At 34.1% G+C, this 115,343-nt stretch carries 100 protein-coding genes and 1 other RNA gene (2 of these 101 only partly in view); 38 read left to right on the top strand and 63 right to left on the bottom strand.

The window, feature by feature from the left end; genetic code table 11:
- The 4 genes from SLW70_RS13710 to SLW70_RS13695 all read left to right on the top strand — a co-directional run.
- Nucleotides 1-441 carry the final stretch of a cbb3-type cytochrome c oxidase N-terminal domain-containing protein gene (locus SLW70_RS13710; RefSeq protein WP_320889142.1) on the top strand. 459 nt of this gene lie to the left of the window's left edge, so 441 of the gene's 900 nt are visible here — the last part of the coding sequence; its start codon lies beyond the left edge, outside the window; the stop codon is at nt 439-441.
- A 209-nt stretch (nt 442-650) separates the two neighbouring features.
- Complete coding sequence (ccoG, locus tag SLW70_RS13705) at nt 651-2,069, top strand: cytochrome c oxidase accessory protein CcoG (protein ID WP_320889141.1); 1,419 nt, start codon at nt 651-653, stop codon at nt 2,067-2,069.
- Nucleotides 2,070-2,260: 191 nt separating this feature from the next.
- Nucleotides 2,261-2,749, top strand: a complete 489-nt coding sequence (locus tag SLW70_RS13700; RefSeq protein WP_320889140.1) for a FixH family protein — start codon at nt 2,261-2,263, stop codon at nt 2,747-2,749.
- 99 nt (nt 2,750-2,848) lie between these two features.
- Entirely contained in the window at nt 2,849-3,550 is a 702-nt protein-coding gene (locus SLW70_RS13695; protein ID WP_320889139.1) for a sulfite exporter TauE/SafE family protein, read from the top strand.
- A gap of 111 nt (nt 3,551-3,661) precedes the next feature.
- On the opposite strand, the gene SLW70_RS13690 is transcribed toward SLW70_RS13695, so the two are convergent.
- From SLW70_RS13690 to SLW70_RS13655, 8 genes are all read right to left on the bottom strand, one after another.
- Nucleotides 3,662-3,916, bottom strand: coding sequence for a hypothetical protein (locus SLW70_RS13690; protein ID WP_320889138.1), 255 nt, complete (start codon nt 3,914-3,916; stop codon nt 3,662-3,664).
- A 112-nt stretch (nt 3,917-4,028) separates the two neighbouring features.
- Nucleotides 4,029-5,894, bottom strand: coding sequence for a glycoside hydrolase family 13 protein (locus SLW70_RS13685; RefSeq protein WP_320889137.1), 1,866 nt, complete (start codon nt 5,892-5,894; stop codon nt 4,029-4,031).
- 148 nt (nt 5,895-6,042) lie between these two features.
- Nucleotides 6,043-8,925 carry an alpha-amylase family glycosyl hydrolase gene (locus tag SLW70_RS13680; protein ID WP_320889136.1) on the bottom strand — a complete coding sequence of 961 codons (2,883 nt, stop codon included), beginning with the start codon at nt 8,923-8,925 and terminating at the stop codon, nt 6,043-6,045.
- Between the two features lie 70 nt (nt 8,926-8,995).
- Nucleotides 8,996-10,117, bottom strand: coding sequence for a SusE domain-containing protein (locus SLW70_RS13675; RefSeq protein WP_320889135.1), 1,122 nt, complete (start codon nt 10,115-10,117; stop codon nt 8,996-8,998).
- Nucleotides 10,118-10,147: 30 nt separating this feature from the next.
- Nucleotides 10,148-11,755: a RagB/SusD family nutrient uptake outer membrane protein gene (locus SLW70_RS13670; protein WP_320889134.1), complete on the bottom strand. Its 1,608-nt coding sequence runs from the start codon at nt 11,753-11,755 to the stop codon at nt 10,148-10,150.
- Nucleotides 11,756-11,796: 41 nt separating this feature from the next.
- Entirely contained in the window at nt 11,797-14,781 is a 2,985-nt protein-coding gene (locus SLW70_RS13665; protein ID WP_320889133.1) for a TonB-dependent receptor, read from the bottom strand.
- A gap of 358 nt (nt 14,782-15,139) precedes the next feature.
- Nucleotides 15,140-17,254: a glycoside hydrolase family 97 protein gene (locus SLW70_RS13660; RefSeq protein WP_320889132.1), complete on the bottom strand. Its 2,115-nt coding sequence runs from the start codon at nt 17,252-17,254 to the stop codon at nt 15,140-15,142.
- Between the two features lie 252 nt (nt 17,255-17,506).
- Nucleotides 17,507-19,150: a DUF6377 domain-containing protein gene (locus SLW70_RS13655; RefSeq protein WP_320889131.1), complete on the bottom strand. Its 1,644-nt coding sequence runs from the start codon at nt 19,148-19,150 to the stop codon at nt 17,507-17,509.
- A gap of 376 nt (nt 19,151-19,526) precedes the next feature.
- On the opposite strand from SLW70_RS13655, the gene SLW70_RS13650 reads away from it, so the two are divergent.
- The gene (locus SLW70_RS13650) at nt 19,527-21,179 is read left to right on the top strand and encodes a sulfatase (RefSeq protein ID WP_320889130.1); all 1,653 of its coding nucleotides are present in this window, start codon (nt 19,527-19,529) and stop codon (nt 21,177-21,179) included.
- A gap of 87 nt (nt 21,180-21,266) precedes the next feature.
- Here SLW70_RS13650 and SLW70_RS13645 read toward each other — a convergent pair whose 3' ends face one another.
- The 20 genes from SLW70_RS13645 to SLW70_RS13550 all read right to left on the bottom strand — a co-directional run bounded on the left by SLW70_RS13645 (nt 21,267) and on the right by SLW70_RS13550 (nt 37,609).
- Complete coding sequence (locus SLW70_RS13645) at nt 21,267-22,052, bottom strand: TerC family protein (protein ID WP_320889129.1); 786 nt, start codon at nt 22,050-22,052, stop codon at nt 21,267-21,269.
- A 47-nt stretch (nt 22,053-22,099) separates the two neighbouring features.
- Nucleotides 22,100-22,474 carry a DNA topoisomerase IV gene (locus SLW70_RS13640; RefSeq protein WP_320889128.1) on the bottom strand — a complete coding sequence of 125 codons (375 nt, stop codon included), beginning with the start codon at nt 22,472-22,474 and terminating at the stop codon, nt 22,100-22,102.
- Between the two features lie 2 nt (nt 22,475-22,476).
- Nucleotides 22,477-22,611: a hypothetical protein gene (locus SLW70_RS13635; RefSeq protein WP_320889127.1), complete on the bottom strand. Its 135-nt coding sequence runs from the start codon at nt 22,609-22,611 to the stop codon at nt 22,477-22,479.
- A gap of 21 nt (nt 22,612-22,632) precedes the next feature.
- Nucleotides 22,633-23,214, bottom strand: coding sequence for a DUF1572 family protein (locus SLW70_RS13630; protein ID WP_320889126.1), 582 nt, complete (start codon nt 23,212-23,214; stop codon nt 22,633-22,635).
- 127 nt (nt 23,215-23,341) lie between these two features.
- Nucleotides 23,342-23,914 carry a pentapeptide repeat-containing protein gene (locus tag SLW70_RS13625; RefSeq protein WP_320889125.1) on the bottom strand — a complete coding sequence of 191 codons (573 nt, stop codon included), beginning with the start codon at nt 23,912-23,914 and terminating at the stop codon, nt 23,342-23,344.
- A complete protein-coding gene (locus tag SLW70_RS13620) occupies nt 23,914-24,135 on the bottom strand; it encodes a DUF6095 family protein (protein ID WP_320889124.1) in 222 nt (73 codons plus the stop codon). Before SLW70_RS13620 ends, SLW70_RS13625 begins: the two co-directional genes overlap by 1 nt.
- Nucleotides 24,136-24,597 (bottom strand): hypothetical protein, encoded by a 462-nt coding sequence (locus tag SLW70_RS13615; protein ID WP_320889123.1) that lies wholly within the window; start codon nt 24,595-24,597, stop codon nt 24,136-24,138.
- Nucleotides 24,598-24,614: 17 nt separating this feature from the next.
- Complete coding sequence (murQ, locus tag SLW70_RS13610; RefSeq protein ID WP_320891801.1) at nt 24,615-25,424, bottom strand: N-acetylmuramic acid 6-phosphate etherase; 810 nt, start codon at nt 25,422-25,424, stop codon at nt 24,615-24,617.
- 215 nt (nt 25,425-25,639) lie between these two features.
- Complete coding sequence (locus SLW70_RS13605; protein WP_320889122.1) at nt 25,640-26,407, bottom strand: 3-oxoacyl-ACP reductase FabG; 768 nt, start codon at nt 26,405-26,407, stop codon at nt 25,640-25,642.
- Nucleotides 26,408-26,418: 11 nt separating this feature from the next.
- Nucleotides 26,419-27,549, bottom strand: coding sequence for a polysaccharide lyase family 7 protein (locus tag SLW70_RS13600; protein WP_320889121.1), 1,131 nt, complete (start codon nt 27,547-27,549; stop codon nt 26,419-26,421).
- A gap of 1 nt (nt 27,550) precedes the next feature.
- Nucleotides 27,551-28,213: a FadR/GntR family transcriptional regulator gene (locus SLW70_RS13595; RefSeq protein WP_320889120.1), complete on the bottom strand. Its 663-nt coding sequence runs from the start codon at nt 28,211-28,213 to the stop codon at nt 27,551-27,553.
- 102 nt (nt 28,214-28,315) lie between these two features.
- On the bottom strand, nt 28,316-29,587 hold the full coding sequence (locus SLW70_RS13590) for an Nramp family divalent metal transporter (protein ID WP_320889119.1): 1,272 nt from the start codon (nt 29,585-29,587) through the stop codon (nt 28,316-28,318).
- A 24-nt stretch (nt 29,588-29,611) separates the two neighbouring features.
- Nucleotides 29,612-31,501, bottom strand: coding sequence for an NADP-dependent phosphogluconate dehydrogenase (gene gndA / locus SLW70_RS13585; protein ID WP_320889118.1), 1,890 nt, complete (start codon nt 31,499-31,501; stop codon nt 29,612-29,614).
- A gap of 576 nt (nt 31,502-32,077) precedes the next feature.
- Nucleotides 32,078-32,392: a type II toxin-antitoxin system RelE/ParE family toxin gene (locus SLW70_RS13580; RefSeq protein WP_320889117.1), complete on the bottom strand. Its 315-nt coding sequence runs from the start codon at nt 32,390-32,392 to the stop codon at nt 32,078-32,080.
- Nucleotides 32,383-32,625 carry a hypothetical protein gene (locus SLW70_RS13575; RefSeq protein ID WP_320889115.1) on the bottom strand — a complete coding sequence of 81 codons (243 nt, stop codon included), beginning with the start codon at nt 32,623-32,625 and terminating at the stop codon, nt 32,383-32,385. Before SLW70_RS13575 ends, SLW70_RS13580 begins: the two co-directional genes overlap by 10 nt.
- Nucleotides 32,626-32,883: 258 nt before the next feature.
- On the bottom strand, nt 32,884-33,573 hold the full coding sequence (locus tag SLW70_RS13570; RefSeq protein WP_320889114.1) for a nuclease-related domain-containing protein: 690 nt from the start codon (nt 33,571-33,573) through the stop codon (nt 32,884-32,886).
- Nucleotides 33,574-34,067: 494 nt separating this feature from the next.
- On the bottom strand, nt 34,068-34,730 hold the full coding sequence (locus tag SLW70_RS13565) for a hypothetical protein (RefSeq protein WP_320889113.1): 663 nt from the start codon (nt 34,728-34,730) through the stop codon (nt 34,068-34,070).
- A 25-nt stretch (nt 34,731-34,755) separates the two neighbouring features.
- The gene (locus SLW70_RS13560) at nt 34,756-35,742 is read right to left on the bottom strand and encodes a hypothetical protein (protein ID WP_320889112.1); all 987 of its coding nucleotides are present in this window, start codon (nt 35,740-35,742) and stop codon (nt 34,756-34,758) included.
- 355 nt (nt 35,743-36,097) lie between these two features.
- On the bottom strand, nt 36,098-36,766 hold the full coding sequence (locus SLW70_RS13555) for a ZIP family metal transporter (RefSeq protein ID WP_320889111.1): 669 nt from the start codon (nt 36,764-36,766) through the stop codon (nt 36,098-36,100).
- A 78-nt stretch (nt 36,767-36,844) separates the two neighbouring features.
- Nucleotides 36,845-37,609, bottom strand: a complete 765-nt coding sequence (locus SLW70_RS13550) for a class I SAM-dependent DNA methyltransferase (RefSeq protein ID WP_320889110.1) — start codon at nt 37,607-37,609, stop codon at nt 36,845-36,847.
- A 487-nt stretch (nt 37,610-38,096) separates the two neighbouring features.
- Between SLW70_RS13550 and SLW70_RS13545 the strand changes: the two genes are divergently transcribed.
- The 3 genes from SLW70_RS13545 to SLW70_RS13535 all read left to right on the top strand — a co-directional run bounded on the left by SLW70_RS13545 (nt 38,097) and on the right by SLW70_RS13535 (nt 40,115).
- The gene (locus tag SLW70_RS13545) at nt 38,097-39,266 is read left to right on the top strand and encodes a THUMP domain-containing class I SAM-dependent RNA methyltransferase (protein ID WP_320889109.1); all 1,170 of its coding nucleotides are present in this window, start codon (nt 38,097-38,099) and stop codon (nt 39,264-39,266) included.
- A gap of 82 nt (nt 39,267-39,348) precedes the next feature.
- Nucleotides 39,349-39,585, top strand: a complete 237-nt coding sequence (locus SLW70_RS13540; RefSeq protein WP_320889108.1) for a hypothetical protein — start codon at nt 39,349-39,351, stop codon at nt 39,583-39,585.
- A gap of 17 nt (nt 39,586-39,602) precedes the next feature.
- Nucleotides 39,603-40,115, top strand: coding sequence for a hypothetical protein (locus SLW70_RS13535; RefSeq protein ID WP_320889107.1), 513 nt, complete (start codon nt 39,603-39,605; stop codon nt 40,113-40,115).
- A 257-nt stretch (nt 40,116-40,372) separates the two neighbouring features.
- Here SLW70_RS13535 and SLW70_RS13530 read toward each other — a convergent pair whose 3' ends face one another.
- From SLW70_RS13530 to SLW70_RS13475, 12 genes are all read right to left on the bottom strand, one after another.
- Entirely contained in the window at nt 40,373-41,212 is an 840-nt protein-coding gene (locus SLW70_RS13530; RefSeq protein ID WP_320889106.1) for a DUF6048 family protein, read from the bottom strand.
- Nucleotides 41,184-41,708, bottom strand: coding sequence for a DUF6452 family protein (locus SLW70_RS13525; protein ID WP_320889105.1), 525 nt, complete (start codon nt 41,706-41,708; stop codon nt 41,184-41,186). Before SLW70_RS13525 ends, SLW70_RS13530 begins: the two co-directional genes overlap by 29 nt.
- Nucleotides 41,709-41,961: 253 nt before the next feature.
- Entirely contained in the window at nt 41,962-43,374 is a 1,413-nt protein-coding gene (rlmD, locus tag SLW70_RS13520; protein WP_320889103.1) for a 23S rRNA (uracil(1939)-C(5))-methyltransferase RlmD, read from the bottom strand.
- Between the two features lie 116 nt (nt 43,375-43,490).
- Nucleotides 43,491-45,860 carry a GAF domain-containing protein gene (locus SLW70_RS13515; protein ID WP_320889101.1) on the bottom strand — a complete coding sequence of 790 codons (2,370 nt, stop codon included), beginning with the start codon at nt 45,858-45,860 and terminating at the stop codon, nt 43,491-43,493.
- Nucleotides 45,861-46,241: 381 nt separating this feature from the next.
- Complete coding sequence (locus SLW70_RS13510) at nt 46,242-47,300, bottom strand: nucleoid-associated protein (protein ID WP_320889099.1); 1,059 nt, start codon at nt 47,298-47,300, stop codon at nt 46,242-46,244.
- Nucleotides 47,301-47,345: 45 nt separating this feature from the next.
- A complete protein-coding gene (locus SLW70_RS13505) occupies nt 47,346-47,747 on the bottom strand; it encodes a four helix bundle protein (RefSeq protein WP_320889097.1) in 402 nt (133 codons plus the stop codon).
- A gap of 52 nt (nt 47,748-47,799) precedes the next feature.
- Nucleotides 47,800-48,339 carry an IS1096 element passenger TnpR family protein gene (locus SLW70_RS13500; protein WP_320889095.1) on the bottom strand — a complete coding sequence of 180 codons (540 nt, stop codon included), beginning with the start codon at nt 48,337-48,339 and terminating at the stop codon, nt 47,800-47,802.
- 677 nt (nt 48,340-49,016) lie between these two features.
- Nucleotides 49,017-49,766: a hypothetical protein gene (locus SLW70_RS13495; protein ID WP_320889093.1), complete on the bottom strand. Its 750-nt coding sequence runs from the start codon at nt 49,764-49,766 to the stop codon at nt 49,017-49,019.
- 356 nt (nt 49,767-50,122) lie between these two features.
- Complete coding sequence (locus SLW70_RS13490) at nt 50,123-50,725, bottom strand: HPP family protein (RefSeq protein ID WP_320891800.1); 603 nt, start codon at nt 50,723-50,725, stop codon at nt 50,123-50,125.
- Nucleotide 50,726: 1 nt separating this feature from the next.
- Nucleotides 50,727-52,007 carry a chloride channel protein gene (locus tag SLW70_RS13485; protein ID WP_320889091.1) on the bottom strand — a complete coding sequence of 427 codons (1,281 nt, stop codon included), beginning with the start codon at nt 52,005-52,007 and terminating at the stop codon, nt 50,727-50,729.
- A 549-nt stretch (nt 52,008-52,556) separates the two neighbouring features.
- Complete coding sequence (locus SLW70_RS13480; RefSeq protein WP_320889089.1) at nt 52,557-53,021, bottom strand: 2-dehydro-3-deoxyphosphooctonate aldolase; 465 nt, start codon at nt 53,019-53,021, stop codon at nt 52,557-52,559.
- 94 nt (nt 53,022-53,115) lie between these two features.
- Entirely contained in the window at nt 53,116-53,679 is a 564-nt protein-coding gene (locus SLW70_RS13475) for a sugar O-acetyltransferase (protein WP_320889087.1), read from the bottom strand.
- A 721-nt stretch (nt 53,680-54,400) separates the two neighbouring features.
- Between SLW70_RS13475 and SLW70_RS13470 the strand changes: the two genes are divergently transcribed.
- Together SLW70_RS13470 and SLW70_RS13465 are read left to right on the top strand one after the other, a co-directional pair.
- Nucleotides 54,401-54,877 (top strand): TlpA family protein disulfide reductase, encoded by a 477-nt coding sequence (locus tag SLW70_RS13470; RefSeq protein ID WP_320889085.1) that lies wholly within the window; start codon nt 54,401-54,403, stop codon nt 54,875-54,877.
- Nucleotides 54,878-54,890: 13 nt separating this feature from the next.
- Nucleotides 54,891-55,493, top strand: a complete 603-nt coding sequence (locus tag SLW70_RS13465) for a thioredoxin family protein (protein ID WP_320889083.1) — start codon at nt 54,891-54,893, stop codon at nt 55,491-55,493.
- A gap of 190 nt (nt 55,494-55,683) precedes the next feature.
- On the opposite strand, the gene SLW70_RS13460 is transcribed toward SLW70_RS13465, so the two are convergent.
- The 4 genes from SLW70_RS13460 to SLW70_RS13445 form a co-directional block, all read right to left on the bottom strand.
- On the bottom strand, nt 55,684-56,238 hold the full coding sequence (locus tag SLW70_RS13460; RefSeq protein ID WP_320889082.1) for a DUF937 domain-containing protein: 555 nt from the start codon (nt 56,236-56,238) through the stop codon (nt 55,684-55,686).
- Nucleotides 56,239-56,339: 101 nt separating this feature from the next.
- Nucleotides 56,340-57,290, bottom strand: a complete 951-nt coding sequence (locus tag SLW70_RS13455; protein WP_320889081.1) for a D-2-hydroxyacid dehydrogenase — start codon at nt 57,288-57,290, stop codon at nt 56,340-56,342.
- A gap of 252 nt (nt 57,291-57,542) precedes the next feature.
- Entirely contained in the window at nt 57,543-58,613 is a 1,071-nt protein-coding gene (serC, locus tag SLW70_RS13450) for a 3-phosphoserine/phosphohydroxythreonine transaminase (RefSeq protein WP_320889079.1), read from the bottom strand.
- Between the two features lie 81 nt (nt 58,614-58,694).
- Nucleotides 58,695-59,765, bottom strand: coding sequence for an acyl-CoA reductase (locus SLW70_RS13445; RefSeq protein WP_320889077.1), 1,071 nt, complete (start codon nt 59,763-59,765; stop codon nt 58,695-58,697).
- Nucleotides 59,766-59,901: 136 nt separating this feature from the next.
- Between SLW70_RS13445 and SLW70_RS13440 the strand changes: the two genes are divergently transcribed.
- The gene (locus SLW70_RS13440) at nt 59,902-60,252 is read left to right on the top strand and encodes a 4Fe-4S dicluster domain-containing protein (protein WP_320889075.1); all 351 of its coding nucleotides are present in this window, start codon (nt 59,902-59,904) and stop codon (nt 60,250-60,252) included.
- Between the two features lie 73 nt (nt 60,253-60,325).
- Here the strand turns inward: SLW70_RS13440 and SLW70_RS13435 are convergent, their stop codons facing one another.
- Entirely contained in the window at nt 60,326-63,004 is a 2,679-nt protein-coding gene (locus SLW70_RS13435; RefSeq protein WP_320889073.1) for a TonB-dependent receptor, read from the bottom strand.
- A gap of 276 nt (nt 63,005-63,280) precedes the next feature.
- Between SLW70_RS13435 and ychF the strand changes: the two genes are divergently transcribed.
- The 8 genes from ychF (at nt 63,281) to SLW70_RS13395 (ending at nt 72,250) form a co-directional block, all read left to right on the top strand.
- A complete protein-coding gene (gene ychF / locus SLW70_RS13430; RefSeq protein ID WP_320889072.1) occupies nt 63,281-64,375 on the top strand; it encodes a redox-regulated ATPase YchF in 1,095 nt (364 codons plus the stop codon).
- Nucleotides 64,376-64,748: 373 nt separating this feature from the next.
- The gene (locus SLW70_RS13425; RefSeq protein ID WP_320889070.1) at nt 64,749-65,270 is read left to right on the top strand and encodes an NAD(P)H-dependent oxidoreductase; all 522 of its coding nucleotides are present in this window, start codon (nt 64,749-64,751) and stop codon (nt 65,268-65,270) included.
- A gap of 22 nt (nt 65,271-65,292) precedes the next feature.
- A complete protein-coding gene (locus SLW70_RS13420; RefSeq protein WP_320889068.1) occupies nt 65,293-66,258 on the top strand; it encodes a transglutaminase domain-containing protein in 966 nt (321 codons plus the stop codon).
- Nucleotides 66,259-66,572: 314 nt separating this feature from the next.
- Nucleotides 66,573-68,435 (top strand): DNA topoisomerase IV subunit B, encoded by a 1,863-nt coding sequence (locus SLW70_RS13415; protein WP_320889066.1) that lies wholly within the window; start codon nt 66,573-66,575, stop codon nt 68,433-68,435.
- A gap of 23 nt (nt 68,436-68,458) precedes the next feature.
- On the top strand, nt 68,459-68,869 hold the full coding sequence (locus tag SLW70_RS13410; RefSeq protein ID WP_320889065.1) for a nucleotidyltransferase substrate binding protein: 411 nt from the start codon (nt 68,459-68,461) through the stop codon (nt 68,867-68,869).
- A complete protein-coding gene (locus SLW70_RS13405) occupies nt 68,869-69,120 on the top strand; it encodes a nucleotidyltransferase domain-containing protein (protein ID WP_320889063.1) in 252 nt (83 codons plus the stop codon). The genes SLW70_RS13410 and SLW70_RS13405 overlap by 1 nt, the downstream gene beginning before the upstream one ends.
- A gap of 54 nt (nt 69,121-69,174) precedes the next feature.
- Nucleotides 69,175-69,513, top strand: coding sequence for a DUF1016 N-terminal domain-containing protein (locus tag SLW70_RS13400; protein WP_320889061.1), 339 nt, complete (start codon nt 69,175-69,177; stop codon nt 69,511-69,513).
- 7 nt (nt 69,514-69,520) lie between these two features.
- On the top strand, nt 69,521-72,250 hold the full coding sequence (locus tag SLW70_RS13395) for a DNA gyrase/topoisomerase IV subunit A (protein ID WP_320889059.1): 2,730 nt from the start codon (nt 69,521-69,523) through the stop codon (nt 72,248-72,250).
- Nucleotides 72,251-72,309: 59 nt separating this feature from the next.
- Here SLW70_RS13395 and hemN read toward each other — a convergent pair whose 3' ends face one another.
- A complete protein-coding gene (gene hemN, locus SLW70_RS13390; RefSeq protein ID WP_320889058.1) occupies nt 72,310-73,677 on the bottom strand; it encodes an oxygen-independent coproporphyrinogen III oxidase in 1,368 nt (455 codons plus the stop codon).
- Nucleotides 73,678-73,829: 152 nt separating this feature from the next.
- Nucleotides 73,830-75,785 (bottom strand): DUF349 domain-containing protein, encoded by a 1,956-nt coding sequence (locus SLW70_RS13385; RefSeq protein ID WP_320889056.1) that lies wholly within the window; start codon nt 75,783-75,785, stop codon nt 73,830-73,832.
- 677 nt (nt 75,786-76,462) lie between these two features.
- Between SLW70_RS13385 and SLW70_RS13380 the strand changes: the two genes are divergently transcribed.
- From SLW70_RS13380 to SLW70_RS13370, 3 genes are all read left to right on the top strand, one after another.
- Nucleotides 76,463-77,605, top strand: a complete 1,143-nt coding sequence (locus SLW70_RS13380) for a formylglycine-generating enzyme family protein (protein WP_320889055.1) — start codon at nt 76,463-76,465, stop codon at nt 77,603-77,605.
- 289 nt (nt 77,606-77,894) lie between these two features.
- On the top strand, nt 77,895-79,718 hold the full coding sequence (locus SLW70_RS13375; RefSeq protein ID WP_320889053.1) for an SLC13 family permease: 1,824 nt from the start codon (nt 77,895-77,897) through the stop codon (nt 79,716-79,718).
- A gap of 10 nt (nt 79,719-79,728) precedes the next feature.
- Complete coding sequence (locus SLW70_RS13370; protein ID WP_320889051.1) at nt 79,729-80,646, top strand: mechanosensitive ion channel family protein; 918 nt, start codon at nt 79,729-79,731, stop codon at nt 80,644-80,646.
- Between the two features lie 131 nt (nt 80,647-80,777).
- Here SLW70_RS13370 and SLW70_RS13365 read toward each other — a convergent pair whose 3' ends face one another.
- The gene (locus SLW70_RS13365; protein WP_414458227.1) at nt 80,778-81,545 is read right to left on the bottom strand and encodes an NYN domain-containing protein; all 768 of its coding nucleotides are present in this window, start codon (nt 81,543-81,545) and stop codon (nt 80,778-80,780) included.
- A gap of 589 nt (nt 81,546-82,134) precedes the next feature.
- Between SLW70_RS13365 and SLW70_RS13360 the strand changes: the two genes are divergently transcribed.
- Both SLW70_RS13360 and SLW70_RS13355 read left to right on the top strand, forming a co-directional pair.
- The gene (locus tag SLW70_RS13360) at nt 82,135-82,545 is read left to right on the top strand and encodes an OsmC family peroxiredoxin (protein ID WP_320889047.1); all 411 of its coding nucleotides are present in this window, start codon (nt 82,135-82,137) and stop codon (nt 82,543-82,545) included.
- A gap of 570 nt (nt 82,546-83,115) precedes the next feature.
- On the top strand, nt 83,116-84,477 hold the full coding sequence (locus SLW70_RS13355; protein ID WP_320888441.1) for a transposase: 1,362 nt from the start codon (nt 83,116-83,118) through the stop codon (nt 84,475-84,477).
- Between the two features lie 174 nt (nt 84,478-84,651).
- Here the strand turns inward: SLW70_RS13355 and SLW70_RS13350 are convergent, their stop codons facing one another.
- A complete protein-coding gene (locus SLW70_RS13350; protein ID WP_320889043.1) occupies nt 84,652-86,349 on the bottom strand; it encodes a chondroitinase-B domain-containing protein in 1,698 nt (565 codons plus the stop codon).
- Between the two features lie 576 nt (nt 86,350-86,925).
- Here SLW70_RS13350 and SLW70_RS13345 point away from each other — a divergent pair.
- Entirely contained in the window at nt 86,926-87,807 is an 882-nt protein-coding gene (locus tag SLW70_RS13345) for an NAD(P)-dependent oxidoreductase (protein WP_320889041.1), read from the top strand.
- A gap of 322 nt (nt 87,808-88,129) precedes the next feature.
- Here SLW70_RS13345 and SLW70_RS13340 read toward each other — a convergent pair whose 3' ends face one another.
- The 4 genes from SLW70_RS13340 to SLW70_RS13325 form a co-directional block, all read right to left on the bottom strand.
- Entirely contained in the window at nt 88,130-89,083 is a 954-nt protein-coding gene (locus tag SLW70_RS13340; RefSeq protein WP_320889039.1) for a Fic family protein, read from the bottom strand.
- 159 nt (nt 89,084-89,242) lie between these two features.
- Nucleotides 89,243-89,629 carry a VOC family protein gene (locus SLW70_RS13335; protein ID WP_320889037.1) on the bottom strand — a complete coding sequence of 129 codons (387 nt, stop codon included), beginning with the start codon at nt 89,627-89,629 and terminating at the stop codon, nt 89,243-89,245.
- Nucleotides 89,630-90,283: 654 nt separating this feature from the next.
- Nucleotides 90,284-90,973 (bottom strand): tetratricopeptide repeat protein, encoded by a 690-nt coding sequence (locus tag SLW70_RS13330; RefSeq protein WP_320889035.1) that lies wholly within the window; start codon nt 90,971-90,973, stop codon nt 90,284-90,286.
- 134 nt (nt 90,974-91,107) lie between these two features.
- A complete protein-coding gene (locus SLW70_RS13325) occupies nt 91,108-92,283 on the bottom strand; it encodes a DUF4062 domain-containing protein (protein ID WP_320889033.1) in 1,176 nt (391 codons plus the stop codon).
- Between the two features lie 479 nt (nt 92,284-92,762).
- Between SLW70_RS13325 and SLW70_RS13320 the strand changes: the two genes are divergently transcribed.
- The 9 genes from SLW70_RS13320 (at nt 92,763) to SLW70_RS13280 (ending at nt 103,024) form a co-directional block, all read left to right on the top strand.
- Nucleotides 92,763-93,626, top strand: coding sequence for a S1 RNA-binding domain-containing protein (locus SLW70_RS13320; RefSeq protein WP_320889031.1), 864 nt, complete (start codon nt 92,763-92,765; stop codon nt 93,624-93,626).
- A gap of 896 nt (nt 93,627-94,522) precedes the next feature.
- Nucleotides 94,523-95,353, top strand: coding sequence for a 1,4-dihydroxy-2-naphthoyl-CoA synthase (locus SLW70_RS13315; protein ID WP_320889029.1), 831 nt, complete (start codon nt 94,523-94,525; stop codon nt 95,351-95,353).
- An 85-nt stretch (nt 95,354-95,438) separates the two neighbouring features.
- Nucleotides 95,439-96,401, top strand: a complete 963-nt coding sequence (menA, locus tag SLW70_RS13310; RefSeq protein WP_320889027.1) for a 1,4-dihydroxy-2-naphthoate octaprenyltransferase — start codon at nt 95,439-95,441, stop codon at nt 96,399-96,401.
- 169 nt (nt 96,402-96,570) lie between these two features.
- On the top strand, nt 96,571-97,248 hold the full coding sequence (locus tag SLW70_RS13305) for a metal-dependent hydrolase (RefSeq protein ID WP_320889025.1): 678 nt from the start codon (nt 96,571-96,573) through the stop codon (nt 97,246-97,248).
- Between the two features lie 115 nt (nt 97,249-97,363).
- Nucleotides 97,364-98,563 carry a hypothetical protein gene (locus tag SLW70_RS13300; protein ID WP_320889023.1) on the top strand — a complete coding sequence of 400 codons (1,200 nt, stop codon included), beginning with the start codon at nt 97,364-97,366 and terminating at the stop codon, nt 98,561-98,563.
- A gap of 323 nt (nt 98,564-98,886) precedes the next feature.
- Nucleotides 98,887-99,885 carry a glycosyltransferase gene (locus SLW70_RS13295; RefSeq protein WP_320889022.1) on the top strand — a complete coding sequence of 333 codons (999 nt, stop codon included), beginning with the start codon at nt 98,887-98,889 and terminating at the stop codon, nt 99,883-99,885.
- Nucleotides 99,886-100,076: 191 nt separating this feature from the next.
- Nucleotides 100,077-100,673 carry a dephospho-CoA kinase gene (coaE, locus tag SLW70_RS13290; protein WP_320891799.1) on the top strand — a complete coding sequence of 199 codons (597 nt, stop codon included), beginning with the start codon at nt 100,077-100,079 and terminating at the stop codon, nt 100,671-100,673.
- Between the two features lie 59 nt (nt 100,674-100,732).
- Complete coding sequence (locus SLW70_RS13285) at nt 100,733-102,313, top strand: HAMP domain-containing sensor histidine kinase (RefSeq protein WP_320889020.1); 1,581 nt, start codon at nt 100,733-100,735, stop codon at nt 102,311-102,313.
- Between the two features lie 3 nt (nt 102,314-102,316).
- Nucleotides 102,317-103,024, top strand: a complete 708-nt coding sequence (locus SLW70_RS13280) for a response regulator transcription factor (protein ID WP_320889018.1) — start codon at nt 102,317-102,319, stop codon at nt 103,022-103,024.
- Between the two features lie 51 nt (nt 103,025-103,075).
- Here SLW70_RS13280 and SLW70_RS13275 read toward each other — a convergent pair whose 3' ends face one another.
- Both SLW70_RS13275 and SLW70_RS13270 read right to left on the bottom strand, forming a co-directional pair.
- On the bottom strand, nt 103,076-103,684 hold the full coding sequence (locus SLW70_RS13275; protein ID WP_320889016.1) for a MarR family winged helix-turn-helix transcriptional regulator: 609 nt from the start codon (nt 103,682-103,684) through the stop codon (nt 103,076-103,078).
- 180 nt (nt 103,685-103,864) lie between these two features.
- Nucleotides 103,865-104,098: a thioredoxin family protein gene (locus SLW70_RS13270; RefSeq protein ID WP_320889014.1), complete on the bottom strand. Its 234-nt coding sequence runs from the start codon at nt 104,096-104,098 to the stop codon at nt 103,865-103,867.
- A 191-nt stretch (nt 104,099-104,289) separates the two neighbouring features.
- On the opposite strand from SLW70_RS13270, the gene SLW70_RS13265 reads away from it, so the two are divergent.
- Nucleotides 104,290-104,859 carry a uracil-DNA glycosylase family protein gene (locus SLW70_RS13265; RefSeq protein WP_320889012.1) on the top strand — a complete coding sequence of 190 codons (570 nt, stop codon included), beginning with the start codon at nt 104,290-104,292 and terminating at the stop codon, nt 104,857-104,859.
- Here SLW70_RS13265 and SLW70_RS13260 read toward each other — a convergent pair.
- From SLW70_RS13260 to SLW70_RS13230, 7 genes are all read right to left on the bottom strand, one after another.
- Nucleotides 104,856-105,596 carry an acyl-[acyl-carrier-protein] thioesterase gene (locus SLW70_RS13260; RefSeq protein WP_320889010.1) on the bottom strand — a complete coding sequence of 247 codons (741 nt, stop codon included), beginning with the start codon at nt 105,594-105,596 and terminating at the stop codon, nt 104,856-104,858. The two genes, SLW70_RS13265 and SLW70_RS13260, sit on opposite strands and share 4 nt — an antisense overlap.
- Nucleotides 105,597-105,688: 92 nt before the next feature.
- The gene (miaA, locus tag SLW70_RS13255) at nt 105,689-106,612 is read right to left on the bottom strand and encodes a tRNA (adenosine(37)-N6)-dimethylallyltransferase MiaA (RefSeq protein WP_320889008.1); all 924 of its coding nucleotides are present in this window, start codon (nt 106,610-106,612) and stop codon (nt 105,689-105,691) included.
- A 158-nt stretch (nt 106,613-106,770) separates the two neighbouring features.
- Nucleotides 106,771-107,604 carry an ion transporter gene (locus tag SLW70_RS13250; RefSeq protein WP_320889007.1) on the bottom strand — a complete coding sequence of 278 codons (834 nt, stop codon included), beginning with the start codon at nt 107,602-107,604 and terminating at the stop codon, nt 106,771-106,773.
- 28 nt (nt 107,605-107,632) lie between these two features.
- Complete coding sequence (locus SLW70_RS13245; protein ID WP_320889005.1) at nt 107,633-108,994, bottom strand: exonuclease domain-containing protein; 1,362 nt, start codon at nt 108,992-108,994, stop codon at nt 107,633-107,635.
- Nucleotides 108,995-109,094: 100 nt separating this feature from the next.
- Complete coding sequence (locus SLW70_RS13240) at nt 109,095-109,814, bottom strand: YggS family pyridoxal phosphate-dependent enzyme (RefSeq protein WP_320889003.1); 720 nt, start codon at nt 109,812-109,814, stop codon at nt 109,095-109,097.
- A 188-nt stretch (nt 109,815-110,002) separates the two neighbouring features.
- Nucleotides 110,003-110,890, bottom strand: a complete 888-nt coding sequence (locus tag SLW70_RS13235) for a 3-hydroxyacyl-CoA dehydrogenase family protein (RefSeq protein ID WP_320889001.1) — start codon at nt 110,888-110,890, stop codon at nt 110,003-110,005.
- Nucleotides 110,891-111,321: 431 nt separating this feature from the next.
- The gene (locus SLW70_RS13230; protein ID WP_320888999.1) at nt 111,322-112,287 is read right to left on the bottom strand and encodes a Gfo/Idh/MocA family oxidoreductase; all 966 of its coding nucleotides are present in this window, start codon (nt 112,285-112,287) and stop codon (nt 111,322-111,324) included.
- Between the two features lie 394 nt (nt 112,288-112,681).
- On the opposite strand from SLW70_RS13230, the gene SLW70_RS13225 reads away from it, so the two are divergent.
- Entirely contained in the window at nt 112,682-113,149 is a 468-nt protein-coding gene (locus SLW70_RS13225) for a hypothetical protein (RefSeq protein WP_320888997.1), read from the top strand.
- Between the two features lie 58 nt (nt 113,150-113,207).
- Here the strand turns inward: SLW70_RS13225 and SLW70_RS13220 are convergent, their stop codons facing one another.
- On the bottom strand, nt 113,208-114,257 hold the full coding sequence (locus SLW70_RS13220) for a glutaminyl-peptide cyclotransferase (protein ID WP_320888995.1): 1,050 nt from the start codon (nt 114,255-114,257) through the stop codon (nt 113,208-113,210).
- An 88-nt stretch (nt 114,258-114,345) separates the two neighbouring features.
- On the opposite strand from SLW70_RS13220, the gene ffs reads away from it, so the two are divergent.
- Both ffs and SLW70_RS13210 read left to right on the top strand, forming a co-directional pair.
- An RNA gene (ffs, locus tag SLW70_RS13215) (signal recognition particle sRNA small type) lies at nt 114,346-114,443 on the top strand.
- A gap of 255 nt (nt 114,444-114,698) precedes the next feature.
- Nucleotides 114,699-115,343, top strand: partial view of an SDR family oxidoreductase gene (locus SLW70_RS13210; protein ID WP_320888993.1) — the 5' portion only. 159 nt of this gene lie beyond the right edge of the window; 645 of the gene's 804 nt are visible here — the first part of the coding sequence; its start codon is at nt 114,699-114,701; its stop codon lies beyond the right edge, outside the window.

Raw genomic sequence — 115,343 nt, 5'->3', positions numbered from 1 at the left:
GACAACCAAGAAATGGAATTGCAAAAGGAATTGGCTCAAGCCAAAATTGAGGTAGAAGAATACATGAAAACCGCTCCCGATTTAATGGACGAGAAAACAGTAACCCTATTAACTGATCCAGCCGAATTAGAAATAGGAAAAACTATTTTTACGAATAACTGCGCTGCTTGTCATAGAGCTGATGCTGGTGGACAAATTGGTCCAAACTTAACTGATGAGCAATGGATTCTAGGTGGTGGAGTTAAAAATTTATTCCACACCATCACTAACGGTGGGCGTGACGGTAAAGGAATGATTGCCTGGAAAGGAACTTTGAAACCAAAAGAAATCCAAAAAGTAGCGAGTTATATTCTCTCTCTTAAAGGCAGTAATCCAGCTGATGCCAAAGCTCCTGAAGGAGAAGTTTGGGTTGAAGAAGCAGCTGCTACAGAGGCAAAATAATTATTCGAATGAATAAACATATAAGTCATTAAGTTTTTCTTACTCATAATTGTAAAAGTATGATTTATAGTGAGGTATAGGATATAGAAGATGTTTTATTGTAAAACGAAAAACTGTTTTTAAACAGTTATGTTAATTTAAATGTCCTTATATATCTATTAGGTTTAAAAAAAACTTATATGACTTATATGTTTAAAAAATAAATTAAAATGTCAAAAGTACCAAACGAAGCTTTTAGAGATACGATAGGAACCATTGATGCCGAAGGAAAAAGAAAGTTCATTTTTCCTAAAAAACCTTCGGGTAAGTTTTATAACTATCGCAAATGGGTGAGTTACTTTTTACTATTGATTCTTATTGCCAATCCGTTCCTAAAAGTCAATGGCAACCAGTTTATGTTATTCAATATTTTGGAACGACGTTTCAATATTTTTGGATTTCCTTTTTGGCCACAAGATTTTTACATTTTTGTGCTCTTTATGATTGTTGGGGTGGTCTTTGTGATTTTGTTTACGGTTATTTTTGGACGTCTTTTTTGTGGTTGGATTTGTCCGCAAACCATCTTCCTCGAAATGGTATTCAGACGTATAGAATATTGGATTGAAGGCGATAGAGGAGCTCAAATGCGTTTGCAAAAACAAGAATGGAACGGGGATAAAATTAGAAAAAAAGGCTTAAAATGGACCATTTTCTTGATACTATCTTTTCTTATTGCCAATGTGTTTTTAGCCTATTTAATTGGTAGTGACGAATTGTTTCAGATGATTGAAGACGGACCGTTGAATCATTTAAAAACCTTGATTTCGCTGTCCATTTTTACTGGAGTATTCTATTTTGTTTTTGTTTGGTTTAGAGAACAAGTTTGTATCATAGCTTGTCCTTACGGTCGTTTGCAAGGCGTTTTATTGGATAATAAATCAATAAATGTAGCCTATGATTTCGTTCGAGGAGAAAAAGAAACTGGTAGAGCCAAATTCAACAAAAATGAAAATCGTGAAGAAACCGGCAAAGGAGATTGTATTGATTGTAAACAATGCGTAAACGTTTGCCCTACAGGAATTGACATTCGCAACGGAACACAGTTGGAATGTGTGAATTGCACCGCTTGTATTGACGAGTGTGACACGATTATGGAAAGTGTAGGACTTCCTAAAGGTTTGATTCGCTATGCTTCAGAAGATGAAATAGAGAAAAAAGCGCCATTCAAATTCACCACTCGTATGAAAGGGTATACGGCAATTTTAACCATTTTGGTGGGAATATTGCTAGGATTATTATTCTTGCGAAATGATGTCGAAGCGACTATTTTGCGTTTACCAGGGCAATTGTTTCAACACAAAGGAGAGAATATTAGTAACGTTTATACTTTCAAAATCATCAATAAAACACACAATGACTTTAATGATATTCATTTTGAACTAAAAGACATTAAAGGAAAATTAAATATCGTAGGAAAGTCGGAATTTAAAGTGCCTAAACAAGGTATGAGTAGTGGAACTCTTTTTATCGAAATCAACCAATACTTATTAGAAAGTGATAAAACGAAATTACTCATAGAAGTATTTGAAGGAGATAAAAAAGTCGAAACGACCACAACCACTTTCTTAAGTCCAAGGAGTTTCGATTAGTTTGAATTCAGAAATTAAGTTGAAGATTTACACTTTAGTGCATCTCGCTTGAACATAAAAAAAAGAGCCACAGATTAAAATGATTAGCATAGATTAAACCTTATAATCTTTTTAATCTGTGTCTTATTATCATTTTAGTCTTGCAAACGTTTAGTTTGTAATGGTTTGTAAATCATTTTAGAAAAAAAATCATGGAAAATAATCCCATCATTATCCCAAGAAAACCGCTAATCAACTGGGGAACAGGTATCGTCATAGCCATCGCTTTGTTTATGAGTTTCATCTTGTACTTTGTTATCAAAGTACAGTCCAACTCAAAATATGACAATGAACTAGTCGTGGAAGAATATTATAAGAAGGATGCCCTTTTTCAAGACGAAATTGACCGCACTCAAAACGCCCACGATTTAACAAACAAACCAAGTATTACCACAATGGAAGAAGGCATATCTGTTGGTTTTCCAGCAGACTATGACTTATCAAAAATTAAAGGAAAAGTGTCCCTTTACAGACCGTCAAGCCAGAAATTTGATTTCGAAGTTCCGATTTCGTTATCTACTTCTCATCCAACTTTACTCATACCTAAATTAAAATTGGTGGGCGGTCGCTGGGACATTACTTTACAATGGCAATACGAGGGAAAGGAATACATGACTAAGGAAACACTTTATATAAATTAAATAAGTAATCAGTAATCAGTAATCAGGAATCAGTATTCAGTTTTTTAGTGGTCAGTTACCTATGATTAACAATAACAACTTTAAACTTTAAACAAAACATTGCTTTACACCGCTTTCATATTTGGATTAATCAGCAGCTTTCATTGCGTTGGGATGTGTGGTCCTATAGCGATGATGCTTCCTGTGGATCGAAATAATCAAGCGAAAAAAACGCTGCAAATTTTGACCTATCACTTAGGGCGTTTGACTGCTTATGCTACGATAGGTTTGTTATTTGGACTTGTGGGTAGGGGATTGTTTATTGCAGGATTACAACAAAAAATGTCTTTGTTTATTGGTGTCGCTATGATTCTAGTGGTACTAATTCCTGAAAAAAAACTAGCGGCTTACAGCTTCTCAAAACCAGTTTTCAGGTTGATTTCAAAATTGAAGTCGGCTTTAGGACAACAGTTCAAAAACAAAAGTTATAGTTCCTTATTCACCATCGGACTCCTCAACGGATTCCTACCTTGCGGAATGGTCTATGTAGCCTTGTTTGGTGCTATTGCCATGCAAAGTGCTAGTTTAGGAGTATTGTACATGCTTTTGTTTGGTCTAGGAACTGTGCCCTTGATGAGTATGGTGGTTTATATTCAGTCTTTTTTGACTGTTTCGGTTCGCAACAGAATCCAAAAACTAATTCCGTATGTGGCCGTTTTTATTGGTGTCCTTTTTATCCTGAGAGGATTAGGCTTGGGAATTCCTTATATTTCTCCTGCTACAACAAGTTTGTTTGTGCAAGCCAATGCTAATTGCCATTAATTAGGTCTTTAAAAATTAATATTATGGCTCATAAAAATACCCCTAAATAGAATTTCTCTTTTTTGGGGTATTTCATAAATAAACTCTTGATGAAGAGTTCTTATAAATATCTTATTTATTGATATTAACTTCTGTTTTAGTACTTCCATCTTTAGTTGAAAATTCTAATCCGTCTTTGTCAACACTAATTGATGTACCGTCTGGATTTTCTTCTTTTACCTCTTGAGCTTCTTTTTCGATAATTACAGTGTTTGTTTTTTCAATGACTTGAGGTGAATCTGAAGTTGATTCTTCTTTTTTTTCTTTACAACTTAAAACACTAAATAGGGCTAAACTTGCTATTGCTATGGATACATTTTTCATCATTTTTATTTTTAATTGATTAGTAACTGCAAGGTAATGTATTTGTTAACTTATTGATTTATACTATTTTTTGTTTATGTTGTCAAATTGCCATGTTTGACAATGCGGATTTTTATTATTCTAATACTAGAATCAAAACGGTTTGCGCTTCAATACTAAAGTCAGTTTTTAAATTGATAGTTTTATCAGTTATAACATCTTTTCCCAAAGTGTAATTTTTGATGTTTTCTTGAAATCGATTGGTATTTAGTTTTTGTGTTTCTGTTCCGTTATTGATAACTACCATTACTGTTTTAGAATTGGTATATCGGAAATAGACATACACATTGTTCTCCGGAATATAATGCGTCATTTTACCAAAATGTACGGCTTCATTCCTTTTTCGCCATTGAAATAATTTGGACGAAAAATCAAAAAACTCTTGTTGCATAGCTGTTCGTCCTTCTTTGGAAAAAGCATTGTTGTCATCACTTTTCCAACCACCAGGAAAGTCCAAACGGATGGCACCATCACCTTCGTCCTTATTTCCTGCCATACCAATTTCCGACCCATAATAAATTTGGGGAATACCACGAACAGTGGCGATGAGAGCCATTGCCATTTGGTATTTCTTAAAGTCGTTTTTATAAATTTCGTTAAAGCGTAGGGTATCGTGATTTTCAACAAAAGTCAGTAGATTGTTGGGGTTTGGATACAAAAAATCATTCGTAAAATTCTCGTATATTTTAATCAATCCTTTGTCCCAATCCGATTGGTTTTCGTTAAAAACGGTTCCTAAAGTTTCCATCAGTGTAAAGTCCATCACAGATGGTAAATACGAATTGTAGTTTTGTATGGCAGCGATTTTACTGTCTTTTTGCCAATAGGCCATTTGAGCTTGGTCGTGCATCCAGACTTCGCCTACGATATTAAAATTAGGGTACTCATCGGTGATGGCTTTGGTCCATTTGGCAATGCCAGCTTTGTCATTATAGGAGTAAGTATCCACTCTAAAGCCATCTAAATCGGCGTATTCAATCCACCAAATCGCATTTTGAATCAAATAATTCAATACCAATGGATTCGATTGATTCAAGTCGGGCATCGATTTTACAAACCAACCGTCCACGCACATTTTAGTGTCAATTAATGAAGCATTTGGATCAAATTGAGTTGTCATTCGATAATTGGTCTGCGCATAACCTGGAAATTGATGAATCCAATCATAAGTAGGCAAGTCCTTCATCATCCAGTGTTGGGCTCCCCAGTGATTAGTTACATAGTCAAGGATGAGTTTCATATCTTTTTTATGCAATTCGGTTGAAAGTCTTAGGTAATCTTCATTAGTACCATATCGAGGATCAATTTTATATACATCCGATTGGCCGTAGCCGTGATAAGAACCTTCAGCATCATTGTCTTCGCATAGCGGTGTGTTCCAAACGGCGGTAACTCCTAATTCTTTTAAATAGTCTAAATGCTGAATAATACCTTCGATATCGCCACCGTGACGACCAGAGGACTTGCTACGATTCATTTTCTCTGTAACTGATTTGTGGCTGTCATTATCAGAGTTTCCATTTGAAAAACGATCCGGCATGATAAGGTAAATCAAATCGGAAGCATCATAACTTTGGCGTAAAGCCGAATTATCTCTACGTTGTTTTAAAGAATAGTTTTGGGTAAACTGTATTTTTTTGTTTTTCAAAAATGAAAAAACAAGTTCTTGCGCAGGAACGTTTTTAGTATCGATAGTAACAAATAGATAATTTGGATTTTCGGTTTTAAGAACTTCTTTAATGACTACTTTATGTGAAACTGAAACTTCATTTACCGCAATGTTTTTACCATAAAAAACAATTTGTAATTCGGGATTGTGCATGCCAGCGTACCAAAAAGGAGGTTCGACTTTTTGAATTTGGGCGTAAGTGTTTAGCGAAAAAAGTACCAGTATGAGTACTAATCCTTTTTTAATTTTTATATGATTTGTAATCCAATGCATGATTATTATAAACTAAGAGTTAGTAAAAAAAAACACATAAGCTAGGTTGAATAGAAAGTTATAGTATATCAATCGTACAGATAGTTTTGATTTACTAAAAAGTGTAACAACTAATTTTCTAAGGACGCACTTATGTGTTTAAAAAAAATTATTCTTTAATTAGTTTGATGATTTGTATCGAATGAGTATCGGTTTCTATTTTAACCAAATAGATTCCTTTGTTCAATTCTTGAATAGCAAACAAATGCCCTTTCGGTTGTGCTGAAGAAAAGCTCTTGATGCGTTTTCCAGTGAGCGAATAGATCTCTATCTTAGTTACCGCAGTGTTTAGACTAAAAAAATCTTTTGTAGGATTTGGATAGGCAATTAACGAAGACTGTTTTTCATAATTTTCGATGTCAAGTACAGCTTGTTTATTACCGTAAATTTTAAATTGTCCTGCGGCAATGTTGATTGTTACATTGACATCTGTAATCGTAATTGCTGTATTGTCCATTAGGTCGTACCAAGTTCCTGCATAAGGAAACTCCGTAGCCACATTTTGAGCAACGACGTCAAAGTTGGTCAATATCAAAACATCTTTCAATACGTTACTAGATAAAGTACTATTGCTAATTTTAATATTAGGCTGTAAAGTGTTGCCACTGTTGATTACAGCTGTACCAAGGAAAACGGGTTCCGTAGTTTTTAAAGCAATCATTTTGGACCAATCGTTATAGATTTTCTTTCTATTGATTTCATTTAACCAATCGTTTACCCATTGTGGTTGAGGTTTGGTGTCCAATTTACAATCGCCTGAAGTGACGTCAAAATCTGTATTTACAGTACCATTGTTACAACTGAAAATAGAATTTTCCATTCCAAGTTCTCCAAAATGCCAAATCATTTTGGGACCAGGAACAAGCAAGCTTACTGCACCTAAAGCCGACATTCTTGACAAAGCGATATTAGTTTCTTTTACATTGTGAGCACTATTGGAACTATTTCCGTATTGGATGTTTTTATACATCAATCGTTCTTCATCATGACTCTCAGCGTATCCCATCAGCCTATTGGCAGTAAAACCTCTTGATGAGCTATTCATTCTATTAAAATTATTATCAGAATTATAACCCATTGTCAATTGGTTGTACTCATTGGTCATTTTTCCCCAAATCATAATTCCCTTGCTAGGTAATTCATTAATACGGTAGTTTGCCCATTGTTGTTCTTCGCCATCAGTTCCTAAATGTTCAAAAATAGTGTAATGTGTAGGGTCTAAATTCCAAGAGTAATCAGCATACGATTTTAAAATATCTACTCTGTCTTGTTGGTATGCATTGGTACAGGATTCATCACTAGCAGTACAGTTTTGTGTAAAACCTTTGGTCAAATCCCAACGGAAACCATCAATTTTATATTCTTCAATCCAATGTTTAATAACTCTTTTGACATAGTTTTGAGTCAAAGGCTGTTGGTGGTTGAAATCTTCTCCAACAGAGTAAGTATGTTTGGCAACGGTATTGAAATATGGATTTTCAACCGAAGGGCTTCCCCAGCCATCTCCATCGGCATCATTCATCCACATGCGCACCATTGGGTTTCTACCAAAGGCATGATTCAAAGCAACATCAAGAATTACTGCAATTCCGTTTTGGTGACACACATCTACTAATTCTTTGAATTTGGTTGATGTTCCATAAAATTTGTCTAATGCCATGTGGAAAGAAGTGTTGTATCCCCAGCTTTCATTCCCCTCAAATTCCATAACGGGCAATAATTCGATAGCATTGATATTTAATTTTTTGAAATATGCAATTCGGTTAATCAGGTCTTGGTAGTTTTTATTGGCATCAAAATCACGAACTAAAACTTCATAGACGATTAGGTTTTCTTTGGCTGGTTTAACAAAATTTGTCGTTGCTGTACTCCAAGCGTAGGCTGTTTGTCCCGTTTGTAAAACCGTTACTTCACGTTCTTGACCTACAGGATAAGCAGGTAAATTAGGATAGGAAGCAGAAGGAATATAAGCATCATCGAAAGGAGATAACACTAAAGTAGAGTAGGGGTCGGCGGTTTTTACTAAGGCAGGAGAATTAGCAATAGGCGTTGTTTCGCCCACCCAGTATTGATAGGTATAATTAACTCCAGAAGTCAAATTGGTCAATTCCAACCAGAATTTACCTGTTGTTGGATCTTTTTTCATAGCATAAGCTGCAGTAGGTTCCCAATTATTGAAACTACCCGCTACATATACAAAATCTTTTAGTGGTGCATCCAAAACTAAAGTTGCATGAGTGGTATTCGAAGCATCGTAATTAATACCATCAACCAATCCACTAGGCATAGCTTGAGAAACCGTATTTGGATTTACAATAACCGTAAACTTTTTGATTATTGTTGTAGTTCCTTGGGTAACCTCTAAACTAAAGTTTTGATTGGTGGTCACATTTGAAATAGTATGATTATAAGTGGATGAATTTACAGAAGTGTGTATCGAATTACCATTAGACTTTAAGTTGTAATTAGCGTTTCCACCAGAGTTATTAGCTGTAATAGTATAGCTAGCACCTGAATTGATAATAGTAGTACTGTTTTCATTAGGAGTAGTCATTGTAACTTGAAAAATACCTACTTCAACTGTAATGTCCTGTGATTTTTTGTCGCCATTACCATTTTTAGCTTTAATAAGAAATCCTATTTTACCGATGCTTGTAGTATTGAAATAAGTGGTAGGAGTGATGATTTTGGTATAGGTGTCTGATAGTGCATTATAGGTAAATTTGCTCGCAGTGGAAGAAGCATCCCATGATCCGTTGTTAGGAGTTCCTTTTTGCGTGGTATCGTTTGTGTCAAAAGCCCATGCCCACATATACAATTCATTATTGGAAATACCCCACAGAGTTTCGTTTATACTGTTTCCGTTGATGGTAATTGTTATTTCAGTCGTTTCTTCAAATGTTGGTGGACTTATAGAATAGGTTACTGTTTGTTGTTGGGCAAATATTCCCATTGAAAGCAGTAAAAACAAGTATAGTAAAGTGTTTTTCATTATTTATAGGGGTAAAAAAAGGGCTATCGTAATGGATAACCCTTTTGGTTTTTAGTTTTTAGTTTCTGTTTTATTCTTGGTTTGGTAGCATTAGGTAACTGCCATCTAAATCATTAAAGTAAATTTTATATTTAGATTTAGCAACGGGAATATCACCTCCACTAGCACCGTTGGTAGGGAATCCAGAGAAAGCTGTATCACCTCCCCAGTTTTTATCCCAAGAATTATTAGCTCTGAATTTTCCTTTTCCATCAAATAATGCCGTTTTTAATGTCCAGATATGAGGGTCAAAAGTGGACTTGGTCATAGCGGTATCATCACCAGCCCAACCAGCATCAGTTCCAGTTCTTGACGAACCGATATAACCTGCTCTTGTGTATGTTGTTGCGGCACTAGCATCATAAGCTACTAAAGTATAAGTCAATGTTTCAACATTCATAGTGAAGGTATAATAACCAGCAGTTGTGATTTGGAAACTATCAGGGTCAGCATCTGCTTCTGTATTTCTAGCAACAAGTTTTCCTCCTGCTCCTTTACCGTACATTGGTGCCCATTTTCCTAGCGTTGAAATCAGTTTGAAATAACCCGCTTTGAAATAACCAGTAAATTTGTATTCTTTAGTGTTCGTACCACCTCTAAATAAAGGTTGGTTGTCTTTGTTATTATCCCAACCAGCAACTGTTGCATCTCCTACAAAATACCAATCAGTATAAGGATAGTTAACTAATCCAGTATAAGCGTTAACACTAATGGTATAGCTATTTTGAGATGTTTTTACTAAGGCTCCTGAAAGACTAGATTTGACTTTAACATCGAATAGAGTAGGAGTACCTGTTACCGCGCCTAATTCAATCGCCGCTTGGTTCAAAGTTTTCACTGTTACTGAAGCTTCAGTGATATCACTAGTTGTGGCTAAGATTTGAGGTTTGGTAAAATTTCCTCCTTTAACATCCATCATTAAGGTGTATGTTACTACCACATCTTTTGAAAATTGGGCAGGAGTCCATACAAATTTGTCAGCTACAGTTGCGCTGTTCTCTTCTTTAAGGACAAAAACTTTCCCACTCACAGGTGTGGATATTTCTGGGATAGTTAGGCCTTCGACTACGGTTCTAGTATCTACAGCATCGGCAGTACAGGATACGGCGAATGCGCTGATAAAAGCTATTAAAATTTTTGATATCTTTTTCAATTGTATAGTTTTTATAAATTAAAAGTCAGTTTAGTAACCTGTATTTTGTTTCAAGGTTGGGTTTGCTTGAATAGCAGTTGATGGAATTGGCATTAAATCTCTGAAAGATTCTGTTGAGGCACCATCTTTAGTACCACCTTTCCATTGCCAAATTTTACTTCCTCCTGAGAATTTTCCAAAACGAATTAAATCAGTTCTTCTGTGACATTCCCAAAACAATTCACGTCCTCTTTCGGCCAAAATAAAATCAAGAGTTAAGTCGGTTGCCAAAATAGTCGAAGCGTTTGCTCTTGCTCTGATTTTGTTCACATAACCTAAAGCAGTAGTAAGATTACCATCAGCAGCACCTCTAAGAGTGGCTTCGGCATACATTAAATACGCATCAGCAATTCTAAATACAGGGAAATCTGTATCAGGAATATCATTACGTTGTGCTGCGCTTCCGTCAGCATTTACATTGGTATACTTTTTAACAGCATAACCATTAGTAAAAGTACCTACGTTAGCAATATCAAGTGTTTGTCCATCCGTATGAAAAGTTCCTCTTTTATCTCCAGTAGCTGTAGCGTCTGGGAATAATTGAACAAATTCTTTACGGGTACGGATACCTTGCCATCCACCATTCATTCCTTGAGCCGCAGCATCCATGCTACCTCCAATGGAAGCGTGAAGAATAAAACTCATTCCACCACCAGTCGCTCTAATTGCATTACCATCACTGACGATTGGGAAAATAGTTTCTACTTGTGCACCATTACGGTCGTTATCCGCTGAGAATAGGTAACGGTACGGAACATTTGCAAAAGTGTATCCTGAATTGTTGATAACATCGGCACATACTTTAACGGCATCGTTATTTCTTTCCGTTCCAGTGTATACTTTGGCATTCAAATAAATTTGTGCCAATAAGAATTTAGCAGCAGCTTTATCCACACGTCCGTACTCATTTGTTCTTGAAGGAGCCAGACTGTTGTCTAAATCTTTTAATTCTGATTCTACATAAGCAAAAACTTCTGCTCTTGATTTTTGTACTGGGTAATAAAAACCTACTGCATCATTTTCAGTAGTGATTGGCACATTTCCAAATAAATCCATCAATTGCGTATAAGAGAAGGCTCTTAAAAAGCGAGCCTCTGCTCTAAAAGTGGCAATTTGTGTTTTTAAGGCAGCGTCAACACCTCTAGCCGTTAGTTTTTCGTCAGTAGTTTGTCTTAAAAACTCATTCGAAAGACTAATTTGGTAAAAAGCTCTAGAGTAAACACCGTATAAAAACTCATTATTAGGAGACCATTTTTGAGTGTTTAATGTAGGTAAGGTTCCATCAGCCCAAGCAATAATAGCTTCGTCTGTAGTGAATTCTTGCATTACAAAAAGCAAACGCAAATAACTACTAAAGTCACCACCAATACCAGTAATATCAGCACTTCCGTCACCATCATTACCTCCTACATAAAGTCCAGAATACATTTTTGACAATACTTGCATGTAGGAATTAGGATTTTCAAAGAAGGTTTCAGATAGGAATTCATCATCATCTGTTGGGATTACTTCCAAGTCATTGGTACATGAAGTAAGGGTCATATTCAAACCTAAAATTAATAGGAGTAAATAGGATATATATTTAAATGAATTTTTCATTTTATTTGTTTTTTTTAGTTAGAAAATAGATGTATTTATTTTTAGAAATTGGCATTTACTCCAAACAAATACGTTCTTGCTCTAGGATAGATATTACCATCAATACCGTTGAATTTTTCAGGATCTAATCCGTCGTATTTCGTGATTGTCAATACATTTTGAACCCCTGCTGAAAATCGAAGTGTAAACGATTTAGTCACTGATTTGTCAAGCGTATATCCTAAATTGATATTGTCTAGTTTAATAAAAGAAGCGTCTTTTACAAAATAATCAGAGAACGCTCTTTGAGTTCCGTTGTCTTCAAATGTGAATCCCGTATTGTAATAATCAGTTGAAATATTTGACAAATCGGTATCTCTTCTTAAAGCAGCATCTAAATAGCCTTTATCTGAGCTCACATTGTCATAAATATAGTTTCCTAAACTTGCTCTCCAGCTCATTGTGAAGTCAAAGTTTTTGTAGTTAGTTGTACTAAACAATCCAAAACTGTAATCAGCAGCAGGTTTCTTGAATCTATAACGATCTAAGTTGTCTATAGAACCGTCATTGTTTCTGTCTACATAAGCACCTTGGATAGGTTTTTTATTCGAATCATATAATTGTTCGTATACAAAAAACGAATTAGGAGCATAACCTACAGAGTTAATCTGGATTTTGTTATTACTACCTCCTTGAATGTCTCCCGTAGTATATCCTTGGAAGCCAGGAACAGTAATTCCTAAATCAGAAACCTCTTGTTTGATGTAAGTTGCATTAAAGGCAAGGTTCCATTTTAAGTTATCATTTTTGATTACATCAGATTCGATACTAAATTCAACACCATTGGTATTAACACTTCCAATATTAGCAAAACCTGAGTTTCTTAAGTTGGCTCCATCAGGATAAGCGATAAAAGCCAAAAGATCGTTTGATTTTTTATTAAAGTAGTTTAACGAACCGCTGATTTTATTATCAAATAAACCGTAGTCTAAACCAATGTTAGTTTCGGTGATTTCTTCCCATTTGATGTTTTCATTATAACCTTCAATACGAGCAACTGGATAAACAGTATTTCCAAAGATGTATTGTGAGTTAATGGTTCCCAAAGTTACTCTTCTTAGGTAATCATAAGAAGCTGAGATGTCTTGTTGACCTGTTTCTCCATAACCTACACGAAGTTTAAGATTTGATATCGTACGGTTGTCTTTTAAGAAATTTTCCTCTGAAAGATTCCAAGCAAAAGCAGCTCCAGCAAAGTTTGCCCATCTATTTTCTTTTGAGAAACGTGAAGAACCATCTCTTCTGTAGTTAACAGTCAATAAATATTTACTATCAAAATTCATAATCAAACGACCAAAATAAGACTGTAAATTGATGTCAGCATCTGTTTCTACATCTTCAAGCGGATTTGGCTCTACTGTTTGTCCTGATTTGTAACCTACTCTTTGAAATAATTGGTAGTTATAACCAGCGGTAGCGTCTAATTTTAATTTTGAGGTTAAATTTTTAGTGTAATTAAAATAAGTATTTAAGTTTTTATTTTGTCTAGCATCTGTAAAGTTAGTATGACCACCAAGATTCACCCAGTTTGGTTCACTAAAGTTTCTTGGTTGAAAACCTGTGATACTTTCAGTACTTACGTTTGTATAACCACTTCCGTCGTATCTATCAATTCCAAGTTCTGTAATGATACGCAAGTCTTCCAAGAAGTGAAATTTATAATCCAAACGTACATTTCCCCATTTTCTGGTTGAGGTCGCTCTGTTGTCTGTTTGATTTAAAAGGGCAACTGGATTTTTAGCGGCTAGTAAGTTTACGTTTCCGTTTGACTCTAACCATTCAAAATAACCTCCATAACGAGAACCTGCAACAGATACTGGTTGTGTTGGATCAAATCCGATAGCACTACCAATAACTCTTCCTTCATCTTGAAATCTGTTTTTACTGAAAGATAGGTTTCCACTAATGTCAATTCGTAAGTGATTGTCAAACAATACAGGATTCAAAGAAAGTGAGGTTGTTGTTCTTTCAAAACTAGTATTTTTCAAAATCCCAGGATTGGTTGTATTCCCTACAGATATTCTAGCCGGAACTTTATTAAATAAAGCACCACTTGCTGAGATATTATTATTAGTCGTGATAACTGTTTGAAAGATTTCATCTTGCCAATTTGTGTTAGCAGTTCCTAATTTTGCTATTTTTGCAGCAGTTCCTTTTTCGTTTACCAAAGCACGAAATTCATCGGCTCCTAAAACATCTACAGTGTTTGCTACTGTATTGATTCCAGTTTGAGAGCTAAAAGAAACTTTGATTGCTCCTTTTGAACCTTTTTTTGTAGTAATTACAATCACACCATTGGCTGCTCTAGAACCGTAAATAGCTGCTGCCGAAGCATCTTTTAAAACCGTAAATGATTCAATATCATTTGGGTCAATAGTCGAAAGGATACTGGTAGCACCGCTTGGTGTAGCATTACTCAAAGGCAAGCCATCTAAAATAATAAGAGGGTCATTAGATGCATTTAAAGAAGATCCTCCACGAATACGGATATCCGCTTTGGCTCCTGGTGCTCCTCCTCCTGTTACATTAACTCCAGAGATACGACCATTGATTAAACTTTCGGCAGTTACATTTTGTCCTTTGTTGAAGTCTTTGGCAGAGATAGAAGAAACAGAACCTGTTGCATCTTTCTTTTTTACCGTACCATAACCAACTTGAACAATAACTTCTTTCAGTTGATTAGAATCTTCAATAAGGATTACTTTAAGATTTTGTCCTGCTTTAATCTCTTTGGTTCCATAACCAATAAAAGAGATGCTTAATACTGGGGCTTTTACAGAGGAAACCGGTAACGAAAATGCTCCGTTAACATCTGCAATAGTTCCTATGTTGGTTCCCTTAAGCGCAATACTAGCGCCTATCAGGGGTTCACCCTTTTCGTCCTGGACAACGCCCGAAGCCACTTTAACTGTAGTTTGGGCTACTACAGTTGGCATAATAAATAGGATGCTGCATAGTATTAAAATGCTAAACATACTTTTTTTCATTTGTACCATAATTTTGGTTTTTGGTTGTTAGTTAAATTGGTTTTACAAAATGTATTTTAATGAAATCTGTTGTCGAAATCGTTGATACATTTTGATTAATGTAAATTTATAGCCTTTAAAAGAGTCCCATTTTTATAAGTTTAAAAATGTAGTGATTTAAAGATGTTTTTCTGTTGTAAACCCTTGTTATTAAAAGGTTTGTTGTTTTTTGTTTCTTTGAAAAAAGTAGTGCTTTTGTAGTGGTAAATAGTGCTTTTGACTTAATAAAGTGGTGCTTTGCTTCCTTAATTACTGAAATACTTTTTAATCAGTCTAAGCATTAAAATACGTTTCTAAAAATTACTACTTATTTTCAACATTATTTGATTTCAATCACACTAATTGCGAATCCTCCACCTGGAGCAGATAACTGAGAAAGTTTTGATTTACTCGTTAGTTTCATTTTACGAATGGTGTAGGCTTGCGGATTTGTTTTGTAATGCGCATCCTTGGCATCTGCATAAATAGTAGCTTCGTATTTCTTTCCTTTTTCCAAAAAGTCAAATTTAATTGTCGACACACGAGCTGTTTCACCATTTGCATTTCCAATGAACCAATTATTCTTTCCCTTTGCTTTTCGAGCTACGGTAACATATTCACCTGGTTCAGCTTCTAGGTATTTACTGTCGTCCCAATCAATAGCCACATCTTTAATGAATTGGAACGCATCTAGAAAACGGTTGTAGTTTTCAGGTAGGTCGGCAGCCATTTGTAATGGGCTGTACATCGTCACATATAATGCCAATTGATTTGCAAGAGTGCTGTTTAAATGTGAAGTGTTCTCAGGATTCAATTTACTAATATCCATTTCGAATATCCCTGGCGTATAATCCATTGGGCCTCCAATCAATCGCGTAAAAGGTAAAACCGTAACATGATTAGGTTTGTTTCCTCCAAAAGCTTGGTATTCTGTTCCTCTAGCCGCTTCATTTCCAATTAAATTAGGATAGGTTCTACAAATTCCTGTTGGACGAATTGCTTCGTGTGCATTGACCATAACTTTATAATCGGCTGCTTTTTCAACTGCATATTGATAATGGTTTACAATCCATTGGCTGTAATGGTTTTCACCACGAGGAAGAATATTTCCAACATACCCACTTTTTACAGCATCATAACCGTTGTCTTTCATAAATTGGTAGGCTTTGTCCATATGGCGCTCGTAATTACGAACAGAACCTGAAGTTTCATGATGCATGATCATTTTAACTCCTTTGGCTTTTGCGTAAGCATGAATTCCTGCTACATCAAAATCTGGGTAAGGGGTTAAAAAGTCAAAAACATAATCTTTAGAATGACCAAACCAGTCTTCCCAACCTTCGTTCCAACCTTCAACGAGTACCGCATCAAAACCGTGTTTTGCCGCAAAATCAATGTGTTTTTTCACATTAGCGTTATTGGCTCCGTGTTTGCCATTTGGTTTCGCTTTCGCAAAATCAGTTTCGCCAAGGACAACGGAAGGGAATTCATCGGTATACGCCCAAGAACTTTTTCCAGTAATCATTTCCCACCAAACACCAATGTATTTAACAGGTTTAATCCAAGAAGTATCTTCTATTTTGCAAGGGTCGTTTAAGTTTAAAGTTATTTTTGAAGCCAAAATATCTCTAGCATCATCACTAACAATAATTGTTCGCCAAGGGGATTTACTTGGTGCTTGTAAATATCCTTTATCTCCCGTTGCATCAGGTGTTAACCAAGATTCAAAAATCATGCTTTTGTCATCCAAGTTCAAATGCATACAAGAATAGTTAATCAAAGCAGCCTCATGTAAATTGATATACAAACCTTCTTTTGATTTCATCATCAATGAAGTTTGTACTCCTGTAGGTGAAAACGTTTTTTGAGATACATTTTCAGTAGTCGCTTTTTTGATTAAACTTCTAATTTCGGATAATTTAGAAGTAGTGTAGTCGTATTCTTGAGTGTCATAGTCTCCTGGAATCCAGAAAGCGGTATGATCCCCAGTCATAGCAAACTGAGTACGTTCTTCTTTGATTACAAAATAAGTCAAGTTTTTTTGCGAAGGGAATTCATAACGAAAACCGAGTCCATCATCAAACAATCGAAAACGTATAACCAATTTTCGGTCGGTTCCTTTTTGATTTAGAGTGACCGCTAGTTCGTTATAATGGTTGCGAATTGATGACCATTCTCCCCAAACTGGATTCCAACTTTCGTCGAAAGTACTCGTTTTAGAATCGATAATGGTAAAATCATTTAATAGTGATTTAGTATCGTTTTTTAGTTCTAAACCTAGCTTACTTGTTTTAATAACAGCTTGGTCTTTGTAGTTTAAATTATAAATAGGCGTTCCATCTTTTTGCAATGAAAATTCCATTTGCAATTTTTGATTGGGGGATTTTAATTGTTGTGCAAAAGCAGTATTGAATAAAGCCATGCAGACGAGGGTTGATAGGAGTAGTTGTTTCATTTTTTTAATTAAATAAAAATTATGGTTAGCTAAAGAAATATTGATAACCCAAATTTACAGCGCTTCTTAAGCGTTTATTTTTTTTAAATGAAAATGGTAGTGATTTGAAGCTTGTTTAGATATGTAAAGTATTGTTTTTTAAGGGTTTATGATTTTTAAGGTTGTTTAAAAAAGTAGTAGAGAGGTAGTGCTAAAAAAGGTCTTTATGCTTATTTTAAGCGTAAAGACCTTTTTTGGATGATAAACATTTTGCTATTTGTTGGTTCCAATTCGCATTACATTCGCTTCAAATTCATCACGAGGACCTAAGGACTTATTTCTTAATTTGGTTCTGTAATTGTAAATAGTAGATAATGAATAGCGTAAAAATTCGGATATTTTAGCGCTATCAGATATTCCTAAACGAATCAAGGCAAAGATTCGCAATTCAGTATTCATAAGTTCTCCTTGTTTTAATTTGATGTCATCAGTATCAGTAAGCAAATTACTAAAGTCGCCAATGAAATTTGGAAAAAGCAATAAGAAGGTCTTGTCAAAATTATTGTAGAATTCTTTAAGTTCTTTCTCAATAAACTCATCCGATTTAATGGCACGGACTAATTCGGTCATTTTTCCGCTAGCCGCCATGATATTCAATTGTCGTCTGTATTGGTCTAATTTGCTAATGTAAACAGAACATTGATCCATATAACGACCAATGTATATTTCTTTAACTAGACTGGCTTCTTTTAAAGTATGGTTTGTTTCATTCAGTTTTTCATTGGCTATTTTCAATTCTTCATTTAGAACTTTGAATTGTTTATTGGCTAAACTTATTTCATATTTAGCTTTGGATAATTTTTTGATTTGTTTGAATAATAAAACCAAAGCTGTTAAAAGGAATAAGGATAAAATACTAGCACTTACAAGAAACAGAATCAGCTGTTTGCGATTGGTCTCATTTTGTTTTTGATAGGCTTCATTGATGATGGGCATCATCTTCGAAATTTCGAAAGTTCTTAAGCGGGCATTGCAAAATAAGGCATCTTCCAGCGTTCGTTTAGTGTATTTGTACGCACGGTCGATATCTCCTTCTTCATAAAGCATATAGGCCAAAGAACGAAGAGAGATGTATTCTTTTTTTTCTAATTTCAAATCGGAGATTGCCGAAATGATGAGCCATTTTTTTTCATTGCCAAAATCTTTTTGTTTTTGATAAGCTTGCGAAATTAGGTAGGCTACTATCGCTTTATCGGTATTATTATCTTTTATTTTTGAAAAATAATTTGTTAATAATGGAAGCGCATCACCATATTTCTTTTCCTCAAAATATTTGTTAGCTTGGTGAATAATTGATGATTCTGATGTTTTAGGGTAAAAGTTGTAACTGGAATCTCTATATTTTTTGGTTAGTTCAATGTAGTTGTTTTTTTCTTGCGAAGTAGCCGCAAAATCCGACATTGAAAGATATAAGGTACTACAGACACCATAATAATCACCTCTAAGGTCTGGAGTAGCTTTGATATTAATTTTATTCAATATATCAGTAGCTTCTTTGTACATTCCTAATGTACCCATAATCGAAGCAAGGTTTAACTTGGTGGTATTGATTTTTGTTAAATCGTTTAAATTATTGGCAATCTGCATGCTTTTTCGAGCATAACTTATCGCAGAATCCGATTGGTAAAACCGATATTCCTTAAATAACTTCTCGTAAACCTCATATTTTAAAACCTCAGTTGTAGTTATTTTTTTGAGTTCAATTAGCTTTTTTATTTCAGATTCTTTCTCATTTTGGTATTGTTGGCTGTTATCAATAGTAGCATCTAATTCTTTTAGTAGCGATTTAATTTCTGTTTGTGAAAATAGGAGTAGAGGTAAAAGTACAGCAATAACAGTAATTTGAAATTTATGCATTTTAGTAGGGTTTAGTTTTAGTAGGTTTAGTTACTGCTAAAATAATTAATAATTAATATTTATGAGTAGAATATAGCACTTATTAAACAAACTTTTAATGACTAGAGGGTAATTTAAGTGCATGTAAGAAATTAGTAAGGAAACCTAGCTCAATAAGAATAATTTCTGTTTTAAATAGATTCAAGATTGTTTACTAACTACAATTTTTTTATCTCTATTCTGAGTTGGGGTAAATTAGATGTATTTATAGGTAAATTCTACGAAGCAAGTTCAGTTTATTTTTTACTAATTTGTAAGTCCAATAATGATTTACATTCTTAAATTCAAAAATAGGCTTACTTTTCGTGAATTTGAAGGTGTTTTAAAATTTTAATTAATGAAAAATAAAAGTTTTTTTAGTTTGCTTCTAGCAGGGTTAATCTTCACAACTGTTAGTATTTGCGCCCAAAAAAAGAAACAACCCAATGTACTTTTTATAGCAGTGGATGATCTTCGTGCGGATTTAGGTTGTTATGGTTCGGATGTGGTAAAATCTCCTAATATTGATGCCTTGGCACAATCTGGAGTGCAATTTAATCGTGCTTATTGTCAAGAGGCTATTTGTGGTCCATCGCGTGCTAGTTTGATGACGGGAGCGCGACCTGAGACAATTAATGTAATTGATTTGTTTCAAGATTTTAGATTGAATTGTCCAAGTATAAAAACGATTCCGCAACACTTTCGTGAAAATGGCTATGAAACGGTTTATACAGGAAAAGTTTTTCACGGGAAATATACTGATGATGCCCTTTCATGGAGTCGTAAACCTATTCGAGTAAAAACCAAAGGAGAATCCGTTGAAAAAACTGGGGGCTATGCCTTGCCTGAAAATCAGTTGATGTATCTTAAAAATAAAATTGAACTAGAGGAAAAGTATGGTGAAAAAATGATTCGTGAAAACTGGCTCGCCAAAGGTCCAGATACTGAATGTGCCGATGTGCCTGATGATACTTATGAGGACGGTCAAAATACCAATTCGGCTATTGCTACTTTGAAGGACTTGGTTAAAAATGATAGTAAACCTTGGTTTCTGGCTTTAGGTTTTCATAAGCCACATTTAGATTGGATTGCTCCAAAAAAATATTGGGATTTATACGATGAAGCGACTATTCCAATCGCCACTCAGGTGAATCCACCTAAAGACGGTGCGGCCATGGGATTGTCCGAGTCTTTAGAGGTGCGCGTAGGTGCTGATATGCCTAAAACGGAACCTTTTTCACCAGAATTACAGCGTAAATTGCGCCATGGGTATTATGCTTGTATTAGTTATATCGATGCACAGTTAGGAAAAATGATTACTGCCTTAAAGGAGTCAGGGGAATATGATAATACCATTATTGTATTGTGGTCAGATCATGGTTTCAATTTAGGTGAAATGGGTTATTGGGGTAAAGCAACCAATTATGAACTAGCAACTCGTGTCCCTTTTATCGTTGTCGCTCCTGGAGTTACAGATAAAGTTAAAGGGCAAAAATCTGATGCTTTGGTAGAAATGGTAGATATTTTTCCAACTCTTTCAGACTTAGCAGGCTTAAAACGTCCAGAGCATTTAGAAGGACATAGTATTGTTCCGGTATTGAAAAATCCAGCGATAAAATGGCAAGAGGCTGCTTTTAGTTTGTTTCCAAATCCAGCAATGCGTGAGTGGGCAGCGAGGCCTTTTACGCCGCCATTTCGTAATTCATTCTTTGGTCCGCTAATCAAAAAAATTGAGACTAAAATCGAAACCCAAATGGGAGACAAATGGGATCGTCAAGTTTTTGAAGATTTTGTAATGGGATATGCAATGCGTACCAATCGTTATAGATTAGTCGTATGGAAAGACAGACGTTTTCCTAAAAATGAACCACTGTTTGTAGAATTGTTTGATCATGAAAAAGACCCGCAAGAAAGTGTAAATATTGCGAAACAAAATCCAAAGTTGGTTAAACAGTTGATGGTTACCTTCAATGGAGGATGGCAATCAAGTTTAAAAGGGTATAAAAACTAAGTTTAGAACTAGTGAGTATAAAAAATGGCTGTCAAATACGACAGCCATTTTTTTTGTAATGTCAAGTAAGAACTTGAATAGATATATTTATTGTTTTAGGTCTTTTGCTTTTCGGCTGCTTTTCATATTCAACATTTCAACAAATAAAGAGAATGAAATGGCAAAATACAAATATCCTTTAGGGATTGGAGTAACGTGACTTCCCAAGATTAAGGCATTGGATAAGTGCGCACTTTCAGTCAATAACATCATTCCAATCAAAATTAAAAAGGCCAAACCTAATATCTGTATCGAAGGGTTTTTGTTGACAAAAGTCCCCACAGGAACAGCAAACTGCATCATTATTAATACAGAAATAATCACTGCTGTAACCATGATATAAAGCGCCCCTTCAACACCATTTGTCATTCCTACAGCGGTCAAAATACTATCAAATGAGAATACTAAATCAATCATAATAATTTGGATAATCACAGATTGAAATGATTTTTTTGCAGCATTTTCAATCTTGTGTTCTTCCTCACCTTTATGGTCTACTTTTTCTCTAATTTCATTGGTGCTTTTGTAAATCAAAAACAATCCACCAGCGAGTAAAATCAAACTTTGACCTGTTATTCCTGCTGAGAACCAACTCAAATCAATCGTAAACCAAGGTTCTTTCATTTGTATTAATAAGTTGATACCAAACAAAAGCACAATTCGCATAAACATCGCTAGAAACATCCCTATTTTGGTCGCTTTTTTACGATTTTCTTCAGGTAGTTTTCCTGTGGCAATTGAGATAAAAATAATGTTGTCAATCCCTAGTACAATTTCTAGAAAAGTCAGGGTTAATAAGGCAATCCAAGCATCTGGATTCAAGAATACTTCCATTTTAATTTAATTAAGTTTTTTGTTTTTAATCAGTTGGTAATCAGTATTTAGTTAAGTTTTGTCGCTGTTCCACGTTGTTTTTGAGCCATACCAACAATTCCAAATTCAAATAAGTAGCTATTGTCTTTAGTAGATAAAATTTTGATGTTCACTGCTTTTTCTTCGGCCATCGATTTAGGATTTAACTTTGTCAGCACGTATTCACAATCGTTCACCCAGCGTATGGAAGCCGTATCGGTCTTTCCTTCGTAAGTTTCAATTTCAATGCTGTCATTGCGTTCAAAAAAGGTTGTTTTGATAACACCATCGACCTCGTGTTCAAACTTGAATTTTCCAGTTTTAAAGTCGGTACAATTGCGTTCTGCCTGCATACAAGAAACCAAAAGGCTAAACACAGAAACTAATAGGAGTAATTTTTTCATTATTATTTGGGCCTTATCCAGCTGTCCATTACAAGTCCTCCTTCATAAACCTTTTTTTCTAATGGTATAAAAGGAGCTTCCTCTGGTCGCTCTTTTCTACCAAGAAAAAATAGTTTTATTCCGTCCGGGCTTTCCATTTCCAACTGGGGCAAAAGACGTTATTTGTTATTTAATCGCTTTAATTCGTCATCGGTAAAGTTCTTAATTTCTTTGGCTTTGGCAAATTTATCTGCGTTATAATTTTCAGATTTATTTCGAGCAATTGATAAGCTGTCCCAAGGCGTTTTTTTCAATTCTTTGGCATAAAAAATAATTTGTCCCACATGATACGGATAATGCGCCAGTTGTCTGTTGATGGCTTCTATTACCGTGTGTCCCTCATTTCGGATGTAGATGATTTTTGTTAAATCCTCGGGTTGCAAACTGTTTAAAGTACCGAACAAGCAATCCCAACCCTTATTCCAAGCTTCTAAAACAGCTGCTTTGGAATCCAAATCATTTTCAAATTCTCCATCGCGATTACGCCATTCCTTTTCTCCATCGGTTGTCATGAAATCAGTCCAACGCGAAAGCATATTTCCTGAGATATGTTTGACAATAGTAGCAATGCTATTGGTATCTTCGTTCGTTTGAAATAACAATTGTTGCGGTTCTAGTTGTTCCATAGCTTTTTCGCCTATGGTTTTATAGTACAAAAACTGTTTTTTTACACTTTCCAGGTATATTGTATTCGTTTCCATAGTGTCATTTTTTAAACAGTCTAATTTACGAAACTCTTTACAATTAGACGAACTGAAATTCCCTTTAAAACTTCAAAAAGATTCCTCTAAATTATTCAAATTTCTTAGATCTGTGTTCCAAACAAAATCACACAATTTTAATATCGTACTTTCGTAACAAACCCAGAATTCCATCCGAAGCGAATCGAGCCTTTTTCATGGGGTTAAATTCGGGGTCGATGTTGTAATTGTAAGCGGTAGTGAAATTCACTTCTTTCAATTGTGTATTATTGAAAATAGCTCCGGCCAAATTGCAATTATCAAAAACTGAAAGAGATAAATCAGTATTCATAAAAGCTACTTCTTTTAAAGAGCAGTTAGAAAACGTAGTTTTAGGCATCTTTTTATGGGTAAAAGAAGCATAATCCAAAACAGAATCCTGAAAACTAACTTGGAACAAAAAATCATTACAAGCATGAAATTCAATTCCCATTAGCTTGCAATTGGTAAACGTAACGGTTTTCAAGCCCGTTTTTATCAATTTGGTCATCGAAAGATTGCAATCGATAAATTGGCAATCCATAAAAGTATTGTTAGAGAAATCACTATTTGAAAAATCACAGTTTTTAAAAATGCAATCTTCAAATTCTCGATTGTGTACACTTTTGTTGATAAAAGCGACTTTTTCAAAGGTTTTTTGGATATGAAGTAATTCTTCCATTAGTCGTTAAATAAGGATTTCATGATGAATTGCAACCCTTTAAACATTAAGATGACAGCGGTAATACAAGCAGTGATACCAACAGCTAAAACCAAATAGTGCCAAATATTCTGTTGATTCATAAATGCATTATAAATCACAGAGGGGCCAATAAATAATAGGGGTAAAGCCCCAGATAAATATTTGATTCCTTTGCCTAATAGCTCTTTGTTTGTCCCCATTTAAAATCTTAATTGTAAGCCATAGCCCAGTTGATTGCCAACAACATTAAGTTCTAGTTCCGAATGATTAATTCCTGAATTTTGCAAACCTTCGTTATAGAGTTCAATGGCGTGATTCATTTTTTTTCTTTTCCCAACGATAACAGGAATAGAGACAGCCAAACAAGCGAGTCCACCATATGTGGCAGCCGTAGGATATTGCACATCCGAAAATGCTCCGATAACAACATCAAGTACAACTAAGGCACTTCCTAATCCCATAAAGAAACCACCCAAGGCTTCTTTGTTTTTGGCGGTATTAAAAAGCGCTAAAGCTTCGGTATTTGATGCTATTAATTCACGTGCCTCTCTAGATGAAATTTGTTTGCCTTCGATAAAAAAGCGTCCTTTTTCTTTTTCTATTTTTTGTGAAAATGTTACTAGCGATAGTAACAAGCATAGTAGGGTAATTAAATTTTTCATTTTGATAAACTACAGTATTATTTCCAGTTGTCAACGGCTTTACGAACGCTGCCAAATTTACGTAATAATTCGGATGCTTCGTCATAGCTTACAGGAATTTCTCCCATTATCATTTTGACACCGCGATCGACTAATTTGCTATTGCTTAATTGCATATCGACCATTTTGTTTCCTTTTACTTTTCCTAGCTGAATCATGGTAGCGGTCGAAATCATGTTTAAAACTAACTTCTGTGCTGTTCCTGCTTTCATTCTAGAACTTCCTGTTACAAACTCAGGACCTACCACCACATCAATAGGATATTGTGCTGTTTTCGAAATAGGGCTTCCAGCATTACAACAAATACTACCCGTGATAATACCGCTGTCATTACACATTTGTAATCCACCAATCACATAAGGTGTTGTTCCCGAAGCTGCAATTCCAATTACGACATCGTCAGCATTGATATTGAATTCTTGCAAATCAATCCAAGCTTGAGTAGCATCGTCTTCGGCATTTTCTACAGCTCTACGAATGGCAGTGTCACCGCCAGCTATAATTCCAACCACCATATCAAAAGGCACTCCAAAAGTAGGAGGACATTCCGAAGCATCCACAACGCCTAAACGTCCCGAAGTTCCAGCGCCAATATAAAACAAACGACCGCCTTTTTTCATTTTGGCTACAATTTGTGTGACCAAAGCTTCAATTTCAGGAAGTACTTTTTCGACAGCAAGAGGCACGGTTTGGTCTTCTCGGTTGATGTTAGTCAAAAGTTCGCTGACAGACATTTTTTCTAAATGCTCGTATTTTGAGGATTGCTCTGTAGTTTTAGTAAAAGTCATTTTTTGAGGTTCTAAATTACAAAAACTCAAAGGTACTATCTTTTTGAAAAGTATAATAGGATTTCGCTTTGATTTACATTTGAATCATTAGTTTTTCAAAAAGGAACTATAATAAAAAAAAACAGAAGCAACTATTTAAAGTCACTTCTGTTTTGGGTATCCACGCTTTAACCAAACAATAGATAGTGTAAAAAAGACTAGCGCCAGTTAATTAATTACATATTGTATACTCCGCCATTAATGTCGAGAGTAGCACCTGTAATAAAACCGTCGTATTCTGACGCTAGATATAAAACGGCACGAGCTACATCAGCTGCGTTACCTGCTCTTTGAATTGGAATGCTCGCTGTTGTTGCATCCGCAGATTCTTTTGTTGTATGCGTATTGTGAAACGAAGTACCAAGAATAAGTCCTGGAGCAACAGCATTTACTCGAGTACCTTGAGGTCCTAATTCTGCCGAAAGTGCTCTAGTAAAAGTTAAGATAGCCCCTTTGCTAGTAGAATAAGCAAGTGACCCTGGATGACCACCTTTACGTCCAGCGAGTGATGCTAAGTTAACAATACTACTGTTCTCATTTTTTGCCAAATATGGAGCTGCAGCACGAGTCACAAACATCATAGACGTAAGGTTGATGTCCATAACCTTATGCCAGAATTCTGTTTCCATTTCGCTTAACATTTTACGTGCCACTAGAGAACCAGCGTTGTTTATTAGTATGTCCAGACTACCAAGTTCGGCAACTGTTTTCTCAACCATTGCAGTAACATCAGCTTCATTAGTTAGGTCACCACTTATTGCCATTGCTTTTTGTCCTTTGCTGTTAGCGTATTTTACCAATTCTTTGGCAGTATCAGCACTTGAAAAATAGTGAATAGCAACATTCGCTCCACTATCAATAAAGTGCTTAGAGATTGATTCTCCAATTCCTTGAGCTCCAGCAGTAATTAAGACGTTCTTATTTGTTAATTTATTATTTTCCATTTTCTTGTATATTATTTTTTATGATCATTTTTATTGAAATAGCCTTCATTTGAAACCGCTTTATCACTTACCGAGATAGAGGCAGTTTTAAACCAAACTTCAGCATAATTCCCATCTTTGTACTGTTTTTGAACATCTCCACCATGAGTTTCGGCACCAGAACACCAGTTTTTATTGATTTCAGGAGATTTTCCATTGGTTTGATTGTATGCCCCAAGTTTAAAGAAAAGACCTTCGTCAGTGTAGGCATTTTTACGTTCCACTCCGTTTTGACCAAGTGGGAAATACATTTTTTGTATTTGCATAGGGATTTTATCTGTCGTGGCATAATCTGACACGAGTAAGTTTTTTGTAAATGTTTTGGTTTCATGTCCTTCACTTGTAAAAGTCAATTTCATAATACCATCTTTAACCTCGACACTATAGCTAAACTCTTCGCCTAATGCGATACCATCTTTAGGTTCTGCAGGATAGCTATTTGCTGTAGGACCAACAACCGAAAAGTCATTTCCCCAAACAGCTGTAGAAAAATCCCAACGTTTCCCATTATCATCACCAGCGGTATTGATTTCATAATGCCAAAACACTGAACCTTTTGTATGACCAGGAAATTTTTTGTAGAAGATTTTTAGAGGTTCGTTTTCAAAGGCATCAGCACTATGAATTTGACCTACAACTACCGCATGCGAAGCTGCTACACGAGCATCACCCGTAGAAGAAACGTTCATTACTTTTAAGGTAGCCGTCAATTTATCATCGGCTGTTTTGGGATACCATTTTTTTATTTGGGCCAATTCGGTTCTGGTATTGTTTGAGGTTCCGTGAGTTTGACCCGCATTTGGAGTTTTGAAAACAACCCAATTGGTTCCATTTTCATTTATGGTAAAAAAGTAATCTTTATTGGTGAAATTATTGGCAATACCTGCGTTTGTACCATCACCCAAAATCAATTTCCAATGATCGAAGAAGGGAATAACTTCACTAGGGTGAACTGTTTTTTCAGCTTCTGTAGCAGTAGCATCAGTTGCAGTCTCATTTTTTTTGTCTTTACAGCTGCCTAGGATTAACAAGGTGCTTAAAATTAGTAATTTGGATACGGATGTAATCATTTTTTGATTGCTAGTTTTTGTTGGTCTTTTCATTTTAATGGCTGTTTTTTATATGGTTTGATAATTTTGTAAAATGTTCGTTCATCATTTTTGTTGCAAGTTCGGGGTCATTTGATTCTATCGCTAAAAAAATAGCTTCATGTTTTTTAATTTCAGAATCTACTTGGTCGCCTTCACAAACCGTATCTCGCTCATAGGTTTTAAGAATTGGTGGTATTAATAAAAGCATTAAGGAAACCATAGTACTGTTTTTACTGGCTTTTGCGATTGCTAAATGAAATAGTAAATCTTCCTCTAAATAATCATCACCAGCTATAATTTTAGTTTTAAAAGCGTTTAATGCGTCTTCTATGCGTTTTAAATCAGCCTCTGTTCGTCTTTGAGATGCTAACCAAACCGTTTCTAGCTCTAAGGATATTCTAGTTTCTACCAGTTCATTAAAAGAAGGAGCATCTAGTGCGATTATTTCCTCAACGATACCGTTAAACCCAACTAATCCAATAGCTAGAATAGTACCGCTTTGAGACATTGATTTGACCACTCCATAAAATTCTAACCTTCGAATAGCTTCTCTAATATGATTTCTTTTCACATTAAATTTCTCAGACATCATTCTCTCTGAAGGCAATTTGTCTCCGCGCTCTAATTTTTTAGCATTAATCAAATCTCGAATTTGGCAGATGATAGCATTCTGCATGATTCGATTTGAATTTTCATCTATCAAACTTATTTTCACTGTGATGGACTGTTTTATATTGGTTACGCAATTTTCTTTTTTAGATTCATTTTTGAATAAATATCAATAATCTAAAAGGGCTAATACACCGTTGTATGAAATCACCAAAGAAAAGAAGAAGGCGGCATAGAGTCCTATATAAACTCCTAAACTAGTCTTATAGTCTTTCATTATTTTCTTATTACTGAGCATGAGGATAATTCCGAGGACAACAATTGGCAAAACAAATACATTAAATACCTGCGATAGAATTTGAATTTCAATAGGATTGGCTCCAAAAATAGGTCCTATCAAAGCAACTAACGAAGCAACTGCTGTAATGATTCTAAACTGTCGTGAATTGGTATCTAAGGTTCCTGATTGATAATCGGCGATTAATAAGGGTGCGATTAATAAACAAGGAAAAATAGAGGATAAGCCAGCACTTAGGGCTCCGATAAAGAAGATGCTTACAGCCCATTTACCAGCAACGGGTTCCAAAGTATTGGCCATGTCCAAAACTTGAGTCACAACTTTTCCTTCATGAAATAATGCGCCACAAGCTACTGCCATAATCGTAGCACTGATGATGAAAATCAAAATTGCTGCTGTAATAGAATCTTTTTTCTGTTGTTTTAAATCCTTAATCGTCCAACCTTTCCCTTTTACAAATAGCGGTCGAGATAAGAAGGTAGCAGAGGCCATAGTGGTACCCACAAAAGCTGCGACCAACATTTTACCGCCAGGAACTTCGGGTATGGTAGGGATTAATCCTTTGACCACATCAATAGAAAGTGGTTGAACAAAACATAATGACAATACAAATGATAAGCCCATAAGTGTTACAAAAATGACAAGGATTTTTTCGAAAAATGAATACTTTCCAACCAACATCAATAAGTAAAAAGTAACGATTATAGTTATGGCTGTAATCAAAACCGTTTCATACTTATACGGAATCAAACCTTCATAGTTTATGGCTAATATTTCAAAAATGATATTGGATGAAATACCTAAAATACCCATGAGTGAATTCCATTGCCCAAACGTTATTCCGATAATGATTAAAATGGCTAAAAGTTTACCAAATTTTAAATGTTTTTTGAATCCAAAAAGGGCAGTTTCACCAGTAATCAAGGCATAATTTCCATAGGCAAACATTAATACTCCCGAAAACAAACAACTTAACAAAAGCACCCACAATAATTGCATTCCAAATTTACTTCCTGCAACAATCATAGAAGTTACACTGCCTGTACCAATAGTATAACCGATGGCAAAAATACCTGGCCCGAAGCCTAAAACAAGGGCGATTATTTTTTTAAGAAACGATTTTTTATGTGCTGATGTTGGCATAATTTAGTAGTTTTTTTAGGTTAGTTAGTTTTTCCAATTGGTATGATAGAACTGCTCAGTAGCATCATCTTTTCGTTGGTAGGTGTGCGCTCCAAAATAATCTCTTTGCGCTTGAATTATATTTGCGGAGCAATCGGCTACGGCAAAACTGTTTATGAAATTTATGGATTCACATAAATTAGGAATCGCTATTTCGTTTAAAATACAGTCCGAAACTACTTTTTTAATGCCTGGTTTTAATGCTTTTAATTGTTGGGTTATACCATCATCAGTTAATAGATTATTAGTGTTTTTAAACACAGTCACCAAGTCTACCATAAGGTCTGATTTGATGATGCAACCGTTGGTCCAAATTCTAGCTAACTCGCTTAAATTCAGACCCCATTTGTAGTTGATAGAAGCTTCATGGATTAATTTAAAACCTTGGTAATGATTGATGATTCTAGCAAATTGGTAGGCTTGTAAAATAGTATCGTTTTCAAGAGATAAACTAGTATCAATATCGGAGCTTAGTTTGTTACTTGCTGTGGTTCTTTCATCCTTATAAAACGAAGTATAACGTGCAAACAATGCCGAAGCAATCATGGTGCTTGGTACTCCTAACTCAGCGGTGGTAATGGTGGTCCAGTTTCCTGTACCTTTATTTCCAGCTTTGTCCATTATTTTATTTACTAACCAATCATCGCCTTCTTTTTTACGTAAAATATCGATAGTAATTTCTAGTAAGTAGCTGTTTGTAGTGGGTTTCCAAGATTCTAAAATTGTAGCAATTTGGTCTGGATTTTTGCCTTGAGCTTGCAAAATAGTGTAAACTTCGGCGAGTAATTGCATTTCAACATACTCAATCCCATTATGAACCATTTTGACAAAATGCCCACTTCCTTCGGTTCCAATATAAGTACAGCAAGCTAGGTTGTTTAGGTCTTTTGCCGCTATAGCTTCTAAAAATGGTTGGACTTCTTTGTAACTTTCTTTATCGCCTCCAGGCATTATAGATGGGCCTGTTAAAGCACCTTCTTCACCGCCAGAAACACCAGCGCCTATAAAATGAATGTTTTTTGATTTTAAATCGTCAAATCTTCTTTTCGTTTCATGGTAATTTGAATTTCCGCCATCAATGATGATATCACCTTCAGAGAGGAACGGTAGGAGGTCATCGATAACATAGTCTGTAGTTTTACCAGCATTGACCATAAGCATGATCTTTCGAGGTGTTTGCAACGAAGCTACAAAAGCTTCTAAATTGTCAAAGGCTTTAGCTGAAGCTAATGCTGCAAACTCGTTCTTGAAATTTACGGCAACATTTTCTTCTGAGCCTTCAACATGTCTGTTGAATAAAGAGATGTTAAATCCCTTGTTAGCTAGATTTCTACTAAGGCTTTTACCCATAACGCCAAGCCCAAATAAACCAAATTCAGATTTTGGCTGTAGTTCTTTTTTTATCACTTCTATAATCGTTTCAGGAGTTAAACTTATATCTATTTTAATTGCTTCTTTTGGTTCTTCAAGGATATCAAATTGAGACTGCAATAAATTGGACTTCATATAATGTCCCTTACGGCCATTAATCCTTTCGGTAATTTGCTCAAAAGAACCATGAAGAAAAACCCATTTTGTATTTTGCTGAATATTGGTGCTCAAAAGCTCTCGATATTTCTCTTTTAAAGCCGAGCAAACAATTACGCAACCTTTATCAGCGAGATGCTTAATTGCTAATTTGTTGAGTGTTTGCAACCAGCCTAATCTATCATCATCATTTAAAGGTTGGCCACTTGACATTTTTAAAACATTAGCTTCAGGGTGAAAATCATCACCATCAAAAAATGGAATGTCTAAGGATTCAGCTAATTTATTTCCAATAGTGCTTTTTCCAACACCCGAAACTCCCATAACATAAATAATAGTTGCGCTCATTTTTATAGTTTATTTTTTGGCTGCCCAAACTGGTTTTCCAGTATGGGTGTCCAAATATAAGTAATTTATTTAGTATAATAACTTGATAATCTATTTTTTATAGAAAATAGTTGTAGAATGATTGACTAAGAAGTAAAAAAACAGCTCACACTAACCCCAATCTTTCCTTTCCGACGAAGGAAGATTCAAATGAGCTATTTTATTATTTCACAGAGACACTCCAAGGAAACACTAAGATTCACAAAGTCTTTAGTCACAGTGACCCCAATCTTGTCTTTGTTGTAAAGAAAGATTTAAATGAGTTTTTTTTTATTTCACAGAGATACTCTAAGAAAACACTAAGATTCACAAAGTTTTAAGGCACAGTAAAACCAATCTTTACTTTGCGACGAAGGAAGATACAAATGTGTACTTTATTATTTCACAGAGACACGCAAAGGAAACACTAAGATTCACAAAGTATTTAGTCACAGTAACCCCAATCTTGTCTTTGCGACGTAGGAGCAATCTCCGCAAGTAGCTCGACAAAGTATTGTTATTTGTTATTTTTTTACCGAGTTGGGGTAAACAGACTTATTAAGTTCGCTTTATTTTTACTGGATTTTGTCGAGAATCAAAAACATCACTGATTTCTATTCGATTTTCAGAGGTGTTTATCCAGTAAATTATTTTGTAATTTTTATAAACTAAATATCTGAATTGATTGGGTCTGTCTATCAACAATTCTTCAATTTGTCCAATCTCAGGCTGTTTTTTTAGTTTTAAAGTTTCTTTGGCAATTCCAATTGTAAAGTTTTTAGCAACTTTTAAACTTGCTTTTACTTTGTAGTATTCGAAAATTTTTTGGAGTTCTTTTTTTGAAAAATCGGTCCAGTAAATCTTTAGCTCCATTTCTCAATTTCCGAAATTAAATCCTCTACTTCGGTTAAGTTTCCTTTTTTAGAATCTTCCAAAGATTTGTCAATGCGTTGATTGAATTCTTCAACAGACATTGGTTCGATATTCTCAAGTTCAGAAGTTTCTTTAGCATTTTTCAAAATAGTTTCAAGCATAGCAATAGTTTTCTCACTTTGGATTTTGAGAATTTCTTGAATGAATGATAATTTTCTGGTTTCTAAGTTCATAACTTCATTAGTTTAAATCAAAATTACAAAATCTATTTAAGGATTAAGATTAATTTGGTAAACTTTTTTAGGAGTCGCTTATGGTTATTTCACAAAGATACACGAAGAAAAAACGCTAAGATTCTCAAAGTTTTGAGTCACAGTAACCCCAATCTTGTCTTTGCGACGAAGGAGCAATCTCCGTAAGTAACTCGACAAAGTATGGTTATACGTTATTTGCTTATTGTTGTGGGCACAGATGAATATCTGCGCATCAGGTTAATCGAAAATTCTATCTTTTCCCAGCATGTCTTTTATGTTTTCAATATGCTTATTTGAAATTTCCTTGTTGTCCCCATTCAAAACGGCGGTAGTTAATACATTAACAACATCCCGTTTGCTTTTGTAAATTGCTGGTTGATTCTCATTAATGATTTTTTTTACCACCTCGATTACTCTATTTGATTTAACTAGAAAAGTATCTTTTGGAATGAAACTCACATCTCTAAATTCACAATTTCCAAAGAAAACAACAACGGAATAAAAAGGAATATTTTGAAAATCGGTTAGTTTCGTTTTTAAATCTTCAACATGTTTTTTGTTTTGAAGTATAGGATTGTAGAAATAATATTTTTGTTTTCCATATGCCAAAACCTGAGTCCATTTTTGTTGATGTCCTGTTCCAAATATCCAACCACTATAATCTTTCACTTCAAACACAATTATCCCAACTTTGGTAGCAACTGCTACATCAATTTGAGAATAGTTACCATATCGATTCCTTATATATAAATCATGGAAAATGGTTTGTGCTGGAAATCCCGATTTAAGAAGTTTTAAAACTAATTGTCGTTCTGTTTTTGTTCCTCGGTGACGTTTTGTTACAGTCGCTAATAATTTTCTATCCTTTATCTTACGAAAGAAGTAAAGGAAAATTAATGAAATTAGAAGTATTCCGAAAACAATCATAATCAAATTATTACATAGTTTTTGTATCGAATTGCAAGCTCAAAGTGAGAGTTATTATTTTACAAAGATACTCAAAGAAAATAGGTTGATTCACAAAGTTGTGAGTCACAGTAACCCCAATCTTGTCTTTGCGACGAAGGAGCAATCTCCGCAAGTAACTCGACAAAGTATTTCCAGTGATTCTGGTGCTCGATTGCATCGAGTACCTACTTACTTTTGAGTACTAAACTAAGCGTTTTTAACGCGGTTACTTTCCTCAAAACGTAATTTAATGTTTTGTGTTTTTAGAGGACAACAGTAAAAAAACAGAAACAACTATTTAAAGTTATTCGTGTTTAGTTATCCGCGTTAAAAACGCTACGATTTTTGCTTTTAATTTAAGTAGGTACTCGATGCAATCGAGCACCAGCTTGTGCACCAGATTGTGTAGACAAACGAGCACCAGTTGGGTTAAGCCTAAAACCCCAATCTTGCCAAATGCCTGTTAGTGGTAGTTACTGTGAGTTTTCTTTTAAAATGTTACCGTAATCACTGATTTTATATTCAAATTTTGGTGGATAAAATTCTCTTCTCCCCGTATTTTTATAAACATATTCTTCGTGGTCTCTGTTGTCTTTTATTGTTTGATTTAGGATACCAACTTGTGATAAATTATGTTTTATATCGTTATCAATATTTTCTAAATATTCATTGTCTCTTAACACTTTTAAGTCTTCCAAATAAACTCTGTCAACCATAAAAGAAAGTCGCATAAAAGTTTCCATTTCAATTTTACCCTCAATTGTTAGCTTAAATAATTTTCCTAAAATGGTAGCTTTATCAACATCATCTAACTTATTGATGATAATTAATATTTTTTCTCCAATTTTTGCACTTTCGTTCTCATTATCAAGTTGCTCAATAAAATTTAATCTTTCTTTATTTGAAATGCTACTCAATTCAAATAAGAATTTTAAGATTTTTTTTGTAAAAAATGAATTTGAAATATTTTGTGATAAATTGTATAAATTAAAAAATGTTCCAACGATTGGAATATCCTTCAATATTCCATCACTAAAAAAAGCATCGATAGTAACTTCAGTTAAATCTTTTGTAATTTCTTTAATTTGGTCTGATTTAACAACATTAAGTAAATTTATTTCAGAATTATCCATCATTAATATGATACTTTAAAGATTTGAGTTATTTCGAACTTTGGAATGATGTTACTATTCCGTTTTCTAAATAAACATATTGATTTGAATACACAAACTGTTTGTGTTGTTTTCCAGATACTGTTGTTTCATTTATGCTATCTGGACCGCCCCAAGACCATATCAATTCATCTTCGGTAAACCCAATTTTTAATTTTTTCTCACAAATCAAATCCCAATTTTCATCTTTTCCTTTAAATTTGTCTTTTGGATTTTCAGTTGAAAAATAATTATTCATAGTATTTGAATTAAGATAAACAGAAGAAACATTTGTACCGCAGGTACAAAAGTCAATTTGTTCTTTATCTCCTTTTTCATTTATCACGACAGCTCTTATTGGTTGGTTTTCAGTTCCTGCACCAACTTCTATAATTTTTACTTTCTGATATCTTTTTCCTTTCACTAAAACTTTTGAATAAAATTCTTTGTTTAGAAACTTTTCTTTGAAACTATCTATTTCTCCAGTATAAATAGCATCAGGTAAAACGGAAACTTGACCATCTGTTTCATCTTTTTCCCATTGACTTTTAAGAAATATTCTGTCAAACATAGATTTATGCTCAATTGTAAATGAACTATCAACTTGTTTTAAAGTAATGTAAGTATATTCTCTGTAACCTGGTTTTCTTTCTTCAATTTTTATAATTTCAAATAACTTACCAGAAATATTTTTATACTTTATTTTATTGATTTGAAATTTGTTTTTCTTTATTTGTTCTACGGAATAATATTTATCATATCCATACTCGTCAAATCGAAGTTTTGAATTATCTATTGGAAAATAGAATTTCATTCCTACTGTATAATCGTGAAATGGAATAAATTTACAGCCACCAGTTTCTTCTCTTTTTTGCTGTTCATTATTTCTTCTTTCCTTTCCAGTTACTCTTTTAGTTTTGTTTATATCAACATCATATTGAGCAAAAATGTTAAGTGAGATTACTAATGCTAAAATTGTAAATAATTTGCTTTTCATTTTTATTTCGGTTTTGGTTTCACGTTTTTTGGGCTAATTGCCACTAACTAGTTTATAGTCGCATAAACTAAACCAGTTTTATTCAAAAATGGCATATTAAGCGCAAGTTTTTGTTGAATTTATGCGTGTAATTTTTAATAACACAGTACAAAAATAAAAATATTTCTTACATGGAAAAGAGTTGAAGCAATTTTTTAAGGTAGCACAAATAATAAAATAACCTCAGACAAAATTATTACCAGAATCCCGCGTGAGGGATAGCAGTGGAAATCCTTGTGGCGGCGGGCATTTATGCCGCCACAAGATTGAAACGAATAGCCCGACCCGTAGTTTTTACGGAGGGTCACGCCCAAATTTATAAGAAGTAAGCCAATACGATTCCGAGAACGATCATCGAAACTTTGGCGACATTGAATTTATGTCCTTCGCTACTTTCGAAGATGATGGTCGAGGAGATGTGGAATAAAATCCCGATGACAACTGCGGTGATTTCAGTGTAATAGTCGTTGAGGACGGGCATGAAATCGGATATTAAGGTTCCTAGTGGCGTCATGATGGCAAAGGTGATCATGAAGGCAAAAATGGCCTTGGCATTTAGGTGTGCATTGATGAAAAAAGTAGTTAGGATAATAGCAATTGGAAGGTGGTGAATGGCGATCCCGATGGCTAAATCATCGTGATGACTTACGGGGAAACCTTCCAGAAAGGCGTGAATACAAAGGCTGATGAACAACAACCACGGAATGTGCGACATATTAGGATGTCCGTGTACGTGTCCGTGTTCGGCACCTTTGGAGAAAAATTCTAGGATGATTTGGAATAAAATACCCAACATAATGCAAATTCCGATGTTGCTATTATGGCTTTCGTAAACGTCTGGCAATAGATGCATGACGGTCAATGACAACAAAAACGAACCACTAAACGCTAATAAGAGTTTGAGGTTTGTTTTCTTTTTTGGTTTTAAAAGCAATGCAATGATATAACCAAAAAGGACAGAAAGTAGGGGTAAGATGTAGTTCATCTGTATTTGTTGATAGAGTGGTTAATCGGTTAATCGGTTAGGGGTTAAGCGATTAACCAGTTAACCGATTAAACCTTTTTACTTAAAAATCATGATTAATCGTTCGCTTTCTGTTTTGTGGAATTTCTTCAATTTGTAGTCTCCAAAGATATCCAAAAGGTAAATTCCTGCTTCGTCCATCATCGATTGAAAATCCTGAAGGGTCATGGCTTGGACTTTTTCGGTGAAATGAAATTTTTGTCCGTTGTCTTCAAAGTCAATTTCTTTGTGAATATGACCGTCTTTGACATAACGCTTTAGGTGAAAGTCGATTCCGTCCACGGTTTTTACTTCCTCAGGCACTAAATTATTAATGACATGGTTGACATTCATAAAGTCAATCACCGCAAAACCGTAGTCTGTCAAACTATCTTTGATGGCTTTTAAGGTTGTTAGATTGTCTTCGTCGTTTTCGAAATACCCAAAACTGGTAAACAAATTGAAGATGGCATCGTACTTTTCTTCAAAAGGTTCGCGCATATCGTGTACCTTGAAGTGTAAGCTGTCGTTGCTGTTTTTGGAAGCTTCGGCGATACTGTTAGCCGATAAATCAGCTCCAATAACGTCAAAACCCAATTGGTTCAAATAAATAGCATGGCGGCCTTTGCCACAGGCTAAATCTAGCACTTTTGCTTTTTCAGGCAGGTTTAAATAATGCGTTAAATTATCCATAAAAAGCTGGGCTTCACGGTAATTTCTTTCTTTATAAAGGATGTGATAGTATGGAGTATCGAACCAAGAACTGAACCATGTTTTTGTAGGTTGTTCTGTATTTGTTGTAATCGGTTTTTGTTCTGAAGACATTTATTCTTTTCAATTTATTCTATCCGGCAAATTTAGTGTATTTTTGCTGAAATATTGCTTACTGTTGTGAACAGTTAAAAAAGTTTGCCACAAATTGCACAAAAGGGGATTTAGGACTTTAATAAAAATTTGTATTCTAAATATATAGATTTTTTTAAACACATAGGAACATAGGCTATTCTTTATGATTAAGTCGCTCTGCTTGAGATAGAAAATCATAGTTGCGTGGACATAAGACTACTTATTAAAAGTATGATAAACTATAATATTCGATATTGTTTTTATAGGGGTAACTGGGAAAGTGAAAATATTGTAAATAACATAGATGCTATGTGTTACTATGTGAAGCAAAGCGTTTTTTAAGTTCAGTGAAACCTATGTTCCTATGTGTTTAAAAAAATGATTTAGATTAGTAGCTTTTACAATAAAATTAATAATAGTGTAATTCTCTTTTTGATTAAAAAACAGAATTACGGGATACATACACATGGAAGATAATTTTAAAATGATTGCCAAAACCTTTTATGGTTTTGAAGAAATACTAGCCAAAGAATTGACACAACTTGGTGCGCAAGAGGTTGAGCAAGGGGTGCGAATGGTAAGTTTTAAGGGCGATAAAGGTTTTATGTACAAAGCCAATTTGTCATTGCGTACGGCTTTGAAGATTTTAAAACCGATTTATACTTATAGAGCGAATAACGAACAAGCCTTGTATAAAGGTATTTTGGGTGTTAACTGGTCAAAGTATATCAATGCCAATCAGACTTTTGTGATTGATGCAACGGTGCATTCGACTATTTTTACACATACCGAGTTTGTTTCGCAAAAATGTAAGGATGCGATTGTGGATCAGTTTAGAGAGCGTATGGGGCAACGTCCTAGTATTGACAAAGCGTTTCCGGATTTGCGTATCAATATTCATATCGACCGTGACCAAGTTTCGGTGGCCTTAGATACCTCTGGGAATTCTTTGCACCAACGTGGATACCGAATCGCAACGAATATTGCTCCTATTAACGAGGTTTTGGCGGCAGGTGTTTTGTTGCTTTCAGGTTGGGATGGTCAAACGGATTTTCTGGATCCTATGTGTGGTTCTGGAACATTCCTTGCCGAAGCGGCGATGATTGCATGTAATATTCCTGCGAACATTAATCGTAAAGAATTTGCTTTCGAAAAATGGAAAGACTGGGATAATGATTTGTTTGACAAAATCACCGATAGTTTGTTGGGTAAAGTGCGTGAGTTTCATCATACCATTACAGGTTATGACAAAGCACCATCAGCGGTTCAAAAAGCAAAGGATAATATTCGAAATGCGAACTTAGAAGAGTACATTAGTATCAAAGAAGAAAATTTCTTTGACACTGAAAAAAATACCGAGGGGAAATTGCATATTGTTTTCAACCCACCTTATGACGAGCGTTTGGACATTCATATGGAGGAATTCTACAAAAACATTGGCGATACCTTGAAGAAAAATTATCCAGGGACTAATGCTTGGTTCATCACGGGTAACTTGGAAGCTTTGAAGTATGTAGGTTTAAAACCTTCCCGCAAAATTAAATTGTTCAATGCGAGTATCGAATCTCGTTTGGTGAAATACGAAATGTACGAAGGAAGTAAACGTACAAAGTTTCAAACGAATACGGAAAGTTAATTAAATTTTGTTTAAAGTTTCATGTTTAAAGTTCTCAGCTGTAACTTTAAACCTGAAACCTAAAACCTGAAACTTATTTATTATGACAAAATTAGAAGTTAGAGCGTTTTTGTATCAATTGGGTTGTTTTGCTATCTTGTTTATTTCTGTACGCTATTTGGTAGCGGTTTACACTCATTTGACTGGATTATGGATTCCAATGACCGCTTTTGTAGTGGCGACTTTGTTGTCTCCAAAATTCAAAGCCATTAAGACACAAGAGGGTGAGCGTTTGTTTATGAAGTGGATATTTATGAAAGGCGTTCGCGAAATAGGCTAAGGTTATAAAATTAAAATATGGGAGTTACAATACATTTTGAGGGAAAACTCAAATCAGATTTTGAATATGAAAAAATAATGCTTGACGCCAAAGCTTTTGCGGAAGCGAACAAAATGGAGCATGAATTTTTTACTGAAACAGAAAAACTGTTATTGCGTCACAAAGATGGGGAAGAGTGGGACTATTCAGGACCAACCAAAGGAATCAGAATTCAGCCTCATGATAATACCGACCCTTTGCTGTTAGAGTTTGACGAGAATAATTACATTCAAGAATATTGCAAAACGCAATTTGCAGACATTGCTATTCACATCAAAATAGTGGAATTTTTAAAGTCGGTTGAAAACTACTTTGACAACTTAAAAGTCAATGACGAAGGTGAATATTGGCAAACAGCAGACAAAGGTATTTTACAAAACCGAATTGATACCTGTTTTTATCAAATAGAAACACTTAAGCAAAATGATCCTACACTTGATGGTCCTTATAAAACAGAAGGCGATCGCATTGTAGATTTACTACATGCTTAGGGAAATCACAAATGACACGTTGGGTGAAATTAAAAGAATAATTAATTTTAACCTATTGTCACATTGAGCTTGTCGAAATGGAGCTTGTCGAAATGGAGCTTATATAAGGTATTCGAACGGCTTAGACTGATATTTTGCTTTTAAATTAGGATTCCCATTTTTAAGAGAATCTGATTACGGATACATATACTAAAAAATCCACTAATTTTTCAATAATTTGAAAGAGTAGTGGATTTTTTAGTTGCTATAAGCAGTGATTATTTTTTGCTGTTGGTTGTGTTTTTAATACTAGCAGGAACCACTTTTTTCTTGTAGATAGGTACAAAATAAGTGACTGTATAATTAAATCCTACTCCAAAACTACCATTATAAGTTCTGTTGAATCCAGGAATGTAAAGATTATCAAAGTTGTCTGGTTTCTTGTTGGTTACCAAAGTGTTTAATCTCAAGCTGAATCCCAAAAAGACATTATTGAAAACTTTTGCTTTTACCCCAGCGACCACTTCAATCCAGCTCGCTGTAAGTCCGTCGAATTTCTCCCCTGAACTGATAGTCGCTGATTCTCCAAAATATTGAGAAGTATTGTAAATTCTATAATTTTCAAGCTCTTGACTGAAAGTACTAAAACCATAACGCAAGCCTATCGAGATGATATTTTCCATATCCAGCCAGTTTTCGTATCCATTATAATCAAAACCAGCTTTTAGGTAAGAGCCTTTGGTTACAAAATCAAGACGAGCATCTTCTGTGGTTTTGTTTTCGGTTCCTAATTCGGCTGCCAAGAAATATTTTTTGGTCAAACGATAATCACCTACTAATTCGATTCCCTTATAATTGTTGTCATAAAAGCCACGAGTCAGTTTAAATAAATCAACTCCCACACGCAAACCGTATCTGTCGGTTTTTGGTGGTGCTACATTGTCCTTTTGTACTTGATTGGGTAAGGCTTCTGCATTAGCAAAAGAGTTATCAGGTATAACGGCGGTTTCTTTCTTAGTGGAAGGAAGCGGTTTTTTTTCAGTTGTTTCCTGAGCATGAGCGCAAAAAAACGCGAAAACGAGACAAATATTAAAAATAGATTTCAAGGTGGGTTTCATTTTCGTTAGTTATAGTTCGGTTTTTTACGGATATACTTTCTATCCATTTTCCATCAGCAACAGTAGCATCAGTATGGGTAAAAGGATTGGCTTGATTGAGTTCATAGTTTGTCTTGAAACCACAAGCTCTAGAGACAAAAATAGTACTTCGGCTGTAGTCAAACTGTATTTCGTCTTCGTTTATCAAGGCCGTAGTTGCATTGTCGTAATTTAGGATAAACTTAAATTTGACCACATCAGCATCTATTTTAAGAGGAATAGCAACGGTGCTACCATTTATTAAAGTACTCCCGCTATAGGTTATTCCTTCTTCCATTCCTTCGGCTATGATTTTTAAATCAGTTACCGACTTTAAAGTTGAAGGGTCGTTAAAATCATAAAAACTGATAATTAGTCGGGGAGTCGTGCTAGTGTTTTCATCACAAATATCATCTTTCTCACAGCCCGAAAAAGCCAATGAGAAAACCAGAACAGTAATAAGAAATATTTTTTTCATAGTTGTTTATTGGTCACAAAAATAATTAAAAAGGATACACTATAGTGTGTTTTGCATTAGCTTCTAAAAAAAATCTGCCAAATCTGCCAAATCTGCGTGAAACAATGAGCACGCAGATTTTGCAGATTTACGCAGATAATAATTTGCATTTTTATATAAACAATAGTTAGCAATTATTTGAAGACACACTTACTTTCTTGAAATCTGCGAGCTAAATTAAAACTTTAGCTCGCAGAATCTAGTTAATAATAGATTAGCGTCTTTCTAATAAAACTACATTTTCAACATGATGCGTTTGCGGGAACATATCCACAGGGCGCACACGGCTTACTTTGTATTTTTCGTCCATCAAGGCCAAATCACGTGCTTGTGTAGCCGAGTTACAACTTACATAAACTACTTTTTGAGGAGCAATTTTCATAATTTGTTCTACCACATCTTTATGCATTCCGTCTCTTGGTGGATCTGTAATAATAACGTCTGGTTGTCCGTGTTGAGCGATAAAAGCGTCGTTGAAAACCACTTTCATATCTCCTACATAAAACTCACAATTGTCAATATTATTACGTTCGGCATTGGCTTTAGCATCTTTGATAGCATCTGGAACACTTTCAACACCAATAACTTTTTTCGCTTTTTTAGAAACAAACTGAGCAATCGTACCTGTTCCTGTATATAAATCATACACAATTTCGTTTCCTGTTAATCCAGCAAAGTCTCTTGTGATTTTGTATAATTCGTAAGCTTGGTCTGAGTTGGTTTGATAAAATGATTTAGCGTTGATGCTAAATTTCAAGCCTTCCATTTCTTCCAAGATATAGTCACGACCTTTGTATAAAATCACATTTGTATCGTACAAAGTGTCATTTGCTTTATTATTCACGACATATAATAATGAAGTAATTTGTGGAAACTTCTCGTATAAGTGGTCTAAAAGCAATTCTCTGTTGGCTTGGTCATCTTCAAAAAACTGAATCAATAACATGATTTCACCAGTCGAAGCAGTACGTAACATTAAGGTACGCAACAAACCTTCGTGAGCACGTGGGTTAAAGAAGGTTAGTCCATTTGCGTTAGCAAAATCACGAACTTCGTTTCTAATCGCATTCGATGGGTCTTCCTGCAAGTGACATTTAGTGATGTCAAGGATTTTATCCCACATTTTAGGAATATGAAAACCAAGGGCATTTCTGTTCCCTAAATCTTCGGTGCTCCCTATTTCTTCTTCCGTTAACCAACGGCTGTTAGAAAACGAAAATTCCATTTTATTTCTGTAGAAAAACTTTTTCTCCGAACCTAAAATCGGCTCAAATTCTGGAAGTTCAATTTTTCCTATGCGTTGCAAATGATTTTTAACCTCATTTTGTTTGTAAAACAACTGTTGGTCGTAATTCATATTCTGCCATTTACAACCACCACAAACACCAAAGTGCTGGCAGATAGGTTCTACACGGTGCTCTGAAAATTCGTGAAATTTCACCGCTTTTCCTTCGTAATACGCCTTACGTTTTTTAAACGTTTGTACGTCAACTACATCTCCAGGAACCACATTAGGTATGAAGACAACTTTACCATCGGGAGCTTTCGCTACCGAAACGCCTTTAGCACCTGCATCAAGGACTTTTATCTGATGAAAGACAACTTTGTCTGTATTTTTTCTTCCCATGCCGCAAAAATAAGCGTTTGAAAACTTTTATAAATTCAATTTGCCAACTATTTTCAAAAAAGAGTAAAAATTGTGGTTTTGTTTATAGGGTTATGGTTTGTTTAGCTTTAGAATTTTTAATTTAATTCGTCTAACAATTCTTGATACGTATAATTGTTTTTGTTTTCTGATTCGGTATTGATGACTTTGATTCGCATAGCTTTCAATCCAGAAACGCCTTGTAGTTCTTCAATGTCAAATTTTTCAACTGTTGGCTCAATGATTTTTTTGAACTGTAAATACTCAATGTATTTTAAGTATTCTGATTCTTCATTTTGATGCGAATAGACAATGGTGATTTTTTCAGTTTGAGTGATGCGCTCTTGAGTTCCTTTGATGTGTGCTTTGTCGATTCGTTTTTTGACTACTTCATAACGGGCATTGTAGGTGCCATCAACGTCAAAACGCTTTTCGTCCATTCGGAAACGAATGGAAAGCGGTGAGCTAAATACCAATATCAAGGAAGTAACGTCAAGTTTATAAGGCAGTATGGACTTAAGGCGATGATGCTCTAATTCCATTTTGCATAATGTGAGTAATTGCCACAACCTTAAATTATTAAGGTATATCATGTCAAATTTTTGATTAGGTGTAATGCTTTGCCCAATGTAAAGGTTGTGCTCTACACCATCCGTTTTAAAACGTTCAAAATAATGGGGGAAAAGCTTTTGTGCTTCTTGTTGTTCCTTATCTAAAACCGAAGCCATTTTTTTATTGATGATCGACATGGCTTCATCAAATTTTCTTCTTGAATGATAAAATAAGTCTGTTTTAGGGTCAAGTTCAGCAAAGTAAGAATCCATCAAAAGTTGCTGTTTTTCATCGTTTTTAGCGTTTGATAAAATAGGATGAATTTTTCGCTGAATATAATGTTGGATTTGTTGTTCTGTATCTGCTTTTAATTCTAGTTTTAATTCTTTCGCATACGACTCTAATTCAAAAATTCGTTGCTCTAATAATTCCAGCTTATTGTTGGTTGTTAAATAATTTAATAGTTCTAAAAGATGTGAAATTTGATTTTTCAAATCTTCTTTTACGGTTTCATTTCTATGCTCAGAAGAGCTCTTAATGTCAATTTGACCATACAAAGGATAGACTTCTTTAAAGGTGATTTCTTTAAAAATATAGTCTTTACTTGGTGATTGTGTTTGATAGTATTTTTGCGCTTCATTACGGAACTTCCAATACACACTCGAATGGATAGCCGTATATTCTCGTTGGATAATGGCTTCTATTTGATTTTGTAAGTCAATGTTGTAACGGTCTAAAGTATCTACAACATAAGGTAATAATAAGTCAAGGTTGTTTACATTGATGCTGTTAAGTACTTTGGGTTGTGAGGAAACCAATTCTATAATACCTAAAAGCTTTTTTTCTTTGATAACAGGTGCTAGAATGCAACTTTTGATGTTTTGCTTTAGCAAATGATTGGCAAATGAAGTATTGGTTGTCTTTTTTGAAAACGAATCGATATCCGAAATAATAAAAGGTTTTTTGTCCTCTAATAGTGTTTGCAAAGAGCAACCAAAAATTGCATTTTGACAGCTTTCTTCTTCTTTTTCACATAGAATATAGCTCGTAGCTTCTTTGTTATTGTTATAAGGTGGTTTGGTAAACTTGTTTTCCTCCTCGTTATACATTATGAATCCAACTCTCAAATCGGGAATTTTAAAAATCGTTCGGAAGATGGTTTGAATACCTTCTGAATTTTTATTTTCATTGTTGTCCGATTTTAAAAGATTGGTTTTTAAATTGGAAATAGCACTTTCGACCGAAGCATCAAATAATGAAACGATTCCAAATCCTTTTAAATTCCAGCTATTCTGTGGGAATTTAGATTTCCACAATGCTATATCTTCATAATTATCCTTTAATAAGTCAATGTCTTCTGGAGTTAAAATAGGGGAGTCAGAAGTTGGGGATATTTCAATAAAATCGGCATTGTATAAAATTCGGTAGTGTTTCAAAATCCCATTTTCATCTGGGATGTCATAAAATAAAGGTTTGTTATAATCAAATTTTTGTCCGTAATGAGTATTTAAAATAAGAATACAGCTTAGGATGTACAATTGATTTTCATCAAAATCTCTAATGTTCATGTCAAAAGTTGTCCCAGCATGTTCAAGGATTTTGGTAAAACGTTCAGTAAAATTGAACGTTAAATTTTGAAAAGGAACTGTAATAGCCTTAATTTCATTTTTGGTCAAAGCCGTGGGAAATAAATCAGCTAGCAGGTTTTTTAGAAGCTTTTCGTGTTTTGTGATAACACTATAATCTTCAATTCCTGTTCTGAATTCAGGTACAAATTCAATTTCTTTGAGTAATGCTTTGGCATAATTAGAACGGTAATCCACATCGGTTAATGCGATTTGTTCTAAAGACTCAATGAGTTTATGAAATGAAATTTGAGTCTTAAACGGACTTTCAGTAAATAACGGATGATTCATTGATGTGTCTTTGGTAAAATGCATGGAAATGCATCAACAGTGAAATAAAAATAGTTTAACTATAAAAGTAATAAAAAATCTCCAATCACAGTTGCGATTGGAGATCTTCATTGTTTTAGGATGGTATTTGTTGTTTAAACTGTGGAAATTTAAAAAAATATATTAGACTGTATTTTGTCTAATTCCATCGTTAAGCGTTAAATTCTATGGTAGATTTGGGGACTGCTAATATACAAACACATCCTTTAAATTTAATATAAAGTCGTTAAACTACATGTTTTTTGTTTAAAAATAAGATATATATTACTTTTTAACACCTAAAAAGCCCCTTAGCTACAGTTTTGTAGTTGAGGGGCTTTTGTAAGTAATAGGAGTTTATTTTTAGCTCTTTTGCTCTTTATTAAAGTAAACCAAGTAGTAGTACATTTGTTTTTCTTCGTCCCATCCTTTTTCTACAAATTTTTCGGCACTTTCAGGATTGATAAAATCCATTTTGATTTGGATATTTGTATCTAGGTTGATGACGTTTTTAATCGATTTACGAGCATCACTCACCGCTGCATTGGCAATAGGGAATGAGGTTACATCTTCAATGCTGTATTTCTCTCCTTTGTCTACTTTATAGTTCTTGAATTCCGGAATTAAATCAGGATTATCCAATACTTCGTTCAAGAAGTTAGTTTCTTCAAACTGATCGTTCTTTGCAAAATAATTTACTGAACGGTTCATGAACATCACTTCTTCTTTTTTGTCTTCAGCTGGAAACACAACATCTTTAGCAAAACCTTGACAAAATTTCAAGTATTTCTTTGTGATGAAGTTTTCGTCCTCAAAAGCATCTACTGACAAGAAATGCTCTAGCCAATAACGCGCATCATAGCGGTTGCTGTCTACAGTAAGGATCTTGAAACCTTCTTCTTTTTTGTGATTGAAAATGATACAGCCTTTATCTAGTTTGTTCAAGTTGATTCCTTGTTGTAGAATCATGTCAAGATGCGTTTCTTTTTCTTCAAACTGCAAAAAGTCTGATTGTAACTCGCTCTTGAAAATCCCAATCGCATCCACAGGAGTGTTGTCAATAGTAAGATTAGTCAAATAGGTTACATACACTTCACCATTCTTGATGTGTGGGTGATTGGATTGCTCAAACAAATGTTTGGTAATCTTTTTTGAACCTTCGTGCAAAGTCGTAGGATCATCAAAAATCTCACAGGCAAACTTATACATATCGTTATAATCCAAATCTACTTCATGAGCAAACTGATAGTAGTTCTCCTCTTTTTCTCTAAAGGGCTTTAAAAAAAACTCCTTGATAAGAGGCACCACTTCATCCGAAAGGCTAAAAGGTTGCTGAGATAAAAAAATAGCTTCATTACGACTTTTGTTCCCTACACGGTGTATAGAAAGCGTCTCGATGTGCGTGTTAAATAAGTTGATCATTAAATATGTTTGATGTTGTTTAAAAGATTTAAAGTTTAAAATTGTTTAAGATTGGGGATCTATAAATTTCGTTCCTTTAAAGTCTTTTTTATTTAGATAAGTAATAAAATTATGAATTTTGATACTCAGTTGTTCGTACTGAGAAATTAATGTTTTTAATTGTTCTTCGCTGATATATTCATTGTCAAAAACTCGGTATAATTGGGAACGAGATTCTCCTGCTGAACCTTTAGCGACAGATAAAAATTGGCGAAATTCAAGATTTCCATTTCTTTCAAATCCTTCTGCAATATTGTCCATGACAGAACCTGATGAAGCTTTAATTTGTTCTTTTAATTTAAAGTCTCTATTTAAGTCAGTGGTTTTGGCTATTAAAATGATTTCTTTAGAAAGTCTTCTAGCTTCTTGCCAAATATCTAAATCTTCAAATCTTTTTATCGTTGCCATCCTTAAACAATTTTAAACAATTAAACTTTAAACCATATTGAACTAAGTATTCCTAATTCCAATTCTCCTCAAATCCAAAGTCTTCAAAATTACTATCGCCCTCAAACATGTCAAGGTCGTCATCGTCTAGGCCGTCTTCAAAATCATCGTAAAAATCGTCTGCATTATCTGCTTCAAAATTCTTTTCGATGGCTTCTTCAGGGATTTCTCCATGAGAGAAAAGTGTTTCTGGATAAATCGCTCCAGCAGTCGTTTCCTCAATAGCAGCAAGTTCAACAAGGAACGTCCACATATTGATGAAATCATACACATAAATGATTTTGGTATTTTCCTCGTCTAAAATCTCTGATAATTTATAATCCCCCATCGTTTTGATTTCACCAGGAACATCTCCCGTATCAAAAAGCGGAATTTCATCTTCCTGATTCCAAGTTTCATCACAAGTATAAAAGGAAGCTACCTCCATACCATCAAATCCAAAGGCATTAAAAATAGCATTGTGTAAATCCTCTAAAGTGTCGTCTTCCAATATCGCAATATCTCTAAAGATATCTTCTTCTGCATCTAGAATAGCTCTGAATTTGTAAACCATAATCGTTGTTTTTAATGAAAGGCCAAAGGTAAAATTTAATTTTTGATTTTAGTTTCCCTAAATTGATTTGTTGATAAGATTTTAAATACTTGATAATCTATCTGTACCGTTTTATTTTTCTTTAGGAGCAGAAAGTCTAAGGTTTTTCAAGTAAGTTGGGTCCCTGCTGTCCGCTATATCTTGTGGCGGCATAAATGCCAGCCGCCACAAGGATGCCGCTCCCATCAGGGCTAGAAACCACGAATAGTTTTCCAAAACAAAATAAAAGCAATTCTAATACAACCATTCCAGAAATCCAGAGGATTTTAATATGTATAGAAATGGATATGGTGGTGTTGATACGACCCCGCTGGGGTCGAATAGCTGCATGATTATTTTTTCTATAAACATTTGACCTTTTCAAGGTCATTTTAATAATAGCGTTTAATGATTGCCAAGCGGATGTTTTATTATTAATGTAGAAAGTATCAAAGAAGGAGAGAAACGAGAACTTGTTAATTCAATTTTTGATTTTTATAACCTCTAGTAACCACAATCTTGTCTTCCTGACGAAGGAAGGATCTCCGTATGTAGCTCTACAAAGATTGGGTTTTAGAATTTGTTTCAGTTTAAAGTAGAACGTACCACACGAAAGGATTCGTGCCTATACTTTCCAGAAGACAAAAAAAATATTAAATTTATTCAAAATGTTTTCTAAAACGATTTACGAGTATTTCTGTAGATGTCAATAAATTTTTTAGGTAATCAATATGTAGAATTTCTTCGAAAACTTCGATAGCAATATTGTAAGTTAGTTTAAATTGTAGGTCAATTTCATGAATATGATTTTCTGTATGAAATTCAAAGAATTTTAAATTTGGAGTCACGGCTAATTGAATTTCAAATTTTCTGTTTTCATTTATTGTAATATAATCATTTTCGTCGAAATAAATTTTACCAACAATATTTAGCTCATCAAAAATAGCTACTAGTGATGAGGGACTTCTGTGTTTGTCAGCGTTGTTAAGGTATGTAATTATGGACAATATGTAGGACTCACTTTTGAACCCAGGTACTTCATTGAACATGAATGGTTGTAGGGAAAGAATTGTTTCTCGGGCTTGCAATGGGATTTGCCGTAGAATATCAATTGTTGAACGATCGAAATTTTCTCTTTTTTCATAGATAGGAAAGCATAATTTCCTAGGAGCTATTGGAGGGTCGTTATGCATTCGAGCAAGTGCATAAACTAAGTTGTCAAGAATACTTCTAAGATTGTGAATGTATTCGCCGAGTCTTACGCTCAATTCTTCTAAGAAATTATCTTCAGAATAATCCCCTACATATAAAAAATAACCTAATTTATTTTCAAATTCATTGCAAGAAAATTTTATTCTATTATCTTTTACAGATTCTTCTAAAAATAAAAACATTTCATCAATCTGCATATTTGCGCGTTTAAGTTTTAAATCAACTGGGCGTAGGTAATCTTTTCTTTTTTGCATTGATAAGTTATAATTAGAGTATTTCTGTTTTATGACTAATTATTTGTCTGTGTTTATTTTAAAATAGCGACTATGTAATTATAATTAGTAGACTGTCACAATTGGATGGTGAAACTAATATATGAAAAAAGATTATTGATGAAATTAAACTTTTTCTTATTTTTAACCACCAAAAGTTCTTACAAAAGTAAAACACACCAATTTAGCCCCGATAGAGCCGATATCCTCCTGTAGCGGAGCGGAAGGAGATAAAGGCGAAAGCGGGAGGGTAGTTGTTATGGAAATAATACGGACTGCTCCTAAGACTTTTTTAGCAAACGCTTTCTGTAGATATGGTAATTACGGTGGAAACGGTTGTTGCTAGGGTAGCTTCTTTTTTCGGTGATATTGTTGACAATCAAGGCGACGGTTAGTAAAATGAGGGCGCCTACTAGTACTGGAGAAAAAACATACCAATAGCCTAGGGTTTTTATCTTTTCGGTACCTATGATAGCAATTAATGCTGTTGCTCCTCCGGGAGGGTGCAAGGTTTTGGTTACTTGCATAGCGATGATGGAAAGGGAAACTCCCAAGGGTGCGGATAACCAAATGGGTTCAGGAAGCCAGGTCTGAATCGTGACCCCGATAATGGCAGAAATGACATGTCCGCCTATTAGGTTACGAGGTTGTGAAAACGGACTTTGGATGATGCCATAAATTAAAACACTGGAGGCTCCGAAGGAACCAATCAGATAAACCCCATCCGACCCTGGGAAATGGGTAGAATGAAAGTATGCGATACAACCAATCCCAATAAATGACCCAATAAAAGACCATAGTTGTTCTCTAAAGTCAATTAAAGTCTCTTTGTAGATAATGTATTTCGTTTTGCGAAGGCTTCGTTTGATTTGAGTTACTGGCATTTTATTTAATCGTATTTGGAGTAAAACTATAGACGGTATAAGGAACAATCATTTGTGCAGTGTATTTGGATACGAAGCACGCCATCAGGATTGGGAAGAACAAAATGTAATTATTGGTCAATCCCATTACTAAGAACAGGGCGGTCAAAGGTGCGTCAATACTAGCGCTCAAAACGGCTGCCATGCCAAGTACCATAAAATTTAAAACAATAACATTTGCGTCAAAAAAATGGTTAATGGTGGTTGCGGTCAATAATCCTAAAAATGCACCAATGAAAAGGCTAGGGGCAAATACGCCTCCGTCGCCACCTGAAGCGAGTGTTATCGAAGTTACAACGGGTTTTAAAATCAAGATAAGTACAAAACTCATCGCAGCCGAAAAGGTAAATAATACAGGTCCGGAACCGTTGAGGATGTTTTTGATGGCATGATAGCCTTCGCCATACAATTGCGGAAACAACAGCAAGGCTGAGCTTAATAAAATAGAACCCAAAATGATTTTAGAGGAATAGCGGTTGATTCTCAAGAACTGTCCTTTGATAAATAAAACGCATTTGGTTAAATATGCTGCATTCAGTCCTGCAATAATTCCTAAAACGATAAAATAGGGAATGGCTTTGAGGTGCCAAGTTGTGATGACGATATTGAATAAAGGCGGTTCGTTGATTAGGGTTAGCAAAGTGTAAGCAACGCCTACGGCTATACTATTAGTCAATAAATAATAACGAGAGGTTTTTTTAGAAATGACTTCGTACGCAAATAACATTCCTGCGATAGGACTGCCAAACAAAGCGGTAACTCCTGCTGCAACACCTGCACAAATCAATTCGGTTTTGAATTTCCGAAAAACATTCTTTTTTTGCTGCGCTACAGAACCAATGGTTGCCGAAGCCACGACAGTGGATATCTCAATTCCAGTTGAGCCTCCAAAGATTACAGTAATCAATCCGTTGATAAAATGAGACGGAATTTTATAGTTGGGTAAATTCTTGGATTTTGATTCGGTGCTTTCAAAAACTTCTTTGATGCCTTTGTTTTCTTTCTTTTTGAATAGATGCTGACGTAAAAAGTAAATTAAAGACAATCCTATAATAGGGAAAATGAGATAGTAAATAAAGTTAGTGTTGGCTCTTTCGAAGAATATTTCTTCATAATACTCAGTCATTCTTTTTAGAATAATTCCCAAAAATGAAGATAAGAAACCAATTAAAACCGAAACGATTATTAATTTTTTAAGAACAATGAATTGATGATTTTTCTTGATTTTAGTCCTTTTGGTCATCAGTGTATTATTTTTTTTGGGCTACAAAAGTAAATAATCAAAAATGAAAATGTTATAAATTTAACTTTTTTTAATGTTTCTAGCAGAAATCCATAAGGAGGTTGTTGGGGATGTTGCTGAAGAATGAGAGTTTTGAAAGTAGTTGAGAGTAATTTTTAGAGTATCTCACTGTGACTTCTAAAATTTTAGCCACTGATTTCAAGAAAGTGATTGGACTTTGACAAAAAACAGCTAACTTTTAAGCATATAGAATTTTAAAACACATAGAGTCATAGGCTTTTCTTTGTGAATAAGTCGCTTTGCTTAGGGATAGTGAAACATAGCTTTCGGATTAGAAATTCACTCTCCTAAAATAGGAGAATGAAATTATCATTTATAAACTGAATTAATCAAGATTGTACTAAATCCTCTGTGTAACTATGTTAAGCAAAGCGCTTTTTAAACGTCACTAAATCTATGTCCCTATGTGTTTAAAAAAAGAGTTAGATAGAATTAAAAGGATTAATCTGTGCTAATCCTTTTAATCTGTGGCCAACTAAAATGCGTTAGCTATTCCTTTTCTTTCGCTTTTAAGCCAAAAGGAATTTTTAAATCCCCAGTATCATACATATTGATATAAATGTCGATGGTGTCTTTAGTGCCAATTTCTGTAAGTCGGTATCTGTCTAACATTCCACTGTTGTTTATAAATCCATTAGGGGTTTTAAACGGGCAACAGCTTCCTGCTCTGAAATAAGTCATTTTTTTATCGCTAGGACCAAACAAAGCGTTCAGGAATCTTCTTTCATTCAATGGTCCTTCTTGGGTTTTTACTCCTCCAACTTTGATTGGATTAGACTGATTGTATCCGTATGTTTTGTCATCGCTCTGTTCGGTAAGTAAATATGTACTGTGGTCGATTAATTCAACAGTTTTAGTTCGTGTGTCACCAGTACCTTTGTCTTCGGTTGTGATTGTTTTTTTTGAAGAACATGAAATAGTGATTACGGCAATTGATGCCATTATTTTCTTCATAGTTGTATCATTTTATAATTTGAGAAGGCGAAAGTTTTTGCTTATTTCAAATATATCTAAAAAAGAGTTATGAATTTTAATAAAAGTAATTTTCTTATAAATCTTGATTGAGCTTTTTAATAACCTTTGCTGGATTGCCTACTGCCAACGAGTTGTCAGGAATGTCTTTTGTGACTACTGAACCTGCACCAATCACACATCCGTTTCCTATAGTAACGCCAGGACAAATAATCGCATTTCCACCAATCCAACAATCGGTTCCAATAGTGACCGGAAAAGCCATTTCATGAGTGCGTCTGGTGACAGCATCAAGTGGGTGAGTGGCAGTATAAATTTGCACGCCTGGACCAATTAAGGTGTTGGAGCCGATGGTTACTTTGTTGCCATCAAGCACTACGCAATTGACATTGAAAAACACATTTTCGCCACAAAAAATATTATATCCATAGTCGCAAAAAAAAGGTGGTTCGATGTATAAATTTTTGCCCGAATTTGGAAGTAATTCGGCTAAAATAAGTCGGGCATTTTTGGTGATTCTGTACTCTGTTATATTCAATCTGTGTAGTAGGTTTTTGGCTTTTCGACGGTCTTTCTTGAGGTCTTCTCCGCCTGATAAATAGAGTTCTCCATTCATCATTTTTTCTTTTTCAGTTTGCATGGTTTTCAAAAAATAGTGTTCGTAAATATACGCTAAATAGGGTAGGGTTACAAGCTGGTTTTTGGGTAAAAAAAAATGATTTTTATAATCTGCTATGTTGGAATTGTGTTGTTAAAGTAGTTTTTTTTATTAATTTGTGTGTATTGGGAAAATGTAAAAGTTATGAGTTAAGTTAGTTATTTTAATGTATTGGTAGTAAATACTATAACAGGTTGTTATAGAATTTATCTATAATGTGTTTTTTGGGTGTTTTTTAAAGTTTTTTTGGTTGGAGCGGAAAAATTAGAGTTGTATCGCTTGAATGAATTACAACCTCCGTCTATACTTTTTAATTAGTTTAAAACAACTAATACTATAATTCAAATAAATACTTTTTAAAGGAATTTTGTAAAGATGATTTCCTGTTTTATACTTTACAAATAAAAGAAATAATCTTGATGAAAAGATATTTTTTTTAGTGCTTTTCTGAGGCTTTTTTTAGGTGTTGTTAGTATGAGGATTAGGGTGTGAAAGTCATTTTTTAAATTGTTGATAAAATAAAGTTGTTTTGTTGTTTTTTTTGTTTCGTTTGGAAGTGAAAAAAAGCATGTTTTTGAAGTTTTGGATTTGGTGCTTTTTGGGGCTTGTTAATTGTTGTTAAGTAATAATTTTTTGTTAATCATTTCGATAAAACAGGATAAAGATTGTAAATTCGTTTTGAATAGTTTTTAAATTCTATACTATGAGGTGGTTCTTGATTATGTTGTTTTCTCTGTTTTTTTCAAATGCTATTTTGGCTCAAAAACCAGTTGTTTATGATTCTTATTCGGTCTTGGAAGAAGCGATTTTAAATGATAAAAACACCACTTATGTAGTTAATTTTTGGGCGACATGGTGTGCGCCTTGTGTCAAAGAATTACCTTATTTTGAAAAGCTAAATTTGGAAAACAAGGCAGTGAAAGTAGTATTGGTGAGTTTAGATTTTAAAGATCAATATGAATCAAGATTGATTCCTTTTTTAAAAAAGAAAGCTATTCAGTCCCAAGTTGTTTTACTAACCGATAAGAATTATAACCATTGGCTCCCAAAAGTGGATAAAGATTGGTCGGGTTCTATTCCTGCTACTTTGATTGTTAAGGGTAATAAAAGGATTTTTGCCGAAAGAGATTTTGCATCATATGAAGAATTGAATAATTATATAAATACAAATAGCAACTAACACATTTAACATTATGAAATTTTTGTCTTCCTTATTTTTGCTTTTTACTGTTATTATTGGAACAGCCAATACAATTCCGCCAACGGGATATAAAACAGGTGATGTGGCTACTGATTTTAAATTAAAATCGGTCGATGGTAAGTTGTATAGTCTGTCTGATTATAAAGGCGCAAAAGGCTTTATTGTGGTTTTTACTTGTAATCACTGTCCTTTTGCAGTGAAATACGAAGATAGAATTAATGATTTAGCTAAAAAGTATAAATCTAAAGGTTATATTTTATTAGCAATCAATCCTAATGATCCTGAAGTTCAACCCGCAGATAGTTTTGATTTGATGAAAGTAAGAGCTAAGGAAAAAGGATTCGTTTTTCCTTATTTATTTGATGAAGGACAAACAATATATCCGCAGTATGGAGCAACGAAAACGCCACATGCTTTTTTGTTAGATAAAAACCGAGTAGTAAAATACATTGGTGCTATTGATGATAATGTGGATAGTGCAGCTGATGTAAAAGAGAAATATCTTGAAAATGCGATTGCAGCCATTGAAAGCGGAAAAACACCTTCACCTGAAACAACAAAAGCGATTGGTTGTTCAATTAAGTATAAAAGGTAGTAGGTTTTCAAATTCATAAAAAAATCTCTAAAAATGAAAATGCCCCAAAAGTTTGATACTATTTGGGGCATTTTTTATGGAAAGAAAAGTTGAATATGATTATGCATCTAAATTAGAATGTGTAGAATTAGTTTCTTATAGGCAGACTTTTAGTTTGACAGCCAAATCATGGATTTCCGGTCAATAGTAGTTATTTTCCAAACATACCGCCAAGCATTCCGCCAAGGCCACTTTTTTTAGAAACGGCATCCATAGCGTCGTTTAGGTCTATATTTCCATCTCCATTTTGGTCTAGGCCAAATTGTCCTCCATATTTATTGATGGCATCCATAATTCCAGCATTATTCCCACCCGAAATGGCGCCTATAATGTCCGAAATTTGAAAACTCGAATCATTCGGGTCTTTTGCTTTGCTAACTAAAGCGCTTATTATTTGTGGTATCAACTTTGTTGCTATTCCAGATGCGTCCGAAGCGCTCAATCCGAATTTCTGCGCTAAATTATCTGTAAGTTCAGATGATAATTTTTGAACGACTATATTGGATTTGTCATCTGCGTTATTTCCTTGAAAAAGGTTTGCTAATTGGTCGACACCACCTTCAGAAGCTATTTTTTGTAATCCCCTAACGATGGAATGACTCGCTTCGCCTATGACGGCTTCGTTTTTCTCTTTAGGGACTGCATTGTTTTTAATTACTGATTCTACTCCAAATTGTTGTGCTAGTTCTGTTAATTGTTCAAACATAGTTTTTCTTTTTAGTGTGTCTCTCAAATTTAGCAAAAAAAAATGGGTTTGTTGCTTTTTAAACAACAAACCCATTTAAGTATAACTATAAATTAACTTAATTATCCAATCAAATTAATGATTTGTGATGCTAATTCAGTACCAATTCTATCTTGTGCTTCTCCAGTTGCAGCTCCAATATGTGGAGTCAAAGAGATTTTTGGGTGCATTAAGATTTTCATTTCTGGTTTTGGTTCGCTTTCGAAAACGTCTAAACCTGCAAATGATACTTTTCCGCTATCCAAAGCAGCGATTAAAGCGATTTCGTCAATTACACCACCACGTGCACAGTTTACAATACCTACACCGTCTTTCATGATTGCTAATTCTTTCTCACCGATGATGTAACCATCTTGAGCAGGAACGTGCAATGTAATAAAGTCAGCTTCTTTGAATAATGATTCCAAAGATTGAGATACAATAGTAGTAGTGATTGATTGTCCGTCAAAGAATTCAACTTTTACGTCCACTTGTGGGATGAAGCTATCAGCAGCGATAACTTTCATTCCTAGACCAAGAGCCATTTTTGCAGTAGCTTGACCGATACGACCAATACCAACGATACCTAATGTTTTTCCTCTTAATTCAATTCCGTCAGCATATGCTTTTTTCAAACCGTTAAAGTTTGAGTCACCTTCCAAAGGCATGTTTCTGTTTGAGTCGTGTAGGAAACGTACTCCTGAGAATAAGTGTCCAAAAACCAATTCAGCCACAGATTCTGATGAAGAAGCTGGAGTATTGATTACGTGAATTCCTTTGCTTTTTGCATAGTCCACATCAATATTATCCATACCTACACCACCACGACCGATGATTTTAATGCCAGGACAAGCATCAATAATGTCCTTACGAACTTTAGTTGCACTACGAACTAAAATAACGCTTACGTTATTTTCGTTAATGTAGTTAGCTATTTGTTCTTGAGCAACTTTTGTAGTGATTACTTCAAAACCACCTTTTTCTAAAGCCAAGATTCCGCTATTTGAAATCCCGTCGTTTGCTAATACTTTCATGTTTTTTTATTACATTACGAGGTGTTATCCCCAAATTAATTGAATGGTTTAGAAGCTATTTCCTGCTATCCGTTTCAATCTTGTGTCGGCGTAGATGCCTGCCGCCACAAGGATTTCCACTTCTATCAGGGCTAGAGCCTCTGCTAGCGATGTTGATTTAAAATTCCAATTTATAAATTCCAAATTCCAAATGTGAAATTCGGTATTTTCAAATCCTGAATTTTTTCAAATCCAAAATCCTCAATCGAAAAATTAAACCGCTTTTTCTAAAGCTTGCATAGTATCTACTAATACTTGTACGCTTTCAATTGGCATAGCATTGTAGATAGATGCTCTGTAACCACCCACTGAGCGGTGTCCAGGTAATCCTGAAATTCCAGCCTCTTTCCACATTTTGTCAAATGTTTCTGTGTGTTCTGGATTGTTTAATAAGAACGTAACGTTCATTGTAGAACGGTCTTCTTTGACAGCAGCTCCTTTGAATAATGGATTTCTGTCAATTTCATTATAAAGCAATTCTGCTTTAGCATTGTTTAATTTTTCAACAGCTGCGATACCACCTTTTTCCTTGATCCATCTCAATGTCAATAAAGACGCGTAAACAGGGAAAACTGGAGGAGTATTGAACATACTATCAGCTTTGATGTGTTTGGCATAATCTAACATGCTTGGAATTGCACGACCGCTTTTACCAATGATTTCTTCTTTGATAACGACAAGAGTCGCTCCTGCAGGTCCCATATTTTTTTGAGCACCAGCATAGATAATATCAAATTGAGTGAAATCTAATTCTCTAGAAAAAATATCCGAACTCATGTCACATACCATTGGTACATTCGTTTTAGGAAATGATTTCATTTGAGTACCAAAAATGGTGTTGTTACTAGTGCAGTGAAAATAATCTGCATCAGCTGGAATTTCATATCCTTTAGGAACGTAAGTGTAGTTGTCTTCCTTAGAAGAACCCACGATAACAGTTTCGCCAAAGAATTTTGCTTCTTTAATAGCTGCAGTAGCCCAAGTTCCTGAATCTAAATAAGCTGCTTTTCCACCTTCTTTCATCAAGTTGTAAGGAACCATCAAAAATTCTAAACTAGCTCCGCCAGCAAGAAAAAGAGCTTGGTATCCTTTACCTTCTAATCCTAGTAATTCAAGTGCTAATGCTCTTGCTTCATCCATTACAGCAACAAAGTCTTTGCTACGGTGTGAAATTTCTAAGATAGATAATCCTGAATTATTGAAATCTAAAATCGCTTGTGCTGATTTTTCAAAAACTTCTTGTGGTAAAATACAAGGTCCTGCGCTGTAGTTGTGTTTTTTCATGGTGTAGTTTATGTCCAAAAAATTAAAATGCAAATTTCGGTAATAGTACTCGAATAAGCATTAAATTATTCATAATAATTATTAAATTTTTCCTGATGTTATTAACAAAAACGATATAGTATCGATATTATCTGCGTAATCCCATAAATTTGGACGTTGGGTTTGACCAAAAGGGATGCTTTTTTTTATTAAATTGTTACTGACGATACATTGAAGATTTTCAGCTTCCGAAACGAGTTTTTGTTGCAGTGTTTCAAGGTCTTCGTAATATTCGTAAAACACACTCGAAATTGGCGAGGCGTGACTGCTGTCTTCTTTGATGGTCAAAAAACCATTGTCGAGTAATTTGAAGTTACTCATCAAGAAAACGGCTTTGTTGTAATCGTAATTATTGGCGTACTTTTCATACTGAATCACGTCTTGGTACTCATATATTGCTTCAAAAAAAGCATCAAAAGAATAGCCTTTTGGTACAAATAGTTTAGAAACATTGCGACAACCTAGCCCAAAATACCTAAAAATATCTTCGCCAAGGGCAATTAAATCTTCCTTGCTTTCTTGACCGTTTAATACTGCTACTGAATTTCGGCTTTTGCGGATTATTGATGGTTTATCTTTAAAATAATAGTCAAAATAACGCGCTGTATTATTGCTGCCAGTGGCGATTACTGCATCGAAATTCTCTAATTTACCATCGACAAATGTGATTTTGTCAGCCAATTCAGGTTCGATATGAATTATATACTTTGCTAAAAAAGGCAATAAATGTTGATCATTGGAGGAAGTTTTAATCAAGGCTTGGTTCCCGGTAATCAAAACAGATAAGAAATCATGAAAACCTACTAGTGGAATATTTCCTGCAAGAATTAAAGCTACTTTTTTAGAAGTAATATCCTTAAAATCATAGGGTTTTAGCCAAGTGTTAAGGTTTTCTTTTGTTAAGGCATTGGCCCATGATGCTATCGAAAAATAAACTTGTTCTGGGGTATACCAACCGTTATGTGACTGTGATAAATGGATTAAATCAACAAAGGGGTCAAAAAACAGATCATTCGCTAAAACGCCCTCTTTTCGGGTGTTTTCGCTCTCAGAAAATTGACTCAGAAATTTTCCGAGTGCTATAAAAACATTTTTTTTTGTTTCTAAGGTCATATTGCTTGTTTATGAAATGTTTTGATTGTAATTTTGCACAAAAATAAGTATAATAAAGTCGAAAGACAAAAGTTATATTCCATTGGTTTATGAAACTTAAAACTTTTGTACTTTAAACCTTAAACTAAATAATAGAATGGCAATTATCATAACAGACGAATGTATCAATTGTGGTGCATGTGAACCAGAATGTCCAAATACAGCAATTTACGAAGGAGCTGATGATTGGAGATATAAAGACGGTACTAAATTAACTGGAACAGTGATTCTTCCTGATGGAACTGAGGTTGATGCTGAAGAAGCTCAAACTCCAATTTCTGACGAAGTGTATTATATCGTACCTGGAAAATGTACAGAATGTAAAGGGTTTCATGATGAGCCTCAATGTGCTGCTGTATGTCCTGTTGACTGTTGTATCCCTGATGATAATCATGTGGAAGACGAAGAAACATTATTAAATAGACAAGCTTTTTTACATAACGAATAAAGTTTTGTTAGTCAAAGTAAAAAAAAAGCCTGAGTTTATAAAACTCAGGCTTTTTTTATGGACTTATATTTTTTTAGAAATTAAAACCTAATCTAGCATAGTAATAAGCTCCGCCAAAACCCATTTGAACAGCATCCCAATAACCACCACCTTCAACCCAGTCATCTTGTTGGTCAGGGTAAATATTGAAAAGGTTATTAGCGCCAAAGCTTAATTTTGAAGATTTACAAAGTTTAAAGCCTAATGTAATGTCTGTTACTACTTTTGGCGAGTAAATGTCAGTTGCTGCTTTGATTTTGTTGGCAAAACTACCACCATAATCAGCTTCATCTTCTGCGGCTTGATAATCGATAAGTCGTACTTCGCTAAAACGAGTGAAAGCCAAACCAGCATTAAACCATTTTTTTGTATAGTTTAGGTTTAAAGCGAATTTATTATCTGGTGCTGAAGCCAAAAGAAAAGCTTTTTCTCTTTCGCCAAAGAAAATTTCCTTATCTAATGTGCCATTGTTGACATTGCTAATTTTCATGTTATTGATATTTCCAACCAAGGTTGCGCTTACTGTTTGGTCATCAAAAGTTTTTTTCCAAGCAAATACAAGGTCTAAACCTGTAGTTTTGGTATCTACACCATTTACGAAAAACTGAGCTGAATCGACACCGATATTCAATGCTGTTGCATCAAAATAACCTGTTAATACAATTCGGTCATTTACATTTATTAAGTAACCATCAACAGTTGCAGTAAAGTCTCCAAAATTTGCAGTGAAACCTAAAGAAGCGTTGACTGCTTTTTCTTCGTTTAGTTTTTGAATTCCAAATCCTTTGGTTACTGGGCTGTTGTTTGGAGAAAGTAAAACTTCAGACGCACCTCCTGAGCTAAAATTGGTAAAGCGTAGGTTATAATAGATTTGAGCTAATGAGGGTGCTCTAAAACCAGTACTCACAGAACCTCTTATGTTAAAATTATTTGAAGCCTTGATTCTAGTTGCTAATTTCCCGTTTAGGGTACTACCAAAATCGCTATAGTTTTCAAAACGAACAGCTCCACTTACTAATAATGCTTTGGTTATATCAAGTTCAACATCAGTATAGAGTGAGATATTAGAGCGGCTTTTGTTTACTTCGTTTAGAGGACTGTAACCAGGGAAGCCTTGAGAGCCACCAGGTCTTGCTTCTCCTGATATTGGGTCTATTGGTGCTGATTGTGAGGATGGGTCAGAAATGACTCTTCCGTTAGTGTCGTAAGTAGCATACGAACCTTCGTCTCCAGCAAAAATTGTAAATTGTTCTGTTCTAAATTCAGAACCAAAAGCAATATTTAAACCATCTAGTACGGTATCAAAATTTTTAGAAAGGTCAAAATTTGTTGTGTTTTGGCTTAAACTATGACCACCAGCATCAAATTCTGTTGGGGAAGCTTGCTCTAATGAAGCATTAATAGTACCTTTTACATAATAATGAAATAGGTTTTTACCAAAAGTATTACTAAAGTCAATTTTCCATCCACTAGAAGTTTCTGTTCTGATTCCAGCTGCGAATGAATTGTCGAGGATGTTGGATGTAATTCTTGGGGTAAAACCACCCGGGTAAATTGACTCAACCACTCTTTCGCCATCATTTCTAGTAAAAGCATAGGCATCTGTGTCTCTGTAATTTTTTCCACCAAAGGCATAAATTTCAGTTTTATCTGAGACAGGTATGGATAGATTTCCAAATAAGTTAAATCCTAAAATAGAGGCTTCTCCAAAACCTTTTCTAAAGTCAAATCCAGGACGTAATGTTTTGTTTTTATTCAGATATTCAGCTGTAAAATTGGCAAATCCACCTTTTTCACCAATGGCAACTCCATAATTAGCTCCTACCTTTACAGAACCTCCGTCAAATGATTGGTCTTTACCAAAAGAGTTTCCATTACCATTCTTATCTAATCTAAAACCGTCCGTATTGGCAGTTCCTGTTGGGAAATCGCCTTTCGCATTAGTATTGTATGCACCATAAGTAACTGAACCTGTAAATTCGTCTACATTGTCATTCAATACAATGTTAACCACTCCTGCTATAGCATCTGAGCCGTATTGAGCAGCTGCACCATCTCTAAGGATTTCAATTCGTTTGATGGAAGTGGCCGGAATAGCATTCAAATCTGTTCCAGTATTTCCTCGGCCTCGAGTACCAAATAAGTTAATTAATGAAGATTGGTGTCTTCTTTTTCCGTTGATTAAAACTAAAGTTTGATCTGGCCCTAATCCTCTTAAGGATGCAGGGTCAACGTGGTCTGAACCGTCTGAACCCGATTGTTTATTGGCATTAAATGAAGGGGCAACGTATTGCAGTAATTCGTTAATTTCTAACTTTCCACTTTGGGTAGTCACGTCTTTGACGTTTATAATGTCTATAGGGACAGCAGAGTTGACTACGGTTCTTTTTGAATTTCTAGACCCTACAATAACAATGTCGTCTAATATTTCACCTTCTTCAGAAGTCATTATAACATTTAAAGGACTACCAGAAACTAATTTTTCGACAGTTTTATACCCTATATAGCTAAATATTAAAGTAGACCCTTCTTTTACTTTGATAGTAAATTTACCATCAAAATCGGTTGCGACACCCGTGTTAGTGCCTTTTTCAATGATATTTACTCCTGGCAAGCTATTGCCAGATGGGTCTTTGACTACTCCTGAGATGTTTTTTTGTGCCAAAAGGGTACTAACGCTTAATAGCAAAATAAATAAGTAGATTTTTTTCATATGAAAGAGGGGTTAAGTGATTTGTACGCTGCAATATAACATTTTTTTAACACTTTAACTTGATTATTATGAAGGTTTTGTGTGAATTAATAAGGAACTGTTAAGGCGGTCAGGGGGCAAATTTCCAAACTAGAAAAGTTTTAAAAAAAAAAGTTAATTAATTTTATCTTTCGTTAATAGTTACTAAAACATTTATTAAATCTTATATTTGCAAACTTTTAAAATAGAATTTTCAATACGTACTAATATAAACAGTACCGAATAAATATAAAAAACATGAAAGCAGGAATTGTAGGATTACCTAATGTTGGAAAATCAACACTTTTTAATTGTTTGTCAAATGCCAAAGCGCAAAGTGCAAACTTTCCTTTTTGTACTATCGAACCTAATATTGGAGTGGTAAACGTGCCAGACCCACGTATCAATAAATTAGAAGAATTAGTAAAGCCAGAGCGTGTGCAAATGGCAACTGTGGATATTGTAGATATCGCGGGATTGGTAAAAGGAGCAAGCAAAGGTGAAGGATTAGGAAATCAATTTCTTGGAAATATTAGGGAGTGTAATGCTATTATTCACGTTTTACGTTGTTTTGATAACGATAACATCGTGCACGTTGATGGAAATGTAAATCCAATTCGTGATAAAGAAACCATTGATATTGAGTTACAGTTAAAAGATCTTGAAACTGTTGAAAAACGTTTGGAGAAAGTTAATCGTGCTGCAAAAACAGGAAATAAAGAAGCGCAAACCGAAAAAGCGCTTTTAGACCGAATTAAAGATGCTTTATTGCAAGCTAAGTCTGCTAGAACAATCAGTCCGCAAAGTAATGATGAGGAAGTTTTGATGGAAAGTTTTCAATTGATTACAGCAAAACCAGTTTTGTACGTATGTAATGTGGATGAAAATTCAGCTGTTAATGGTAATAAATATGTTGACCAAGTAAAAGAATTAGTAAAAGACGAAGATGCTGAGGTAATCATTCTTTCAGTAGGTGCTGAGGCTGATATTACCGAATTAGAAAGCTACGAAGAACGTCAAGTTTTTCTTGAAGATATGGGATTGACAGAGCCAGGAGCTTCTGTGTTGATTCGTGCTGCTTACAAATTATTAAAACAACAAACGTATTTCACTGCAGGTGTTAAGGAAGTTCGTGCATGGACAATTAATATTGGAGCAACTGCACCACAAGCTGCTGGAGTAATTCATACTGATTTTGAAAAGGGATTTATCCGTGCTGAGGTAATCTCATATGAAGATTATGTGAAATACGGTTCAGAGGCCAAAGCCAAAGAAGCTGGTAAGTTTAAAGTCGAAGGAAAAGAATATATAGTTAAAGATGGTGATGTGATGCATTTCCGTTTTAATGTGTAATTTGTATTAAGTACAAAGTATTAAGATTTAGAAACCTGCAAAAGTCATTTTGCGGGTTTTTTTGTACCCATTTCCCGCTTTCCACTACAAGATTTTGCCATCTTGCCTTTTTTTCTAAGTCAAAAAAGGAGCTTCCTGCGGTCGCTCTTTTTTGCCAAGAAAAAATAGGCAATCCTGTCAAAATGCTTTTCGTTTCAATCGGGGGTAGGATATAGGCGGGAAGTAGGATGTTGGGAGCATTGAAATATTTAAAATGATAAAAATCTGTTCCATCCGTTTAATCTGTGTTCCATTTATTATTTGCTTTGTGAACTTAGTGCTTCCTTCGTGCCATTGTGGTTAAATCCTTTTTCACTATTTTTATAAAAAAAACATGAAGATAATCGCCTTTGGAGCTAGTCCAAGTAAAAAATCTATCAATAAACAACTTGCCACATATGCAGCTTCACTTTTTAATAAGGCCGAAGTGGAAGTACTGGATTTAAACGATTTCCCGATGCCTGTTTTTAGTGTGGATATCGAAGCCGAAATAGGACAGCATGACAATGCCAAAGCATTTCTAGCTAAAATAGCAACAGCCGATTTTTTAGTAGTTTCAATGGCTGAAAATAATGGAAATTACTCCGCAGCTTTCAAAAACATTTTCGACTGGTGCACCCGAATCCAAAAAGAAATTTTTCAACATAAACCAATGCTTTTGATGGCCACTTCGCCAGGGGGTAGAGGGGGAGCAACGGTTTTGGAAATTGCTAAAAATGCTTTCCCACGTTTTGGAACTGAAATCAAAGGGACGTTTTCATTGCCGAACTTCAACGATAATTTTGATGTAGAAAAAGGAATAATTTCTAATCCAGAATTGGATAAGGAGCTGAGAAGTATAATTGAAGGGATTTAAGAATTTTAGTATTGATTAAATAATGAGGAAAAAATTGTACTGCTTATTGGTTGTTAGTTTGTTTTTTTTAACCAATGGATATTCTCAAAAATATGATAAAGTTGATTTAATTGTAGATAACTATCCTAAGACGATTACGACAGCAGATCAGCTTGTTGCTTTGGTTCTCAAGGATTTTACTCTTCCAGATGAAAAAGCTAGGGCAATTTTTAGATGGGTTTGTACTAGTGTAGCCTATGATGTCGTTTTATCTGAATCTATGAACCACTCTTCTATTAAAGCATTTTCGTATAAGACGGAAAAAGAAAAAGAGATTAAGGAGAAAAAATTTAAGCAGGATTTGATTCAAAATACTATGATTACAAAGAAAGCCGTATGTCATGGCTATGCTGTATTGATAGAATATTTGTATTTAAAGTTGGGATTAGAAACTAAAATTATTTTAGGAAATTTACGTACTGATGTTTCTCAAATTGGTAAGTTACCAGAAGAGTTAAATCATGCTTGGAATGTGGTTAAAATTGATAACAAATGGCAATTTGTGGATGCCACTTTGGCCTCAGGATTTGTTTCAGCTAAAACAAATCTGTTTAAGTTTTATTTTAATGAGGGATATTTTTTTACTAGTCCTGAAAAATTCTTTTTAAACCATTATCCTTTGGATGAAAAGTGGTTATTTGTAGCTAAAAACAAATCTGATTTTGCCAAATTGCCTGTGTTTTTTGGTGCTTTTTTTGAAAACACTTATAATATAGTGAAACCTGAATCAGGGATTTGCATGTCCAAAAAATCTAATGAACTTCATTTTAGTATTAGTGGTTTAAGTGAAAATGATGTGATTCAATATCTGGCAAGTTCAGACAACAAAAAGCGGTATTTAAAACTGGAGAATCAATCCAATTTTAGTATCCCTATTCAAGGAAATGAGAATACTATTTTATACTTATTTATAAATGGTAAAGTCATTGCGATGTATAAAATTGTGTAATTTTTTTTCAAGAATTAAGAATTAAGAATTAAGAATTAAGAATTAAGAATTAAGATGAAACAGTAATAGACTGAATAAAAACACAATTCTCTTTCTTTTATCCTTTTCCATCTCCCATCTCCCATCTCCCATCTTCCTACTTCCTACTTCCATCTTCGATCTCCCCACTTCCTCCCTTGTCAATATCATTCTTGATAACTTTGAATCTAGGGGCTTTTAAAATAGTTTGAGAAATGGTATATTAGCGCATCCGAGGCTTATTCTTAAAGAGTAATAGCTATACGGAATCCAATTAAAATTGATAAAATCCCGAAATGTCAGAACAAAATCAATATACCGAAGATAATATTCGGTCACTCGACTGGAAAGAACACATTCGCATGCGTCCAGGTATGTATATTGGGAAACTGGGTGATGGTTCTTCACCAGATGATGGTATTTACATTTTATTAAAAGAAGTAATTGATAACTGTATCGATGAGTTTGTCATGGGCTCTGGTAAAACAATTGAGGTTTCTATCAAAGACAAGACAGTGGCTGTACGTGACTATGGACGTGGAATTCCTTTAGGGAAGGTAGTTGATGTAGTTTCTAAGATGAATACTGGAGGTAAGTACGACTCGTTAGCCTTTAAAAAATCAGTGGGTTTAAATGGGGTAGGAACCAAGGCTGTGAATGCTTTGTCTAATTATTTTAGAGTTGAGTCTGTAAGAGATAATCAACAAAAGGCAGCTGAATTTTCAGCAGGGAATCTAACTATTGAAGAGGAAGTTTCAGAAACCACAAAACGCAAAGGAACGAAAGTTACCTTTATTCCAGACGAAGCAATTTTTAAAAATTACAAATTTAGAAATGAGTATGTAATCAAAATGCTTAAAAATTATTGTTACCTCAATGCGGGATTGACTATAATTTATAACGGTGAAAAATACTTTTCAGATTATGGACTTCGTGATTTATTAGATGAAAATATTGCGGAAGAGGATAAAGTGTATCCAATTATCCACCTTAAGGCAGAGGATATTGAAATTGCGATGACTCATAGTAAATCGCAATATAGCGAGGAATATCATTCTTTTGTGAATGGACAAAATACAACTCAAGGAGGGACACACTTGGTGGCTTTTCGTGAGGCAATAGTAAAAACGATTCGAGAGTTTTACAATAAAAATTTCGAGCCTTCAGATATCAGGAAATCTATCGTTGGAGCTGTAAGTATTAAAGTTATGGAACCTGTTTTTGAATCGCAAACAAAGACTAAACTAGGTTCTACCGATATGGGCTCAGAGGCAGGAATGCCATCTGTGCGCACGTTTGTTAATGATTTTGTAAAAACCAAACTAGATAACTTTTTACATAAAAATCCTGAAACAGCTGATTTGTTATTACGCAAAATTTTGCAAGCTGAAAGAGAACGTAAAGAACTTTCAGGCATTCGAAAGTTAGCAAAAGACCGCGCCAAAAAAGCGAACCTTCATAATAAGAAATTGCGTGATTGTAGGGTGCATTTGGCTGATGTCAAAAACCCTCGTTACTTAGAGAGCACCTTGTTTATTACCGAGGGAGATTCGGCTTCGGGGTCGATAACCAAATCGCGTGATGTCAATACACAAGCGGTATTTAGTTTGCGTGGTAAGCCTTTGAACTCGTATGGCATGACTAAGAAGATTGTGTATGAGAATGAGGAATTCAATCTTTTGCAAGCAGCGCTTGACATCGAAGATGATATGGAAAATTTGCGTTACAACAACATTGTCATTGCTACGGATGCCGATGTCGATGGGATGCACATTCGTTTATTATTGATTACGTTTTTCCTGCAGTTTTTCCCCGAATTAATCAAAGAAGGGCATTTGTATATTTTGCAAACGCCATTGTTCAGGGTTCGTAACAAAAAAGAAACGATTTATTGTTATAGTGAAGAGGAACGAAAAGACGCCATCGAAAAGCTAAAACCGAAACCAGAGATTACTCGATTTAAGGGATTAGGAGAGATTTCTCCTGATGAGTTCAAGCATTTCATTGGGGATAATATCCGTCTCGAACCGATTATGCTCGACAAAGCAACTTCTATCGAAAAATTATTGGAGTTTTATATGGGTAAAAACACACCTGACCGACAAGAATTTATCATCAAGAATTTGAAGGTAGAATTAGATGTTTTGGAGAAGGAGTAAAAACGATTCTTTAAAATGTAATTATGGAAAATCAGGATATTCGTTGGAAACAAAGATTTGAACATTTTGTTAATGCTTTTAGACAATTAAAAAATGCCAAAGAATTAAAAAAGCAAAGAGAATTTACAGAATTAGAATTACAAGGGGTGATTCAGGCTTTTGAGGTTTCACAAGAATTGTCTTGGAAAGTGATGAAAGATTTTTTGGAAGAACAAGGGAGAACGGATTTGTTCGGTAGTAAAAATGCAGTGAAAGAGGCTTTTAATGTTGGGATTATATCTCATGGGGATATTTGGCTTGACATGATTAAAAGTCGTAATCTAACCTCACATATTTATGACCAAAAAGAAATTTTAGCCATCCTAGATGTAATTTTACTCACGTATTTTCCAGTATTTATTGAATTTGAAAATAAAATGAAAACCTTTTTATAATGTTTGGAATCTATCCCAATAGTTATAATGAAATTCTAGACATTCTAGAAAATTGCAGTTCAATAGATGAGGTGATCATCTATGGTTCTAGAGCAAAAGGCAATTATAGAGAAGGTTCAGATATTGATATAACATTGAAAGGGGAAGTTACACCTTCCGATATGAGTAAATTATGGCATGATTTAGACGATAGCTATATTCCATATAAATTTGACATATCAGTTTATAAGGATTTAAAATCCCCAGTTTAATTGAGCATATAGATAGAGTAGGTAGGGTTTTTTATAAAAGAAAGTTAAAAAGTAATGTCAGAAAGCCTTCCAAATAATGTTTTGTTTTCGCAAGTGGTTGAGTTGTTGCAAAATGCACGACAACAAGTCTTACGCACCATTAACTCAACAATGGGGTATAGTTATTTTGAAATAGGTAGAATGATTGTTGAGGAAGCACAAAACGGAAGTGAAAGAGCTCAATATGGAAAACAAATCTTAAAAGGGCTATCTAAAACGATTGGTATTGTTCTGTGTCAAAACAAATACGTTTTAGTGGAATATACTTTTCCAGAGAATAACGAACAAATATTGGCTAGTAAATACAAAACAGTATTAGCTAGTAAAGAAGATTTAATAAAATTAATTTCGTAATCACTATATGAAAGACGAAGAAGACGATAATATAATTCCGGATAACGAAGAGAATAATTCTGAAGACAATTCACTTGATGAAAATCAAGATGGAGATGATGAAGAAGAAATTATTGAAGTTGATACCAAAGATTTTGAAGGAGGCCATTTTTACGATAACAATAGTGATGAATCGGATACGATTACTAAGGTTACGGGAATGTACAAAGACTGGTTTTTGGACTATGCTTCGTATGTAATTCTAGAACGTGCTGTTCCTGCTATTGAAGATGGGTTTAAGCCTGTACAACGTCGTATCATGCATTCTTTAAAGGAGTTGGATGACGGGCGTTACAATAAGGTAGCAAATGTAGTAGGTCACACGATGCAGTATCACCCTCACGGAGATGCGAGTATAGGAGATGCTATGGTACAAATAGGACAAAAAGATTTGTTGATTGACTGCCAAGGAAACTGGGGAAACATATTAACAGGGGATAGTGCCGCGGCGTCTCGTTATATTGAAGCACGTTTGTCAAAATTTGCCTTGGAGGTTTTGTATTCTCCAAAAATTACGGACTGGGGCGTGTCCTATGATGGCCGTCGTGCTGAACCGAATAACCTGCCTGTAAAATTTCCTTTGTTATTAGCACAAGGAGCGGAAGGGATTGCAGTTGGTCTTTCGACCAAAGTTTTACCCCATAACTTTAATGAGTTAATTGACGCTTCTATTAAAATTTTAAAAGGAAAATCATTTACACTTTACCCTGATTTTATGACGGAGGGTATTGCAGACGTTTCCAATTATAATGATGGTTTACGAGGTGGTCGTGTTCGTGTACGTGCAAAAATCGCTCAACTTGATAAAAATACTTTGGTGATTACCCAAATCCCGTTTTCAACTAATACGACTACTTTGATTGATAGTATTTTGAAAGCGAATGATAAGGGAAAAATAAAAATCAAAAAAATTGAAGACAATACCGCTGCTGAGGTTGAAATTTTAATACATCTTTATCCAGGTGTTTCTCCAGATAAAACCATTGATGCGTTGTTTGCTTTTACCGCTTGTGAAACATCGGTAGCACCGCTGGGATGTGTGATTGAAGACAACAAGCCTTTGTTTATTGGTGTGTCCGAAATGTTGAAAATATCGACACATCGTACGGTTGATTTACTGAAAAAAGAGCTTGAAATTCAACTGGACGAACTAGAAAATAAATGGCATTTTTCGACCCTTGAAAAAATATTCATTCGAGAAGAAATGTACATCGATTTCAAATTATATTCGGATAAAGAACAGTTGTTTGAGTATATGTACAAACGCTTTGAGCCTTTTAAAAAGAGTTTTGTGCGTGAGATTCATGATGATGATTTGCAAAGATTAACGCAAATCCCAATGATTCGTATTACACGTTTCGATTCGGATAAAGCGGATGATTTTATAGCGAAATTGGAAGCCGAAATGGAGCAAGTAAAACATGATTTGGAACATCTGACTGAATTTGCCATAGCTTATTTTACAAAACTCAAAGAGAAATATGGTAAAGGTCGTGAGCGTAAAACAGAACTTCGTGTTTTTGATGATATCGAAGCTACCAAAGTGGTGCTACGTAATACAAAATTATACGTTAATAAAGCAGAAGGTTTTGTAGGGACAAGTTTAAAACGTGATGAATATGTGACGGATTGTTCAGATATTGACGATGTGATTGTTTTCTTGCGTGATGGAAGTATGATGGTTACTAAGGTAGACGCTAAAACTTTTATAGGTAAAGACATTATCCATGTTTCTATTTTTGACAAAAGTGACAAGCGAACCATTTATAATATGATTTATAGAGATGGTAAATCAGGTCCTTCTTATATCAAACGCTTCAATGTAACAGCTGTAACCCGAGATAAATTATATGATTTAACAAATGGAACTAAAGGTTCTCAGATATTGTATTTTACCCATAATCCAAATGGAGAAGCAGAGGTAATAACGATTATTTTACGTCAGGTTGGAACGATTAAAAAATTGAAGTTTGATATAGATTTTGCTAAAATGGCAATCAAAGGTCGTGCTTCCAAAGGGAATTTAGCGAGTAAATATCCAATAAAGAAAATCGAAATCAAGGAAAAGGGAATTTCAACCTTATTGCCTAGAAAGGTTTGGTTTGACGATACGGTACAGCGCTTAAATGTAGATGCGAGAGGGGAGTTGCTAGGCGAGTTTAGACCAAGTGATAAGATTTTAATAATCCAACAATCTGGAAAAATTAAAGTGATTACACCCGAATTATCGACTCATTTTGACGAGGATATGATAGTATTGGAAAAATGGATTCCTAAAAAACCAATCTCAGCTATTTATTATGACGGTGAAAAAGAGCGTTATTATTTAAAGCGCTTTTTGGTGGAAACCGAAAATAAAGAAGAATTGATTATTACGGAACACCCTAATTCGAGATTAGAAATAGTTTCTACAGATTATCGTCCCGTAGCCGAGTTAGTATTCCCAAAAATAAAGGGAGTTCAAAAAGAAAGTGTTACTATTGACGTGGAGGCTTTTATTGCTGTAAAAGGTTTTAAAGCCATGGGGAATCAATTGACCACAGATAAATTGAAACAGGTAAATTTATTAGAACCGTTACCTTATGAAGCTCCAGAGGAAATAGTTCCTGAAGAATTGGAGGTTAAAGATGGTCATAATGCTGACGATTCAGATATCCAACTGGATGATGATGGTCAAATTACTTTGTCCTTAGATTAATAACAATATGAGTAATAATTAAAAGAGGCTGTCCGGAAAGACAGCCTCTTTTATTTCTATTAAATGGTCATTGAGAATAATTCAGTTTGTGGAGCTTTTCGTTTAAGTCTAAGGTCAAATGCCATACAGATGTTTCGAACAAAAGGTTTTCCTGCATCAGTTACAACAAGATGGTCTTTGTAGATTTGAATTAAACCATCTTTTTCCATTTCGTGTAACTGAATCAAGATTGATGGTATTTCATCAAAATAATCAATGGAATTTTCCCAAGATGTATGGAATTGGCACATTAAATTCAAAATGTGCTTTCGTATTTTTAAATCTTCTTTTGTTAAAGTATGTCCTCTTAAAACTGGCAATTTATGATCATTTATTAATTGATAATATTCTTCAATCGTCTTTACGTTTTGAGCAAAGCTATACCAACTATCACTTATAGAAGAGACTCCCAGTCCAATCATCAATTGTGTTTTGGTAGAGCTGTATCCCATAAAATTACGATGCAGTTGTTTTGAGTTGAAAGATTCATAAAGGCTGTCTTTTTTGAGGGCAAAATGGTCCATTCCAATTTCATGGTATCCATTTTTTGCTAATAAAAGTTTTCCTATTTCGTATAATTTTCTTTTTTCGTCATCTTTAGGCAGGTCTTCCTCTTTAAAACCACGTTGTCCGTTTCCTTTTATCCAAGGTACATGGGCATAACTATAAAAAGCTAAACGGTCAGGTTGTAATGTTTTGGTTTTTTCAATTGTGTCTACAACATTTTCAATGGTTTGAAAAGGTAATCCAAAAACTAAATCATGGCTGATAGAAGTGTAGCCAATCTCACGAGCCCAAAGCGTAACTTTGGCTACATTATGAAAAGGCTGATACCTATGAATCGCCTCTTGCACTTTTGGGGAATAATCTTGAACACCAAAACTGACTCTTCTAAAGCCTAAATCGTATAGTTTTTGCAAATGTTGAAAACTAGTATTATTGGGGTGTCCTTCAAAACTAAACTCATGCTTGGGTGCTTTGACTGCTTTTTTGAAGATTCCATTGATGAGGTATTCTAAATTTTCAATTGAAAAAAATGTAGGCGTTCCACCCCCTAGATGAATTTCTTTGATAATAACTGTTTCAGGAAGTAAATCGCAGTACAAATCCCATTCTTTTAGAACGGCCTCAATATATGGACTTTCGACTTGATGATTTTTGGTGATTCTTTTGTTGCATCCGCAAAATGTACACAAACTTTCGCAAAAAGGTAAATGGATATACAAACTAATCCCTTCGGTGGTATTTGTTTCTATAAACGATTTTTTAAGACTTTTTTCCCAGTTAGTTATGCTAAATTGTTCTTCATCCCAATAAGGAACGGTTGGATAACTAGTGTATCTTGGTCCAGGAACATTATATTTTTGTACGAATGATGGCGATGTCATAGTATTATTTTCAATTATTCAAAAGTAAGGAGCCTGTTGAATAATAAAAATGATAAATGTCATCTCTTAATTTTAGTAGGTTGAGACTCAAATAAAAAACCTCAAAGTTTTTTTGCTTTGAGGTTTGTGATTTAAGAATTTGAAAGAGTTAATTATTCGTCTACCTTTTGATTTAAATTACGTAGTTGTGCTAATTTTTCCTTCCAAATATCAAGATTTTCCTTGTGTATAGCAATGTTTTTACGCACTTCTAATACAATTGAATTTTCTTTCTTAGCATTTTTAGTATTGGCAAAAAACTGGATGTTATTTTCTAATTGGAAAATTTCATTCTGCACTTCGTCTATTTTTCTAATGATAAAAATTTTCTCATTTTCTATTTTGCGAGTATCATTATTTTCAGATAAACTATCAATTCGATTTGAGAAACGAAGTAAATCGCCCTCTTTTTTGCTTAGACTTAATTTATCAAAAAGAGCATCTAATATTTTATTGAATTTCCCTTCGATATGTCTTCTTTGAAAAGGTACTTTACCAAAGTTTTTCCAAGTTTCGATATGTGCTTTTATTGCATCTAAATCAGTTTTGTGGTCACCAACTAATTGGAATTCTCTAATGGTGTCTAAGTAGGCTTTCTTTTTGTCAAAAGCTTCAATTTCTTCGCTGTTTTCTTCGTTTCTAACTTCTTTTAATCGGTCAAAATAGTGATTACAAGCAGCTTTAAATTCTTTCCAAACTTTGTCAGAGTATTTTCTAGGAACATGACCTATTTGTTTCCATTCCTCTTGAATTTTCTTCATGATTGGAGTTGTAGCAGCAAAGTCGGTACTTTCTTGTAATTCTTTAGCTTTGGCAACCAAGGCATTCTTTTTGGCTAGATTGTCATTCTGGTCTTTTTTTATTTCTTTATAAAAAGAATTTTTAAGCGCATTGAAATTTCTAACAGCTGTTTTGAACGCAGCCCAAGTTTCTTCATTTACATCTAACGGAACTTTTCCGGCATTAAAGAAAGCGGTTCTTAATGCTTCTACTTTTTCGATTTGTACTAACCATTGTGAATGGCTATTTACTTTTATGGTGCCTAGATTTTCAATTTCTGCAATGATTGCTTTTTTATTTTCTAGGTTTTTAACTTCGTTTTCTCTTTGTTTTTCAAACAATACTTCTCTTTTGTCATGAATTTGTTTGGTGTAGTCACTAAACTGATTCCAAATTTGATCTCGTATGTCTCTTGAAACAGGTCCAATATCCTCTTTCCAGATGCGGTGTAAATCTTGAAGTTCACGGAAAGCTTTATTAATGTCCTCTTCGTTAACAAGTTCAGCTACACGTTCTATGATTTTTTGTTTTTGCTCAAGATTGTGTTTGAAATCTAAATCACGTGCTTCACGGTCTAAGTGCAAATAGTCGTAAAAATTCTCCACGTGAAAGTGGTAGTTATTCCACACATGATTATACTTATCTTTAGGAATAGGTCCTGCGGTTTTCCATCGTTCCCTTAATTCGTTAAAATGTTTTAAGGTGTCTTTAATGTTTTCTTGTGGGTTGATAAGTTCTTTTAGCTCTTCGACAATTGCCAAACGATTTTCTAAATTTGATTTCAAGTTGCTTTCTAAACTCTTGAAATGTGCATTTTTTTTGTTTTTATATTCGGTATAAAAATGATCAAATGTTGATTTTAAAGGCAGATGATATTGAAAATCCTCAGTTGTATCGGGATTTTCAGCATGATATTCTTCCTTTTTCTCTTCGATAAAATGATTGTATTTTGCTAAAAAAGCTTTTTTAATTTCATCAATATGGTCTTTGATAGACATTACTTTATCAGTTGCCACAAGTTTTTGTAATTCCTCGACTAATGCCTCCATAGAAAGGGTGTCATAGTCAAGCATAGGAATTTCATGGCGTTCCTTTAAAGTTTCGTCTTCACTTTCTTCAGCATTCGATTCTTCAATAGCATTTAGCGCTTTTTGATTTTCGTTTACAACTGTGCTCTGTTGTTCTTCTGCTTTCTGTTCTTCTGCACTTGCTGCTGATGTAGATTCATTTGAATCTGTAATTAAATTTCCATCTGCATCTTGCAGGTTATCGTGTTGTTCTTCTAACATTGGTTCAATGTTTAAGGTTCGTAATTATGAACACGAAAGATAGTGAAGAGTCGTTGAAATACAAAACAATTCTTTTGATTAGGTGGTTTTTGTATGAATAAAGCGAATATTTGTATGGAATATAGATAAAAATGAACTACTTAAGGCTAATTAATAGGATTATGTAGTAAAATGTAATACTAAGGTAATTAGTGTGTTAGCAAGTGAAATAATTGGGTTTTATTTAAAATAATTTCTTAAATTAGGTTGTCTAAATCGATGTTTCTTTTCAAAGACTGAGTTGGGTTTGAAAGGAATATCATAAATTATAATTCCTATCAAAAAGAAAATTAAAATAGTAAAAAACAATATTCAAGAAAAATTGAATAGCGATTCTATTTTCACCCATCGAAGGTTAAAATTCATTCCTAATTTTGTCATTAATATAATTAGTTTTTTGGTAGCCTTGATTGTTATTTTAACAGTATTGTATTTCTTAGTTCGTTTCTTGACAAATGTTTTTTATAATTCATAATTGGGTAGTTTATTGATTTTTTGATGGAATAAAAAGTTAAATAATTTAAAAAATAAATGTATTTTATAGTTTATTAGGTCGGAAAATAGGAACTTTGTTTGTTCTTAAAAAAATGTATTAGTAATAATACGCTATTAATAAACCATACTTAATTAAAATTCTTGTGAATAAAAAACAAAAAAAAATCGGGTTGTACTCCTTAGCTGTACTCGGTATTGTTTCAATTGCTTTTGGATATACTCAATATGTTAAAAATTCAAATAAAGATATTGCTTTAGATTGTAATGATTCAAATTCAGTTTCTAGAGGAGACTTGTTTAAGCCTACAATCGAAAACAAAAATAATAAACCTAATATTGCGGCACCAAAAGGAATGGTTTGGATTCCTGGAGGAGAGTTTTCTATGGGAAGTGATGTTGCTGATGAAAGTTTGTGTAACATTAAAGGGGTTACTAAAGATGCTACTCCAATTCATCGCGTGTATGTAGACGGTTATTGGATGGATGAAACCGAGGTTACTAATGATCAGTATGAAGCTTTTGTGAAAGCTACGGGTTATGTCACTGTAGCCGAGATGAAGCCTACTGTCGAAGAATTTCCTAATATTCCTGAAGAGTATTTGATTGCTGGGTCGGCTGTATTTAAACCTACTCCAGGAAAAGTTGATTTGAATAATTATATCCAATGGTGGGACTTTAGAGGAGGAGCCAATTGGAGACATCCAGAAGGTCCAGATAGTACTATTAAAGGAAAAGGAAATTATCCTGTCGTGCATATTGCGTATGAAGATGCTGTAGCTTATGCTCAATGGGCAGGAAAGCGTTTGCCAACCGAAGCGGAGTGGGAATTTGCTGCTCGAGGCGGAAAAGCAGGAGATTTATACGCTTGGGGTAATACCTTAAAAGTAGACGGTAAATTTCAAGCTAACATTTTTGAAGGTGAATTTCCTGTTGCTAAAGGAGATACTGGAGAAGATGGTTTTGTGGGTATTGCGCCTGTAAAACAATACAAACCCAATGCATACGGATTATATGATGTGGGAGGAAATGTATGGGAATGGGTTTATGATTGGTATAGCGAAACCTATTATGAAGAAATTAGTAGAGACGGAAAAGTGGTTCGTAATCCCAAAGGTCCAGAGACAGCTCCCTATGATATTACAGGGAATAATGAAAAGAAACGTGTACATCGAGGAGGTTCTTTTTTATGTACTAGTGAATATTGTAGCCGATATATGGTAGGAACGAGAGGAAATGGAGAAATCAGATCGGCAGCAAATCATTTAGGTTTTAGATGTGTTAAATAGTTTAGGATAAACTTAAAGTAAACTATATAAGTCAAACCCGCAAGAACAATTTGTTTTTGCGGGTTTGTTTTGTTAATGAGTATCCTATATTTGATTCATTTTAAGTTGGTTACTAAATGTTTCTTATTAATTCTTTATATTTATAGAAAAGAATAAGCAGAATCCGATAAGAAAAAATGACTACTAGACTATAAAGTAAAATTATTGATTTAGGTTGTTACTTAGTATCGGTATTTTTTTATAGTTAGCTTAAAAATGAGTAAATTATAGCATAATTAATATTTTAAAGATGGATTTAAATATTATTTTAATGTTTTCGGTACTCTTGGCCACAATGGTTTTATTTGTCTTTGAAGTTTTCTCCATTGATAAGATAGCCTTTTTAATCATTGTGTCATTAATATTATTAGGGTTGGTCACTCCAGAAGAAGGTGTTAGTGGTTTTTCAAACAGTGCCACGATTGCAGTGCTATCCCTAATGATATTGGCTATTGCTATGGAAGAAAACGGTGTTATTCATTGGCTCACATCGGGTATGGAAAAAATAAAATCTTGGCCTATTTTCATAATAGCTCCCGTTTTTATGATTGTTACCGCAAGTATTTCTGCTTTTATTAGTACAACTGCTGTAGTGGTTGTTTTCATTAAGATTGTCAAACAACTTTCAGAGAAATATAAAATACCACAATCAAAACTCTTATTGCCAATTTCTTTTGCGGGTATATTAGGAGGTTCTTGTACATTGATGGGGACAACAACAAATTTGATTGTAAACGCTGTTGCAAAAGATCTAGGGGCAGAAAAATTAGGTTTTTTTGAATTTTCAATTTTAGGGATTACTTTTTTATTAGTGTCTATTGTATTTATTACGATTACGCTACGTTGGCTTCCTTGGGATAAGACAAAAAAACTTACCACGGATTATGAAATTGATGATTACATTACTAAAGTTCGGATTCATCCAGATTCACAATTAATAGGGAAAACAATTGAAGAAAGTTTTTTACTTGAAAAACTAAATGTATCACTCCTACAAATAATTAGAAACAACCTGATTCATAATTCTCCAGGTAAATATATTACATTGAAAAAAGACGATGAATTGCTTTTAATGTGTAATATCGAAAATTTAGATCGTATTAAAAAGTCAGATAATTTTATTGTTAATAATGATAATAATTTGGACACTTTAGAGTCTGAAGACGAAAAAGGAAATGATAAGGTGACTAGTGAACTTAATGAGAGTGTTTTTGTTGAGCTTTTAATGCTTCCAGGAGCTGCCTTATTGGGTAAAACTTTGGGGAGTTTGCGTAGCTTTATGTTGCAAGGCGCTATTCCATTGGCAATAAAGAAAAGAAAAACCTTTATTAGCATCAAAGAAAAAATCCTAAAAAACAGTATGAGTCCTTTGTTTTTAAAAGTAGGTGATAGATTATTAGTTGAAATTTCTAAGGGAGATCTTCCTGCGCTCCAATCTATGGAGAATGTAGTTTTGTTACAAGAATATTACACAAGTGTAAGGAACCCTAATTTCAAGAAATATTTTTCATTAAGCGTTTTAATTTTAGTAATTGCACTAGCAGCGACAGGCTTATTGTCAATAATGGTAAGTGCTTTAACGGGGGTTTGTATATTACTAGTGACCAAGAATCTAGACTTGAAAACAGTCTATAAAAAGGTGAACTGGCAAATATTTTTCTTGCTTGCCGGTATGATTCCGTTGGGTGCCGCAATGCATAATACTGGTGCGGATATTTGGATTTCCGAAAAGCTATTGTTTTTTTTAGGAGGACAAGATAATTATGTAATTATTGGTTCCCTTTTCTTAGTTACAATGATATTAAGTGGTGTAGTGAGTAATAACGCTACTGCAATTATTATGACGCCAATTGCTATTTCGTTAGCACAAGGTCTAAATTTGGATTTTAAGCCTTTTATATTGACCATCATGTTTGCAGCAAATTTTAGTTTTTTCACTCCCATGGGATACCAAACAAATACTTTAATTTATGGAATTGGGAATTATAATTTTAAACATTTTTTATTAATAGGTGGGATGCTAAGTATAATACTATGGCTATTAGCCACTTTTTTGTTAGCCAAAACGATATAAATTGTAAATTATGGACGAAAAATTTTCAATAGAAGAAACCTTGAACGCACTCTGGGATAAAGTGGGGGATTGGGCAAATGAGATCATATTTAAATTGCCAAACTTTATTATGGCTGTTTTTATTATGGTCTGTTTTTATTTTATAGCGAGATCGATAAAAAGAGTTTTGCAGAAATTTTTATTGCATCGTATTGCTCAAAAATCGATACAAGATATATCAGCTAAAATTGCTTTTATAATAGTGATTTTTATAGGCTTTTTTATCTCTTTAAGTGTATTAGGACTCAATAAGCTTTTAACGAGTGTTCTTGCTGGTGCTGGTGTCATGGGGTTAGCGATTGGTTTGGCGCTTCAAGGGACTTTAAGTAATACTTTTGGTGGTGTTGTTTTATCTTTTATGCATAAAATTAGAATTAATGACTACATCGAAACGGATGATGCCAAAGGCTTTGTTTCTGAAATAAGTCTAAGAAATGTGGTGTTGCGACAAACTGATAATAATTATGTGATTGTTCCAAACTCAAAATTCGTTGAAAACGCATTCACTAATTATTCCATTAGTACTCGAAGTAGAATAGCGGTAAAATGCTTTGTGAGTTATGATAGTAACCTTCAAGAAGTAGAAGATTTAGTGATTCGCATAATAGGTGATAATTTTAAGCAAAAGGAAGGGGAATATGTAGAGTTCTTTTTTACTGAATTTGATGATTCATCCATCAATTTTATGACACGATTCTGGATTGACATGACTAAAATCAAGCAAGAGCATAGCGCACGTCATAAAGCTATAAAACTAATAAAAACTCATTTTGATGCAGAGGGAATTGTCATTCCATATCCTGTTCATACTGTACAAATTGAAAAAAAATATTTTAATACCGAAACAAGAACTGAAAACAACGAACAAGAAGATGACTTGACAACCTAAATAAAAAAAATAGTCCAGTTGAACTACTTTTTATTCTGTTTGCTGGTTTTGTATTTGAGTTTATTTAGTGCTTAAAAAGGTAATTGAGCTAAGTTCGTTTTGGAGCTTAAAAATCCTATATAGCAAAACTTTTAATTCAGTTTTAATCGTACGTACACATGTTTTATTCCTTTTTTGTCGGAGTCTTTCTCGTCAATGTCAAGAATATCTGTTAACGATTTAAGCATAGGCGTAAGTTTCGCAAAACCATAATTTCGAGGGTCAAATTCGGGTTTTTTCTTTACGATTAGGTTTCCTACATCGCCCAGAAAAGCCCAACCGCTATCGTCGGCGATATCCTCAATAGAATCTTCAATAAGGTCAATCGTTTGGGTGTCAATTGTATTTAAATTCTTGGTAGCAGATTTTTTTGCTCCTGTAGGAGGAGGGGGGGCAGGTTTTTTGGTCTTTTTCTTAATGGCACCATCCAAAACTTCGATATAAATAAATCGGTCACAAGCTACAATAAATGAGTTGGGTGTTTTCTTTTCGCCAATCCCTATAACTTTCATCCCAGATTCTCTAAGACGAATCGCTAGTCGTGTAAAATCACTATCACTAGAAACAATACAAAAACCGTCCACTTTATCAGAATACAGTAAATCCATCGCATCAATAATCATGGCCGAATCCGAGGAATTTTTACCCACAGTATAACTGTATTGTTGAATAGGAGTGATGGCGTGTTCCAGTAAAACACTTTTCCAACCGTTAGCGTTAGGTTTCGTCCAGTCGGCATAAATACGTTTGGTGGTAGGAGTACCGTATTTTGTAATTTCCTCCATCATGCCTTTTACATTGCTGTAAGGCACATTATCAGCATCAATAAGTACGGCGAGTTTTAATTCTTTTAGTGACATAATCTTCATTTGAGAGTGATAAAGATAATCATTCTTAAGTTTTAAAAAAGACTATTCCTTCATTTAAACTTTTGTTAACAGCAATTTTTAGGAGCACCACTTTCAGACTTTTATTCAAGATTGCTCCAGTTGTCCACTGTATCTCTAGCTCCGAACCCCGGAGCTAGAGGATGCCGTTCCCACCTGGGCTAGACAAGAACGAAAGCGTTTTTTAAGAATGTGTGCAAGAATCCTGTCCCTTCAATTTAGTTTCGGTTCATTAAAGTTCGAGAGTGTTTTTACTTTAACTCAAAAAAAAAGTAATTGTCATCGGTATGTTGAGTTTTAAAACATAAAAGTCAACTAAGAGCAGATAAGATTGGCTGTAAATTATTTTAAAGTACAATTAAGTGTAGCCCAAGGATTGATAAAAAATCTGCTAAAATTATTTTATCTGTTCAATCTGTGTTCTAAAAATTTCTCCATTGTAATCTATTCCATTTTTTTTATTTAGGATGTTGATTTGAATTTTCGCTCAAAAAAAGCCTTTGAACTATAAAAGTTTTCATTTTAAAGAAGTAAATTTGAGAAAACAGAAAAACTTAGAATTATGAAAAGAAATGCAACCGCAGTTTGGAAAGGTTCCTTAAAAGAAGGAGCAGGAGTATTAACTACACAAAGTAAAACCTTAGAAAACACTCAGTATTCTTTTAATTCCCGTTTTGAGGAAGGGGTAGGAACTAATCCAGAAGAATTAGTCGCAGCAGCTCATTCGGGATGTTTTACGATGCAGCTGTCTGCTTTTATCAGTGAAGGGGGATATGAAATTGAGAGTATTGAAACTAAATGTGTAATCAACTTAGTAGAAGGAACTATTATCGGTTCTCATTTGATAGTAAACGCTAAAGTAAAAGGGATTTCGAACGAAGTCTTTCAAGAATTAGTGACTAAAGCCGAATTGAACTGTCCTATTTCAAAATTGTTTACTGCTGAAATTACTTCAGAAGCGACATTACATTAATTATAATAACTATTCAAAATATATTGTATCGAACCCCTGGGGTGTAATTTATCAGATTCACTTAAATTAGGTTATTCCAATTTAAGTCTAAAGTTTTTTAGAACCAAAACAGCAGTCTGAACTATGCCTGTCCTGAGTTTGTTGAAGGCCTTGTTTACAGTACATTTTTGATAAGTTCAAGACGACCATTGGTTAAAAATATCAAATTATTTTTTTTCAACGGCTTTTACTAATTGTATTTTTACGAATAGAAACATAAAAACAATCCGATTGCTTCATACCAAGGAATCGGATTTTTATTTTAGTTATCCTGTCATCAAATAATGATAAGCAAAAATAAGTCTGAGTTTCTAGCCTACATCGTACCTAGTCGCATTGTGTTTTAATAATGGATGTATTGTTATTACTAGTATTGCAGTAAATCCATTTTTAAACTTTGTACTCATTTAAAGAGGCACATTCATAATAACACAAAAAGTTGTTTTTCAGTAAAATAGATGTTATTTTAGAAGAAACAAACCCCGAAATTGCTCAAAACGAGTCAAAAACGGGGTTTTCTTTTAAAGTGTGATGGCAAAAATAGTACGTTTAAGCGAATTTCAATACAAATTTTCAATTTTTACTATCAATGAAAATTTTGATAGTTTTTACGCCCAATTTTTAAAAACGGATTTGGGTAAAATATACCTTTCAATGCCTTTTTCTGAGCTTAGTCAAGCCTTCAAATTGAAAGATTCTAACAAAGGGACTCATTGTTATTTTAGTCCCAAGGGTAAGATTGCCCTGATGATGTTAAAAAATTACTACGGTTGCTCGGATAAAAAACTTATTGAGCTTTTGAACGGTAATATTTTCATGCAGTTTTTTTGCGACATTCTAATTCCTATAGACAAGCCCCTGACTAATTTTAAAATCGTGAGCCAAATCAGAATGGAACTCTCCAAAGGTTTAAATATTCGAAAGAGTCAAGAAATATTAGCTAAAAACTGGATTCCATTTATGAGTGATTTGGATAAAATTTTTACCGATGCCACTTGTTACGAAAGCGAGGTACGCTTTCCAACTAATCAAAAACTACTATGGGAATGCGTACAATGGAATTACAAACAAATGGAAGCCTTATGTGGTATGTTAAAAATCAAGTTACCAAGAACCAAGTATTTGGATTGGTGTAGACGCTATAATGAATATTCTAAAAAAAGAAAAAAGCAATCAAAACACCGTACAAAAGTAACCAGAGGACTGTTGAAATTATTGTACAAACTTAACGCTGAACTCAATAAAATTGAGAATCAAAATTCTTTTGAAGCTACTAAAAAATACAAAAACCAACGTTCTCTAATCGCTAAGGTGTATCAACAACAGTCTCAAATTTTTAAAACAGGCAAAAGTGTTCCAGATAGAATAATAAGTATTAGTAAAAGCTATATTAGACCTATTGTAAGAGGTAAGGAAGTAAAACAAGTTGAATTTGGAGCCAAAGTCAACAAAATCCAAATTGATGGAATTAATTTTATAGAACATATTCAGTACAGAGCTTTCAATGAAGGTACACGTCTTCAAAGCACGGTTTTTTGCGCTCAAAACTTAACCAAAACTAAAGTAAAAATGCTTGGTGCTGATGCAATTTATGCCACCAATAAAAATCGAACATTCACCACTTCAAACAACATCCAAACCGATTTTGTGCGAAAAGGAAAAGCTGGCAAAAATGAAGAACAGCGTAAAATCTTAGCTAAAGAAATCAAAAAAGAACGCTCCACTCGATTAGAAGGAAGTTTTGGAAAAGAGAAAGAACATTACAATCTAAAAAAGATAAAAGCCAAAACCCAAAAAAGTGAAATGCTTTGGATCTTCTTCGGAATACATACAGGAAATGCCCTGGAAATAGGAAGAAGAATTCTCAAGCAGCAACAAATTTTAGCAGCCTAAAAAAACAAAAAACACCTCCGTGGAGAACGTGCGTCTAGTCAATACCTAAAAAAGACTTTTTTGATACATCAGAGTCCGTGAAAAATAAAAATGACCAATTTTGAAACTGAAATTTGGTCATTTTTTTTATTTCTTGGAAAAAATAGGATTACTTCTGAATGTGCCTAAAGAGTGCTACTTTTTGATAAGTTTCTCCACTTTGGTGGCTTTTACATTTCCAGTTTTATCTTTTGCTGTTATTTGGATCATATAAATACCAGAACTAATATTAACCTCATGAGACAATGAATGGAATCCTATTTCGAATGACTGGTTGTTTATAATCGTATTTATTAATTTTCCATTTAGGTCGTATAATTCAACATCCAAATTGATTTCTTGATTAAGGTTAAATTCTATATTGAGGCTGTCTTCAATAGTAGGATTTGGGTATATGATGATATCACTCCCTATTGTTTTTATAAAATTTTGGGTACTTAATGGCGGCATCAAATACCTTGGACCAGTATTCTTTTCGGTAACATATGGTTGTATTGTAGCGCTTGCATCATATTCCTCACAACCAACATCCTTTGATGTAATTAATGAAGGTCTTGTTGTTCCTATAATGTCTAGTTTAATCTCATGGTCGTAGGTTAGATTGGGTATTGTAGATAATGGAAGACTCATGGATTGTGCTGCATTAATCGCTGGACTGGCAGCTGCCAAACTATAATAACCTTCAGGATTAAGGCTTAGATTTGGATTTATTGCTGTAATACCGCTGCTAGGTGGTGTAATTCCTAAAGTTCCATTTGCAATATTTCCTATCCAAGTTTCGGTTCCAGTGGCATTTATGAATAAACTACCTTTCGTGGATTCGAAAAAGATGTTATTGGCTAGGGTGATATTTATGGGGTCATAGGTAGGATTGTTACTTCCTAATATTACATAGGCACTTTTGACGATAGTATTAAAGGCGACAAGTACATTTTCGACTCTATCGGTGTCGTCTGCAGGAATAAATATGGATCTATCTGCTAATTCGTTGAAATAATTGTTGTAAAGTATGTGATTCTTTCCTTCTTGAACCCGAACGCCACCTTTATTTTTTATAAAAAAGTTTCCGTAAACAATAGCTTGGTCACCATGGCGAAGCACCAATTCACCATAAGGATTGTCCATGAATGTGTTGTATCTATAAATACATTGCGTTGCTTTGTGCGATATAATTTCGCCATCACCATCACATTTGGTGAAATAGCAATATTCTACAATAGACCTACTTTGGTTGGCGGCTGTGGTACTAACTCCTATTCGAATAGGTTCAACGCCAGCGTCACCGCCATAGTTGCTTCCAACAAAGTTTTTGAAGGAACAGTATTGTATTTTGTGATAACAAGGATTCGTCCCGACTAAAATTGATAGGATATTTTGATCGGGGGTATTTATTCTATTTTCAAAATTGCAATACTTTACGGTTACATATTGACAGGCATTTTGAATTATTAAATACTTATAACTGGTATATCCCGAAATATTGATGTCCGAAACAATAGTGTTGCTCCCAGAAATACTAATAACATTATTGGTTCCTATGTTTCCATTTTTATATTGAAATCCACTAAAATTGATAGAATTCCCAGACATCGTAACACGCGAATTTCCATTGAAAATTACTTCGCCAAGAGTAACAGCAGTAACTGTAATATTGCTTTTAGTGATATTCATGTATATGTTAGAAAAGGTGCCTGAGCTCCATTTTATGATATCACCCGATGCCGCTGAATTATGAGCTGAGTCAAAGCTAGCTTGAGAATTCACAGTAATTGTGGCCGAAAAACCAATAGAAACCGAAAATAATACTAATGCAGTGAAGATTTTTTTTAACATAGGTGGTTTGTTAGTTGTAAAATGTATTCCGAATTTTATTCGTTTTCTAAAGTTATAACAATTATTCTGTAAATCATAAATTTTGGTTTTTAACTTGTTGAATATGTAGTTTTTATATGAATTAACGCGTTGGGTGAAATTCCCCATATTCGCACCAAATTGACTCCTTCAGCTAACGCTTGCAACACATAAAAAATACGTAAATTAGTTTAAATAGTTTTTACAGCAATTATGTGTTTAAACTATTTTTGAAAGATATAAAATAAGCGACTAATTGGTTGAGCAATAACTCATTATGTAAAGCCTATGTTTATTAAAATAAAATTGGTAAAAGTGTGGAAATTTTTGGTAGAAAATGAATTATAGATGATGCCATATACAGTGTTTTAGACATTATTGATACCGAATTGATTTTTTGTGTTTTTTAGGAAAGTTGTTAATTCGTAACGTTTTTATTTAATTTTTTATATAATTAAAAATTTTCTATTAAAATTTTAAGGATTTCACTTTTATTAACCGAATGAATTATTATTGTAAACAGTTGTATATCTTTGCACTAACAATAGAATAGTATATATGAAAAAACTGACTATCGGATTTATCGGACTTGGCCTTATGGGCGGAAACATGGTTGAAAATCTGCAAAAAAGAGGATTCGAATTAGTAGTAATGGATCTTAATAAGGATGAGGTTGCCAAAGTTATCGCGCGCGGTAATGCAACTGAAGCTTCTACTCCTAAAGAATTAGCTGAAAAAAGTGATATCGTAATGTTGTGCCTTACAACTTCTGCAGTTGTTGAAAAGGTGATTTACGGTGAAGAAGGTATCTTAGCTGGAATTAAAAAAGGAGCTGTTTTGGTTGATTTTGGAACTTCAATTCCTGCATCAACTATCAAGATTGGTAAAGACTTAGCCGAAAAGGGAGCTGGTATGATAGATGCCCCACTGGGACGCACTCCTGCACATGCAAAAGACGGACTGCTTAATATCATGGCTGCTGGAGATAAGGAGACTTTCGAAAAAGTAAAACCAGTTCTTGAAGAACAAGGTGAGAATGTATTCTACCTAGGAGCTCTTGGTGCTGGTCATACGACTAAATTGATCAACAATTTTATGGGAATGACAACTGTGGTTGCTATGTCACAAGCTTTCGCAGCAGCGAAATTAGCTGGTGTAGACACGCAGTTATTGTTTGATATTATGTCTACTGGTCCTTCTAGCTCTCCGTTTATGAAGTTCTGTAAAAATTATGCTGTAGACAACGTTAGTGATTTAGGTTTCTCTATCAATAATGCAAACAAAGATTTGGGGTATTTTGTACAAATGATGAATGATCTTGGTACAACTTCTCTAATTGCTGAAGCTACTTCTACAAACCTTAAAGCGGCTGTAAGTGCTGATATGGGGAATGGAAATGTTCCAGAGATTTTCGATTACTTCATGAAGCTACAAAAATAGTTGTAAAAACGAGTTTTTTAAGCTGAACGAAAATAAGATTAAAAATACACTACCACTAAAAATCAATTATCGAAAGAGTTGGTTTTTGGTGGTTTTTTTTTTTTGATTGTTTTATTCTTTAAGCACCTATTTTAAGAGCTTACGCAAACTATTCCCGTAATCAACTAACTATTTTATTCCGAAAATGTAAGTGATTATAGTTTTGTGCGTTAGGCTAAAATTGAAGGAGAGAAAAGTCAGAAGGCTTTGAGAAGCATATCCGTTTTATTACCGCTTTTAAAGTCTCAAAGTCTGAAGACTTTTCGGAGAGGAGCAACATTAATTATTTTACTATATACTTTGTCTTATTTAGGTTTCCGCTACTTTCAAACAGTTGTAATTCCATTCCTTTTTTTAGATCTCTACTAGCAGTTGCTGATGATAGGTCTTTAAAAGTATTCATATAATCTTTTCGGGTAAATTCTTTTAATCCAAGTTTTAAGAAATATTCTAATCTATCTGTATTTTTTAAAACTCTATTGTTGTAATTAAGTAAGTTCTCAAGAGATTTGTTTATTACATCAAGCATATATTCAATAAAGAATGTTGATTTTCCAGCTTTATCACTCAATGCAAGAGATTTGTAATATTCATCCTGCGTTTGGCTAATTAAAGTTTCAAAAGGCAAGAATTCAAATACAGGATATTGGTTCATTAAAATTAAAGTTTGCCACAATCTTCCCATTCTACCATTACCGTCTAAAAATGGATGAATGAATTCCATTTCGTAATGAAAAACACAGCTTTTAATTAAGGTTAATTCTTCAGAATCGTTGAGGTAATCAAACAAATCTTTCATAAGAAAAGAAACATTTTCAAATGGAGGAGCAACATGTTCCACTTTATTTCCTTTAACTATTCCAACTCCTTTTGTCCTGTATTTCCCAGCACTTTCAATCAATCCGTTCATTAATAAAAGATGGGCTTTTAAGAAGCTTTTATCCGAATTGTATTTGTATTCATTAAGTTTTTCGTAAACCTTTATAGCGTTTAACACTTCTAAAACATCTTTTTCTGGACCGATAATTCTTTTATTGTCTATTAGCGCTGTAATCTGTTCTTCTGATAGTGTATTACCTTCAATCTGTAAAGATGAATAAATTGTTTTTATTCTATTCTGTTTTCTTAATTGCGGAGATTGTTTACTCAGATAATTAGCATTTACTTCTCCTAGCTTTTCAGAAATGGAAGTAATTAACTTGAGAATTTTTGGAGTAATATCATATGGCGGCTTCATTGATAGTATCATTTGATAGTATCAAAAGTAGATTTTTAAAATTGAACGTCCAAATGTTTTATTGCCAAACGTTCTGCAAGAATGGGGGAATGGATTCGCGCAGGAGCGGCTCAGACTGATAGTATTGGTTTAGTTAATTAGAATACTTGATATAGGTTTTTATTTGACGTCATTGTTTATTTCTATCCAGTATCCATTTGGGTCTTGAAAGTAAATCTGTTTAATTCCATCTTTTCGAACGTAAATTTTATTCGGGACATCGTTCCAGTCAGAAAATTCAATTTTTAAATTATTTAGATTATCTATTAAGGAATCTAAATCAGAGGTAGATAAAGCAAAATGAACAGCTTTATTAATTTTTATTTCAGAATTTGGATGAGGAATAAGGTGAAGTTGTTTTCCTTCATTTAATGACAACCACCTTGTTTTAGAGTCAGAAGCTGTATTCTTAATTTCTTCAAGTTTGAATAATTTTTGATAAAATTCGACTGATTCGTTAACATCTTTTACAGAAAGTGCTAAGTGGTTAAATGAGAAATTAGGCATTATTAAATTTTATTAGGAGATAGAAAATTATTTAATTGAAAGTTAGTAACTATTCAGGTCAATTTGAATTTTGAGCTAAAATAGTTGTTTTTGATACTATTTATCAGTTGTTAACTTTTTTTGTTTTTTCAGAACGAAAATTCGATTTTACTAATTTTTAGCTTATCGATTTGACCTGAGTAGCTTTTTTCAAATGTATGATAACGTCAGTCTGTGAATAAAACTAACATTTAGTTCAATCAAATATAAGTAATTAATTTTATTGTTAGAGAGAATAGCTAGATGTTTAAATATGCAACTAATCAAGGAATTGTTACACAGGTCGAACTGTACCTAACATTATTACACGTGCTGCGCAAATGTCTCAGACTTTGCGCAATTTTAAAATGTTGTTATAAACGAAATCGTTCTAAAGTCTCCTGACTTTTGCACAAAATGTTATTTTTAAGAGGCTACTAATTGATACAGTTATTAACCGAATTATTGACGTTTTGAATCCAGCATCATTCGCTCAATGCAATTAACAAGATTAGTCAAAAGTCAGGAGACTTTGGGACGAATTTATTTAATAAGTCGATTTTGAAAATTTCGCAAAGTCATGAGACTTTGCGAAGCGGGTTATTAAAACCCATTTAAAAATATTTAATATCAAACTCATTTTTTCTTCTCAATTTTATCTAATAATTCTTTTGCGTCTAACATTCCGTATTTCGATGCTTCTGTCAAATACTTACGTGCATTAATCGTATCGTTTAAATGATAATATGCTTCTCCTGTCCAACTCATTGCATTTGGCAAATCTTCTACATATTTCATTGCTTCTATTAAGTCCGTTATTGCAAGGTAATATTTTTTTGAGTAGACATATGAAATACCGCGTTCGTATTGAATTTCGTATTTCCGAACATAATAGTCAGAATCTTTATCCCATTCATTTGGTAAATTGATAATCAAGTATGTGCTATCAGATTTAATTGCTCCTTTTGTATTTAATGCTTTTGTATAAAATTCAATTGACTTTTCGTATTGTTTAAGTCTTTTATGATTGTTTCCGATGTTCATTAAAACCAATGTATTGTTTGGTTCAAATGCTATAATTTTTTGATAGTCCTTAATAGCTCCATTGTAGTCTCCAATTTCAGATTTGTCAGCTCCTCGGTTTAATAGTGCAGGTCGAAATTTTGGGTTCTTTTCAATTGCTTTATCTAAAAATGGAATTGCTTTTTCATATTCTCCTTTTTGCTCTAAATCGAATGCAATATTATAGTAATCATCTGCTGTTTTTAAATCACAAGAGATGAATATTATGAAAGTCAGTAGTATGTATATTTGGTTTTTTTGCATTACTTACAACGTAAGTCCACTTTGAGATGGCTGGAAGTTTGTAATCGCTCAATTTTCGGCTTAACGAAAACTTGATGCGAAACGGTAATTCCACTAAATTCCAGCTATATCAAAATGGCGGTTAGCAGTAGCTTTTATTCTTTTAGATTGATGTTTTTATGAACTTCTTTTCCTAAAGTTACGCTCATTTTAAGATTAGTTATAAAATCAGAAAGTTTGTTCGCTACATTTCGTTTTGCATTATTTATTTCTTTCGACATTTTTGGCAGTTGCTCAATTGACGTTAAAAATTCCTGTAAATTTATTAGAGATTTTTCTATTTGGGCTATTAAAAAATCTAATGAATCACTAGCCTCAATAATATCCTCTTTTTTATTATCAAAATCTGATTTGTAAATCATTATTAATTTTGAAAAAGAGTCTATTCCTTTTTCAAAATTAGTCATATAAATTGGTATTTCAGGTTCAATTCTTTGAGCAAAATTATTCATACTTTCTGCTGTACGCTCAAATATATTTCTTTGCACTTTTATAGATAGTGGTTGATTTTTATTTTTAGCAACTAATTTATTAATTTCACTAGTTTTTTTATTCATCTCTGAACCAATCCAAGACGTTGCATCTGAAATTATTGTCAAAGATTGTGTAGAGGTTGCAAAGCTTTCTTCAATTAATTCTTGAAAATCTAATACGCCCAATTCTTCCTCAATTTCTATAATTTCTCTCTGTTCAGTTTCAGAAGGAATCTTTTTTTCTATAGTTTCATAGGTATTTTTAGATTTTAAATTTTCAATTCGTGTAGGTATATGTATCCTTAAAAACCTGCTAAGTTCCTCCTTTACAATAAAGTCCCAATAAAGTACGTTTTTTTCTCCTAATGATGATTTGAATAATTTTACTTTCCCTAATTGTTCTGTGTTTATATCATCTAAAGATTTTGGTGTAGCATTTTTAAAATATAGTAAAATTTGAATTGAATTATTATCTTCTTGAAATTTTTGATATGCTATATTAAATTCTTCTTCTGTTCCAGATCCAAATTCACTTGTTGGTGTTCCAAATCGCATCCATAATAAACCAATGAACAAATCGTAAGTTGGTATGTCATTATTAATTATATTTTGCACTCCATTATTACTTATTGCAGGTGCAGAATTTGTTTCCCATTTTAATAATTCTAAAACTATATTGTTTTGATTACCATATGTCAAATTCAGTTCCTTTATGACATCATTAATAGATTCTCTTTCGTCATAAAGATCTGAAGGAGAGGCTAGAAATATTCTATACTTTGTGATTAATTCTGGCATATAATTTTTATTTAAATTTTCAATCAATTAGTTTGGGATGTCGCGTGAGAGAAAGTTACTGCTAACTTGTATATATGTATGACAAAACCATACAAAGCCACCCAACAAATATGGGTACATGTGTATAACAAGTGTCATACTTTATTTATTTTCAAATATATTATTTTTTTCTTACAAATCATCAAAAGGATTTTTTATTTGTAAGATATTTTGCAGTCTGATATTATGGAAATAAACACGTCCTATCTAGCCCTGATTACTTCACTTATATTGACTTTAATCGGAGTTCAGTGAACTTCGTTTGAGTCGATATCCTCCTGCAGCGGAGCGGAAGGAGATAAAGGCGATAGCAGGAGGGAAGCTGGTTTTGAAAAACGGGATTTTCAGCTCCTAAAAACGAATATAAGCGGAATTGCAACAAAGGGAGCTGTTGCTATTTTCTAAGTTCGTACCTTTGCGCCTTTAGAAAATAGCATACCATGATTAAATTAGGAAAATACAATGCATTGAAGATTTTACGTGATACTCAAGTTGGGTTGTTTCTGGGGGATCCAGAAAAAGATCCAGAGGGAATTCACGATGTCTTATTGCCAAATAAATATGTGCCCAAGGTTTTCGATATAGGCGAGGAGCTTATCGTTTTTGTCTATCTTGACCACGAGCAGCGTCCTGTTGCCACTACATTAGAACCTTATATTTTGTTGAATGAATTTGCGCTTTTGCGTGTAAATTATGTCAACCAAGTAGGGGCTTTTATGGATTGGGGAATGGAAAAAGATATTCTGGTTCCGTTTAAGGAGCAAGCCCGCCCGATGGAAAAAGGGAAACGTTACCTGGTGTATTTGTACATGGACGAGAAAACAAACCGTTTGGTAGCATCGAGTAAAACGAATCAGTTTTTGAAAAACGATGTCTTGACAGTTGAAAAAGGCGAAGAAGTCGATTTGATTGTGTCGCACATCACTGAACTGGGGATTAATGTCATCATCAACGAAAGACACAAAGGCTTGTTGTACAAGGATGAGGTCTATGATGATGCGATTCGTACGGGAGACCGTATGCGTGGATACATCAAAAACATTCGTCCTGATAACAAAATTGATGTTTCGTTACAGATACAGGGCTACGAAAACGTAGAGCCTAATGCCGAAAAAATATTGGACGAATTGCGAGCAAGCCGTGGATTCCTTCGTTTGAACGACAACTCACATCCTGAAGACATCAAAACGGTTTTGAAGATGAGTAAGAAAACATTCAAAAAGGCCATTGGTGCTTTGTACCGTGAAAAAAGAATTGAGATTAAGGATGACGGGATTTATTTGATTGAGCAGCAGAATGGTTAATCGCTTATTCGTTTAATTGTTTAATCGAAAAATACGATTTGACATAGAATCTTAGTATCTCAGGACTTTCTACGTTTAAATGGTATAAGTAATACAATAGTAGTTTTTTATTGAAAAAGGTTCTCGATACAAATTTTCTGAAAAAGCTATTCGCATTTTCTGAAAATTCACTCGAACTGACGTATTTAGGATTGATCCGCAAAAAGGTATTGAAGAAAAAGCTTAGCAACTTAGAATCTCAGAAACTTATGCAAAAAAAGAAAGACTAATCCTTGCGGGTTAGTCTTTCTCTTTTACAGCCTTTCTTATTTTGGAATTGCTGTATATGTTTAATAAAATGAAACTTTAAAAGTTTCGTTCTCGTACTCTTTCTTTATCTTTTTTAGCGACTACAATTTATAATGAAGCCATTTCACATTTTAACCGCAGGTTGGGTTTGACGTCTTTGGATTTTACTTATTCATTTTAATGATTTTTTGTATAATCAAGTATAGTAATCCAACAGGGTAACCATAGGTGCTACTTCCGGTCAATCGTCATAAAAACTAGTGCTTCCCTCATGGGCTCTTCTCTTCGGATGATTAAATTTAGTACCGTACAAAAAAGAGTGATAAAGCTTGATGTGTTTTTCAAATATTCTTTTTTTAGGTTAATAAATCAGTGAAGTATGCTCTAGCTAGTTAGGATTGTAAATATTTGACCAATGCGCTAACTAACTATGTCTAAATTAGTAAAAAAAATATATTTAAACATACAAAACGCATTTTATTTTTTGTTTTTTAACAGTTTTTAGCGTTTAACGGGATAAAGATTACTGGGTTTTCATAGGTGCTTAATAGTAGTAAATGCAAAAAAATGATTTATTTTTACGCTGTAATTATTAAACGAATTTTAGCATGGATTGGATTACTGCCAAAGAATACGAAGATATCACATATAAGAAATGCAACGGTGTGGCGCGAATCGCCTTTAACCGTCCGAATGTACGAAACGCATTCCGCCCTAAAACTACTTCTGAATTATACGATGCGTTTTACGATGCTCAAGAGGATACCTCTATAGGGGTAGTCTTGCTTTCGGCTGAAGGTCCTTCTACTAAGGATGGTGTGTATTCTTTTTGTAGTGGTGGTGACCAGAACGCTCGTGGCCATCAAGGTTATGTAGGTGAAGATGGGCAACACCGTTTGAATATTCTTGAAGTACAACGTCTCATTCGTTTTATGCCTAAAGTCGTTATTGCAGTTGTTCCAGGTTGGGCAGTAGGAGGAGGGCATAGTTTACATGTAGTTTGCGATATGACCTTGGCAAGTAAAGAACACGCTATCTTCAAACAAACGGATGCTGATGTTACTAGTTTTGATGGTGGTTACGGTTCTGCGTACCTTGCCAAAATGGTAGGGCAAAAGAAAGCTAGAGAAATTTTCTTCCTAGGTCGCAATTATTCCGCTCAAGAAGCTTTTGAAATGGGAATGGTCAACGCTGTTATTCCGCATGACGAACTAGAAGATACCGCTTACGAATGGGCTCAAGAAATTTTGGCTAAATCGCCAACATCAATCAAAATGCTGAAATTTGCCATGAACCTTACTGATGATGGAATGGTTGGCCAACAAGTTTTTGCTGGAGAAGCCACAAGACTTGCCTACATGACCGAAGAAGCTAAAGAAGGACGCAACGCCTTCCTAGAAAAAAGAAAACCAAACTTTGAGAAAAAGTGGTTGCCATAAAAAGAGTTTCAAGTTTCAAGTTTAACCTTGTTAGAAGTTAACTTGAAACCTTAAACTTGAAACAAAATCAAACAAAACAAATAAAATGAAACATTGGATTGAAGCAGCAAGACTACGTACTTTACCATTATCAGTATCTGGGATAATCGTAGGGAGTATGTATGCACTTGCACACCCCACAACTGATATATTAACCCCAACTGAAGTATTCAACTGGAGACTCTTTGGTTTTGCCATATTGACGACTTTAGGACTGCAAATCCTTTCTAATTTCGCCAATGATTATGGTGATGGAGTCAAAGGAACGGATAATGACGATAGAGTAGGGCCTAAACGAGCTATTCAAAGTGGTGTGATATCGCGTAAAGCAATGAAGCAAGCCATCGTAATTACGGCTATGTTGACATTACTTTCTGCTGTCCTATTGATTTACTTTGCCTTTACGGATACCAATATTTTTTATACACTGTTCTTTTTAGGATTAGGGATTTTGGCTATTATTTCGGCTATTCGTTATACTGTTGGGAATACGGCTTACGGTTATCGTGGTTATGGTGACTTGTTTGTGTTTGTATTTTTTGGTTTGGTCAGTACTTTAGGGGTGAATTTCTTGTATTCTAAGGAAATCGATGCGTTGCTTATTCTACCAGCTGCGGCTATTGGATTGTTAAGTGTTGGAGTGCTAAACTTGAACAATATGCGTGATGAAGAATCGGACAGAAAATCAAATAAAAATACCATTGTAGTTAAAATTGGAGGTGCCAAAGCTAAAATTTATCACTATTTTTTGATTGTATCGGCGATGGTTTCCGTACTTATTTTCTCTATCTTAAGTAATTTTAAATTTGATCAATATATCTATTTAGTAACCTTTATTCCTTTACTTAAACATTTGCATACGGTCTCTAAGAATGAAAATCCTAAAGACCTAGATCCTGAATTAAAGAAACTGGCTTTGAGTACATTTGCCTTGGCTGTGTTACTTTCATTGTGCATAATTTTCTTCTTTTCGGATATATTAGTGAACTTGTTTTTAGGAGGAAGATAGATTTAAAGAGTGATTAGTGAGTACTGCGAATCAAGGGTTGAAATAGTATCCTATAGTTCTTAGTGTTAAACCTTACAGGTTTTAAAAACCTGTAAGGTTTGCTTTGAAAACCAAAAGTTATAAATTCAATTCATGATTCGCATGAGTAGTAATTAGTAAAAAGATACAAATGAAAATAACATTTTACGGTCATGCATCCCTTGGAATACAAGTTGGAAATGTCAATATTATAGTAGACCCATTTATTACAGGAAACCCCAAAGCGGCTCATATTGATATCAATACGCTCAAGGCAGATTATATTTTGTTAACCCACGCACACGGAGATCATGTTTTGGATGTCGAAGCCATTGCTTCAAATACAGATGCTGTGATTGTTTCAAATGCTGAAATTGCAGGTTACTACGCATCCAAAGGTTTTACAGCCCATCCTATGAACCACGGCGGAAGCTGGGATTTTGATTTTGGAAAAGTAAAATATGTCAATGCAGTACATTCTAGCTCATTTCCTGACGGTACTTACGGCGGTAATCCTGGAGGTTTCGTCATCGAGGGTGAACGTAAAAACATCTACATTGCAGGTGACACCGCCTTGACAATGGATATGAAATTGATTCCAATGCGTACCAAATTAGACTTGGCAATCTTACCTATTGGTGACAACTTCACCATGGATGTTGAGGACGCCATCATCGCCTCAGACTTCGTGCAGTGCGACAAAGTGCTCGGGATTCATTACGACACTTTCGGTTATATCGAAATTAATCACAAGGAAGCCATTCAAAAGTTCTTTGATAAAGACAAAGATTTAATGTTGTTGGCCATTGGCGAAAGCATCGAATTATAATTTTTTTGGAGCTTAATCCTGCTGTCCGCTATATCTTTTTATTTTTGAAAAAAAAAATAAAAAGGATGCCGCTTCCATCAGGGCTAGGGCATATCGTTATTAAACACATTTATAGGTGAGAAAAATATTTTTATTGCTATTCGTTAGCATTTGTTTTCAGTCGGTTTTTGCTCAAAAAGAAGGTTATTGGGATAAAGACCGTGCCATTACCAAAGAAATTAAAGTTTCGGCACGCGACCGCATTGTCATCAAAACCGATGATTTGCCTACTGGAACCACTGAACTTATCTATAGGATTACGCTGCTGGATGAAAACCAACAAATGGCGGGGAGTTTGACTTCCATTCTAAAGGCTATTCCTGACCCAACAGGAATTAGTCAAGGTTCGGCGGGAGCTGTGTTTTTGATGTCTAAAATTTCAGGAGACGACAAATGCAAATACGCCATATTCAATAACAAAGAAGCCGCAACCGACTATCAAAAATCGGGCAAAACCATTGACGCTTGTTTGGTGCAAGACACACCAGTAAGCAAAGATGCTAAAAGACTTTCTATTGATAAATCGACTTGTTTGAAATACAATTCGGGGACTATTTGGTTTGGTTTTGAAAGCACCAATTGGATTATGAAACAAAAAATAATTCTCGAAATTGTGCCTTGGGTCGATAGCAAACTCAGTCGTGGCTGGACTGTCGAAAACCGAAAATTCATCATCAATCAATGCAAAACTTCGGCTTTAGCAAGTAGAATGACCAATTCGGATGATTTTTGTATTTGTTTGGAAGAAAAAATCCAAAAAGAATACCGTTTTGACGAATTTCAAAAATTACTAACCATCGAACAATCCAAAATCTATAAAGACTTTGGAAACGCTTGTTATGGTGAAACCACAGTTTCTAAAACTGTTTATGCTGATTTACGTTCTGCGGCAGCTACAGCTGTCAAAAAAAGAGATTATGCTTTAGCAATCAAAAACTACAGCACCATCATCAACGACAATCAAGGCAGTGTTTTAGATTACTCCAATTTGGGGTATTGTTACTTGATTACCAAACAATACGGAAAGGCGCTCAAATACTTAAAAGAAGGAGAACAAAAAGACAGTACCGAATTGTTTGTTAAGCTTAATTTAGCGCACGCTTATTTATTGAATGATAACTATTCCGCAGCCAAATCAATTTATAAAGAATACAAAACGCAAAACCTTACGGATAGCCTAAGTTGGACTCAAAAAGTAAAAGACGATTTTATGTTTTTCCAAAAATTAGGATTACCATCTGGAGATTTTGATAGGGTTTTGAAGTTGTTTAAATAAGCTTTAGAAAGATTTTTGAAGGTAGATTAACGATTTTTGATTTTAGATGTGCGAACCTGATAAAGTCAATGAATTTTTATGTGCTAACGCAAAATCTGAAATGCTTCACCTGTTCGCTGACGCTCGGGTCAAAAATCGTTAATCAACAGTCTATAATTAATTTGATCATTTCAATCCGTTATTTCATGACGGAACGGAAATAAAAAAAAATGTAGTGAATCTTTGTGCATCCCTTTGTGGCTCTTTGTGGTTAAACTATTTTCATACTGTTTTTTTATAGCTATAAAGTATATCTTTGTTAAAAATTAATTCCACTCAAGAATATGTTGTTTTCTTTGATAATTCCGGTTTATAACCGTCCAGACGAAGTAGAAGAACTTTTAGAAAGTTTAGTGCAAACTACTTATAAGTCACCTTTTGAAATTGTTTTGGTAGAGGATGGTTCTACGCTTCGTTGTGAGGAGGTAGTGAGTAAATTCACCAACCAATTATCTATTTCGTATTACTACAAGGAAAATTCAGGACCTGGAGATTCTAGAAATTACGGAATGCAAAAGGCCAAAGGAGATTATTTTATCATTTTTGATTCGGATTGTATTATTCCTAAACAATACTTAGATGAAGTAGCAGCCGAATTACAATCGAATTATGTAGACTGTTTTGGTGGTCCTGATGCGGCACTGGATAGTTTTTCGGATATCCAAAAAGCCATTAATTTTACGATGACCTCTTTCTTAACTACTGGTGGAATCCGTGGTGGCTCAGAGAAGATTGGAAAATTTCAACCCCGTAGTTTCAATATGGGCTTGTCACGCAAAGCTTTTGAAGCTTCGAATGGTTTTGGAAATATTCACCCAGGTGAAGACCCAGATTTGTCAATTCGTTTATGGGAATTAGGTTTCGAAACCCGACTTTTTACAAAAGCCTTTGTCTATCATAAACGTCGTATTGATTGGGATAAATTCACTATTCAGGTGAGTAAATTTGGGAAAGCCCGACCTATATTGAATAGTTGGTATCCTAAATATAATAAGCTTACTTTCTTTTTTCCGTCATTATTTATCATCGGTTTTTTTATAGCCGTTTTTATGTTGATTTTTGCGAATGACTTTTTGTTGAAATTGTATTTTGTGTACTTTTTGATTTTGTTTGTAGCGTCAACAATAAAAAATAAAAATCCTAAAATTGGGTATTTATCAGTAGTAGCTGCTTGGAAACAATTTTACGGTTACGGACTAGGGTTTATGGAGTCCTATATTAAGGTGATTGTATTAAAACAAAAACCAGAAACTGCTTTCCCGGAATTATTCTTTAAAAAGTAAATCACTATATATAGGAAGCTAATATAATTAGTAAGTAGACTTTATGTTTATAAAGTTAATTTTTAGCCACAGATTAAATGGATTGGCACAGATTAATCTTTTTAATCCTTTTAATCTGTGGCTAGAGTTTTTATATATTCAAGCTGTTTTAGCTAAAATCTATACTTTTGAATTTAATTGAAATTAATAAAATGACGAAAACGATTGGATTAACAGGAGGTATTGGAAGTGGCAAGACAACAATAGCTACTTATTTTCAGTCAAAAGGGCTACCTATATATATAGCTGATGATGAAGCACGTAAAATCATGCAATCAGAGGCTGTGATTCAAGCTATAAAAAATACCTTCGGACAAACTATTTTTGAAAACGATATTTTAGTTCGCCAAAAATTAGCTGAAATTGTGTTTAACGATGCCGAAAAATTAAAACAGCTAAATGCTATTATTCATCCAGCTGTTAAAGCACATTTTAAAGAATGGTTGGCTGAAAAAAAAGACTTCCCCTATGTGATTTATGAAGCCGCAATTTTATTTGAAAGCGGTTCGTATAAAAATTTCGATATAATAATCAGTGTACTAGCTCCGTTAGAGATTAGAATAGAGCGAGTTATGAAACGTGATAAGAGTTCACGCGAACACATTTTAAAGCGTATGGAAGCGCAATGGACTGATGAAGAACGAATTTCAAAAAGTGATTATGTTATCGAGAACTCTGATTTAGATGAAGCTAAAAGAAAAATAGATGAAATTCTTAAAATTTTGAAGATTAAACAAAAAGAATCTTAAATGTTAATCTTTGGTTAATGCATTATTCTTCATAATGTTAAAATACTAAATTTGTTTCGATGAATAAATTGTTTTTTAGATTATTGGTTTTATTGATGAGTTTGTCTTTAATAGGCATAATTCTTGTTCAGGTGTATTGGTTTAATACTTCGTTTAAGAATAATGACGAACAATTCAAATTTCATGTCAAGCAAGTAATCGGTAATGTGGCTGATAAATTGCAAAAGCAAGAAGCGTATAGTTTTTACGATAAATACAACCATTACAAGGATAGTACAGGTAAAATTCCGCAAAAAGATGATTTGTTAGAATTTTATTATGTACAAAAAAATCCAAAAACAAATGAAACTATTGTTTATTCAAACAGTGTCATTTCTGAAGATTATAATATTTCCTCATCGTTCTTTGATAAAAAATTTAATAGCGAAAGATTTAAAAATTTTAGCTCTAAGCGAGTAACAGAGGTTTATAACAATAGCAGTATTGATAAGCCGAACTTTCAGCAAGAATTAACACCAAATGTTAAAATTGAAAAAACAGGGAGTTTAGATATCCTTGATAACGCACAATTTGAAATCTTTTTTAAAGATATTGCTTCGGTTATGCCTTTGGAAGAGCGTATTACAAATGAAAAATTGCATAAATTAATTAAAAAAGAATTAGAGCAATACGGCGTTAATACTAAGTTTGAATTCGCAATTTATAATAATGGTGTTGAGTCAAAGATAAAATCAAGCGGCTTTTGTAATAAGGAAGAAGGATATTCTATTCCTATATTTACAGATAATGAAGGAAACGAAAAATACAAGCTGTTTGTGATGTTTCCTAATAAAAAGAAGTTTCTTTTGTCAGAATTAGTAAGTATCACCGTCTTATCGATTATCTTTACTTTAATCATTCTGATTGCCTATACAAGTGCTTTGAATCAATTGATTAGACAGCGTCAGATTTCAGAAATCAAAACAGATTTCATTAATAATATGACGCATGAGTTTAAAACACCTATTGCTACGATTAACCTAGCCTTAGATGCGATAAAGAATCCGAAAATTATTGAAGACAAAGAAAAGGTCTTTAAGTATTTACAGATGATTCGGGATGAAAATAAGCGAATGCATGCTCAAGTTGAGAATGTCTTGCGTATTTCGAAATTAGAGAAAAAAGAACTAGATATTGAAAAGGAATCTACTAATATTGAAGAAATTATAGAAGATGCAATCGAGCATGTTAGCTTAATTTTGGAAGATAGAAAAGGAACCATAACCAGTCATTTTGAAGCGAGTCGTAGTTGTGTCTTGGTTAATGAAGGACATTTTACAAACGTCATCGTTAACATATTAGAAAATGCTATTAAATATTCGCCAGAGCCACCAGAGATAGATATTTTTACAGAAAATATTAAAGATATGATTTTGATAAAAGTACAGGATAAAGGACTTGGAATGAGTAAGGTAGCTCAAAAAAGAGTTTTTGAAAAGTTTTACAGAGAACATACTGGTGATATTCACAATGTAAAAGGGCACGGTCTTGGATTGGCATATGTAAAACGAATTGTTGAAGACCATAATGGTCAAGTTTATGTAGAAAGTGAAAAGGGAAAAGGAAGTACCTTTATAATAAAAATACCCCTAATTAATTAAGATATGGAAAATATAAATAAAAGAATACTCTTAGTTGAGGACGATTTAAATTTTGGAGCAGTCCTAAAAGATTATTTAATGCTAAATGACTTTGATGTTACCTTGGCAAAAAATGGAATGGAAGGTTTCGAAAAATTCAAGAAAGATAATTATGATTTATGCATCCTAGATGTTATGATGCCTTATAAAGATGGTTATACATTGGCAAAAGAAATTAGAGAAAAAAATAGCGAAGTGCCTATTATTTTCTTAACGGCTAAGTCAATGAAAGAAGATGTCTTGAAAGGATACAAAGCAGGTGCTGATGATTATTTAAACAAACCTTTTGATTCAGAAGTGTTGTTGATGAAAATAAAAGCGATTATCCAACGTAAATCTTCTGATGTAAAAGCTGAGCAAGTACAATTTGAATTTAATGTGGGTAAATTTCACTTGAACTCAAAACTACGATTCTTAACTTTTGACAATCAAGAGCCAATAAAGTTGTCTCCAAAAGAAAACGAATTATTAAAAATGTTGATTCTTCACGAAAATGATTTAATGCCAAGGGAGTTAGCTTTGACTAAAATCTGGAGAGATGACAATTATTTCACATCACGTAGTATGGACGTATATATTGCAAAATTACGTAAATACCTTAAACAAGATGAAAATGTTGAAATCCTGAATATTCATGGTGAAGGATTTAGACTAGTGGTTAAAAAAGACTAATATTAGAAAGCTTCGAGAAATCGGAGCTTTTTTTTTGAATTAAGATGAAGATTAGTTTGTGGTATTTTGTTCAAATTCAGGACAGTCAATACGAATATCTTCTTTTTTTAGTTTTTGTTGGAGTAAGTTGCAAAACGAATTTCCTTCGTTTAAACTATAATAACGGCAATTATAGCAAGTTCTTTGTACACTTATGATTTGTAATTGATTCAATTGCTGAATCATAGTGGTAATGGTATCCCATAAAACCAATTTGTCGTCAGGATTTGATTTTTCAATGATTTTCTTGAGAGGGTTGATGAAATCCTCTGTTTCTGCGACTATTTTTTGCCCTGATGCTGTAATTTTAATACTAAAACTGCGGCTGTCTTTTTTGTCAGTAACTTTAGTGATGAGTTGTTTTTGTTCCAATGTTTTAATGGTGTCACTAATAGTAGGTTTTGTAACATTAAACTCTTGAGCCAAATAGCTTACAGTATTTTTTTTATCGGAATGATATTGGATAAAAATAAGTAGTTGAATTTGTATTGGACTTAAATTTAAAGTTTTAGATTTTTCCCAAAGTAAGGTTTTAAAAACTTGCGAAATACGTTCTAAGCCCGCAATAATTTTGTTATCGAGATTAGAATTTTGATGGTCTAAATTAAAGATACTTTCCATACTATTTTATATAAAGAACCGAAAGTAGTGTACTTTCGGTTCTCAAAGTTAGTAATCCTAAATTTAATTATTAAAAAATAATTTTTAACTCAAAATCTGCATTAGGTTTTTATTAATTTTTTTACATAGATCTTTCTTCCGACAGCTCTGTGTTCCAATGCGGATTAGGGTTGTATTATTTTATCCTTTTACATCAGCGATAGATGCTCCAAAATTGATGTGGAGTACATTGCCGTTTGGTGTAACCAGTGCGGGTACACTTTTGATTCCAGCTTTTACAGCTTCGTCAATTTTTGTTTTTTCCTCACCCAAATGTACTATTTCAACATTTGACTGACCAATTAATTCGATAATGTCTTGTTCTGCACTAAGACAGACTGGACAACCTGCGTGGTAAAAAATTGATTTTTTCATGATAGTATTTTTTAAGGTTATTAAGTGATAGTTAAAGTACAATACAAAGTTAGTTAGTTGTCCTAACAAATAATAAAAAATAGAGCATATTTATTTAAATTTTAACGTTCTTAACAAGAAAACTAAATAGCGTAAAAACTAAGGAAGGGTATTTTTATTAAATTAGATTAATCATTGTATCCAAAGCAAGAATGAAAAAATTACTAGAAAATATAAAAAGTTGTAGAGTCTGTGAATCCTATTTACCATTTTTACCCCGCCCAATTGTTCAAGCAAGTGCTACATCAAAAATTGTAATTATAGGACAAGCTCCAGGAAGGAAAGTACAAGAATCAGGAATTCCTTGGGATGATCAAAGTGGTAAAGAGTTAAGACGTTGGCTTCAGGTAACAGATGAGCAGTTTTACAATCCTAAGTTATTTGCATTGATACCAATGGGTTTTTGTTTTCCGGGTTCAGGAAAAAGTGGAGACTTGCCTCCTCGTCCGGAATGTGCTCCTTTATGGCACCCACAATTATTACAGGAAATGAAGGAAGTGAAGTTGATAATCTTGATAGGTCAATATGCTCAAAAGCGATATTTAAAAGAACAAAGCAGTGTTAGAATAACGGATAATATCAAAAATTACCATCAGTTTTTACCACTCTATTTGCCATTAGTACATCCCTCACCTCGAAATAAAATTTGGCAAAAGAATAATCCTTGGTTTGAAGAGGAAGTCATTCCTGTTCTTAGAAATATTGTAAAAGAAGTGATTTAAACCAAGTTTAGCTGTAAAGCATAACAGTTTTTGTCTTCTTTAGTGATGCTAAAAACGATGGATTCATCGGAAACGTTTTCATGAATCACAACCTTATCTCTGAGTGATAGTTCTCTCATGAAATTCATTTCGAAGCTTTTTATTTCTTGATTTAAGATGATTTTTTCATCTACTAAATCCATGCACCATTCTAAGTACTTGACATTATTGACATGGTTGACAATGTCCAAATCAGACAGAATCACTGTTTTTTCAAACACTTCTTCTTTTTCAGGATTGATATCAATTTTGGAAAATGCTTCTGCAGTTGCTTTACGGTCGGGGAATAACTCAAAATGATCGTGAGGTAAATTCAGTAGTTCTGGACGCCGTTTTTCAGTATTAAAAACAGCCCAAAAGGTTTCACATCCTGCGATTTTATTTCCATTGACATACATTTCTAATGCACGTATAGAACGTGAATTCTCTAATGTGTTAATCCAAGTTTTTACTGTCACTACGTCGCGCCATTGTGGCAAAGCTGTGATCTCTACACGCATTCTACTCAAAACCCAAGCTTGATTAAATTCTTGCATATCACTAAAACTAATACCTCCTAAATCTGCATGCGTAGCGGCTGTAAGTTGCAATAAATTGCATAATTCAGTATATTTTAAACATCCAGATGGTAAGCATTGAGTGAAATTGATTTCATATTCTTTGCTGTAAACAGAGGTGAATAGAGATGATAGTGGCATTTTTTGGTTTTAGTTAAAAGTTATGTGTTATTGGTTAAAAGGTATTTGTTCAGTATTAGAATTTGGTTTATAGTATTGGATTTTGAATTAAATTATCGATTTAATTTCCCATCAATATATTTAATGATTGCTTCTTTTGGAGTTAAAAAATCAAACCATTTGGTGTTTTCGTCTCTTTTAAACCAGGTGAGCTGGCGTTTTGCAAACCGACGGGTGTTTTTCTTGATTTCCTCTATAGCAAAATCTAATTTGATTTCGCCCTCAAAAAAACTGAATAATTCTCGATAACCCACTGTTTGCAATGCATTTAATTCTTTGTGTGGGTGAAGTTTTTTGGCTTCTGCCAATAGCCCTTCGTTAATCATAATATCTACTCGTTGATTGATACGATTGTACATTATGGCTCTATCAGCTTCAAGACCTATGAGGATAGGGGTGAAGGAGCGGCTGTTTTTCTTTTGGTTTAAAAAAGAGGAATAGGGCTTTCCAGTACCAATACAAACTTCGACAAAACGCATCATGCGTTGTGGATTTTGTAAGGTTTGCGGGTTTTCGGTTGTGATAGTTTGGTAATATGTTGGGTCTAATTTTTGAAGTTGTTCTTGCAAAAAACCGATGCCTAGTTGTTCGTATTTTGCATTCACTTCGGCACGAATGGATGGATCAATTTCTGGGAATTCATCAAAACCTTTTAAAACAGCATTGACGTATAAACCTGAACCACCTACTAAGACCACATAATCATTGGTTTGAAATAATGCTTCGATTTTGGCAATGGCTTCTTTTTCGTAATCACCTACAGTGTAGTTTTCAAAAATAGATTTGTTTTGGATGAAATGATGTGTTGCCGAAGCCAATTCGGTTGGATTAGGAACAGCGGTTCCGATGCTCATTTCCTTAAAAAACTGACGGCTATCACAGGAAACAATTTCGCATTGAAAATGATTTGCCAATTGAATACTCAAGGCGGTTTTGCCAATAGCTGTGGGACCGATAATGGTAATTAGGTACTTCATAGTTTTTAGCCCAGATAGAAACGAAAACCCCGGACGACTGCAAGTTAGTATTTCTTGTTATAAAAGAGCGACTTTAGGAGCTCCTTTTATGACTTAGAAATACAACTTGAAGGAGGAGGAGTTGTAGTGTATAGCTGGAAATAGCTTCATAAAATAATTTATTCCTTTAGTATATGTCCGCATTGAGGACAATAAAGTGCGTTGTTAGGATATTCATCCTTGCCGCATCCAGGACAAGGAGCTTCGGGATGATTATGAATATATTGATGTCTTTTTGCAATTTCGGCGGTAACGATACCAGTAGGAACTGCTATGATGCCGTACCCTAAAATCATAACGAAAGACGCTATGAATTGTCCCAATGGGGTGACGGGTGAAATATCGCCATAGCCAACAGTTGTTAGGGTTACAATGGTCCAGTAAATACCCGCAGGAATGCTGGTGAAGCCACTTTCTTTGCCTTCGACAAGATACATGACAGAGCCAACGATGATGGTGATTATGAGAACAAAATAGATAAAAACAATGATTTTTCCTTTGCTGGCACTAATGGCTTCTTTGAGTTGTATCGATTGTCGGCTGAATTGTGGATGGTTTAGGATTTTAAACAATCGCATTAGACGCAGGGAGCGTACCACACTAAAGATGTTTGAACCGAGATAGAGAAGCGATAAATACATGGGTAAAATGGCAATTAAATCGATAATGCCATAAAAACTAAAGATGTATTTCCAAGGTTTATTAATGGTGAGAATACGTAAAATATACTCTACAGTAAAGAAAAAAGTAATTAACCATTCTAGAAAAACGAGCTCAAAATGGTATTTGGCATCAAATCCAGCAACGGTTTCCATCATAACCAATAGGACGCTAAGGAGAATAAGTCCTAATAAAATAAAATCGAATAAGCGACCTGCCCTAGTTGTAGTACCGTATATAATGATATAGACTCTTTGTCTAAAAAGCTGGTAATTTGATTTTATGTTTGTCATAATCTGTGGTTGAATGGTGGTCGTTTGGTTAGAACTTCATAATCTTATGGCCTTTATTTTTCTTGAGATAGGTTTGTATGATGTGTCTTGTTTCACGTGTGTTAGTCATAGGAATCAAAATGTTTTTAAGAATATCGATTTGAGTGATTTGATAGTTTAAATCATAAAAAGCATAACCTTTTAATTGTCCATTTTCGATTAAAATAGCAGAACGTTCGTTGATGGTGCGGCCTCTATCCACAATCACTATATTGGTATTCTCAAAATTGTTCTTATCGATGTATGATTTTACACGCTCATTGTATTCAGCTGCAGAAACTTCACCAAGGCAAGCGCCATCACATTCTTTAATTTTATGTTGGAAACAGGCTGCTTTAGTTTGGTACAAGCCCGTTAATTTTTGGCAGAGTTGGTAATCAGCTGTGATGCGAAATAAGGCATTTTTTCCATCTGTTTCATTGGCGTAAGAGGTGATTTCTTTTTTACGTCCGTCCGTTTTTTGCAATTTGAGATTGAGGTATCCGTTTTTGTCTTTTTCTGAATAAATAGACCAGGCTAAGCTGTTTTTACGTGGAATCCTGTTGTAAACAGGGCGGTTTTTCTTGATGGCTTCCGTTTCCTTTAAAATAGCAATCAATTCGTTTCCAGTTTCCTCATAAGTTACTGTAAAGACTTCTTTCTGTATTTTTTTAGCAGTATGGGTGATTCCAGTAAAATGTTGGTTTACTCTTTTTTTGATATTACGACTGCGACCAATATGAATAATAGTACCCGCTTCATTATGGATGAAATATACCCCAGTCTTGGCTGGTAATCCGTTGACGATATCAAGTAATTTTGGTGCAATTCCTTTTTCAACTTCAAGTTTGATGAAGTCTTTTACAATGTTTTTCTCAACGTCTTTTTCCAGTAACATTTTAAAAAGCTTTACTGTAGCTAAGGCATCACCACTCGCTCTATGTCTGTCGGTTACGGGGATTCCTAAAGCGCGAACTAGTTTTCCTAAGCTATAGGATTCTTGTTCTGGAATCAGTTTTTTTGCTAGTTCAACAGTGCAAATTGTACGGGATTCAAAATCATATCCTAAACGACGAAATTCTGTTCGTAAAATTCTATAGTCGAAGGTTGCGTTATGGGCAACAATTACAGTTCCTTCAGTCATTTCGATGATGCGTTTGGCAACTTCAAAAAACTTGGGAGCCGAGCGTAACATGGCATTGTTGATGCCGGTAAGTTTGACTACAAAGGGCTGAATTGGAATTTCAGGATTCACCAAACTGATAAATTGATCCACAATTTCATGGCCATCAAATTTGTAGATAGCAATTTCTGTAATTCCTTCTTCGTTGAATTGTCCTCCTGTGGTTTCTATGTCGAGTATTGCGTACAAAATAAGTATTCAGTTTTCAGTTATAAGTTTTCAGGTAATCTGAAATGCTTCGCCAGTTCGCTGGCGCTCGGGTCATAAATCGTTAATCAATAATCATCCATCATTTTCTCCCTCCAAATATACTACTTCCAATTCGAACCATAGTGCTGCCACATTCAATTGCTAATTGGTAATCACCAGACATTCCCATTGAAATAGTGTTCAGTTTACAGTTTGTAGTATTGATGTTTGGATCTGTAGATAGGTTTTCTTCTGTAGATAGGTATTGTAGTGCCTCTTTACTTTTTAATAGTTTATCAAAAATAGATTTTAAATGTAAAAATTCTTTTTTGACTTGGTTTTCATTATCCGTAAAAGTTGCCATTCCCATCAATCCTAGAATTTGAATGTTTTTCATTTCGCGGAATTCAGAAGAAGATAAAAGGCTATTTAATTCGGTTTCATCGAGACCAAATTTTGTTTCTTCTTCAGCAATATGAATTTGGAGTAAACAGTTGATTACACGGCTGTTTTTGGCTGCTTGTTTATTAATCTCTTTAAGTAGTTTTAAACTGTCTACTCCATGAATTAAACTCACAAAAGGCGCCATGTATTTGACCTTATTTGTTTGTACGTGACCTATCATATGCCATTCAATGTCTTTGGGCATTTGTTCCCATTTCTCGACCATCTCTTGGATTTTATTTTCACCAAAAATGCGTTGACCAGCATCATAAGCTTCCATTAAATCAGCAACAGGTTTAGTTTTGGAAACAGCAACTAAGGTTACCGATTGAGGTAAGCTTGCTTTTATATTTTGAAGATTTTGAGCTATTGACATATTGAAAAGGTATTATCAGATTTTTAATATTTTTTTAAACACATAGAGGCATAGATTAAATACATTGAGATCAGTCGCTTTGCTTAACATAGCAAACATAGCTATGGTTTTCTATTCTAAACGGAGTGCCTCCTTTTAAGAAAACAAATCTATGTCTCTATGTGTTAAAAAAAAACTTTTTTATGTGTTTAAGTAAACTGCTTCGCTACTTTTTCGGCTTTTTTATTTTCACTATAATCATAAAAACCTTCACCTGATTTCACGCCTAGTTTGCCTTCATTAACCATTTTAATTAATAATGGAGCAGGAGCATACTTCGGATTATTGAAGCCTTCATGCATCACATTTAGTATGGATAAGCAAACATCTAGTCCAATATAATCAGCTAGTTGTAATGGTCCCATTTGATGGTTCATACCTAGTTTCATGATAGTGTCAATTTCGAGTACACCGCCAATTTTGTTTTCTAGTGTTTCAATCGCTTCGTTAATCATGGGCATCAAAATACGATTGGCTACAAAACCAGGTGCATCATTAACTACCACTGGGTTTTTATCTAGTTTTTCAGCTAAAGCTACGGTGATTTTGGTTACTTCTTTGTTTGTTTTTTCTCCTTTGATAATTTCTACCAAAGGCATTAACGGAACAGGATTCATAAAATGCATTCCAATTACACGTTCTGGATGTGTCACCACAGTCGCAATTTCTGTAATCGAAATCGAAGAGGTGTTGGAAGCAAAAATGGTGTTATGAGGACAATATTCGTTTATTTTTTTGAATATTTTTAACTTCAGATCTCGGTTTTCCGTAGCGGCTTCAATCACAAAATCAACACCTACTACACCGTCTTCGATATCTGTATAAGTGATAATATTAGTTATGGTTTTAGCAAAATCATCTGATGTGATGCTACCTTTGATTAGCATTCGGTTTAGGTTAGTGGCAATGGTGTCCATCGCTTTGTCCAATGCTTTTTCCGAAACATCTATAAGTTTGACTACAAATCCGTGTTGCGCAAAAGTATGTGCAATTCCGTTGCCCATTGTTCCAGCGCCAATAACCGCTATTTTTTTCATATTAGGAAATATATTTTAGTAGTTACAAATGAACATTGAAGGTATGTTGTTTTTTAAACACATAGAGACATAGTTTTTTTGAGTCTTAAAAAAGGCGTTTTACTTTTGGATAGTAACACATAGCTATGTGAGTCAATGAATTAATCTATCTTCTTCTTTGTCTCTATGTTTCTATATTTTTTTTGAGTCTTAAAAAAGGCGTTTTACTTTTGGATAGTAACTCATAGCTATGTGAGTCAATGAATTAATCTATCTTCTTCTTTGTCTCTATGTTTCTATGTTTTTTTTAAACACATAGAGATATAGTTTTTTTTGAGTCTTAAAAAAGGCGTTTTACTTTTGGATAGGTACACATAGCTATGTGAATCAATGAATTGATCTATCTTCTCCTTTTTTTCTATGTTTCTATGTGTTTAAAAATTATAAGTGTTTTACTTCTTAAAGCAATCAATAATTTGGTACGCCACTCTCAAAGCGTTTGTAGCTTGCTCTAGCGTCACAATAGGAGTAGTGTCGTTGTTGATAGCATCGCCAAAAGTTTCTAATTCATCCAATATAGCGTTATTTTGACTTACACTAGGATTAGAGAAATAGATTTGTTTTTTCACACCTTCGGCATTTTGTAAAATCATGTCAAAATCGCCTGGTACTTCAGGTGCATCTTTCATTTTGACTACCTCACATTTTTTCTCCAAGAAATCTACAGAAATATAAGCGTCTTTCTGGAAAAAACGTGTTTTACGCATGTTTTTCAACGAAATTCGGCTTGACGTTAAGTTGGCTACACAACCGTTTTCAAACTCGATACGAGCATTGGCAATATCTGGCGTTTCACTAATTACGGATACACCACTAGCCGAAACGCTTTTTACAGGCGAATTCACCACACTCAAAATCGCATCAATGTCGTGAATCATCAAGTCAAGAACCACGGGTACATCGGTACCACGAGGATTGAACTCTGCCAAACGGTGTGTTTCAATAAACATTGGGTTTTCAATCATGTCTTTGGTAGCGATAAATGCAGGATTAAAACGTTCCACATGTCCTACTTGACCTTTGACATTGTATTCCTTAGCAAGTGCTATAATTTCTTCGGCTTCTTCAACGGTATTCGAAATAGGTTTTTCAATAAAAACATGTTTTCCTGACTTGATAGCAGCTCTCGCACATTTGTAATGCGAAAGTGTAGGAGTCACAATATCAATAACATCTACGGCATGGATTAATGAATTTATAGTAGTGAAGTGTTTGTATCCAAATTCAGCTGAAATCTTCTCAGCATGCTCTTGATTAGGGTCGTAAAAACCAACTAATTCATATTTTTCAGATTGTTGTAATAGTCTTAAATGTATTTTTCCAAGATGCCCAGCACCTAATACTCCAATTTTAAGCATAATGTTGTAGTTTGTACAAAAATAACAATTAATAGTTGGAATAAGCAAGTGAAAAGAAGGAAAGTATGAGTCTATTTTGGACCACTAGATTAGGTTATTTATTGCGTATCGCCCTGCTATCCACTCTATCTCTTGTGTTTGCTATCGCCACACAAGAGGATGCCGTTTCTATCAGGGGTAGAGTAGTCGTTTTAGGTTTAATGTGGAAGTTATTTATTGTGGAATTATTAAGGGTAAGCCAAATGTGTTGCATTGCATTATTAATTTTTTTTAAGTTCAAATGTTTATTGTTTTGTTAAGTATATGTAAGAGTATTATTAAAATCGATAATTATTTTGTAAATTAGTAGGCCATATTGTAACTAATTAGTAGTAAATTATAAAAAAGTAGTATTATGAAAAAAATAGGGATTTATTGTGTAATGGTTGTTTTTATTGGATTCACAAGTTGTAAAAATGAAGAAAAAGAAAAAGCTAAAATGGAAGCTAAACTACCAGTTAGTGTAGAGTGTTATCAAGCTTTGTATGAAAACGATACGATTGATTTGACAATTAACACATTGAAAGACGAAAAAATTACAGGAACAATGCTCATGAAGTTTTCTGAAGAACCAAATAACGATGGAGAATTTTCTGGAGAATTTCATGGCGATACTTTGTATGCTGATTATTCTTTTATGCATGACAAGAATGATAAAGAAATGTTTAAAAATCCAATTGCCATTTTAAAAAAAGGTGACACCCTTATTCTGGGTAATGGAAAAATAGAAGTCTACTTGGGGAAATCCTATTTTGATAAAAAATCACCAATCGATTTTGATAATGTAAAATATAAGTTCACAAAAGTTGATTGCGGACAATAATACTTAAAATAAAAAATGGGGCCTAATAGCCCCATTTACTTTTTGCGAATGTATTTTATTATTCTGAAACCGTGATTTCAAATAATTTATCCCAGTTTTTCCCAGTTACAAATATAGTTTTGGTTTTAGGATTATAGGCTATTCCATTGAGTACATCATCTGCTGTAACGTTTAATGATTTGCGCAAACCTGATAAATCCAAAATTCCTTCTACAGAACCAGTTTCAGGGTTGACAACTGCAATGGCATCTTTTTGCCAAACGTTGACGTAGAATTTCCCGTTAATCCATTCGAGTTCATTGATAGCTTTAATTTTGGAAGTCCCTGAATACACATTAATATAGCTGATTTGCTTTTGATTTTCAGGGTTTGTCGTCCAAATTTTCTCTGTTCCATCAGATTGATAGATGTTTTTCCCGTCATTAGTCATTCCCCAACCTTCAATGTCTTTATCGAAAGTAAAAGTCTTTTCTAATTTCATGGTGTTTGCGTTGTAGATAAAACCTGTTTTTTCTTGCCAAGTCAATTGGTAGATTTTATCATTTAAAATTGTGGTTCCTTCTCCAAAATATTGTGGATCTAAATCAACTTGCTTGTATACTTTTCCTGTTTTGTAGTCGTATTTACGTAAAAACGATTTTCCTTTCAAACCAGTACTTTCATAAAGAGTGTCTTTATAGAATTCTAATCCTTCAGTAAAGGCAGCCGTATCATGAGGATACGTATTAATGACTTTATATTTTAATAATTTAGGTGTAACATTCGAAACTAATTCGATTCTAGCGGTAGCTTCGGCATTTTCTCCTTCATAATAAACTAAGGCTTTTAGGTTTTGGTAACCTAATTTTTGATTTTTAAGTTCAAATGGAAGTTTGCTACTACCTTTAGTAGTTCCTACTTTTATATCATTCACAAAGTAAATAATACTGTCAATTTCTTTGGATTTTGGGTTTAAAACACCCAATTCTATTTGTTCTTCTGGCATGTAATGAGCTGCAAATTGAGCAGAATCAAAAGTAAATATAGAATTTTCACCTTTTTTTTTGCCACCACAATTAGAAAAAGTTATTCCTAATAAAATGACATATAGTAAGTTATGTTTTTTCATTTTTAAAAAATTAGTGAGGCCAATATACAATGTTATTTTTAAGAGCACAAAGGTCTTGCAAAAATATAAAAAGATTGTATATTTGCACCGGCAAGTCCTACACGACCAGCTCCTGCAGACTCCCCCAGGATGGGAACATAGCAAGGGTACGTGGTTGAGCGGTGCGATGTAGGTCGCTTGCCTTTTTTTTAATAACACAAACGTAGTCTTCCATAGGGAAGATTTTTTTATTTTTGGACGTTTTGAAATTAAGGTTTATCTCGAACGGATTAAATGTTTAGAATTATAAACATTTTTCATTTTGTAAATAATAAGAATTTTAACCATTAAGAAGTTAAGAAAAATTAAGCCTTAATGACTCTTAATTTCTTAATGGTGAATTTCATTTTAGTATATAAAACTTAGTTTTAAAAGTAATGTCCATATATAATAGGTAACATCATGAGTAAAGTAGTATTAATTACAGGCGGCTCTTCGGGAATTGGGAAATCAATTGGCGAGTTTTTGCACCAAAAAGGATTTACCGTTTATGGTACGAGTCGTAATCCAGAACGAATTACTGATGCTATCTTTCCCCTGCTAGCTTTGGATGTTCGTAAAGTAGACACTATTCAAGCGGCTGTTAATGAAGTGATAAGTCGCTCTGGTCGAATCGATGTTGTGATAAATAATGCAGGTGTTGGAATTACAGGTCCGCTCGAAGAAATTCCAACAGAGGAGATTAAAAATAACTTTGAAACTAATTTCTTTGGCCCAATCGAAGTGATGAAAGCCGCTTTACCACAAATGCGTGCTCAAAAGTCGGGTTTGATTATTAATGTAACCTCAATTGCGGGGTATATGGGATTGCCCTATCGCTCGGTTTATTCGGCTTCCAAAGGTGCTTTGGAATTGATAACGGAAGCTTTGCGAATGGAAGTGAAACAATTTGGTATTCAAATTACCAATGTTGCCCCTGGAGATTTTGCTACTAATATCGCATCGGGACGTTATCATGCTCCTATAATCAAAGGTTCTTCATATGAGAAAGTTTATGGAGAGATGCTAAGAACAATGGATGAACATGTTGATAATGGTAGTAATCCA

The organism is Flavobacterium sp. NG2 (assembly GCF_034119845.1).
Classification (GTDB): Bacteria; Bacteroidota; Bacteroidia; order Flavobacteriales; family Flavobacteriaceae; genus Flavobacterium.
The sequence above is the reverse complement of the archived record's forward strand: the minus strand, read 5'-3'. Positions and strand labels throughout refer to the sequence as shown.

Bases quoted from the DNA above. Each gene is read 5' to 3' on its own strand.
- gndA (WP_320889118.1), bottom strand. From the start codon at position 31,501: ATGAGCGCAACTATTATTTATGTTATGGGAGTTTCGGGTGTTGGAAAA.
- serC (WP_320889079.1), bottom strand. From the start codon at position 58,613: ATGAAAAAACACAACTACAGCGCAGGACCTTGTATTTTACCACAAGAA.
- SLW70_RS13550 (WP_320889110.1), bottom strand. From the start codon at position 37,609: ATGTCTTCAGAACAAAAACCGATTACAACAAATACAGAACAACCTACA.
- SLW70_RS13260 (WP_320889010.1), bottom strand. From the start codon at position 105,596: ATGCCACTATCATCTCTATTCACCTCTGTTTACAGCAAAGAATATGAA.
- SLW70_RS13465 (WP_320889083.1), top strand. From the start codon at position 54,891: ATGAAATTTTTGTCTTCCTTATTTTTGCTTTTTACTGTTATTATTGGA.
- SLW70_RS13235 (WP_320889001.1), bottom strand. From the start codon at position 110,890: ATGAAAAAAATAGCGGTTATTGGCGCTGGAACAATGGGCAACGGAATT.
- SLW70_RS13445 (WP_320889077.1), bottom strand. From the start codon at position 59,765: ATGACCTTAGAAACAAAAAAAAATGTTTTTATAGCACTCGGAAAATTT.
- miaA (WP_320889008.1), bottom strand. From the start codon at position 106,612: ATGAAGTACCTAATTACCATTATCGGTCCCACAGCTATTGGCAAAACC.
- SLW70_RS13650 (WP_320889130.1), top strand. From the start codon at position 19,527: ATGAAAAATAAAAGTTTTTTTAGTTTGCTTCTAGCAGGGTTAATCTTC.
- SLW70_RS13350 (WP_320889043.1), bottom strand. From the start codon at position 86,349: ATGTTAAAAAAAATCTTCACTGCATTAGTATTATTTTCGGTTTCTATT.
- SLW70_RS13440 (WP_320889075.1), top strand. From the start codon at position 59,902: ATGGCAATTATCATAACAGACGAATGTATCAATTGTGGTGCATGTGAA.
- SLW70_RS13480 (WP_320889089.1), bottom strand. From the start codon at position 53,021: ATGAAGAAAATAATGGCATCAATTGCCGTAATCACTATTTCATGTTCT.
- SLW70_RS13395 (WP_320889059.1), top strand. From the start codon at position 69,521: ATGAAAGACGAAGAAGACGATAATATAATTCCGGATAACGAAGAGAAT.
- SLW70_RS13615 (WP_320889123.1), bottom strand. From the start codon at position 24,597: ATGAAAAATTTAATTACCCTACTATGCTTGTTACTATCGCTAGTAACA.
- SLW70_RS13265 (WP_320889012.1), top strand. From the start codon at position 104,290: ATGAAAAAATTACTAGAAAATATAAAAAGTTGTAGAGTCTGTGAATCC.
- coaE (WP_320891799.1), top strand. From the start codon at position 100,077: ATGACGAAAACGATTGGATTAACAGGAGGTATTGGAAGTGGCAAGACA.
- SLW70_RS13700 (WP_320889140.1), top strand. From the start codon at position 2,261: ATGGAAAATAATCCCATCATTATCCCAAGAAAACCGCTAATCAACTGG.
- SLW70_RS13410 (WP_320889065.1), top strand. From the start codon at position 68,459: ATGGAAAATCAGGATATTCGTTGGAAACAAAGATTTGAACATTTTGTT.
- SLW70_RS13420 (WP_320889068.1), top strand. From the start codon at position 65,293: ATGAGGAAAAAATTGTACTGCTTATTGGTTGTTAGTTTGTTTTTTTTA.
- SLW70_RS13660 (WP_320889132.1), bottom strand. From the start codon at position 17,254: ATGAAACAACTACTCCTATCAACCCTCGTCTGCATGGCTTTATTCAAT.
- SLW70_RS13220 (WP_320888995.1), bottom strand. From the start codon at position 114,257: ATGAAAAAACATAACTTACTATATGTCATTTTATTAGGAATAACTTTT.
- SLW70_RS13400 (WP_320889061.1), top strand. From the start codon at position 69,175: ATGTCAGAAAGCCTTCCAAATAATGTTTTGTTTTCGCAAGTGGTTGAG.
- SLW70_RS13510 (WP_320889099.1), bottom strand. From the start codon at position 47,300: ATGATCAACTTATTTAACACGCACATCGAGACGCTTTCTATACACCGT.
- SLW70_RS13490 (WP_320891800.1), bottom strand. From the start codon at position 50,725: ATGCCAGTAACTCAAATCAAACGAAGCCTTCGCAAAACGAAATACATT.
- SLW70_RS13605 (WP_320889122.1), bottom strand. From the start codon at position 26,407: ATGGAAAATAATAAATTAACAAATAAGAACGTCTTAATTACTGCTGGA.
- SLW70_RS13645 (WP_320889129.1), bottom strand. From the start codon at position 22,052: ATGGAAGTATTCTTGAATCCAGATGCTTGGATTGCCTTATTAACCCTG.
- hemN (WP_320889058.1), bottom strand. From the start codon at position 73,677: ATGACATCGCCATCATTCGTACAAAAATATAATGTTCCTGGACCAAGA.
- SLW70_RS13375 (WP_320889053.1), top strand. From the start codon at position 77,895: ATGGATTTAAATATTATTTTAATGTTTTCGGTACTCTTGGCCACAATG.
- SLW70_RS13620 (WP_320889124.1), bottom strand. From the start codon at position 24,135: ATGGGGACAAACAAAGAGCTATTAGGCAAAGGAATCAAATATTTATCT.
- SLW70_RS13685 (WP_320889137.1), bottom strand. From the start codon at position 5,894: ATGCATTGGATTACAAATCATATAAAAATTAAAAAAGGATTAGTACTC.
- SLW70_RS13435 (WP_320889073.1), bottom strand. From the start codon at position 63,004: ATGAAAAAAATCTACTTATTTATTTTGCTATTAAGCGTTAGTACCCTT.
- SLW70_RS13595 (WP_320889120.1), bottom strand. From the start codon at position 28,213: ATGCAGAATGCTATCATCTGCCAAATTCGAGATTTGATTAATGCTAAA.
- SLW70_RS13330 (WP_320889035.1), bottom strand. From the start codon at position 90,973: ATGCAAAAAAACCAAATATACATACTACTGACTTTCATAATATTCATC.
- SLW70_RS13360 (WP_320889047.1), top strand. From the start codon at position 82,135: ATGAAAAGAAATGCAACCGCAGTTTGGAAAGGTTCCTTAAAAGAAGGA.
- murQ (WP_320891801.1), bottom strand. From the start codon at position 25,424: ATGACTTTTACTAAAACTACAGAGCAATCCTCAAAATACGAGCATTTA.
- SLW70_RS13385 (WP_320889056.1), bottom strand. From the start codon at position 75,785: ATGTTAGAAGAACAACACGATAACCTGCAAGATGCAGATGGAAATTTA.
- SLW70_RS13485 (WP_320889091.1), bottom strand. From the start codon at position 52,007: ATGACCAAAAGGACTAAAATCAAGAAAAATCATCAATTCATTGTTCTT.
- SLW70_RS13405 (WP_320889063.1), top strand. From the start codon at position 68,869: ATGTTTGGAATCTATCCCAATAGTTATAATGAAATTCTAGACATTCTA.
- SLW70_RS13625 (WP_320889125.1), bottom strand. From the start codon at position 23,914: ATGGAAGAATTACTTCATATCCAAAAAACCTTTGAAAAAGTCGCTTTT.
- SLW70_RS13320 (WP_320889031.1), top strand. From the start codon at position 92,763: ATGATTAAATTAGGAAAATACAATGCATTGAAGATTTTACGTGATACT.
- SLW70_RS13515 (WP_320889101.1), bottom strand. From the start codon at position 45,860: ATGAATCATCCGTTATTTACTGAAAGTCCGTTTAAGACTCAAATTTCA.
- SLW70_RS13470 (WP_320889085.1), top strand. From the start codon at position 54,401: ATGAGGTGGTTCTTGATTATGTTGTTTTCTCTGTTTTTTTCAAATGCT.
- SLW70_RS13680 (WP_320889136.1), bottom strand. From the start codon at position 8,925: ATGAAAAACACTTTACTATACTTGTTTTTACTGCTTTCAATGGGAATA.
- SLW70_RS13340 (WP_320889039.1), bottom strand. From the start codon at position 89,083: ATGAAGCCGCCATATGATATTACTCCAAAAATTCTCAAGTTAATTACT.
- menA (WP_320889027.1), top strand. From the start codon at position 95,439: ATGAAACATTGGATTGAAGCAGCAAGACTACGTACTTTACCATTATCA.
- SLW70_RS13325 (WP_320889033.1), bottom strand. From the start codon at position 92,283: ATGCCAGAATTAATCACAAAGTATAGAATATTTCTAGCCTCTCCTTCA.
- SLW70_RS13635 (WP_320889127.1), bottom strand. From the start codon at position 22,611: ATGGAAAGCCCGGACGGAATAAAACTATTTTTTCTTGGTAGAAAAGAG.
- SLW70_RS13530 (WP_320889106.1), bottom strand. From the start codon at position 41,212: ATGAAACCCACCTTGAAATCTATTTTTAATATTTGTCTCGTTTTCGCG.
- SLW70_RS13655 (WP_320889131.1), bottom strand. From the start codon at position 19,150: ATGCATAAATTTCAAATTACTGTTATTGCTGTACTTTTACCTCTACTC.
- SLW70_RS13570 (WP_320889114.1), bottom strand. From the start codon at position 33,573: ATGATTGTTTTCGGAATACTTCTAATTTCATTAATTTTCCTTTACTTC.
- SLW70_RS13365 (WP_414458227.1), bottom strand. From the start codon at position 81,545: ATGTCACTAAAAGAATTAAAACTCGCCGTACTTATTGATGCTGATAAT.
- SLW70_RS13665 (WP_320889133.1), bottom strand. From the start codon at position 14,781: ATGAAAAAAAGTATGTTTAGCATTTTAATACTATGCAGCATCCTATTT.
- SLW70_RS13315 (WP_320889029.1), top strand. From the start codon at position 94,523: ATGGATTGGATTACTGCCAAAGAATACGAAGATATCACATATAAGAAA.
- SLW70_RS13565 (WP_320889113.1), bottom strand. From the start codon at position 34,730: ATGATGGATAATTCTGAAATAAATTTACTTAATGTTGTTAAATCAGAC.
- SLW70_RS13455 (WP_320889081.1), bottom strand. From the start codon at position 57,290: ATGAAAGTATTAGCAAACGACGGGATTTCAAATAGCGGAATCTTGGCT.
- SLW70_RS13495 (WP_320889093.1), bottom strand. From the start codon at position 49,766: ATGCAGATTGATGAAATGTTTTTATTTTTAGAAGAATCTGTAAAAGAT.
- SLW70_RS13460 (WP_320889082.1), bottom strand. From the start codon at position 56,238: ATGTTTGAACAATTAACAGAACTAGCACAACAATTTGGAGTAGAATCA.
- SLW70_RS13250 (WP_320889007.1), bottom strand. From the start codon at position 107,604: ATGACAAACATAAAATCAAATTACCAGCTTTTTAGACAAAGAGTCTAT.
- SLW70_RS13575 (WP_320889115.1), bottom strand. From the start codon at position 32,625: ATGAACTTAGAAACCAGAAAATTATCATTCATTCAAGAAATTCTCAAA.
- SLW70_RS13580 (WP_320889117.1), bottom strand. From the start codon at position 32,392: ATGGAGCTAAAGATTTACTGGACCGATTTTTCAAAAAAAGAACTCCAA.
- SLW70_RS13355 (WP_320888441.1), top strand. From the start codon at position 83,116: ATGGCAAAAATAGTACGTTTAAGCGAATTTCAATACAAATTTTCAATT.
- SLW70_RS13425 (WP_320889070.1), top strand. From the start codon at position 64,749: ATGAAGATAATCGCCTTTGGAGCTAGTCCAAGTAAAAAATCTATCAAT.
- SLW70_RS13505 (WP_320889097.1), bottom strand. From the start codon at position 47,747: ATGGCAACGATAAAAAGATTTGAAGATTTAGATATTTGGCAAGAAGCT.
- SLW70_RS13545 (WP_320889109.1), top strand. From the start codon at position 38,097: ATGGAAGATAATTTTAAAATGATTGCCAAAACCTTTTATGGTTTTGAA.
- rlmD (WP_320889103.1), bottom strand. From the start codon at position 43,374: ATGGGAAGAAAAAATACAGACAAAGTTGTCTTTCATCAGATAAAAGTC.
- SLW70_RS13295 (WP_320889022.1), top strand. From the start codon at position 98,887: ATGTTGTTTTCTTTGATAATTCCGGTTTATAACCGTCCAGACGAAGTA.
- SLW70_RS13630 (WP_320889126.1), bottom strand. From the start codon at position 23,214: ATGGAAACGAATACAATATACCTGGAAAGTGTAAAAAAACAGTTTTTG.
- SLW70_RS13640 (WP_320889128.1), bottom strand. From the start codon at position 22,474: ATGAAAAAATTACTCCTATTAGTTTCTGTGTTTAGCCTTTTGGTTTCT.
- SLW70_RS13280 (WP_320889018.1), top strand. From the start codon at position 102,317: ATGGAAAATATAAATAAAAGAATACTCTTAGTTGAGGACGATTTAAAT.
- SLW70_RS13285 (WP_320889020.1), top strand. From the start codon at position 100,733: ATGAATAAATTGTTTTTTAGATTATTGGTTTTATTGATGAGTTTGTCT.
- SLW70_RS13555 (WP_320889111.1), bottom strand. From the start codon at position 36,766: ATGAACTACATCTTACCCCTACTTTCTGTCCTTTTTGGTTATATCATT.
- SLW70_RS13275 (WP_320889016.1), bottom strand. From the start codon at position 103,684: ATGGAAAGTATCTTTAATTTAGACCATCAAAATTCTAATCTCGATAAC.
- SLW70_RS13230 (WP_320888999.1), bottom strand. From the start codon at position 112,287: ATGCTTAAAATTGGAGTATTAGGTGCTGGGCATCTTGGAAAAATACAT.
- SLW70_RS13270 (WP_320889014.1), bottom strand. From the start codon at position 104,098: ATGAAAAAATCAATTTTTTACCACGCAGGTTGTCCAGTCTGTCTTAGT.
- SLW70_RS13535 (WP_320889107.1), top strand. From the start codon at position 39,603: ATGGGAGTTACAATACATTTTGAGGGAAAACTCAAATCAGATTTTGAA.
- SLW70_RS13500 (WP_320889095.1), bottom strand. From the start codon at position 48,339: ATGGTTTACAAATTCAGAGCTATTCTAGATGCAGAAGAAGATATCTTT.
- SLW70_RS13345 (WP_320889041.1), top strand. From the start codon at position 86,926: ATGAAAAAACTGACTATCGGATTTATCGGACTTGGCCTTATGGGCGGA.
- ychF (WP_320889072.1), top strand. From the start codon at position 63,281: ATGAAAGCAGGAATTGTAGGATTACCTAATGTTGGAAAATCAACACTT.
- SLW70_RS13590 (WP_320889119.1), bottom strand. From the start codon at position 29,587: ATGCCAACATCAGCACATAAAAAATCGTTTCTTAAAAAAATAATCGCC.
- SLW70_RS13475 (WP_320889087.1), bottom strand. From the start codon at position 53,679: ATGCAAACTGAAAAAGAAAAAATGATGAATGGAGAACTCTATTTATCA.
- SLW70_RS13670 (WP_320889134.1), bottom strand. From the start codon at position 11,755: ATGAAAAATTCATTTAAATATATATCCTATTTACTCCTATTAATTTTA.
- SLW70_RS13240 (WP_320889003.1), bottom strand. From the start codon at position 109,814: ATGTCAATAGCTCAAAATCTTCAAAATATAAAAGCAAGCTTACCTCAA.
- SLW70_RS13225 (WP_320888997.1), top strand. From the start codon at position 112,682: ATGAAAAAAATAGGGATTTATTGTGTAATGGTTGTTTTTATTGGATTC.
- SLW70_RS13690 (WP_320889138.1), bottom strand. From the start codon at position 3,916: ATGATGAAAAATGTATCCATAGCAATAGCAAGTTTAGCCCTATTTAGT.
- ccoG (WP_320889141.1), top strand. From the start codon at position 651: ATGTCAAAAGTACCAAACGAAGCTTTTAGAGATACGATAGGAACCATT.
- SLW70_RS13370 (WP_320889051.1), top strand. From the start codon at position 79,729: ATGGACGAAAAATTTTCAATAGAAGAAACCTTGAACGCACTCTGGGAT.
- SLW70_RS13305 (WP_320889025.1), top strand. From the start codon at position 96,571: ATGAAAATAACATTTTACGGTCATGCATCCCTTGGAATACAAGTTGGA.
- SLW70_RS13600 (WP_320889121.1), bottom strand. From the start codon at position 27,549: ATGAAAAGACCAACAAAAACTAGCAATCAAAAAATGATTACATCCGTA.
- SLW70_RS13335 (WP_320889037.1), bottom strand. From the start codon at position 89,629: ATGCCTAATTTCTCATTTAACCACTTAGCACTTTCTGTAAAAGATGTT.
- SLW70_RS13560 (WP_320889112.1), bottom strand. From the start codon at position 35,742: ATGAAAAGCAAATTATTTACAATTTTAGCATTAGTAATCTCACTTAAC.
- SLW70_RS13525 (WP_320889105.1), bottom strand. From the start codon at position 41,708: ATGAAAAAAATATTTCTTATTACTGTTCTGGTTTTCTCATTGGCTTTT.
- SLW70_RS13415 (WP_320889066.1), top strand. From the start codon at position 66,573: ATGTCAGAACAAAATCAATATACCGAAGATAATATTCGGTCACTCGAC.
- SLW70_RS13540 (WP_320889108.1), top strand. From the start codon at position 39,349: ATGACAAAATTAGAAGTTAGAGCGTTTTTGTATCAATTGGGTTGTTTT.